This is a genomic window from Actinoallomurus iriomotensis (assembly GCF_030269445.1).
GTDB lineage: Bacteria > Actinomycetota > Actinomycetes > Streptosporangiales > Streptosporangiaceae > Actinoallomurus > Actinoallomurus iriomotensis.
In genome coordinates this window covers 253,204-367,826 of record NZ_BSTJ01000006.1, presented here as the reverse complement: position 1 = coordinate 367,826, position 114,623 = coordinate 253,204, and the positions used below count along the sequence as shown (strand labels likewise).

Here is a 114,623-nt window from a genome sequence, read left to right as displayed (position 1 = left end):
AGTCGACGTAGCGGCGGGCGAGCTGGCGGTCGGCGTCGGCGATGAGGTCCGTGCCGTCCGATGCCGCCCGCAACACTTTCATACCCTCGGGGCCGTCGCCGTGGAACATCGCCGACAGCACCCCCATCGGCGGGTTGGCCAGGAAGTCCTTCGGGTCGGTCAGTTCCGGCACGTTGTCCGCTTGCAGGACCAGCGGGGTGAGGGTGTGGCCGGGATGGCCGGTCTCGATGGTCGTGGCGCACCATTCGGCGACACTACGTTCCGGGGCGATCACCAGGAGCATGACGGGGCACCGCTCGCGGGCGCGGAGTGTGGCGATGTACAGCGGCCAGCTCCATGGCTTCTCCTTGTCCGGCCGGCGCTGGACCTCCACCACGACGCCGCACCTGCCAGAGTCGAGTTCTAACAGGACGGCCGCGTCGCCGGTGTACTCAGTGGTCTTGAGGTCGGTGAAGGACTCCGAGCAGTGTGACGCTCCCCGGACGTCCGGCAGGTCCACGCCGATTTTGCCGACGAGGTCGGCCGCGAGTGCGGGGCTCCAGCGGAACAGCTCGGCGAGGACGTCGTGTTCTTGTGTCGGCATACCGAAGACACTAATAGTGGTCATCCGCTTACGGTGGGTAAACGGCAAAATCATTTTCCCAGTAATCGGGTGAGGTCGTCCGCCTTGTCGCTGATCCCCAGGCGACGGTAAAGGTCCAGAGCCGTGGTGAAATGCCGGTGGGCGGCGGTGGGGTCGGCGGCGATCAGGCCGAGTTCGGTGTGCGCCTCGGCCTGTCCGCGACGGTGGCTGATGTCGGTGCTCAGGTTCAGGGCCGCACTCGCGTGCCGTTGCGCGGCATCGGTGTCGCCGGCCTCGCGGTCGAGCGTCGCGAACGCTCGATGTGTGTCGGCCGCGTTCATCAGGTCGCCCAGATCCTGGAATGCGGCCAGTGCTTACTCGAGGTACCGCCGGGCCGTCGTGTGCCGGCCCTGCTCCAGAAGGAGGAGGGCGAGCTCCCGGCGGCCCACCGCGACTCCCCGGCGCTGGCCGATGCTCTCGAAGAGCCGGATGGAGGTGTCGAAGCGATCGGCGGCGTCGGCGTGCCGGCCCTGCGCCCGATCGACCACGCCCAGGTCCCGATGGGCGAAGGCGACGCCGACGGGGTCTCCGGCCTTGGTCAGGAGGGTGAGCGCGGCCTCGGCGTGCGCGCGGGCGGAGGGGAGGTCACCGAGCCAGTAGCCGATGTTGGCGAGCTCATGACGGACCTCCCCCTCGCCGACGAGGCTTCCCACCTCGGCATAGCGGGCCACCGAGATGTCGAAGTGGGCGCGGGCCGCCGGAAAGTCGGTTCTGCGCATGTCGAGGAGGCCGAGGTTGTGGTGCATGGCGGCCTGGCCGAACCGGTCACGCGCCGCTTCGGCCAGGCGCAGTGCTTCGGTGTGCAGCTCGGCTATCTCTCCGTAGAACCCGCGTAGCCGCTGGTAGAACTCCAGGTCGTAGACCATGCGCCAGGCCTGCGGAGAGCCGACGGCGACACACCGCCGAGCCACCGCGAGCAGGTCGGCGTGATGCCGGTCGAGCCAGGTGAGAGCGTGAAGGTCGGTTTCGTGCCGAGGTGGCGGCACGGCCGACCGCGCCGGACGGCCGCTGGACAAGCCGGTCACCGAACCCGATCGGTACAGAGTCTCGACGGCTGACGCGATCGCGGCATCGACGTAGCGGAAGAGACGTTCTTCGGTCAGGCCGCGCCTGTCGTCGCGGGTCGAGGGGTCGCCGGTGGCGGCGGCGCGGATGAGGTCGTGCATCCGGTAGCCACCGTCGGGTCCGGCCGAGATGAGGAGTCCGTGCTGGTAGAGCGTTGACAGGAGGTGCTGGGCGCGATCGGGCGGCAGGTCGGCCATGGTGGCCGCGACGGCAACGGTGATCAACGAACCCGGATAGCGCGCGACGCGGCGCAGCATCGAGCGAGCGTCCTTGCCCAGCGCGGCCAGTGACAGGCTGAACGCCACGTCCGCCTCACCGCTGCCGCCGCCGGGTGGCGGGTCGGTGATGGCCCGATGAGGATCGGCCGCCTTGAGATCGGCCATCTGGCGTACCGCGAGGGGCAGCCGGTAGCCCGCGGCGATCGCCGCGGCGGTCGGCACGTCGTCATGGCCGGCACGTCGCAGGATCCCGGCGGCGAGTTGCCGTGCCTCGGCCTCGGTGAACACGTCGAGGGTCACCGTGTCGTCCGGATCCAGGCCGATCAGTAAGTGACGGCTGGTCACGAGGACGATCGAGTCCGCCGAGGTGGGCAGGACGGGGCGTACCTGATCGGCGTTCGCGACGTCGTCCAGGACCAGGAGGATCCGGCGGTCGGCGGTGACCGACCGCCATTTGGCGCTCAGCCGAGAGACGTCGACATCCTGCGGATCCGGCGCGACGCCCAGGGCGTTGAGCAGGGTGCGGAGCACCTCCGCGGTGCCCATCCGTGACTCGGCCGGCGCGTACGTGCGTAAGCCGAGCCAGAACCGTCCGTCCGGACAACGCGCCGCGAGACGGGCGGCCGCGCGTACGGCGAGCTCGGTCTTGCCCGTGCCGCCCAGCCCGGTCACGGCCAGCAGCAGCGGGCCGGAGTCGTCCGGCGCGGCGGCGCACAGCCGGTCGAGCTCCCGCGCCCGGCCGGTGAACACCCGCGTACCCAGCGGCGGGGCCAGGTGCGGGGCGGACCCCGCTACGGGTGCGGGCGGAGGCGGGGCGACCAGTGCGCCGCTCGCCGCGATCACCGTGGTCAGCACGATGAGGCCGCCGAACAGCCACCAGTTCCAACGCGCGGTGATCAGGTTGGTGAGCGCGCCCGCCGTGACTCCGGCGACCGGGCCCAGCCAAAGGGCCACCGTCGTACGGACGTGCCGCCGTCGCCCCATGCCGTCACCCTAAAGGCGCGTTGAGCGCCCGACGCGAAGTCCTCGATACGGCCGGGGTCGAACAGGGGGCCGAAACGTCGGGTCAGATGATCGGGGGCCGGCCCAGGCGGGTCATGCGCCAGACCGTGCGCCACCTGATCGGGCGGCGGGGGCCCGCCGGTTTGCGCCAGCCCTCACGGAAGCCGCCGAACCACGGACGCAGCGACGACAGCTTGCGCTCGCGGAGGACCGTCATGCCGATCCAGACGGCCAGGTACGTCAGCGCGACCGGCCACGGGAGGTTGCGGCGGGCCAGCCACACCCGGTTGCGGGCGTTCAGCCGGTAGAACATCGCGTGGCGCGTCGGGGCGACCGCGGGGTGGAACATCACGCACTCCGCGTCGTACACGATGTGATAGCCGGCGTTCAGCGCCTGCCAGGCGAGGTCGGTCTCCTCGTGGGCGTAGAAGAAGTCCTCCGGCAGCCCGCCGGCCGCGTCGAAGACGGCACGGCGCACCGCGCACGCGCCGCCCAGGAACGTCGTCACCTCCGAGGAGCGCAGCGGGTCGCCCGCGCGCAGCCGGGGCACGTGCCGGCGCTCGCCCGGGCCGCCCTCCGGGTCGCGCACCCGGAACGACACGATGCCGAGCTTCGGGTCGGCGGTGAACCGGTCGCGCAGGTACGCGCCCAGCTCCGTCGATTCGTACCAGCCGTCGTCGTCGAGGAACAGGATCAGCTCGCCGGTGGAGGCCTCGACTCCGCGGTTGCGGCCCGCCGGGATGCCGACGTTCTCCGGGAGGCGCACGACGCGTACGGCGTCGCCCCACGAGCCGGGCACGTCCGCGCCGTTGCCGACGAGGATGATCTCGACGTCGACGCCCTTCTGGCTCAGCGCGCTGTCGACGGCCTTCTTCAGCTCCACCGGGCGGTTGCCCATGGTGAGGACGACCACCGAGAGCTTCACTTGAGCCTCCGTGAGGCGACGATGCTGACGAAGTGCAGGCCCGTCTGGACCACGGCGACGATCGCGACCGCGACGGCGAGCACGCGGGTCGCGGTGAGGGTGTCCGTCACCTTGTCGACCACGGCGGCGGCCAGGATCAGCAGAGAGAGCTCGACGGCGCCGATGATCCGGTGGAGCTTCAGCAGCGACACGGCCTCGCGGGCGAGGGCCAGGCCGGTGGACTCCGGCCGCAGCGCGCGGTCGCCGGTCGCCGGGTCGGCGGTCAGGCCGGACTTGGCGCGGGCCACCACGACGTTGTCGGTCTCGGCCTTGATCAGCGCGGCGCCGAGGGCGGCGAGCAGACCGAGTTCGACGTACCCGCCGTTCTCCCAGGCGCCCTGGGCCCGTACGCCGAGGCCCGCCAGCAGCGCGACCTCGGACATGTAGTGCCCGATCCGGTCGAGGTAGACCCCGGTCACCGAGGTGCGGTTGCGGAACCGCGCGACCTCGCCGTCGGAGCAGTCGAGCAGGAGGTACGCCTGGATGAGCAACGCCCCGACGATCGCCCACACGAGGCCCGTGGTGCCGCCCGCGGAGACCGCGACGGCCGCGCCGCCGAGCACACCGCAGGCGATCATCATGTAGGTGAGCTGGTTCGGGCTGAACCCGATCCGGACGAACAACCAGGTGAAGAGGGGCGAGATGTCGCGCATGTAGAGGCGCCCCGCCCAGTGTTCCTCGTTGCGCCGGTTCTTCAGGCCGGGCGGCTGTCCGCCCGCCTTGACCTCAGCCAGCGAAGGTGCCGACATATTCACGTACCGCTTTCAACAGGGCACCTTCGTCCAGCGCGAGGTGCTCCAGAATGGTGTACCGACCCGGCCTGGTCTGGGGAGCGTACGCCACCGCCTGGGCGAACTGCTCCGCGGTCAGACCGATGTCCTTGGGAGTCCTGGGCAAGCCATGACGGTCGAGGCTCGCGACGATCTCGGTGAGGCGCTCGGCGCCCTCACCCAGGTGCGTCGCGCGCAGGTGGTAGCAGAACGCCGCGCCGAGCCCGGCCAGCTCGCCGTGGTTGGCGGTGCCGGGGAACAGGGCGTCGATGGCGTGCAGGATCTCGTGGTCGCCGCCGCTCGCCGGCCGGGACGACCCGGCGAACGACATGGCCATCCCCGACAGCACGAGCCCCTCGGCCAGCACGGTCAGGAACTCGTCCGACTCGATCGAGCGGGGCTGGTGGATGAGCGCCTCGCCGGCGGTGCGGGCCAGGGTCAGCGCCAGCCGGTCGATGGGATCGTTCTGCTCCCGGTTCGACAGGATCCAGTCGTCGACCGCCGAGAAGTTGCTCAGCACGTCGCCGATGCCGGCCCGTACGAGGCGTTCCGGCGCCGAGCGCACGTAGTCGAGGTCCACGATCATGGCGAGCGGCATCGTCACGCCGAACGACGCCTTGCCCTTGTCGTGCTCCAGCGACGCGGTGGGCGAGCAGATGCCGTCGTGGGAGAGGTTGGTCGCGACGGACACCATCGGCATGCCGGCGAGGGTCGCGGCGTATTTCGTGGCGTCGATCGTACGGCCGCCACCGATGCCGACGACGGCCTCGTACGACCCGCTCCGCAGCCGGGAGCCCAGGGCCATGGCCGCGTCGACGGACGCGCCCTCGACCTGGAACACCTCGCAGGCGTCCAGGCTCGGGCGTACGTGCTCCGCGATCTGGTCACCCTGGCCCGGGCCGACCGCGATGGCGACGCGGCCCTCGGTCGCGATGCGCCGGTCGGCGAGCAGCTCGCCGAGATGGGCGATCGCTCCCCGGCGCACGTCGATCGACAGCGGAGCGGGGAGCATCCGCGTGAGCAGGGGCATCAGTAAAGACCAGCGATCCGGCGGGCCTTCTCCAGGTCGTCGTGGTTGTCGACCTCGACCCAGTCCACGGCGCCGATCGGTGCGACCGCCACCTTTCCGCCGCGGTTCACCAGCTCCTGGTAGCCGTCCTCGTAGTAGAGGTTCGGGTCGCGCTCCCAAGTCGCCTTGAGGGCGTCGGCGAGCGGCTCGGCGGCCGCCGGCTCCAGCAGCGTCGCGCCGATGTACTCGCCGTTCGCGCCGGCCGGGTCCATCAGCTTGGTGATGCGCTCCAGGTGCCCGTCGGAGCCGAGGATGACCTTCATCTCCTCGTCGGCGAGCTTCTTCACGTCGTCGATGGCGAGCAGCACGTCGGGGCCGCGGTTCTCCAGCAGGGTGCGCTCGACGCTCACCGGGTGAACGGTGTCGCCGTTCACCATGAGCACGCCCTCCTTGAAGTGGTCGCGCGCCAGCCACATCGAGTAGGCGTTGTTCCACTCCTCGGCCTTGTCGTTGTGCACGAGGGTGATGTCGACGCCGTACCGGCGCTCCAGCCCGGCCTTGCGCTCCTCCACCGCGCCCGCCTGGTAGCCCACGACGATGACGACGTCCGTGAGCTCCACCTCCGCCAGGTTGCCGAGCGCGATGTCCAGGATCGTCGTCTCGCCGTCCACGGGCACCAACGCCTTGGGGAGCGTGTCCGTGTAGGGGCGGAGCCGGCGCCCGGCGCCGGCGGCGAGAACCATGCCGATCATCGAAGGGCCTCCTCTGCTTGCTTCGCCTCGGCCTGCTCCGCCGCGGCTTCCTCTTCTTGCTGCGCCGTGGTTCCGCCGGGGCTCTCTCCCTCGTCTTCGAGGTCGACCATCACGCCCTTGCCCGTGCCGGTGCGCGTCCAGGTGTAGACGCTCTCGATGCCGAACAGCAGGCCGAGGTAGACGGCGAGCACCGCGATGACGTACGGGAGCACACCCGCCAGCGTCGCCACGGCGGCGATGAGCAGGCGGCCGTCCCAGCCCAGACCGGCGCGGAAGACCCACTTGGCGGGCCACAGGCGCTGGCGGGTGCGGTAGACGGTGTCGTAGTGGTGGTAGGCGAGTATGCCGATGAAGGCGTAGGTCAGCGGCTTGGAGACGTCGTGCGCGAAGCAGAGCGTCGCCAGGTAGCCGTACTCGATCGCGCGCATGATCGGCGGCACGAGCCAGTCGAGACGCCCGCTGTGCGGGTGCGTCGACGCCGGACCGCACAGCAGCAGCGCGAGCACGGGTGCGAAGATCGCGGGGCTGTCCTGGCCGTTGACGCCGGCGATCAGCAGGATCGCGGTGACGATGCCGGCGACGAGCAGCGGGAGCAGCGGCGGGAGCTGCCCGCCGCTGAGCCGCCCGAGGAGGTGCGACACCGGGCCGTCGTCGCGGTACGCGACCAGCCGGTCGCCGTGGAAGGTGAACGCTTCGTTCGGAGTCGGCCGCTCCGGTGCCCCCGCCGACATGCCTCCGGGAAGCACGGTGCTCATCGGTCGCTCCCGCCCCTCACTCGCTGCGCGGCCGACCTCGTGCCTCGGCCGTCCACTCCGCTCGCTGCGGCGCGCTCGCTCCGGCTCATCGGTCGCTCACTCCTTGAAATTCACTTGTGCTGTCAGGCGTCAAGGCGGGCCGTCCTGGGCTGGGTCAGGGACCGGAGGAAGCGACCTCCGATGGTGTACAGGGCGGCGACGGCGCCCCAGGTGAGCAGCGCGATGAACGTCACCTTGGCGTTGAAGATCGCCGCGCTCAGGGCGATGAGCGCGAACCGCTCGCCGATCGGCAGCACGATGATCTTCTTGAACCAGTGGAAGGCCCGGACCTTCTCCGACCGCCCGGACAGCCACACCGCCAGGTGACCCAGGCCGCCGCCCTTGGGACGGCTCTTGGCCGGCTCGGGCTCGTCGAGCACCTTGTCGTCGGACATCTCCAGGGGCAGCACCGGGATCGGCTCCGGCGGCTTGCGCCGCTTGGAGGCGCCGAACGCGAAGTCGACCATGTGCCGGCACGTCTGCAGGGTCAGCGCGGCGACCGCGAGGTACCAGACGTCGCCGCCGTGCACCGAGCTGCCCACGGCGGCCGCGGTCGAGCCCACGGCCAGCCCGGCGAAGACGGTGTACTCCTTCGCCCGGTCGAACGTCGCGTCGAGCCAGGCGCCCAGCGTGCTGAACTGCCGGGTGTAGCGGGCCAGCTGCCCGTCCACGCAGTCGAAGACGAACGCGAAGTACAGGCACACCGCGCCGAGGAGCATGCCCCAGCGGTGGCCGGTGGCGAACCAGGCGGCGGCCACCACCGAGATCCCCATCGAGATCGCGGTGACGCCGTTGGGCGTCCAGCGGCGCTTGGCGCACCAGCGGGCGATGTAGCGCGAGTAGGTGCTGACCGCGTAGGTCGTGAAGAAGCCGTCGTTGTTCTTGACCGCCGCGCTCAGCCGCACGCGGTCCTCGTCGACGGCGTCGACGGCCTGCTGGGCCGCGCCGGCCTGCTCCTGGTCGAGGACGCGCTCGCAGACGAGTTCGCGGCTGCCGCGGGCGGTGACCTTCACGCCGGAACGGACGAGGCCGGTGACCAGCAGGGCCGGCGCGTCGTCGCCCCGGACCGGCGTGCTGGCCAGAACCGGGGGCAGCCCGGTGTTGTGCGCCTCCGCCTCCTCCGTGGCCCCGGCGTCGGTGTCGTCCGGACCGCTCCACAGGATGCGCACCGGGCTGATCTCGGTGAGGCCGTCGGGGGTGTCGACGAGTTCGGCGAACCGCTCGGCCACGGCGGCGAGGGTCCGGGTCTCCTCCTGGCCCACGCGCAGCACGCCGCGGAAGAGGGCGTTCGGGTCGGTCACCTGGTGAAAGCGGGTGCCCGCGGAGGCGATCCGGCCGCGCCGGATCTTGAGAACGGGGCGGGTGGGCGCGTCGCCGATCGGGCGTACCCGGGTGGCGGCGGCCGAGGCGGGGGCCTTGGAGTTGAACACGAGGCGGGCGAACACCTCGCGGTGCGCCACGACGTCGCCGTGCACGACCAGCATCGGCTCGGTGGCCTCGCGGGCCACGCGTGCGATCTCCCGCAGGTCCTCGGCGAGTCCCTTGGACTCGATCACTTCGCAGCCGAGGTCGCGGAGCTCGGCGGCGGTCCCGGGACGCGTGATGACACGGCGGTCGCGCACGTCGAGGGACTTGAGTTGCTCGATCAGGCGGCCGATCACAGTGCCGCCCCGGAGCGCGAGGCCGGCCGTCGGCGAGGACTCAGGCGCGACGGTCTCCGTCGCGACTACCACTGCCAACGTCATCGGCGCCCTCCGAACGTCATGTCAGGCAGTCCTTCAGGTGTGGGGGGTCATCTCCGGCGAACGCCGCGAGACACGAGCGCCGACCATATCGCGACCGTCACCTCGTCGCCGCCCTCGCGTAAACATCCGTTCGTCCGCCGGCCGGATGGATGGAGAGTCCCCATAGGTTACCGTCGCCCGCGACCGCTCCTCCGCGTGTGCGGACAGTAGAGTGCATGCCTCATGAGGCCCTTGACGACAACGGCCGTGATCTTGGCCGGTGGGACGGGCCGCAGGCTCGGTCTCGAGGCACCGAAACAGCTCGCGACGGTGGGCGGGCGTCCCATCCTGACGCGCGCGATCGCCGCGTTCGACGCCGCCCCGCAGATCGACGACATCCTCGTCGTGATGGCCCCCGGTCACCTCGCCGCCGCGGAACTGGCCGCCGGCCCGTACCCGAAGGTGACCGGCGTCATCGCGGGCGGCGCGAGCCGTACGGACTCCACGCTGAGCGCGCTGTCGGCGCTGGCGGACCGGCCGGGCGACGCGCGGGTGCTGTTCCACGACGCCGCGCGGCCGTTCGTGGACGCCCGGATCATCGCCGAGTGCGTCGCGACGCTCGAGCACGCCGATGCGGTGGCGGTGGCGGTGCCGTCATCGGACACGGTCGTCGTGGTCGAGGACGACCGCGTGGTCGAGATGCCGTCCCGCGGCAGCCTGCGGCGGTTCCAGACGCCGCAGGGCTTCCGGCTGGCCACGATCCGCACGGCGTACGAGCGTGCCCTCGCCGACCCGGAGTTCGCGGCGAACCCGCCCACCGACGACTGCGGCGTGGTGCACCGCTACCTGCCCGGCGTACCGATCGTGGTGGTGCCGGGCAGCGAGCAGAACATCAAGATCACGCACCCGGTCGACCTGATCGTCGCCGAGCAGATCACGTCTCGCGAGAACGCCCCAGGCTCGGCGGACTGAGCAGGAAGCCGAGCCCCCACGACAGGTGCATCGTCGCGTACACGAGCGGCAGGCGCAGCCACGCCGACGGCGGCAGCCCGCGCCCGGTCGGCACCGAGCCCACGATGATCGCGGCGGCGTACCCGCCCGGCAGGATCCAGGCCGGCCAGAAGCCGAACGCGCCGACCACGACGCCGGCCACGATCGCCACGACGGCGATGGGCGGCGCGAGGTAGCGGAGGTTCAGCGTGCCCTGGTGCTCGCGGCCCACGACGCGCCGCCAGCGGCCGGTGTGGAAGAACTGCTTGGCGAGCGCCCGGATGTTGGGACGGGGCCGGTACGTCACGTGCATGCGGGGTGTGAACCACACCTTGCCGCCGGTCTGGCGGATCCGGTGGTTCATCTCCCAGTCCTGCGCGCGGACGAACGTCTCGTCGTAGCCGCCGACGCGTTCGAGCGCACTGCGCCGGAACGAGCCCAGGTAGACGGTGTCCGCCTCGCCGGCGCCGCCGCCGGTGTGGAACGGCGCGTTGCCGATGCCGATCTTGGAGGTCATCGCACGCGCCACGGCCTTCTCGAACGGCGTGACGCCCTCGGCGGCCATGATGCCGCCGACGTTGTCCGCGCCGGTCTCCTCGAGCGTCTCCACCGCGGCGCGCACGTAGTCGGGCGGCATGAGCGAGTGCCCGTCGACCCGGACCACGATGGAGTACTGCGAGGCCTTGATGGCCGCGTTGAGCCCCTGCGGGGTGCGCCCGGTGGGGTTCGGGACGATGACGATCCGCGGGTCGTCGGCCGCGAGCTTCTCGGCGATCTCCTGCGTACGGTCACGAGAAGGGCCGATGGCCAGCACGAGCTCGAGCTCACCGGCATACTCCTGACTGAGGATGCCGCCGACCGCCTCGGCGAGATGCCGCTCCTCGTTGAGTACCGGCATGATCACTGACACCGCCGGCCACACGCGGTTTCCGGCAAGGGGTGTGTTAGGCGAGGGATTCATGACGGCGCCACGGTACTGTACGAACGCGAGGAACGCCGCAATGTAGGCAAGACTTCGCACCTCGGGGAGGCGTGAGCGGCATGTCTGAAGACACCGGGTCCGACCCGCAGGAGCGATACTTCCGCCCGCGACCCGGCGCTCCGGTCGACGGCGATGATACGACGCCGCCGGACGGAGTGACGGTGGGCGACGCGGAGTCCATGCACGTCAAGGTCGAACGCCGGCCGTCCCGGACGTACGCCCACGGGGCGCGACGGCACCGTCGCGGCCTCATGGCGACCGGCGCGATGTCCGCGTTCGTGCTCCTGTTCGCCGGCGGAGGCTGGGCGTTCCAGGACTATGTGCTCGGCAGCGTCCAGCGCGTGGACGCCTTCGAGGGGCTCAAGAACCGCCCCGACTCCGGGCCCGAGGGCTCGATGAACATCCTGCTCGCCGGCGTCGACCGGCGCGAGGGCCTGACCGACCAGCAGATCAACGACCTGCATCTGGGCAAGGTCGGCGGCCAGCGCTCCGACACGATGATGCTGGTGCACATCTCGTCCAAGCACGACAAGGTCACCGTGGTGAGCCTGCCGCGCGACTCGCTCGTGACCATCCCGGCGCACCGCTCCAACGGGTCGGAGGGCGCCAAGGGCGCCGAGATCGGCGAGCGGCAGGGCAAGCTCAACTGGGCCTACATGTACGGGGGCGCGCCGCTGACCGTACAGACCATCGAGCGGGCCACCGGCGTGCACGTCGACCACTACGTCGAGGTCAACTTCCTCGGCTTCCTCAAGGTCGTCAACGCCCTGGGCGGGGTCACGGTCTGCACTCCGACGGCGGTCGACGACCCCAAGAGCGGCCTGCGGCTGCCGGCCGGCAAGAGCAACGTCGACGGCACCACCGCCCTCGCGTACGCCCGCGCCCGATACACCCTGACCGGCGGCAGCGACCTGGGCCGGATCGACCGGCAGCAGCAGTTCATGTCGGCGGTCGTGCACAAGGCGCTGAGCGAGCCGGCCAAGTTCCCGCAGTTCCTCAGCGCCTCACTCGATGCGATCCGCGCCGACAAGGGCCTGTCGAAGAGCACGCTGACGGCGCTCGCCACGCAGATGAAGGGCATGAGCACCGACAGCATCGCGTTCACGACCGTGCCCCTGTCCAACCCCGACTACACGGTCTCGATCGGCGGGCAACGGCAGTCCACGGTGCTGTGGGACCAGTCGGCCGGCAACCGGCTCTTCAACGAGATCGAGGGCGACCAGCCGATCATCCAGCCGGCGAAGCCGACGCCGACCGCGTCCGCCGCTCCGAAGAACGGCCTGACGGTGCCGCCGAGCCAGATCGACGTCCGCGTCGTCAACGGCGTCGGCATCCAGGGCCTGGCCACCCGGGCCGCCCGCGACCTGCACCGGGCCGGCTTCGGCACGACCGTGGCGCCGGGCACGCAGCACGGGGCGACGGAGACGGTGATCGAGTACGGGCCGGGGCGCGAGGACTCGGCGAAGACGCTGAGAGCGGCCATCCCGGGCGCGAAGATCAGGGCGGTGTCGTCTCTGGGCTCGCGGCTGCAGCTCCTGGTCGGCCCGTCCTGGAACGGCGCGAAGCAGGTGAAGGTGGCGGCGCCGCCGAGTTCGTCGCCCTCCTCGGGCGGCCAGATCAACGCCAAGACCGCCACACAGAACCTCTGCAAGTAGCGGGAGGACCCCCGGTGGGCGGGCTTCGCCGCCAAGTCGCCGATCCCTATTCCCCCAAATGTGGCAGTTGGCTACTAGCCTGCTGACCTAACGCCCGAGCGGGCCGCGGCCACTCTGGAGGAGTAGCGATGTCCAACGGCGCTCGTCACACCTGGGGCTTCTTTGCCGGAATCGTACTCACTGCGGCCCTGGCGGCTTTGTTGATCTTCGGTACGTACCGCTTGCAGCACGGTTACGTCACCGAGTTCCACAAACAGGACAAGTGGATCGGCGGTGGCCTCATCGCGGGGGCGGCGGTCGTGTTCGCGCTCCTCGCCTCGTCGCGGCTGTCGCCGCTGGCCTCACTCATCGCCGGCCTCGTGCTCACCGCGGCCGGCGTGCTGTTCTTCGTCTCCCAGAAGACGACCGCGGATCTGATCAACCGCTTCCCGTTCAAGGAGCAGCGCGTCACCCTCGCCGGGCTGGAGGACGAGGGATTCCTCCTCTTCGCCGGCGTCGGGCTGCTGTTCGCCTCGTTCTTCCCCTCCCGCTGGCGGGCCCGCGGGAACGACGACGCGAACGACGACTACGAGTACGCCCGGCCGGACACGCGCCGCGAGCCGTACAGCGAGCACGTCGCGGGCGAGTCCTTCGGCGGACGCCACGCGGCGCGGGACGAGCAGCCCACCGCGTACGCCGAGCCGCAGAGCGGATACGACCAGGTCTACGAGCAGCCGCAGGCCGGATACGACCCGCCGCAGCACACGAGCTACGACACGCCGCTGTACGAGCCGACCCGGCAACAGCAGCAGTCCCCGTACGCCGACCGGCCCCCCTTCAGCCCGCCCGACGACGACGGCGGCACCCGCGAAATGTACCGCCCCCAGTGACATAACGGCACCTCAGGCCATACCTCGCGCGGTATTGCCGGGTTCGCGGGGCCGCCCGAGGATCGCCGCATGCACACCTACCGTTTGGACGAACCGGGAGAGATCGACGGCATCGTCCGGCACGAGGCCGGCGAGCCGGAACCCGGTCCGGCCCAGATCGTGGTCCGCGTCCACGCGGCCTCCCTCAACCGGCGCGACCTGCTCATCCTGCAGCGGCGCTACCCGCTGCCGTCCGCGCCGGGCGTGACACCGCTCAGCGACGGCGCGGGCGAGGTCGTCGCGGTCGGCTCCGCGGTGACCCGCTTCCGGCCCGGCGACCGGGTCGTCGGCGCCTACTGGCCCCGCTGGCACGACGGGCGGCTGCGGCCGGAGCTGATCGACCAGCTCGGCTGCACGCTCGACGGCATGCTCACCGAGTACGCCGTGCTGGACGAGCAGTGGGCCGTGTCCGTACCGGAGCATCTGAGCTGGGAGGAGGCGGCCACGCTGCCGTGCGCCGCGCTCACCGCGTGGACCTCCCTCGTCGGCGGCGACCCGCTGGAGCCCGGGCGGACGGTGCTCACGCTCGGCACCGGGCCGGTCGCCCTGTTCGGCCTCCAGTTCGCCAAGGCGATGGGCTGCCGGGTCGTCGCCACCACCTCCAGCGCCGCCAGGGCGGCCCGGCTGCGGGAGCTCGGCGCCGACCACGTGATCGACTACACCGCGACCCCGGAGTGGTGGCGCGCGGTGCGCGAGGCCACCGGCGGCCTGGGCGCGGACCTCGTGCTCGAGACGAACGGGCGGCCCACCATCGACCAGTCCGTACGGTCCGCCGCGCTGTACGGCCAGGTCGTGCTGCTGTCGGTGCCGCCCGTCCCGGCCGGCGCGCCCGGCGCGAACCTGGAGATCTCCGGCGACGCCTACAAGAACTCGCTCGCGACGATCCGGCGCGTCTTCGTCGGCAGCCGCGCGGACCACGAGGCGATGAACCAGGCGATCTCCGCGAACCTCCTGCGTCCGGTGATCGACCGCGTCTTCGGCTTCGCCGAGGCGCGCGAGGCCTTCGCGTACTACCGGGACGGCGCGCCGTTCGGGAAGGTGGTCATCCGGGTCGCCTAGCCCGCATCCGGCGGTAGGCCTCCAGGCCGTCGGGCACCCACTCCCACTCGGGCAGGCGGCGTTCGAGCTCCTCCTCGGTCAGGAAGGCGTGCCAGGCGACCTCCTCGGCCTGCGGCGAGACCGGCAGGTCGCACCGGACCTCATAGACGCGCGACCACCACGTGTGCCCGGCCGCGCCCTCGTACAGGAACGAGAACAGCGGGACCGGCCGGGCCAGGCCGGACACGCCCAGTTCCTCCTCGGCCTCCCGCAGCGCCGCGTCGTCGTAGGACTCGCCGGCCCCGACCACGCCGCCGACGAACATGTCGTAGCGCGAGGGGAAGATCAGCTTGCCGGGGGTGCGCCGGTGCACGAAGATCCGGTCCCGGCCGTCCCGTACGAAGACGAACGCGCACCGGTGCCGCAGGCGCCGCGCGTACGCCTCGGCCCGCGGCGCCGTGCCGATCACGTTGTCGTGCTCGTCCACGATGTCCAGGATCTCCTCGGCCGCACGCGCGGCGAGCCGCTCCACGACGCGGAACCGCTGCGTCACCACCCGTGTGCCGTCGTCGACGGTGAACTCCGGGTCGCCGAGAGCCGCCCGCATCTCCTCGCCGTGCCAGAACCTCTCGTGGGCGGCACGCCACTCCGCCACCGAGGTGTGGCCCTCGCCCTCCTCCATCACGTACGGCAGGTCGATCTCGCCGAGCGGCACGACGCGCACGTCCGTCGTCTCCACCACGGCCACCGGGCGGCCGCCGGAGTCCACGACCACGGACCGCTCCCCGGCGACGGGCAGCGGCTCCCCGAGCCGCTCGTACTCCTCGCACAGCCCGGTGGTGGCCGTCTTGACGTCGGCCAGGACGGCGGCGACGAGCCGGTCGCGCAACGGTCCCGGGAAGGCCAGTTCGAACCGGGGCAGATCCTCGTGCGACATGGCCACAGGGTAGAGGCGCCGGGCGTGGCGGACGGGAAGTCACGGGGTAAAGTCCGAGCGTGACCGAGCACACAATGCAGCCATCACAGGACGAGCCGGGCCACCCTCACCTGGCAGAACTCCGCGAGAAGGTCGAGCACGGCGGAGCGCCGAAGTACCACGACGCCAACGCCGCGAAGGGCAAGCTGTTCGCACGGGAGCGGATCCGGCTCCTCGTCGACGCCGGTTCGTTCGTCGAGGACGGTCTCTACGCCAACGCCCTCGCCGGCGACCTGCCCGCCGACGGCGTCGTCACCGGCACCGCCACGATCGGCGGCCGTCCGGTCGCGCTCATGGCCAACGACTCGACGGTCAAGGCCGGCTCCTGGGGCGCCCGGACGGTGGAGAAGATCGTCCGGATCATCGAGCGCGCCTACAAGACCCGTGTCCCCATGATCTACCTGGTCGACTCCGCCGGCGCGCGGATCACCGACCAGGTCGAGATGTTCCCCGGCCGCCGTGGGGCGGGGAAGATCTTCCACACCCAGGTGCGCGCGAGCGGCTCGATCCCGCAGGTGTGCGCGCTGTTCGGGCCGAGCGCGGCGGGCGGGGCGTACATCCCGGCCTTCTGCGACTTCGTGGCGATGGTGGACGGCAACGCCTCGATGTACCTCGGCAGCCCCCGCATGGTCGAGATGGTGGTGCGGGAGCAGACGACGCTGGAGGAGATGGGCGGGGCGAAGATGCACTGCTCGGTCTCCGGCTGCGGCCACTTCCTGGCCAAGGACGAGCCGCAGGCGCTGGAGGCCGTCCGCGGCTTCCTGTCCTACCTGCCGTCCCACTGGGAGCAGGAGCCGCCCGCGGCCGAGGCGCGCGACCCGAAGCCGGTGGACCTGCGCAAGCTCGTGCCGGCCAGCGAGCGCGTCGCCTTCGACATGCGCCGCTACGTCAGGGGCCTGCTCGACGAGGACTCCTTCTTCGAGATCCACAGCCTGTGGGCGAAGGAGCTGGTCGTGGGCTTCGGCCGGCTCGACGGCAAGGTCGTCGGCGTGGTCGCGAACAACCCGATGTTCAAGGGCGGCGTGCTGTTCGTCGACTCGGCGGACAAGGCCACCCGGTTCATCCAGCTCTGTGACGCCTTCAACGTGCCATTGCTCTTCCTGTCCGATGTGCCCGGTTTCATGGTCGGGACGGCGGTCGAGCGTCAGGGCATCATCCGGCACGGCGCCAAAATGATCACCGCCGTGTCGGAGGCCACGGTGCCCAAAATCTGCGTAGTCGTCCGAAAGGCCTATGGGGCCGGTCTGTACGCCATGGCGGGTCCGGGCTTTGACCCCGACGCCACAATTGCGTTGCCCACCGCGAAGATCGCCGTAATGGGCGCCGAGGCCGCCGTGAACGCCGTCTACTACAACAAGATCATGGCGATCGAGGACGCCCGGGAGCGCGAGGCGTACGTCGAGAAACTCCGCGCCGAGTACGAGGAGGACATCGACATCGTCCGCCTGGCAGGCGAACTCGTGGTCGACGCGATCGTCGAGCCGGAGGATCTGCGACAGGAGATCGCCGCTCGTCTCGCCGCCGCCCATGGAAAGGATCGATCGTTCTCGCACCGCCGACACGGAGTCACGCCGGTCTGAAGGTCGTTCCAATTACCCCTCATTAGCTCGGATTTGGCGCGTTCCTAGGAGCTCTATGACTGGCAAATCGCAGGTCAAGCCCCCTCTAGTACGGAGGAAACGTTCTTGAATAGCTCTACGATCGGCTCATGACCTCAGTACTGCTCGCCGAGGACGACACGTCCATCTCCGAGCCTCTCGCCAGAGCGTTGCGGCGGGAGGGATACAACGTCGAAGTCAGTCCCGACGGTCCGCAGGCCCTCGAACGGGCGCTGGGCGGTGGGGTGGATCTGATCGTGCTCGACCTCGGTCTTCCCGAACTCGACGGCCTCGAGGTGGCCCGCCGCGTCCGGGCGGAGGGCCACGGTGTGCCGATCCTCATCCTCACCGCCCGCGCCGACGAGGTGGACACCGTTGTGGGGCTCGACGCCGGAGCGGACGACTATGTGACCAAGCCGTTCCGCCTGGCGGAACTCCTCGCCCGCGTCCGTGCCCTGCTGCGCCGGGGCAGCACCGAGACGCCCATCGTCCAGGGGGTGCGGATCGACGCCGAGTCGCGACGCGCCTGGATGGGCGACCAGGAGTTGCAGCTCACGACCAAGGAGTTCGACCTGCTGCGCGTGCTCGTACGCGACGCCGGCAAGGTCGTCACCCGTGAGCAGATCATGCGCGAGGTGTGGGACACCAACTGGTGGGGTTCCACCAAGACCCTCGACATGCACATCTCCTGGTTGCGCCGCAAGCTCGGTGACGACGCGGGAAGCCCTCGCTACATCACGACCGTGCGCGGAGTCGGATTCCGGTTCGAGCGCGGCGACTGAGACGGTGACCGTGACGTGAACCACGGCATCACGTCACGGTCGGAAGAGAGGGACCCCCATGAGGCGACGTCTGCTGCTGTCGACGCTCGCCGTCGCAGTCGTGGCCGTGCTCCTGCTCGGCATCCCGCTGGCCTACGCCACCGAGCGCCTGATCTACGACGAGGCCCAGCAGCAGGTCGAGCGCGAGGCGGCGACCGTCGTGGCGGGCGTCAACCTGCGCGAGGAGCTGCGCCAGTCCATCACCGGTGACCAGATCGCCAAGGAGTTCCCGGGCCGCTACATCGTGGTGACCATGGCCGACGGCACCCAGATCACCGCCGGCGACGCCCCGGCCAAGGGCGACCACGTGATCACCAAGATGGCGGCGAACGACCGCGGCATCCACGTCCAGGTGTCACGGGACGCGGGCGACGTCGAGGCGGACGCCGTGCGGACGTTCCTGCTCATCGGCAGCCTCGTCGTGCTCGGCGTGGGCGTGGCGGTCGGGCTCGCGATGGTGCAGGCGCGCAAGCTGACGCTTCCGCTCATCGACCTGGCCGAGACCGCCGACCGCCTCGGGTCCGGCAACGCGCGGCCGCGGCGGCGCCGCTACGGCGTGCCCGAGGTCGACCGCGTGGCGGAGGTCCTCGACCGCAGCGCCGTGCGCATCGCCGACCTGCTCGCCGCCAGCCGGGAGTTCGCCTCCGACGCGAGCCACCAGCTGCGCACGCCGCTCACCGCGCTGTCGATGCGGCTGGAGGAGATGATCGAGGCCGCGGAGTACCCCGACGTCGTACGCGAGGAGGGCGTCGCCGCCGCCGCGCAGGTGGAGCGGCTGGCCGCCGTCGTCGAACAGCTCCTCGCGCGTGCCAAGCACGACCCGACCGGTGACGCGATCCCGATCGGGGTGGACGAGATCGTCGCCCAGCAGGTCAAGGAGTGGGAACCGGTCTTCCGCCGCGAGAACCGCCGGATCGGCATGTCGGGCGTCCGCGGGCTGACCGCCGTGGTCAGCCCCGGCGGCCTCTCGCAGATCGTCGCGACGCTGCTGGACAACTCCCTCGTCCACGGCGACGGCGAGGTCACCATCCACACCAAGGAGACGCCGACCTCGATCGTCGTGGAAGTGGGAGACGAGGGCGCCGGGGTGCCGCCCGAGCTCGAACGCCGGGTGTTCGACCGCAACGTCAGCGGCCGCCAGGGCACCGGCCTGGGCCTCTACCTGGCCCGCTCCCTGGCCACCGCCGACGGCGGACGGCTCGAACTGATCCGGGCCCGCCCGGCGACCTTCGCCATCTTCCTGCGCAAGCGCGAGGAGGCGCTGCTCGCCAAGGAACGCGTGGTCAGCGGCCCGGCCTAGAGCCCTGACCCAGACGTTGGTCGATCCGTTGGGGGATCGTTCAGCGGGAGCGCTTGGCGACGCCGGCGGAGACCGGCTCGGGCTCGTCGGCGGTCTCCGACTCCGACTCTGACTCGGCGGTCTCCGCGCCGGCCTCGGGCAGGCCCGTGTGGGGGTCGACCGGCGGCGCGGAGGCGGGCAGGAAGACCCACTTCTTGTACGCCCAGTAGCGGAACAGCGTGGCGGCGCCGGTGCCGACGACCTGGGCGGCGTTGTACGCGATGCCGCCCTGCAGGCCCAGGAGGTAGTGCGTGACGCCGATGAACACCCAGGTGATGAACAGGGCGACACCGTTGAGCACGAAGAACAGGACGTACTCGCGGCCCAGGCCGCTGGTGTCGCGGTGCCGGAAGGTCCAGTAGCGGTTGGCGAAGTAGGAGAACGTCGTCGCGACGACGGTGCCGACGCCGAACGACGTCAGCGGCCCGACCCCGAAGCCCAGGTGGAGGGTGTCGGAGATCCCGATGGTGATGATGAAGTTGAGCACGCCGATCACGCCGAACTTTGCCAGCTCGTGAACGAGGTGGGCGAATCGTCGGTACAGATTTACGGCGATGCTCACTAAGGGAGACCTTTCATTCGCGGTCGCGGTTGATCGCGCGTACTCGACAGGCCCGCAACTCTGCTTACCCCCGGCACGACGAGGATAGACGGCGTTCGTGGCAGCATGTGCCTGTGGTCCCAGATTCTGGCAGCCGCCGACCGCGGCCGTCCGGGGTATGACGGGATCAGGCTCATGTCTCTCCGACCGAGGTGATCATGGACTACCGGCTCGACGACGAGCACGAAACCCTGCGCAAGACCGTCGAGGAGTTCGCCCGAGACGTCGTCGCTCCACAGGCCGAACGACTGGACGCGGACGAGGAGTTCCCGTACGACATCGTCCGTCAGATGGGCGAGATGGGGCTGTTCGGGCTGCCCTTCCCCGAAGAGTACGGCGGGATGGGCGGCGACTACTTCGCCCTCTGCCTGGCGCTGGAGGAGCTGGCGCGCGTCGACTCCTCCGTGGCGATCACTCTGGAGGCCGCGGTGTCGCTCGGCGCGATGCCGATCTACCGGTTCGGCACCGAGGAGCAGAAGCGCACGTGGCTGCCCGACCTCGTGACGGGCCGCGCGCTCGGCGCGTTCGGGCTGACCGAGCCGGGCGGCGGCACCGACGCCGGCGCCACCCGCACCACCGCGAAGGCGATCGACGACCAGTGGGTGATCAACGGCACGAAGTGCTTCATCACCAACTCCGGCACCGACATCACCCGCCTGGTGACGGTCACCGCCGTCACCGGCGACGAGGGGACCAAACGGGAGATCTCCACGATCATCGTCCCCACGCCGCACGAGGGTCTCACCGTGGCGCCGAAGTACTCCAAGGTCGGCTGGCACGCCTCCGACACCCGCGAGCTCTCCTTCAACGACTGCCACGTGCCGGCCGAGAACCTCCTCGGCGAGCGCGGCCGCGGCTACGCGAACTTCCTGTCGATCCTGGACGAGGGGCGCATCGCGATCTCCGCGCTCGCCACCGGCCTCGCCCAGGCGTGCCTCGACGAGTCGATCAAGTACGCCAAGGAGCGCACCGCCTTCGGCACGCCGATCGGCAAGAACCAGGCCATCGCCTTCAAGATCGCCGACATGGAGGTGCGCACGCACACCGCGCGGCTCGCGTGGTACCGCGCGGCCGAGCGGATGATGCGCGGCGAGCCGTTCAAGAAGGAGGCCGCCATCGCGAAGCTGCACTCCTCCGAGATCGCGGTCACCAACGCCCGCGAGGCCACCCAGATCCACGGCGGCTACGGCTTCATGAACGAGTACCCGGTCGCCCGTCACTGGCGCGATTCGAAGATCCTGGAGATCGGCGAGGGCACGTCCGAGGTCCAGCGCATGCTCATCGCCCGTGAGCTGGGCCTCTGAGGGCTCGATAGGCTGCGGGGGTGACGGACAGGCAAGGTATTCCCGCGGTCGGCATGGTGGGCGGTGGCCAGCTCGCCCGCATGACCCAGCAGGCGGCGATCGGTCTCGGCGTGACACTGCGCGTGCTCGGCGAGAGCGTCGACGCCTCCGCCGCGCGTGTGATCTCCGACGTCCGGGTCGGCGACCACCGCTCCCTCGACGACCTGCTCGCCTTCGCCAAGGACAGCGACGTGGTGACGTGGGACCACGAGCACGTCCCGGGCGAGCACATTCAGGCGCTGGAGGAGGCCGGGGTCGCATGCCGCCCCGGCTCCGCCGCGCTGCTGCACGCCCAGGACAAGCGCGTGATGCGCGAGCGGCTGAGCGCGCTCGGCATGCCCGTGCCGCGGTTCGCGCCGGTCGCGAGCCTGGCCGACGCGGAGGAGTTCGGCGCCTGGCCGCTCGTCCTCAAGGCCGTACGCGGCGGCTACGACGGCAAGGGTGTCTGGGTCTGCGAGACCCCCGCCGAGGCGCGTGAGGTGATCGAGCGGGCCGCGGCCGAGGGGGTCCCGCTGCTGGCCGAGGAGCACGTGCCGTTCCGCCGCGAGCTGGCCGCCCTGGTGGCGCGCTCGCCGTACGGCCAGGGCGCGGCGTACCCGATCGTGGAGACGGTGCAGCGTGACGGCATCTGCCACGAGGTGATCGCGCCGGCGCCCGGCCTCCACCCCGACCGGGCCGAGGAGGCCCAGCGGCTGGCCCTGGACATCGCCGACCGGCTCGGCGTGACGGGCCTGCTGGCGGTCGAGCTGTTCGAGACCGATGACGGCGTGCTGGTCAACGAGCTGGCCATGCGGCCGCACAACTCCGGGCACTGGACGATCGAGGGCGCGCGCACCTCGCAGTTCGAGCAGCACCTGCGCGCGGTGCTCGACCTGCCGCTGGGCGACACGCGGCCGACCGCTCCGTACACGGTGATGGCCAACGTCCTCGGCGGCGACGAGGCCCAGATCTACCCGCGCTACATCCACGTCATGGCGCACGACCCGGGCGTGAAGGTGCACTTCTACGGCAAGGAGATCCGGCCGGGCCGCAAGATCGGGCACGTGACCGCGCTCGGCGACGACCTGGACGACGTACGCGAACGGGCGCGTCACGCGGCCGACTACCTGAGGAACGGACCCCGATGAGCGTCGGCGTGGTGATGGGCAGCGACTCGGACTGGCCGGTCATGAAGGCCGCGGCCGAGGCGCTGGAGGAGTTCGGCGTGCCGTACGAGGCCGACGTGGTCTCGGCGCACCGGATGCCGCACGAGATGATCGCGTACGGCGCCGAGGCGGCCTCGCGCGGCCTCCAGGTGATCATCGCGGGCGCCGGCGGCGCCGCCCACCTGCCCGGGATGCTCGCCTCCGTCACACCGCTGCCGGTGATCGGCGTGCCGGTGCCGCTGAAGTACCTCGACGGCATGGACTCCCTGCTGTCTATCGTGCAGATGCCCGCCGGGGTGCCGGTGGCGACCGTCGCCGTCGGCGGCGCGCGCAACGCCGGCCTGCTGGCCGTACGCATCCTGGCGGCGAGCGACGCGGGCCTGCGCACGCGGATGGAGGAGTTCCAGCGCGACCTGCACACCCAGGCCAAGGCCAAGGGCGAACGCCTCCGCGAGTCCACGACCTGACAGGAACAACACCGCCGAGTGCGCTCATGGGCCCGGTCGCCGGCCGGCTCGGCTCCACGCCGGTGCTCCGTACGGCCGCCGTCGCTCATCCCGCCGGGCTGGTCGCGTTCGTGTTCGCGGCCGATGGCGGCTCGACGCCGCTGATCTGCGCGGCGGCGATGTTCGCGGGCGGGACCTGTCCGCCGCTGACCGCGGCGATCCGCAGCGCGTGGATCGGCCGCACCGAGGACGGCACCGGCCGGCAGCACCTTCGCAAGGCGGCGCCGGCGGTGGAGACCTCGCTGTTCGAGCTGGTGTTCGTGGCCGGTCCGCTCCGGGTGGCGGTCGTGGTACTGGTCGCCTCACCCGCCGCGGCCATCGCCGGGTCGGGGACGGTGACCATGCTCGGGACCCTGGTTCTCGCAGGTCGCTCCGCGGTGCGCGGGCAGCGCCCGGCCTCGCCGGACGCGAGGACCCGGGGACCGGGGCCGCTGCGGGTGCCGGGCTTCGCCGTGGTCCTCGTCCGCGTGGGCGCTCTGGGGATGGCGTTCGGCGCCGTCAGCGTGACCGTGCCGGCGTACGCGACTCTGCACGCGGGTCCGGACGCGGACGGGCTGGCGGGCGTCCTGCTCGCGGGCTGAGGCATCGGATCCGGCCTGGGCGGCTTCGGGTACGGCATGGCGCGGCCCCGCGCGCCGCTGCCGCGGCGATTCGCCTGGCTGCTCGGCGCGGTCTCGCTGAGCACGGCGATACTGGCGATCATGCCGGACGCGCTGACGCTCGGCATCGCCCTCGTGCTCGGCGGCGTCACCATCGCGCCCACGCTGACCGTCTACACCGCCATCGTCGGCCGCATCGTGCCGGCCGGCATGCGCGATGAGGCCGGCACCTGGCTGGTGACGGTGCCGGTCGCGGCCAACTCGGCCGGCGGTGCGATCGCCGGCCTGATCGTCGACCAGCCCGGCGGAACACCCTGGTCGTTCGCGTTCGCGGCCACGGTCATCGCCGCGGCCACCGTCGTCGCCGCCCGGCCCGCCGGGCCGATGGCCCGCGCCGAGGCGACGGTGAACGCCTGACGCGGTGTAGGGGCGCGCGTGGGGCGGGCCGATAGTGAGGGTATGAGAGACGAGTTCGACGACGTGCTGGCCGCGGTCGGCCCGCGGCTGCGTGAGTTGCGGCACCGGAGCGGAGCGACGCTGACCGCCCTGTCGGAGACCACCGGGATTCCGGTCAGCACCCTGTCCCGGCTGGAGTCCGGGCACCGCAGACCGGGGCTGGAACTCCTGCTTCCCCTGGCGAGGGCCTACCAGGTGCCGCTCGACGAACTCGTCGGCGCTCCCGCCAGCGGCGATCCGCGGGTCTATCCGCGGCCGGTGACCCGCAACGGCATGACCGTCATCCCGCTGACCCGCAACCCCGGCGGGCTGCAGGCGTTCAAACAGATCCTGCCGGCCGGCCGGAACGATCGGGAGCCCGATCCCCGCTCGCACGAGGGGTACCACTGGCTGTACGTCCTCAACGGACGGCTGCGCCTGGTGCTCGGCGACCAGGACCTGGTCCTCAGCGCGGGCGAGGTCGCCGAGTTCGACACCCATCTCCCCCACTGGTTCGGCAACGCCGACGCACGGCCCGTCGAGTTCCTGAGCATCCTCGGTCCGCAGGGCGAGCGGTTCCACATCAGGGCCCGTTACCGGCCCTCCTGAGCCCGTCGGGAACGATCCTCTCGACGATGGCGCCGACCAGCGCGCCGACGGCGTCGGGCGGCGGGTGGCCTCCAGCCGCAACTCCAGCATCGCCGGGTATCCGGCCCGGTCGTCGCCGATCCGGCTCATCAGGCTGAGCGTCAGGGCGGTCACCAGGGCGCGGTCGCGCGGGGGCGCGCAGCAGGTCGGCGAGGACCGCCGGCTCCGGCGTGAGGCGATGGTGGATACGGCGGGCCGCCTGGTGGAGCAGGTCGTCGCGGCTCATCCTCACCTATGCCAAGACGTCCGGATGAAAGCCCGCCATCGGGCTCAACGCGCGCCTTTTCCGGAATGTGGGGCGGCTGTATCGTCATGATGACGCGGCGGGAAAGGGGCCGGAATGCTGACTGAGGCACTCGAGGCGTTGGCCGCGGCCGGTGGTGGAGCGGTCGTGCAGGCCGCCGGCACCGATGTTTGGGCGACGGCACGGCAACGAGTGGCGCGGCTCTTCGGTGGCGGAGACCCCGCGCGGGAGCGGGCGGAACTGGAGCGGCTGGACCAGACCGCGGCCGCCCTCGCGGCCGCTCCAGAAGGTGACGCGAAGCTCGTGCGAACGAGCGAGGAGAGCGCCTGGCAGAGCCGGTTCGAGGCGCTGCTGGAAGCGGCGGGCGACGCCGCCCGCGACCAGGTCGCCCATGAGCTGCGCGGCCTGGTCGCCCAGACCCGGCCGGTCCAGAAAGGCAGCGGCGCCTTGTCCGGAAGCTCCTTTCACGGGCCTACCGCCGTTCAGATCGGCGACCAGAACTCCCAGACCAATAACTTCGGGTGACGCGTTCACGGCGGAGCTGAGCGTGACGCGGTCTGGCGCCAGTGATGGCGGCCGTTCGCCGGACGGGACCGGCGGCGACGTCTTTCTCGGGCCCAACGCCTTGATCATTGGCGACGACGCCACCCAGATCAACAACTACTACGTCAGTCCGCAGCCGCCCGAAGGGTTCGTGCAGATCGGGGTGATTCCCCGGGAGGCCGACCACTTCCAGTTCCGCACCGCCATTGACGACCTGGACGTCGCTCTTTCGCGTGGGGACGCCGCAGTACTGTGTCAGGTCGTTTCCGGAATCGGCGGGGTCGGCAAGACACAGATCGCCGCCCACTATGCCCGTCACCGCAGAGACGCACGCGACGTGGACCTGCTGCTCTGGGTGAACGCGCGCAGCCGAGACGCGATCGTCTCCGCCTACGTACAGGCGGGCAGGAGAATGGCGTGTGTCACGAGCAACGACGTCGAGGAGGCCGCCCAGGAATTCCTGACCTGTCTCGAAACGACGGACCGTCGTTGGCTGATCGTCCTGGACGATCTGGCCGACCCCGGTGATCTGCGACGTTTGTGGCCGCCCCGCCATCCTGCCGGACGCGTACTGGTCACCACACGCCGTCGAGACTCCGTGCTCACCGGAACCGGCCGACAGGCCATCACGGTCGGTCTCTTCTCCCCTGAGCAGGCCACCGCGTACCTTGCCGCCACGCTTGCCGCACACCGTCGCGACGACGACCCCGAGCAGATGCGGGGGTTGGCCGAAGACCTCGGCCATCTGCCGCTGGCGCTGGCGCAGGCCGCGGCGTATCTGATGGACCGTGGCCTGGATTGCTCCGCGTACCGGCGACGGCTCAGGGACAGCCGACTCACGCTGCGTGAGGTCCTTCCTGAGGACTCCTCCCTGCCGGACGAGCAGCTGGCCACGGTCGCCGCGACGTGGTCGCTGTCGATCGAACTGGCCGACCGGCTCGCGCCGGCCGGACTGGCACGGCCCATGCTCGAGCTGGCCGGCCTCCTCGACGCGAACGGGATTCCCGTCGCCGTGCTGACCTGCCCCGCCACCCTGGCCTACCTGTCGGCCCAGCGAGATCCCGCGGCCCGCGCCGCGGCGGACCCGCCCGTACGGGATGATCGAGACCTGACCGCGGATGACGCTCGCGACGCCTTGCGCTGCCTGTACAGGCTGCACCTGGTGGACATCGCCTCCGGCGCCGCTGACGAGATCGTCCGTGTGCACGGTCTGATCCAACGGGCGACCCGGGACCAGCTGGCAACGGACAGATTCGATCGCGCCGTCCAGGCCGCCTCCGAGGCACTCCTCGAAGTCTGGCCGGCCACCGGGCAGTTCGCCGACGACGAGGCGTTCCGGGTGAACGCCACGGCGCTGTCCGCCAACGCCGGCGCCCGGCTCTGGGCGCTCGACGCCCACCGCGTACTGGTCCGGACCGGACACAGCCTCGGCGAGGCCCGGTTTCTCGCCTCCGCGGTCGCTCATTGGGAGCAGACGCGTCACGCATCGGAAGAGAACCTTGGTGCCGACCACCGCGAAACCTGGGCCGTCCGCTATCACCTCGCCCTGGCGCAGTGGACGGCAGGCGATCACGCGACCGCGTTGAGCAGCCTGGCGGACCTTCTCGCCGACCAGATCCGCGTCGTCGGCACCGAGCACCCGAGAACATCGGTCACCCGCACGCGACTCGCCGAGCTGCTGGGCCAGTCGGGGGATCAGGCGGGCGCCATCCGCGACTTCGAGGCGTTGCTGGCCGACCAGGTTCGCACCCTGGGCACGGACCATCTCCAGACCGTCGCCACCCGCAGACGGCTTGCGATCTGGCGCTGGACGGCGGGGCACCGGGCCGATGCGGTCCGGATTCTGCAAGCCGTGCTGACGGACCAGGAGCGGCTGCTGGGTTCCGACGACCGCGCGACGCAGGCGACACGCCGGCTTCTGACCGAGTGGCGGGTATGGGCCGAAAGCCCGCCCGGCGCGGCAGAGACCGAGGCTCCGCCGCGCACCGAGACCAAGCGTCGCAACCGCCGCACGGTGCGCCGCAGCAAGGCCCGAACGCTACGCCTGGCGGCAGGCGGCCGTGCGCCCACGCCGGACGAGACCCGTTGGCGTGCCCGGGAACTCATCGCGTCCCTCAAGGAGCTGCTGGCCGAGCAACTGCGGGCACTCGGCGCAGATCATCCGGAGGTCCTCGCCACCCGCGCCCAGCTCGCGGCGCGGCAATGGCAGGCCGGTGACCGAGCCGGAGCCCTGAACACGACCGAAGAGTTGCTCGCGGAACAGTCACGCGTGCTGGGTCCAGAACACGCCGATACCCTCGCGACGCGCCGCCGACTGGCCAAGCGGCTCTGGGAGGGCGGAAGACGAGCCGATGCCCTGGCCGCCCTCAAGGACCTCCACGCACTCCAGGTACACATGCTGGGCTCGGACCACGTGGATCCGATGAACACGCACCGGCAACTCATCGAATGGCAGTGGCAGATCGGCAATCGCGGCGGCGCCGTGCAGGCGACGGAGACACTGCTGGCGAAGCAGCGCCGCCTGCTGGGACCGGACCATGCCGACGTCATGGCGACACGTCGCCGCCTGGCTCAGTGGCAAGGCCAGCTGGGGAATCCGGAGCGAGCGGTGGAACTGCTGGAAGAGCTCCTGGCCCAGCAGCTTCGTACGCTGGGGCCGAGTCACCCGCGCACACGCGTGACGCGGCGCCAGCTCGCCCAGTGGAGGAAGGCCGCGGGCGACCTGGCAGGCGCGCTGAACGACACCGAAGCGCTGCTCGCCGAGCAGGTGCGCGTGCTGGGCCCGGAACATCCGGACACCGTCCAGACCCGCCGCCATGCCGACGCCCTGCGGAATGACCTGGGACGATGAGCGCCGGCTGACCGTCGGTCCGCTCAGCGGGGCAGGCGCAGTCGCGCCCATTCGATGGCCGGGCAGCGGTCCATGACGACATCGAGACCGGCTTCGGCGGCTCTGCGCGCGGCGTCCTCGTCGACCACGTCGAGCGGATACCAGACGGCCCTGATCTCGTCGTCCGCCCGCGGGCCGTACGTGCGGAACAGTTCGATCGCCTCGTCGGTGACCCGGCCGGCGTGCGCGGCGTTCCGGTAGACGCCGACGACGTTCACCGGTGTCGCGACCGCGGCGAGCGAGGCGGCGCCGGGCTCGCCGAGCACGGTCGCCGCGTCGGGATGGACCGGCACGATCGTCTTGCCGCGCGACTGGAGCAGCTGTGCCATGTCGTACGCGGTGCGCCCGGGGTTGTCGCGCAGGCCCACGAACGCCCACGTCTTCGAGCCGGTGAGGATGCGCCGGATGACGGCTTCGTCGGCATAACGGTCGCTCATGACCGCTATAACCGTCCAGGGCGCTCCGGGCTTCCGGTCAGCCGGAGCCCTGGCCGGCGTCCACCAGGATCCGGCGGATCGCCGTACCCGACAGCTCGGACTTGCGGACGAACGCCGCGGCGCCGGGCACGGGAAGGTCGACGTAGTCGTCCAGCCGGTAGGTGGAGATGAGGATCAGGGTCGGCCGCCCGTCGACGCCCGTGATGGTGTCGACCAGGTCGAAGCCGCTCTCGTCGCCGAGGTTGACGTCGATGAGCATGACGTCGGGGCGCGCGCTCGCCATCAGCCGCAGGGCGCGAGCACTGTTCGCGGCCACGCCGACGACGTCGATCTGCTCGCGTCGCAGCAGGTCACGAGCGACGTCGGCGAAGCCGTCATCGTCGTCGACGATCAGGCACCGGACAGCCATTCCTCAACAGTACGCGCGCTTTTCGCGGCTTCCCGGTAGCCGGAATCCGGCGGTACGGCTGGCAGGGGGCACGGAACGGTGGGTGGCCGTGAAGACGACGAACCACCGCGCACCCGATGGTGGAGGGTAGGTCAGACGGCGAGAGGGGGACATGTGCATCCGCACCGACATGCGATCGATCATCCGTCGTGCGCGCGCCTGGAACGCGTCCGCGCGGTTGCCACGGAGGTGTTCCGCGATGCGCGTGCCGTCCCGGCTCCGACCCTTTCCTAGGCCGCAGGTGAAGCCCGCCCCCGACCCGTCCGGCGATTGGCCGCTTCCCCCGGTGACGGTCTACCTGTCGATCGGGCTGCCGGCCGGCGCCATGCCCGGCGGCCTGGCCGAGATCCAGCACTCGCTCGCCGACGCCGCGCGGCGGATCACCCGGTCGGGACACCCGGTGCACTACGTGAACGGGATGTACATGCCCGCGCAGACGCGCCTGTTGTGCGTGTTCACCGCGGAGAGCGAGGAGGCGGTGCACGCCGCGGTGAGGCTGTTGCGGCTCCCGTTCGTCCAGCTCAAGGCGGTCGCGGACGACCAGGGCCCGGTTCCCGGTGAGAGGGAACCGGACCGGTGACCTCTCAGGGACGGCCGAGCGCGCGGTAGTGCCAGCCGGCGGTGCGCCAGCGCTCGGGGTCGAGCGCGTTGCGGCCGTCCACGATATTGCGCTCCGCGACGACCGCCCCGAGCTCGTCCGGGTCCAGCTCGCGGAACTCGCGCCACTCGGTGAGCAGCAGGACGACGTGCGCGTGGGCGGCGGCGTCCTGCGCCGACGTGCCGTACGCCAGCTCCGGGTGGGCCCGGCGGGCGTTGTCCAGCGCCTGCGGGTCGTAGACGGTGACGTTGCCGCCCTGCGCGCGGATCGTGGTCGCCACGTCGAGCGCCGGCGAGTCGCGGATGTCGTCGGAGTTGGGCTTGAACGCGGCGCCGAGCACGCCGACCGTACGGCCGATGAACGAGCCGCCGAGCAGCTCGCGGGCCAGGTCGACCATGCGGATCCGGCGGCGGATGTTTATCGCGTCGACCTCGCGGAGGAACGACAGCGCCTGGTCCACGCCCAGCTCGCCGGCCCGCGCCATGAACGCGCGGATGTCCTTGGGCAGGCAGCCGCCCCCGAAGCCGAGGCCGGGGCCGAGGAACTTGCCGCCGATGCGGTCGTCGTGGGACAGCGCCTCTGAGAGCTTGGTCACATCGGCGTGCGCGGCCTCGCAGACCTCGGCCATCGCGTTGATGAAGGAGATCTTCGTGGCGAGGAAGGCGTTCGCGGAGACCTTGACCAGCTCGGCGGTGGGATAGTCGCTGACGATCAGCGGGATGCCCTCGGCGGTCATCGGCGTGTAGATCTCGCGCAGGACCTTCTCGGCGCGGTCGCTCTCCACACCGATGACGATGCGGTCGGGGTGGAGGGTGTCCTCCACGGCGAAGCCCTCGCGGAGGAACTCCGGGTTCCACGCGAGCTCGGCCAGGTCGCCGGCGGGGGCGAGCCGGGCGAGCCGGCGCGCGAGCCGCTCGGCGGTGCCGACCGGCACCGTGGACTTGCCGATGACGAGGCAGGCGCGCGTGAGGCGCGGCGCCAGCGCCGTGATCGTGTCGTCGACGTAGGTCATGTCGGCGGCGTACTCGCCGGGCTTTTGCGGCGTGCCGACGCAGATGAAGTGGACGTCGCCGAACTCGGCCACCTCGTCGTAGGAGGTGGTGAAACGGAGCCGTCCGTTCTCGAGGTTACGCCGCAGGATGGGCTCGAGACCGGGTTCGTAGAACGGCAGCTCACCCGCGGACAGGCGTGCGATCTTGTCGGCGTCCACGTCGATGCCGAGCACCTCGAACCCCAGCTCGGCCATGCAAGCCGCGTGGGTGGCGCCCAGGTAGCCAGTGCCGATCACGGTCAAGCGTTGTGCCAAGGCCCTGCCTCCCATCATGAGAATTTGATGCCCGACCCCACTGACCTTCCCCACGGGCCGCTCGGCATGTTACCGGCCCTACTGGCGAGTAGGTAGACGGCGTACGATCGGCACATGACCTCAGACTTTCCTCTGTACGAACTCTCTGAAGAGCACGGGCTCCTGCGGGAGACGGTACGGGCCCTTGCCGATGCCAAGATCGCTCCGAAGGCCGCCGAGACCGACGAGACGGCGGAGTTTCCGCAGGCCGTGTACGAGGCTCTGATCCAGGCCGACCTGCACGCCGTTCACATTCCTGAGGCGTACGAGGGAGTCGGCGCGGACGCCCTCGCCACGGTGATCGTGATCGAGGAGGTCGCCCGGGCATGTGCCGCCTCCTCACTCATCCCTGCTGTCAACAAGCTGGGCACGGTACCGATCCTGCTCTCCGGTTCGGAGGATCTGAAGAAACGCTACCTGAGCCCGGTGGCACGCGGTGAGGCCATGTTCTCGTACGCCCTTTCGGAGCCGGAGGCGGGCAGCGACGCGGCGGCCATGAAGACCCGCGCGGTCCGCGACGGCGACCACTGGGTGCTGAACGGCACCAAGCGCTGGATCACCAACGCGGGTGTCTCCGACTTCTACACCGTGATGGCGGTCACCGACCCCGACCAGGGCGCCCGCGGCATCTCGGCGTTCGTGGTGGAGAAGAACGACGCGGGCGTGAGCTTCGGCGCCCCGGAGCGGAAGCTCGGCATCAAGGGATCGCCGACGCGCGAGGTCATCATGGACGACGTGCGCATCCCGGCCGACCGGATCATCGGCGAGGAGGGCACCGGTTTCAAGACCGCCCTGGCCACCCTCGACCACACCCGCGTGACCATCGCGGCCCAGGCGCTGGGCATCGCCCAGGGCGCCCTGGACTACGCGATCGGGTACGTCAAGGAGCGCAAGCAGTTCGGCAAGCCGATCGGCGACTTCCAGGGCGTGCAGTTCATGCTCGCCGACATGGCGATGAAGCTGGAGGCCGCCCGGCAGCTGACGTACGCCGCGGCGGCCAAGTCCGAACGCCGCATGCTGGGCGCCAAGGAGCCGGACCTGACATTCGTCTCCTCCGCCGCCAAGTGCTACGCGTCGGACGCCGCCATGGAGATCACCACGGACGCCGTCCAGCTCCTGGGCGGCTACGGCTATGTGAAGGACTACCCGGTCGAGCGCATGATGCGCGACGCCAAGATCACTCAGATCTACGAGGGCACCAACCAGATCCAGCGCGTCGTCATGTCCCGCGCCCTGCTGAAGTAGCCCCGTGACCTGCACTCTCGCCCCTCGGAACGACCATCGGACCGAGGGGCGACGCATGTCCGGGCCGGAGAATTCCGCTGGGCCGGGTACCCGTACCGGTGACGTCGCCTACCCACCTCGGCCTGCCGGCCACACTGCTCGTCGTCCTCGGCCTGCCGCTCGTACGGGGCGGGTTCAGAACTCGTCGTGATCGGTGCGCTTGAGCCTGGTGACGATGCGGTCCGTGACGTGCCAGCTCGCGTGGCCCGCCAGGATGGCGGCCAGGACGGCGGCGACGATGCCGACGAACGGCCGGATGTCGGCGGTGAACATCGCGCTCTGCGCCAGCATGACGACAGGGACCTCGAACAACCCGTGGGACACGGTCTCTCCTCGATGGGGGCATCCGGCAGGAAGTGGGGGGCCGGCATCCACGGCGACCCGCATCCACGGCACGGCACACGCGAAGCGCGAGGCTACCAGGGACTGCTCACCAAAATAGCCATCAAACGGCCACACGGTGCACAGATGCCGAAAACCGACACTCAGAAGCTGAACGGTGGCGGGGCCTTCTGGGGCTTCTTGTTCCGGCTGTGCCCGGGCGGAGTCAGCACCGACACCGCCTGGGCGGCGGAGCCGTTGTCGGTGCCCTTCAGGGCGAAGCCCTCCTCGGAGTCCCCCCACATCGCGACCATGCCCCAGGACAGGAACAGCCCCTCGATGACGGTGACCACCCAGACCAGCGTCTGGGCGTACGTCGCGGCCGCGGCGAGTGACGCGCCGGCCGTCCAGAACGCGAAGACGCTCGCCACGACCATGAGCATGGAGATCACCAGCGCGAGCCTGTGAATCGTGATCATTTGGCTGATCATGTCGCGCAGCGTCTCGACCCGGCGCTCGGCCCGGTCGGCCAGTGCCATTCCCGCGATGACGAACTCCAGCATCCTGCCGTCCGCGGAGTTCGCGGCGATGCCCTGCCAGGACGCCTGGAGCGCCTGTCGCACCCCGTTCACGTCGGAGCCGAAGAGCGCGCGCGCCTCCCTGGCCACCTGGTCCCAGTTCTGCAGGGCCCGGTCGATGGAACCGTCGTCCGACCAGACCACGGCCCCCCAGGCGAGCGCCGCGCCGATCGTCAGGGCCGACATCCCGGCGCTTGCCTTCAGGTTCGCCGCGGTCGCCGTTCCCAGTGCGGCGACCACCAGCGCGCCGGAGCCTCCCACCGCCGCGCTGGCCGGCACGGCCATCAGGTCCGCCGGCGAGCTGATCTTCGGTGCGGGAGACGTCGTGGCGGGGGGCGTCGGCGGCCGTGGTTTGTAGGCGCCATGGGAGTCGGGGATCCAGCCGATGTCGTAGAGCACCGCCCGGACGTTGGTGTCCTCGACGCCCAGGTAGAGGTCCGCGGACTTGTGGAGGTTGTCGGCATAGGTCTGCGCCTTGTCGATGCCGGCGGCCAGGTTGTCCAGCTCGTCCGCACGGGAGACCGTGTAATTGTGCCGGGCGCCCTCGCCGACCAGACCGAAGGCGAGATGCGGGATGTCGCTCTGGTCGACCAGCCGCCGCAGCGAGTCCAGCGTGCCGGCCACGTCGTCCATGCGCATGACCGCGTTCCGTACCTGGACGTGGTCGACACTCAGCTCGGAGGACACCACCCGCATCCTTTCGCTCGACCGCGCGGTCGTGACCCCTGGACGGGCGTCCCCCAACACCTACCGCCCGTCCGCCCCGGCGGCCAACCACTTCAGGAAGATGTGAAATGCGGCCGTCAGCTGTCGCAGACGGCCACGATGTGGCGGGCGTAGCCTCCGGGGTCGGTGCCGGCGTCCTCGGCGGCGGCGACCGACACGAGGAACTCCCGCAGCTCGTGGACGTCCGCCGACACGCCCCTGTCGGCCAGGCGGCGGTAGGCCTTCCACAGCCGGCCCTGGTCGGCCAGGTCGGCGTCGATGGTGTCCGCGGTGATCGGGCGTCGCTTCTTCCGGTAGACCGACACGTACATCTCGGCGGCCGGGGCCAGCCACTCCGTGTCGTCGCACCAGCGGTGGGGCGCCCCGGCACCGGCGTCCGCGGCCGCCGGGGCGTCCTCGGCGGGGACCTCGCCCGGCGAGACGCCGGCCGAGGGGCGCCCGCCTCCGCATCCGGTGAGCCCGGCCAGGACGGCGGTGAAGGCCGCGACGGCGACGAGGGACCGGATCACGGGGCGACGCCCCGCATTCTTACTGGACACGGATATCTCCTGTTACGTGACCTGCTGCGCTACAAGAGACGTCCGTGGCCGAGTGTCCGGTTACCCCGTCGTTGATCCTTTACCAGTATGTGATCATCCAGGGCGATGCAGCACCATCAGACGGTCAGCACGATCTTGCCGGTGGTACGGCCGCGCTCGCCCAGCTCGTGCGCCTTGGCCGCCTCTTCCAGCGGGAACACGCTGTCGATCTCGGCGTGCAGCCGGCCGGCCTCGACCAGCGCGGCGATCTCCTTCATCCCCGCGTAGTCCGGCTCGACCAGGGTGAAGTCCGCCGCGATGCCGCGCTCGGCCGCGGCGGCCCGCAGTTCCTCGCCGACCGGCAGGATGGACACGAGCACTCCGCCGTCGCGCAGGGTCCGCAGCGAGCGGAGGCCGTAGTCGCCGCCGATCGGGTCCAGCACGACGTCCACCTCGCGGACCGCCGAGGCGAAGTCCACCTCGGTGTAGTCGATCACCTCGTCCGCGCCCAGAGAGCGGATCAGCTCGTGCTTGGCCGTACGGGCGGTGCCGATGACGTGCGCGCCGCGCGCCTTGGCGATCTGCACCGCCAGGTGGCCGACCCCGCCGCCGGCGGCGTGGATCAGCACCCGCTGCCCCGCGCGAAGGCCCGCGGTGTCCACCAGGCCCTGCCAGGCCGTGAGCGCCGCCAGCGGGAGCGCCGCCGCCTGGACGTGGTCGATCGAGGCCGGTTTGCGGGTGAAGTGGCGGGACGGCGCGGTGACGTACTCGGCGTACGCCCCGGCGAGGTGCGGGAAGCGCGGCATGCCGAAGACCTCGTCGCCGGGCCGGTAGAGCGTGACGCCGAAGCCGACCGCCTCGACCACGCCCGACACGTCGAAGCCGAGGGTGAACGGCGGCTCGTGGCCGACCAGCCCACCGGTCGCCCGCGACTTCCAGTCGGTCGGATTCACCCCGGCCGCGTGCACGCGCACGAGAATCTCCACCGGCCCCGGCTCCGGCCGCTCGACGTCAACGATCTTCAGTACCTCCGGACCGCCCAGCGTGTCCTGGCTGACGGCGCGCATGGTAGCCATGATGTTCCTCCTCGGTAGGCCCCCAGCCAACGCCAGGGCCGCCCTCCCCGGGAAGTGGCCTGATTGCCATCGTGTGAAAGTATCTGGTCATGAGCGCACCCCATCGCGTGGTCGTCCTCGCGCTGGACGGCGTGATCCCGTTCGAGCTGGGCATCCCCGGCCGCATCTTCGGCGCCGCCCGCGGCCCCGCGGACGAACCGTTGTACGAGGTGCTCACCTGCACGCTGGACGGCCGCCCGGTGCGTACCGCCGCCGACTTCGCCATCGTCGTCGACCACGACGCCTCGGCGCTGGCCGGCGCCGACACGATCGCGATCCCCCCGTTCAGGGGCGCGTACGACCAGGCGGCCCTCGGGACCGCCCTCGACGGCGTACGGCCGGGCACGCGGATCATGTCGATCTGCACCGGCTCGTTCGTGCTCGCCACGGCCGGTCTGCTCGACGGACGCCCCGCGACCACCCACTGGGGCGAGGCCGACCGGTTCCGGCGGATGTTCCCGCACGTCCGGCTGGACCCCGACGTGCTGTTCGTGGACGACGGCGACCTGCTCACCTCCGCCGGAGCCGCGGCAGGCGTCGACCTGTGCCTCCACGTCGTACGCCGCGACCACGGCAGCGAGGTGGCCAACCGCGCGGCGCGCCGCTGTGTGGTGCCCCCGTGGCGCGACGGCGGCCAGGCGCAGTACATCGAACGTCCGGTCCCCGAGCCGTACGACGCGGGCACCGCGCCGGTCCGCGCCTGGGCGCTGGAACGCCTGGACCTGCCGCTGTCGCTGGCCGACCTGGCGGAGCAGGCGGGGATGAGCGTGCGCACGCTCAGCCGGCGGTTCCGCGAGGAGGTCGGCATGAGCCCGGGCCGCTGGCTCACCCGCCAGCGGATCGACCGGGCCCGGCACCTGCTGGAGACCAGCGACCTGCCGGTCGATCGGATCGCGCGGCTGGCCGGGTTCGGCACGGCCGTGTCACTGCGCCAGCACCTGCACGCGACCCTGGGCGTGTCACCGATCGCCTACCGCCGCACGTTCCACCCCGAAGGCGACGAGCGGCTCACCCGGGCCTGAGCGTCACTCGGGCAGGAGGCGGGTGTCGCAGCCGAGCCGCGAGCCCAGGTCGTCGAGGAGGCCGAGCAGCGCCGCGTGGCCCTGCCGCCGGTGTCCCCGGCCGACGGTGTACGGCACCAGGCGTCCGGCCGCTCCGGTCGCGCGGTTGTAGGCGCTCCGCCGGACCAGCGCGCCGTCCGGGTGTGGTTCGACCTGGAGCCGTACGCACCACCACCACTCCCCGTGCGCCTGGACCCACCCGGCCTCGCGGTCGACGTCGATCACGATGGGCGTCCCGGCATCGGCGGTGAACGTCGTCGGCCCGCCGGACACGGTGACGGTCCGCCCGGGGCCGAGGACGACCGGCGCGTCCGGGCCGGAGAGCTCCCCGGTGGGCACGTTGAGCACCACCGCGCGGACGCGGTCGACCGGTGCCTCGACGAGACCGAGGTGTTCGGACAGGAGAGCACCGGGATTTTTCTCGCTCATAGAGACAGTCAAGCGGTTTCCCGGCCCGGCTCACACCATCCGCAGGATCGCCAGGGACTCACCGGGCAGCTCGCCGCCGGGGCGGATGCCGGGCGCGGAGGCGAGGAGCAGCTCGCCGTCCGGCAGCCGTACCGGATCCGCGCCCAGGTTGGCGGCGACCCGCACCGATCCCCGGTACACGACGATCCACGACTCGTCGTGCTCCACGTCGATCTCGGTCAGCCGCGCGTCGGTCAGCTCCGGGCAGGAACGGCGCAGCGCGATCAGGTCGCGGTGCCAGTCCAGCAGCTCGCGGTGTTCCGGCCGCGACGGCTCCGTCCAGTCCAGCACGGAGCGGCGGTACGTCTCGGGGTCCTGCGGGTCGGGCACGTCCTCCGACGCCCATCCGTGCGTGGCGAACTCGCGCCGCCGCCCCTCGCTCACCGCGCGGGCCAGCTCCGGCTCCTGATGGTCGGTGAAGAAACGCCACGGCGTGGTGGCGCCCCACTCCTCCCCCATGAACAGCATCGGCGTGAACGGCGAGGTCAGCAGCAGTCCGGCGCCGACCTTGAGCAGCCCCGGCGACAGCGTCGCGGAGATCCGGTCGCCGGTGGCACGGTTGCCGACCTGGTCGTGGTTCTGCAGGAACGCGGCGAACCGGTGGCCGGGGGTGCGCAGCCGGTCGACCGGCCGGCCGTGGGAGCGGCCGCGGAAGGTCGACCACGTGCCGTCGTGGAAGAACGCGCCCCGCAGTGTCTTGGCGAGGGCGCCCATCGAGCCGAAGTCGCGGTAATAGCCCTGCCGCTCGCCGGTGAGCACCGAGTGCAGGGCGTGGTGGAAGTCGTCGTTCCACTGGGCGTCCAGGCCGTACCCGCCGGCCTCGCGCGAGGTGACCAGCCGCGGGTCGCCCAGGTCGGACTCGGCGACCACGAACAGCTCCCGGCCCGTCGCGGCCCGCAGCCCGTCCACCGCGACGGTCAGCTCCTCCAGGATGTGCACGGCGCGTTCGTCGCTCAGCGCGTGCACGGCGTCGAGCCGCAGCCCGTCCAGGTGGTGGTCGCGCAGCCACATCAAGGCGTTCTCGACGATGAACGCGCGCACCTCGTCGGACCCGGCCCGGTCGAGGTTGACCGCCGGACCCCAGGGCGTCCGGTGGTCGTCGGTGAAGTACGGGCCGTACTCGCCCAGGTAGTTGCCGCTGGGCCCGAGGTGGTTGTAGACGACGTCGAGGACGACCGCCAGGCCGCGCGCGTGGCAGGCGTCGACGAAGCGCTTGAGCCCGTCCGGCCCGCCGTACGGGTCGTGCACGGCCCACAGGTGCACGCCGTCGTACCCCCAGCCGTGCCGGCCCGGGAAGGCCGCGACCGGCATCAGCTCCACGGCGTCGACGCCCAGCGCGACCAGGTGGTCCAGGCGCTCGACGGCGGCGTCGAACGTGCCGTCCGGCGTGAAGGTTCCGACGTGCAGCTCGTACAGGACGCCGCCGGCGAGCGGCCGTCCGCGCCACGCGCCGTCGGTCCAGGCGAACGCGCCGTGGTCGTAGGCCCGGCTGAGACCGTGCACCCCGTCCGGCTGCCAGGGCGATCTCGGATCGGGGAAGGGCCCCCTCCCGTCGATCACGAACCCGTAGTCCTCGCCCTCGGCCTCGGCGGTCCACCAGCCCCGCCGTACGGGTGAGGGAGCCATGGCATGGCGGCGCCCACCGGCCTCCACCTCGACGTTCGCGGCGTCCGGTGCCCAGACGTCGTATCTCATTCAGCCTCGATCAGTAGTGCGACGGGGAGCATGCCGAGCAGGCCGGTGAGCGGCACCGGCGAGACGTACGACTGGCCGGTGAGCAGGTCGCGCCAGGGACCGCCCGGCAGCGGCAGATGCGTGTCGTCCCAGCCGCCGCGGGCGTCGAGACCGGCGGGCAGCCGGGTCACCACCGTGGTCACGCCGCCGCGGCGGAACGCCAGGACGTGCTCGGCCGCCGGGCCGTCGGCGGCGAGCGGCTCGTAACCGCCGGAGAACCACTCGGGATGCTCGTCCCGCAGGCGCAGGGCGCGCGAGGTGACGAGCAGCTTCTCCCCGCCGAGGTCGGCCGGCACCGTCCCGGCGTCCAGGTCGGCGAGCAGCTCGCGCCGGCGCACGTAGTCCACCGGCCGCCGGTTGTCGGGGTCGACCAGGGACAGCCCGGCGAGTTCGCAGCCCTGGTAGACGTCGGGCACGCCCGGCATGGTGAGCTGCACGAGCTTCTGGGCGAGGGAGTTCGCCCGCGCGTACGGGGCGAGCAGCGCCACGAACCCCTCGATGTCGTCGGCCAGCTCCGGGTCGGCGAGCACGGCGTCCACGTGGGCGAGCACCGCCTCCTCGTACGCGGCGTCGCCGTTCACCCAGGACGTGCGCGTCTTGGCCTCCCGCATGGCCTTGGTCAGGTACTCCTTGAGCCGCTGCCCGGACAGCGGCCACGCGCCCACGATCGTCTGCCACATCAGGTAGTCCAGGTCGGGGTCGAGGGGGCTGTCGGGCGCGCGGGCGTGCCACCTCTGGACCGCCTCGATCCAGTCGCCGGGCAGTTCGCTGAGCACGGCCAGCCGCGCGCGCACGTCCTCCTGCCGCTTGGTGTCGTGCGTCGACAGCGTGGTCATCGTGCCGGGCCGCTCGGCGGCGATCCCCGCGCAGTACGCGTGGAACTCCTCGGGCGACACCGAGAACCGCACCGGGTCCCCGCCGACCTCGTTCAGCGCCGCGAGCCGGGACCAGCGGTAGAACGCCGTGTCCTCCACACCCTTGGCCATCATCGGCGCGGACGTCTGCTGGAACCGGACGACGAACTCGTCGCGCAGCGCGTCGCGGCCGGTCAGGCCGAGCAGCAGCGGCACCACCCGGTCGAGCAGCTCACCGTCCGGCAGCGCGGCGCGCGCTCCGGCGGCGGCCTGGGCGACGATCTCCAGGTCGCGGGCCGACGGCTCCTCGCCCGGCACCACGTACGTGCGGTAGACGGGCATCGCGACGAGCAGCTCGACGAGCGCCTGGCGCAGGGCCTCCGGGTCGTCGTCGGGCAGGATCTTCGCGAGCAGGCCGGCGAGCCGGTCGACCTCGGGCACCAGCATGCGCTCGGCCGCGTACCGGCGGGCCTCCCGCTCCACCGCCTCGAAGTCGCGGCGGCCGCCGGTGAGGGTGGTGTACGCATCGGTCAGCGGCCCGTCGCCCGCCGGGTCGTTGAACACCCCGCCGATCATGCCGAGAGCGTCGTACCCGGTGGTGCCCGCGCACGGCCAGTCCTCGGGGAGCCGTTCGCCGCCGGTGAGGATCTTCTCGGCGACGATCCACGTGCCGGGCCTCGCCCGGCCGGAGAGCCGGCGAAGGTAGCCGCGCGGGTCGGCGAGGCCGTCCGGATGGTCGATGCGCAGGCCGTCGACCAGCCCCTTGCGCACCAGTCGCAGCGGCAGCGCGTGCGTGCGGTCGAAGACCTCCGGGTCCTCCGGGCGCAGCCCGATGAGCGTGGAGATGTCGAAGAAGCGCCGGTAGTTCGGCTCCGTGTCGCGCCAGTACCCGAGGCGGTAGCGGCCGCCGCGCGGGTAGACGTGCTCGTGGTAGCGGACGACGTCGCCGTCCATCTCGGGCTCGTCCTCCGGCGAGCCCAGCACCGGCACCACGACCGCCCCTTCGGACCAGTCGATGTCGAACCACCGCGCGTACGGCGAGTCCGGTCCGTGGCACAGGACGTCCCAGAACGCCGGGTTGAGCGTCTCCGGCGCCGGGATGGCCATGTGGTTGGGCACCAGGTCGATCACGATGCCCAGCCCGTGCTCGCGCAGGCGCGCGGCCATCTCGCGGAACGCCTCCTCGCCGCCCAGGTCGTCGGCGATGCGGGAGTGGTCGACCACGTCGTAGCCGTGCGCCGAGCCGGGGGTGGCCTGCAGGATCGGCGACAGGTACACGTGGGAGACGCCGAGAGCGGCCAGATAGCCGGCCAGCTCCCCCGCCTCGGCGAACCCGAATCCCTTCCTGAGCTGCAACCGGTACGTCGCGGTCGGCGCCTTAGACACGCTGGAGCACCTGGATCGAGCGGGCCTCGACCAACGGTTTGTCCCCTGTCATCGGCGCGGTCTCCTCGTTCTCGAGCATGAAGCTGGTGGTGGTGTCGATCACGGTCGTCCACAGGCCGCGGTACGCCTCGGGCACGGTGAACGTCAGGTCGCGGTCGGAGGCGTTGACCAGCATCAGGAACGAGGCGTCCTGGACCGGCTCCCCGCGCCGGTCCGGCTCGGTGATCGCGTCGCCGTTCAGGAAGATCGTGACCGCCTTGGCGTACCCGGTCTGCCAGTCCCCGTCCGTCATGGGCTGTCCTTCGGGGGTGAACCACTGGACGTTGTCCCCGGAGGGGAACCGGCGGCGGCGGAAGACCGGATGGTCGCGGCGCAGCGTGGTCAGCCGCCGGACGAACTCCCGCAGCGCGCCGGCCTCCGGCCGGTCGGTCCAGTCGACCCAGCTCAGCTCGTTGTCCTGGCAGTAGGCGTTGTTGTTGCCGTCCTGGGTGCGGCCCAGCTCGTCGCCGTGGGAGATCATCGGCACGCCCTGGGACAGCAGGAGCGTGGTCAGGAAGTTGCGCTTCTGCCGCTCCCGTACCGCGAGGATGTCCGCGTCGTCGGTCTCGCCCTCGGCGCCGTGGTTCCACGAGCGGTTGTCGTCGTTGCCGTCGCGGTTGTCCTCGCCGTTGGCCTCGTTGTGCTTGTGGTCGTAGGAGACCAGGTCGTGCAGCGTGAAGCCGTCGTGGCAGGTGACGAAGTTGATCGAGGCGAGCGGCCGGCGGCCGTCGTCGGCGTACAGGTCGCTGGAGCCGGTGAACCTGCGCGCGAACTCCGGCAGCAGGCCGTCGGTGCCGCGCCAGAAGTCCCGCACCGAGTCGCGGTACTTGCCGTTCCACTCCGTCCACAGCGGGGGGAAGTTGCCGACCTGGTAGCCGCCCTCGCCGACGTCCCACGGCTCGGCGATCAGCTTGACCTGCGAGACGATCGGGTCCTGCTGCACCAGGTCGAAGAAGGCCGCCAGCCGGTCCACCGCGTGCAGTTCGCGCGCCAGCGTCGAGGCGAGGTCGAAGCGGAAGCCGTCCACGTGCATCTCGGTCACCCAGTAGCGCAGCGAGTCCATGATCAGCTGAAGCGCGTGCGGGTGCTGCACGTTGATGCTGTTGCCGGTGCCGGTGGTGTCCATGTAGTACTGCGGGTCGCCGTCGACGAGCCGGTAGTAGCTGCGGTTGTCGATGCCGCGGAACCCCAGCGTCGGCCCGAGATGGTTGCCCTCGGCGGTGTGGTTGTAGACCACGTCGAGGATCACCTCGATGCCCGCCGCGTGCAGGCTCCGCACCATCAGCTTGAACTCCTGCACCTGCTCGCCGCGCGAACCGCTCGCCGCGTAGCCGTTGTGCGGGGCGAAGAAGCCGAGGGTGTTGTAGCCCCAGTAGTTCGACAGCCCGCGCTGGAGCAGCACGTCGTCGTGCACGAACTGGTGGACCGGCATCAGCTCGATCGCCGTGACGCCGAGCTCCCGCAGGTAGTCGATCATCACCGGATTGGCCAGGCCCGCGTACGTGCCGCGCTCCGCCTCGGGGATGTCCGGATGCCGCCGGGTCAGGCCCTTCACATGGGCCTCGTAGATCACCGTCTCGTGGTACGGCGTGCGCGGCGCGCGGTCGTCGCCCCAGTCGAAGAACGGGTTGACCACGACGCTCTTGGGCACGTACGGCGCGCTGTCGTCGTCGTTGCGCGCGCCCGGGTCGGCGAACCGGTACGCGAACAGTGCCTCGTTCCACTCCACCTCGCCCTGGATCGCCCTGGCGTACGGGTCGAGCAGGAGCTTGGCCGGGTTGCAACGCAGGCCCTGTGCCGGGTCGTAGGGGCCGTGCACCCGGAAGCCGTACCGCTGGCCGGGGCCGACCCAGGGCACGTAGCCGTGCCAGACGAAGCCGTCGAGTTCGGTAAGGGGGATCCGGGTCTCCTTGCCGACGTCGTCGAACAGGCAGAGTTCCACCCGGTCCGCGGCCTCGGAGAAGACGGAGAAGTTCGTGCCCGCGCCGTCGTAGGTGGAGCCCAGGGGGTAGGGGTCACCCGGCCAAATACGCATCACATCGGTCAATTTCCCCCAGGTGATCGACTCACACGTATCTGGAGGAACGCACTTGTGACGTACGCTACATCGCTCCTGACCAGCGAACATTGGCCAAAACCCCGGATCGTGCGTTAGCTTAGGGGAGCCTTACCTAATCGCCCCCCCGGAGGTCCACCGGCCATGTACGTCTGCGTCTGCCACGCCGTCACCGAAGACGTGGTGCGGGAGCACGTGGCGGCCGGAGCCTGTTCGGCCAAGGAGGTCCGGGCGGCGTGCGGCATGCGGCCGGGCTGCGGTTCGTGTGTCAACCGCATCTGCGCGATGCTCCAGGAGAGCATGGCCGGGCCGGCGCCGACGGAGGCCGTCGAAGCGGCCGCCTGACCCCCGGTCGCGGACACGGCGAGGCATTGCCCGCGCTTTGCCTTGCCCGTGTCACGATTGGGTGACATGGAAGGCGACACCGACGTCATCAACCTGCTCAACGAGCAGCTGACGGCCGAGCTCACCGCGATCAACCAGTACTTCCTGCACGCCAAGATGCAGGAGCACTGGGGGTACACCGCGCTGGCCGAGCACACCAGGGCCGAGTCGTTCGATGAGATGCGGCACGCGGAGACCCTCACCGACCGCCTGCTCATGCTGTCGGCACTGCCGAACTACCAGCGGATCAACCCGCTGCGCATCGGCCAGACGGTGCCCGAACAGATCCGCTCCGACCTGGCCATCGAGATGGAGGCCGTCGGACGCCTGCGGCCCGGCATCGAACTGATGCGCTCCCGCGGCGACGTGACCTCGGCGCGCATCTTCGAACACATCCTCGAGGACGAAGAGGAGCACGTCGACTACCTGGAGACCGAGCTGGAGCTGCTGGAGGCGCTCGGCGAACAGCTCTACCTCCAGCGCTACGCCGAACCCCGCAGCGCGAACGACGACTGACCCGGAGCGGTGGGACGGCGCCTCAGCCCTGCTCGCCACGCCCATAGGGTGCTCCCGCCCACTCAGCGCCGCCGCGCGCCCGCGGAGAAATACCGGGCCACCGGCACGACGGCGAAGGGACTGACGACGACGGCGGACAGGATGCCGAGCCAGAAGTACGTTCTCGAGAGACCGGGCCACATGCTCATGGAGTGAAGGAGCTCTATCCCGTCGGCACCGTCGAAGCCGTTGTAGAGCCGCACGGCGGTGATCATGCCGAAGACCTGCGGCCCGGCCGCGAACAGCAGGACGAGGAAGAGCTCGATCACGTACGGTCGCACCGGGGGGTTGCCCCCGGCCCGGCCCCGCCTGCGGAAGGCCAGGCCGCCGACCGCCGTGAAGAACACGACCGCCGAGACCGCGATGAGCAGGCCGCTGGCGAAGACCGCCGCCAGATACTTTCGCGCGTTGTAGGACGAGACATGCGCGGTCCCGAAACGGAGCCCGCAATAGAGGCCCGCCACCACGCCGAGGACGCTCAGTCCGACGAGGCAGAACGGAATCCAGGACCCGAAGAGAAGATCGCCCGCGGACCGGCCTCTGGTCTTCGGCGGCGTTGCCCCGGCGGCGGAGATCGGCCGGGTGGCCGGAGTGGCGTTGGCCTCCGGCCGGCGGGCGGTGGCCAGGGCACCGTCCATCCGGGCGGCGGCACCGGCCTGGACAACAGGGGCGTCGTCGCCGGCCGTGAGCACGGCGGCCCGCATCTCGGCCGCGTCGGCGTACCGGTCCTCAGGGCGTTTGGCCAGTGCCCTCAGAACGACGGCGTCCCAGCCGGGCGGGAGATCGGGGCGCCGGGCGGACGGCGGCCGGGGCGTCTGGCGAATGTGCTGCAACAGCACGGCCGTGGGCGTCTCCGCGGTGAACGGCGGGTCCCCGGTGAGCAGTTCGTACAGCAGGCAGCCGACCGCGTACACGTCCGACTTCGCGGTCGCGGCGTGGCCCTCGGCCTGCTCGGGCGACATGTACAGGGGTGTGCCGACCATCCAGCCGGTCGCGGTGAGGCGGGTGGCGGCGTCGGCGATGAGCTTGGCGATGCCGAAGTCCAGGATCTTCACACGGGGCCGGAAGCCGTCCAGGTCGACCATCACGTTGGCGGGCTTGATGTCCCGGTGCACGATGCCCTTGCCGTGGCTGTGGTCCAGCGCGTCGAGAACGTCACCGATGATCGCGCAAACCTGGTCCAGGGGCAGGGGCCCGGCCGCGATCGCCTCGTCGAGGGGGCGGCCGTCGAGGTACTCCATCACCAGATAGGGCACCGGCTCACCGCCGGAGGTGTCCTCCCCGATGTCGTGCATGACCGTGATGGATGCGTGGCTGAGCGCGGCGGCGGTGCGTCCCTCACGACGAAACCGTTCCTGGAAGCCCGGCTGCCGGAGCAGTTCGGCCGGGAGCAGTTTGACGGCGACCGTACGTCCCAGCTCGCGGTCGAGACCCTTGTGCACGACGCCCATGCCGCCGCGCCCCAGCGCTTCGTGCAGTTCGTACCTGCCCGCCAGTACCCGCACAGACTCCCCCGCGATCAGCTCCCCGACGCTGGGCTCAAGATATGGGGTTCCAGCGACAAATGGGCGAGAAATTACCCTTAGTGCCTTCGGGAAATCCATTCTTCGAGGTGGGAGTACCGCGCGGAACGCGTCCGTGCCGAAGATCTCCGCCTCTCTCACGGCCACGTCTCCTCGGGGGAACTCGATCGCAGGTTCGGGGAAAAGCGGGTGAAGCGCACACCGCGTACGGCCGGATCCCCGGCTGCGAGAGACAGGAGCCGTATGACTGTGTCGACCCGACACGGCGCGAGCGACGCCGCTGTCATCGAGGGGTCCTGGCGGGAGCCCGGGGTGTTCGCCGCGCTGTATGAGCGGCATGCGGCCCACATCAGCCGTTACGTCGCCCGCAGGCTGGGTGACGATCTCGCCGATGACGTCACCGCCGAGACGTTCTATCGGGCGTTCGAGAAACGCCGGCACTACGACCTCGGGCGACCGGACGCCCGGCCGTGGTTGTACGGGATCGCCGCCAACGTCATGGCCCAGTATCACCGCAGGGAGACCCGGATGCTGCGGGCGTTCGCCCGCAGCGGTGCCGACCCGGTGGCCCAGACCTACGGCCAGTGGGAGGACGCCGACGACCGGGTGGTGGCGAGTGGGATGCACCAGTCGCTCGCGGCGGCCCTGGCGGGTCTCAGCCGGGCGCATCGGGAGGTTCTGCTGCTGATCGCCTGGGCCGATCTGTCCTATGAGGAGACGGCCCAGGCTCTGGGCACCTCCGTGGGAACGGTGCGGTCACGGCTGCACCGCGCGCGGCGGAAGATCCGTGCCGCGCTCGGCGACGGGAACCCCATGTTGGTCACAGAGGAAAGCTGAGGTACCGGCAGTGAACGATCTCGATCTGGTGCGTACGATGCGTGCCGATGCCCCGATCCCGTCCCCGCAGCGTCTGGACACCGGCCGGGAGCGGCTGCTCGCGGCCATCGACTCCCGGCCCGCAGCACCACGGACGGGCACCCGGCGCGGGTTCGTCCGGTGGACGGCCCTCGCGGGAGGCCTCGCCGCCGCCGCCGGGGCCGTCGTCTTCGCGGTCTCCGGCGGCTCCACGCCCGCGACCCCACCCGTGAGGCGCTCCCCGTCCTCCTCCCCGCTGTCCACGCGGCAGGTGTTGCTGGCGGCGGCGACCACCGCGGAGCGGCAGCCCGCCGCCGACGGCGCGTACTGGCATGTCAGCACGCTTCGGGAGGTGCACTTCACCAAGGAGATCGATGAGAGCTGGTACGGCAAGGACGGCTACTACTGGGGAGGGGTGTTGATCCTGAACGGCCGTGACGAGGCGGGCAAGCCGGGAACGGTCTACCGGAGCAAGAAGAAGTCGCCGCGTGCCTTCGAGGTGGCGGACCACATGTTCACCCTCGCCCAGGTCAGGAACCTGCCCACCACCGCGAAAGGCATCGAGAAGTGGGCGAACGGCGTCGCACGGTCCGTATCCCCCTCCTGGCGCCGGCAGGACATCGACTTCTACACCGACGACCTGCTCATCGAGCTGCTTGCCGAGGCGCCGGCCACGCCGAAGACCCGGGCGGCGGCCTTCCGCGCGCTGGCCGGACGGCCGAAGGTCAAGAGCGCCGGCCTGGCCGAGGACGAGCAGGGACGGTTGGGGTACGCGCTCATCATCGGCGGCACTCGATACCTGATCGACCCGTCCCGCGCGATGCTCCTCTCCCAGAGCACGACTGTGGGACCGAAGCACGCGGCGATCACCTACCTGAAGGTGGGCTGGACCAACGAGACCCCCCACCCGCCCACCCGTCCCTGATCGCGTGACGTGCCTGGTCTGCGGGCAGGCGCTACGCCGGACCCCGCGCCTCGGGCGGCCGGCCGAGGTGACTTTCCGCCAGCGGGCGCGGCGCGCAGGCCAGCCAGGCGTCGGTGATCGCCTCGGCCAGCTCCTCCTCGCCCACGCGCCGGAGTTGGATGAGGACGGTGGCGTGCCCGTCGAAGTGCGGGATCGTGAAGAAGGACTCCGGGTGGGCGGCCAGCACGGCCTCCTTCTCACCGAGATCCTCGACCCGGACGGCCAGGATCGGGCCGTCCGGCGGGGTGGCGTCCCCGAACCGCTTGAGGTCGGCCTTGCGGAACGGGCGTTCCCAGGCGAAACCCTTGCCCCTGACCAGCCACGTGCGGTTGCCGTAGCGCGTGCCCTCGGTCACCTCGGGCAGCGCCGAGGCGATCCGCTCCGCGTCCTCCAGGCTCGCCACCTCAGTGGCCCCGGGCGATCCACTCGTCGAGGTGCGGCGCCTCGTCGCCGATCGTCGTGGTGTCACCGTGGCCGGTCCGTACGACGGTGTCCGGCGGGAGGGTCAGCAGGCGGTCGCGGATCGAGCCGACGATGACGCCGAAGTCGGAGTAGGACCGGCCGGTCGCGCCCGGGCCGCCGTTGAACAGCGTGTCGCCGGTGAACACCGTGCCCAGGTCCGGGGCGTACAGGCAGACCGCGCCCGGGGCGTGGCCCGGCGTGTGCAGGACGCGCAGGGTCGTGCCGGCCACGGTCAGCTCGTCCCCGTCCGCGAGTGCGCGGTCCGGGTCGCGGTCGGGGTAGGTCATCCGCCACAGCACCATGTCGTCCGGGTGCAGCAGGATCGGCGCGCCCGTGCGGTCGGCCAGCTCGGCCGCAGCGTCGATGTGGTCGTCGTGGGCGTGGGTGGACACGATCGCGGTCAGGCGGCGGTCGCCGACCGCGGCGGCGATCGCGTCGGCGTCGTGCGCGGCGTCGATGACGAGCACCTCGCGGTCGTCGCCGACCAGCCACACGTTGTTGTCGACGTCCCAGGTGCCCCCGTCGAGGCTGAACGTCCCGGAGGTGACGAGATGACCGATCACAGTGCCTTCCGTTCACTCCGCGCGTTCGGCCGGTGCTCTGGCATCAGGTGGCTCACCGATGCCTCACGAACGTCGCTCACAGTGCCTTCCGTTCACTCCGCGCGTTCGGCCGGTGCTCTGGCATCAGGTGGCTCACCGATGCCTCACGAACGTCGCTCACAGGTTCACCACCGAACGCAGGACCTCGCCGCGCTCCATCTTGCCGAACGCCTCCTCGACCTCGTCCAGGCCGATGGTCTCGGAGACGAAGCCGTCGAGGTCGAGCCGGCCCTGGAGGTACAGGTCGACCAGCATCGGGAAGTCGCGGGAGGGCAGGCAGTCGCCGTACCAGGAGGACTTCAGCGACCCGCCGCGGCCGAACACCTCGAGCAGCGGGAGTTCGATCTTCATGTCCGGGGTGGGCACGCCGACGAGGACGACCGTGCCGGCCAGGTCGCGGGCGTAGAACGCCTGCTCGTACGTCTCGGGCCGGCCGATGGCCTCGACCACGACGTCGGCGCCGTGGCCGCCGGTCAGCTCGCGGATCGCCTCGACCGGGTCGGTCTCGCGGGAGTTCACCGTGTCGGTGGCGCCGAAGCCGCGGGCCCACTCCAGCTTCCGGTCGTCGATGTCGACGGCGATGATCTTCGCGGCGCCGGCCAGGCGCGCCCCGGCGATCGCGGCGTCGCCGACACCGCCGCAGCCGATGACCGCGACCGAGTCGCCTCGCGTCACGCCGCCGGTGTTGATCGCCGCCCCGAGGCCGGCCATGACGCCGCAGCCCAGCAGCCCGGCGGCGGCGGGCGAGGCGGCCGGGTTCACCTTGGTGCACTGGCCCGCGTGCACGAGGGTCTTCTCGGCGAACGCGCCGATGCCCAGGGCTGGCGAGAGCTCGGTGCCGTCGGCCAGCGTCATCTTCTGGGCGGCGTTGTGCGTCGCGAAGCAGTACCAGGGACGCCCGCGCAGGCAGGCGCGGCACTGCCCGCAGACCGCGCGCCAGTTGAGGATGACGAAGTCGCCCGGCGCGACGTCGGTGACGCCGTCACCGACCGCCTCGACCACACCGGCGGCCTCGTGGCCGAGCAGGAACGGGAACTCGTCGTTGATGCCGCCCTCGCGATAGTGCAGGTCGGTGTGGCACACGCCGCAGGACTGGACCTGAACGAGCGCCTCGCCGGGGCCCGGATCGGGCACGACGATCGTCTCGATGGCGACCTGCGCGCCCTTGGAACGCGCGACGACCCCTCGTACCTCGTGCGGCATCGATCAACACCCTTCGTCGGCCGGACACGGCATACGAGAACTATCACATCGCCTCAGAGGCGGTGCCGCTCCGCGGAGACGAGCGCGTCACGGGCGACGTGCAGCACCCAGAAGCCGCCCTTGGGCAGCCGGGGATCCTCCGGCACGGGAGCGCCGAGCGTCTCGCAGGCGCGCTCGATCAGCTCGGGCACCAGCTCGCCGTGCGTGCAGACGAGCGCGGCGGCGCCCTCCCCGATGATCTGGGCGAACCGGCCGCCCGCCTCCTTCGAGGCGGCCATCGGCGTGCCCACCGAGAACGCCCAGTCGGTGCGGATGTCGGCGCTCATCCGCGCGGCGTACGGCAGCACGGTCTCCATGCAGCGGGCGGTCGCGGAGCTGAACACCCGGGTCTGGCCGTACCCGGCCAGCGTCTCGGCCAGCGCCGCGGCCTCGGCGCGACCGCGCTCGTCGAGCGGCCGCAGCACGTCGTCGCCGTCCCACTCGTGCTTGTCGCCGGCCGAGGTGTGCCGCAGCACGATGTACGGCGTGGTCCGGTTGGGTCCTGCGGCGAACTCACGCAGCAGGTCGGCGTCGTGCTCGTAGCTCAGCCGCCGCTCGGCCTCGGGCACCGGCAGCCACTCGACCCGGTCGATCTCCTCGTTCGGGCGGAAGTCGCCACCGTTGCCGGTGGCCGCCCAGTAGTCGACGCGCTTGGACCGGCTCTCCTTCACGTACTCGCGGGCGGGCAGGCGGCGGCCCAGGACGGGCCAGACGCCGCTCTCCTCCCACACCTCGCGTACGGCCGTGCGGAGCATGTGCTCGCCGTCCTTGGCCTTGCCCTTGGGGAAGGACCAGTCGTCGTACTTGGGGCGGTGGACCAGCGCGACCTCGGGACCGTTCCGTCCGGGCCGCCACAGGACGGCGCCCGCCGCCCGGATCTGGTCGGGGCCATCACCCATCGACGGTCCTCCATCGCCGCGTCCGCATGAGGTGGGTCTGAATGTGCGTGGAGCCGCCGTGCCGGGTCCAGTTGCCCTCTTCGTCCAGCAGCCAGCACTGGGTGTCCATGCCCATCGCCAGGTCGAAGCGGCCCAGCAGGTCCGCGCAGTGGTTCCGGTCGGTGACGCGTACGAGCACCTCGACGCGGCGGTCCAGGTTGCGGTGCATGAGGTCGGCGCTGCCGATCCACACCTCCGCCTCGCCGCCGTTCTCGAAGGCGTACAGGCGCGAGTGCTCCAGGAAGCGGCCGAGGATGCTGCGGACCTGGATCGTCTCCGACAGCCCGTGCACGCCCGGCCGCAGGGCGCAGATGCCGCGCACCCAGATGTCGATCGGCACGCCCGCCTGCGACGCCCGGTACAGCGCGTCGATGATCACTTCGTCCACGAGGGAGTTGCACTTGAAGCGGATGTGCGCCGGGCGGCCCCGCAGCTGGCTGTCGATCTCCCGCTCGATGCGGCTCACCAGCCCGGCGCGGAGGGAGTCCGGCGCGACCAGGAGCCGGCGGTACTCGGTGTCACGCGTGTAGCCGGTGAGGTGGTTGAACAGGTCCGTGACGTCCTCACCCACCTGCGGGTCGGCGGTCAGCAGGCCGTAGTCCTCGTAGACGCGGGCGGTCTTGGGGTTGTAGTTGCCGGTGCCGATGTGGCAGTAGCGGCGCAGCGTGCCGTCGGACTCCTCGCGGACGACGAGGGCCAGCTTGCAGTGCGTCTTGAGGCCGACGAAGCCGTAGACGACGTGGCAGCCGGCCTGCTCCAGCTTGCGGGCCCAGGTGATGTTGGCGCGCTCGTCGAACCGCGCCTTGATCTCCACCACCACGACGACCTGCTTGCCCGCCTCGGCCGCGTCGATGAGCGCGTCGATGATCGGTGAGTCGCCGCTCGTCCGGTAGAGCGTCTGCTTGATCGCCAGCACCTGCGGGTCGGCGGCGGCGTCCTCGATGAGCCGTTCGACGCTCGTCGTGAAGGAGTCGTACGGGTGGTGCACGAGCACGTCGTGATCGCGCAGCGTGGCGAAGATGTCGGTGTCGTGCGGGAGCGCCGCCTCCGAGGGCACGAACGGCGGGTACTTCAGCTCGCTGCGGTCCAGGTCGGCGATCGCGCCGAGGCCGCCGAGGTCGAGCGGGCCGGGCACCCGGTAGACCGAGCTCTCGTCCAGGCCGAGCTCGGTGGTCAGCAGTTCGAGCACCTCCGGCGTGATCGACTCCTCGACCTCCAGCCGGACGACCGGGCCGAAGCGGCGGCGCAGCAGCTCGCGCTCCAGCGCCTGCAGGAGGTTCTCCGCGATGTCCTCGTCCACCTCCAGGTCCTGGTTGCGGGTGACGCGGAACGCGTGGTGTTCGAGGATCTCGGTGCCGGTGAACAGCTGCGGGAGGTTCTCCGCGATCACGTCCTCGAGCGGGACGAACCGCGACGGCGACGCCTCCAGGAACCTCGGCAACAGCGGCGGCACCTTGACCCGGGCGAAGAGCGTCTCCTCGGTCTCGGGGTCGCGGACCACGACGGCGAGGTTGAGCGACAGGCCGGAGATGTACGGGAAGGGGTGTGCCGGATCGACGACGAGCGGGGTGAGCACCGGATAGATCCGCCGCCGGAACAGGCGGTGGAGCTGTTCCTTCTCGGTGTCGGCCAGCTCGTCCCAGCGCAGGATCTCGATGCCCTCCTTGGCGAGGGCGGGCAGGATCTCGTCGTGGAAGCAGGCCGCGTGCCTGAGCATCAGCTCGTGGGCGACCTCGGAGGTCCGGGCGAGCACCTCGCGCGGCTGCCGGCCGCTCGCGGTCTGCACGGCGATCCCGGTGGCCATGCGCCGGGTCAGCCCGGCGACCCGGACCATGAAGAACTCGTCCAGGTTGCTGGCGAAGATCGACAGGAAGCGGACGCGTTCGAGCAGCGGAAGTTCCGGGTCTCCGGCCAGGTCCAGCACACGCTGGTTGAACCGCAGCCAGCTCTCCTCGCGATCAAGAAACCGGTCCTCGGGGAACTCACCCTCTACCTCGGAGAATTGTCCGGCTTCGACACTCATGACAGATATGCTCCCCGCCTAATGTGAACTTGAAGCCAACGGGGGCTTACCTTCCTGAGATCCGGACGCCCGATCGCTCAGGGCGAGATCGTGCGACTCCGGGGGCCCGCGCGCAGCACCTGTGAGGGCAGCGTGTGGCCCACCATCGTCTCCGCCCGGGCGGCGACGTCGATGAGCGCCTCCAGGTCGACGCCCGTGGCCACGCCCATGTCCTCCACCATGTGAACCAGTTCCTCGGACGCGATGTTCCCGGTCGCGCCGGGAGCGTACGGGCAGCCGCCCAGGCCGCCGACACTGGCGTCGAAGTCGGCCACGCCCAGCTGGAGCGCCGCGAGCACGTTCGCCAGGCCCGTGCCACGGGTGTTGTGGAAGTGCAGGTTGAGCGAGGTGTCGGGGTTGGCCATGCGGAACTCGCCGACCAGCCGGGTCACCCGCGGTGGGGTCGCCATGCCCGTCGTGTCGCCGAACGAGGCGCTGTCGGCGCCGTCGCGCACCGCCCGCGAGGCGGCGCCGACGACCCGCTCGACCGGCACGTCACCCTCGTACGGGCAGCCCCACGCGGTGGAGACGATCACCTGGCAGGTGGCGCCGCGGCCGTGCGCCAGGTCGATGATCTTGGCGATGTCGTCGAGCGACTCCTCGGTGGAGCGGTTGACGTTCTTGCGGTTGTGCGTGTCGGAGGCCGAGACCACGACCTCCAGCTCGGTGAAGCCCGCGTCCAGGGCGCGCTCGGCGCCACGGAGGTTCGGCACCAGGGCCGAGTAGCGTACGTCGCCGGCGCGCCGCACCCGGCTCCACACCTCGTCGGCGTCCGCCATCTGCGGGATCGCCTTCGGATGCACGAACGACACGGCCTCGATGCGGCCGACGCCGGTGTGCGACAGGGCGTCGATCAGCTCGACCTTGGCCTCGGTCGGCACCGGCTCCTCGTTCTGCAGACCATCGCGCGGCCCCACCTCACGCAACGAGATCCGATCGGGCAGGTCGGTCATGTGGCACCTCCTGCCGCCAATCTAGTGCGCTCACGCTCTCAGCGCCGATCACCCGCGAGGGCGAACCAGGCGCCCGCCGCCAGGCAGACCACCGCCGCGAGGAGCAGCGCGTACGCCGCCCCGTGCCCGAATACGGCGCCCATCGCGGCGACGCCGATGGTCGCCCCGGTCTGGCGTGCGGCGTTCAGCGTGCCGCCCGCCGCGCCGGCCGTGCCCTCCGGCGCGACGTCGAGGACGGCCGCGACCAGGGAGGGCAGCACGAACGAGACGCCGAACCCGGTCAGCAGCAGCCCGACGGCGAGCACCGCGTACCCGGCCCCGGCGGCGACCGCCCAGCCGAGCGCCGCACCGCCCAGCGTCAGCAGCGTCATCCCCGCCAGGATCGGCGGCCGCGGCCCGACCCGCGCGACGATCCGGCCGGTCACCGGCGGGTTCGCCACGAACGGCACGGTGAGCGGCAGGAAGGCCAGCCCGCTGACGGCCGCGCCGAGGTGCCGCTGTTCCTGGAGCAGCAGCGGCAGCACGAACAGGCTTCCGTTGAGCGCGAAGTTCACCGCCGCGCCGGCCGCCAGCCCGGCCCGCACCCCGCCCGCGCGCAGCAGCGCACGGTCGATCACCGGCGCGACGCTGCGCCGCTCCAGGACGGCGAACCCGGCCGCCGCGAGCACCGTGGCCGTCCCGGAGACGACGACGTGCGCCCAGGAGCGGGCGCCGGCGGCGATCAGCGCGTCGGTCAGCAGCGCGAGGACCGCGCAGGCGGCGAGCTGGGCCGCCCAGTCGACCCGCCGCCCGCCGCGCGGGCAGCGCACCGCGGGTCCCGCGACGAGCGCGAGCACGGCCAGCGCGATCGGCACGTTCACCAGGAAGATCGCACGCCAGCCCACGAGGTCGACCAGCACGCCGCCGGCGATCGGGCCCGCCGCGACCGCGGCGCCGCTGACCGACGCCCAGACCGCGACCGCACGGGTGCGCTCGGCCGGCACGGGGTAGAGCCGCGCGATCATCGCCATCGACGCGGGCACGCACGCCGCACCGGCGGCGCCGAGCAGCACCCGCAGCGCGATGAGGACGCCCAGCACCGGGGCGAACGCGGACAGCAGCGAGCCGAGCCCGAACACCGCGACCGCGACGCGGAACACCCGGTGCGCCCCGTACCGGTCGGCCACGGCCCCGGCCGACAGCAGGAGCGCGCCGAACACCACGGTGTAGCCGGTCGTCGCCCACTGCAGCCCGGACACCGAGGTGTGCAGCGAGGCGGCCAGGTCCGGCTCGGCCACCGACAGCACGGTCATGTCGAGCAGCACCATGAAGTAGCCGAGAGCGATGCCGAAGAGCGCGAGCCCGTGCCCGGCTCCGGCCCGTACGGGGAGTCTCAGAGTGGTCATGGGCCCCCACTGTCCGGGCCGGGCCTCGCGCGCTCCACCGGCCGGCCCGCACGCCCGTTCGGAATTTCCGAACGCCACCGCGCGGTTGCGATGGCCGTGGAGCTCCACCAGCTACGGACCTTCGAGGCCGTCGTACGTCACCGGACCGTCACCGACGCCGCCGTCGCGCTCGACCGGGCGCCCTCCAGCGTGTCCGCGCAGATCCGCGCCCTGGAGCGGTCGCTCGGGGTGTCCCTGTTCGAGCGGACCCCGGCGGGAATGCGGCCGACCGGGGCGGGCGAGCGGCTGCTGGTCTGGGCCCGCCGCCTCCTCGACCAGGCCGAACAGGCACGCGCCGAGGTGGCCGGGCGGCCCCGGCAGGTACGGCTCGGCGCGCTGGAGACCATCGCCGCCACGTACGTGCCGCGTGTGCTGGCCCGGCTCGCCGAGCGCCGCCCCGGCGTCGAGGTCGAGGTCCGCCCCGGTGTGAGCCGCGACGACCTGATGGCCGACGTCGGCGCGGGACGGCTGGAGGCGGCGCTGGTCCTGGACACCGGCGACGCCCTCGGCGGCCTGGGCTTCCCGGCGCCACCGGAGCCCCTGACCTTCCTCGACGTCGACGCGGTCCCGCTCGCCCTGGTCGCCGCCCCGGGCCACCCGCTGGCCGGCCGCGACGGCCTCACCCCGGCCGACCTGGCCGGTGAGCGCCTGCTCGTGGGGGACCCGAACTGCTCCTTCCGCCTGGCCGCGGACCGGGTGCTCGGCCCCGGGCCGGAGCGCGTCCCGGCGGGCGCGGTGCCGGTGATGCGCTCCTGGGCCGAGCACGGGCTCGGGGTGGCTCTGCTGCCGGAGTTCGGGGTGACCTCCGCCTGCGAGAGCGGCACCCTGGCCCGGCTCGACCTGCCGGCCCCCGCGCTGAGCCTGCGCCTGGTCTGGCGCGGCGACCGGGAGGACGTACCGGGCCTGCGCGACGTGCTCTACGCCGCCTGCGCCTGACGCTCAGGAGGGGGTGTTCTCCGCCGAGATCGCCTTGATGAGCCCCTCCTCGGTGAACCCGACCGTGAGGTTCCGGCCGTCCGGGAAGCGCCCCTGGATCACGTCGGGACCCTCCGCGATCCCGGCGCCGTAGTGCGCGATGAAACCGCGGACGACCCGGCGGGGGTCGGACGGGAAGACCTCGACGGCGGTCATCAGCAGGCGCGGGGCCGCGAGCGGGTCGTAGCCGGCGGCGGGCAGCTGCGGGTCGTCGATGTGGAAGTACGCCGAACCCTTGCCGTCGTTGATCCCCACGCTGTGGACGCCGTTGCCGCCGAGCAGGGCGCCGGCGGCGATGGCCATCGTGGTCGCGGCCTGGTGCGGCTGCGGGAAGCCGGAGAGCTCCAGGCGTCCGACCGTGAGTTCCGGGATGTCGTGGTCGCGGCCGTACTCGCGGATGGCCTCCAGCGGCGCGATGGCGGGATGGTCGTCACCGTAGTGCTGGTTGGCCCAGGACCACAGCCACGACTGGTCCAGGTGCGAGAAGCTGCCGAGCAGGGTGACGCCGTGGTACGTGCGGCCCCCGGTGGTCAGCGTCCGCTCGTCGACGTTGAAGTCGACGTGGTCGCCCTCCAGGGCCGCGTTCAGCACGTCCTGCCGGTGGATCGCCGCGGCCGAACCCTCGCTCGCGAACGCCTCGAACGCCGGGCTGTAGGCGCCCAGCCCGTCCGTCAGGTCTCGCCAGAACCTGGCCTGGTCCTGGTCGCCGTTCCGTTCGCAGAAGTCGGCGAGCGCGTCGGCCGCGCCGCGGTGCCCGAAATCCTCCACCGCCCTCCGGAACCACTTGGCGGACGACTCCCAGTCGGCCCGCCGCTTGAACACCACTCCGAGGCTGTGGGCGGCCTTCGGATGCCGGAGTTCCGCGGCCCGCTCCCAGGCCGCCGCCATCGCGGCCTCATCGCCCTGGTCACGCCGGACGTGTCCCAGGTTGTACGCGGCGCCGGCGTTGCCGCGTTCGGCCGCGCGCTCGTACCACTCGGCGGCCTTCTCCAGGTCGCCGTTGCCGTCGTTGTCATGGATCTTGCCGATGTTGAACGCGGCCTCGTGGGCGCCGAGTTCCCAGGCACGGTGGTAGACGTCCATGGCCTCGGGCATGGCACCCCGGTGCTCCAGGAGCACCCCCAGGTTGAGAGTGCCGCCCACGTGGCCGCCTTCGGCGGCCTGCCGGTACCACCGCTCGGCCTCCTCCAGGTCCTCCCGGCGTTCCGCGGAGTAGCCGGTCTCGAAAGCACCGGCGGGCACGCCCTGCTCGGCGGCGCGGCGGCACCACATCCGCCCACCGTCGTCGTCCCCGCGGTCGAACAGGCCGATGCCCAGGTCGTACGCGGCGACCGGGTGCCCGGCCTCGAACGCCTGCTGGAACAGGTCTTCGGCCTCCTCCCACACCCCCTCACGCTGGGCGGCCAGGGCGCGCTCACGCAATTCCACCGCGGCGGATGGGTACTGGGCATCGGTCATGCGGAGAGCCTCCAGAGGTGTCGAAGCGACGGACGGATCGGGTTCCCGATCACATCTACCGACGCGCCCGACCGTCATCGCGTTCCCTCGGCCCGTACGCCGCCGTGCACCTACGGCCTGTCCGAAACCCACGATGGTGGACCGTAGGATTCCCCCCATGTTCAAGGCGGGGGTCGGCTTCTACGCGCTCTTCGGCGTCGGCTGGTTGATGTTGGGCATCGGCCGTTTCGGCGGAGGTGTCGCGGCGGTGGGCCTGCCGCTCGGCCTGCTGGTCGCGCTGGGTCTGATGCTCACCGCGAAGCGTCGGTTGCCGGACGCGGCCGGTGGGCCACCGCCCGCGCGGCACCGGCGGCGCTTCGCGCAGGTCAACGCGGCGCAGTGGGTGCTGATCGCCGTCGTGGCCGTTGCCTGCGGCAGGACGGGCCGTCCCGGCCTGATCCCGCCGCTGGTCGCGCTGATCGTCGGCGCGCACTTCTTCCCGTTGGCCGGGGTCTTCGCCCAGCCGCGGATGCGCGTGCCCGGAGCATTGCTGATCGCGGCCGGCGTCGCGGGCCTGGCCGTGTGGATCGCGCACGGGTCCCAGGGTGTGGTCTCCACCGTCGTCGGGGTGGCCTGTGCGCTGACCTTGTGGGGCACCGCCGCCTGGACGGTCGCCTCGAGTGGGACGGTCCGCGCCTAGCGACGCCGGAGGACGTACGGCTGGATCATGCCGAGGCCGTGGGCGCGGCGGCGGGTGATGCGCGTCAGCTCGTACGCGGCGTCGTCGCGCAGTTCGGCGGCCAGGCCCGCGTCGACCAGCGCCGTGCCGGGGCGGGCCATCGTGGTCAGCCGGCTGGCGAGGTTCACCGTGGTGCCGAACACGTCGCCGCGCAGCGGCAGCACCGGGCCGTATGCCATGCCGACCCGCACGTCGGGGATGCCCTCGTCCTCGCGGACCGCCTCCGCGACGGCCAGGCCGATCTCGGCCCCGGTCCGTGCGGTGTCGGCGCTGAACAGGACCTCGTCGCCGAGGGTCTTCACGAGCCGCCCGCCGTGCTCGGCGACGACGTCCGAGGCCGTCTCCTCGAATCGCTCCACGAGCCGGGCCAGCTCGCGTTCGTCCAGGTCACGGCTCGTACGGGTGAACGCCACCAGGTCGGCGAACCCGACCGCCGCCCGCGTCTGAAGCTCCTCGGCGCCCCGCGCGGCGAGCAGCCGCGCGCCGGCGGCGGCGAGCTGCCGCCGCCAGGCGTGCGTGATCAGGGGTTCGAGCTCGGCGAGGTGGGTCTCGGCGTTGGCCGTGACGACCCGCAGGGTCTCCTGGTCCGGTGCTTCGAGCGGGTCGGTCATCGCCTCGACGAGGATGTCCACCTGCCACTTCGCGAGCCGCGCCATGGTCTGCCCGACGGCGCGGGCCATGCGGAGCTTGATCTCCTCGTCGACCACGCCGGTCGGCCGCAGCCCGGCGACCCCGGCGAGCGCGGCCACGTCACCCTCGGTGAAGGCGACCACGTCGTCGGGGACGTGCGGGAACCCCAGGGCGCGCCAGAGCCGCCGGGCGAAGTCCTCCGACACCCCGGCGGCCTGGATCGCGTCGAGACTGGTGTAGCGCAGCTCACCGCCGAGCAGCAGCTCCTCGAGCCGCCGCGGATCCGGCAAATCGCTCACGAGACCTCCTGCGTCGGAGGGGCGACCAGACGCGCGTGTTCATTGGTTCGCTCGCTCCGCTCGCTCACGTCGCCTTGGCGGCCGTCACGGGCGGACGCCGTCACCGTCCGTCAGCTCCTCGACGAGGCGGTAGAGCTGGTTCTGGGTGTACTCGACCCGCGGGATCTTCTTGAGAACCAGCTGGCCGTGCTCACCGCCGGACTCGACCGAGAGCGTGCCGGTGCCGAAGATCCGCTCGATCAGACTGTGCTCGAAGGACACGTCGTTCACGCGAGTCAGCGGGATGTCGCGGCCGGAGCGGGACAGGATGCCGTGACGCATCACGAACCGGCGGTTGGTCAGCGTGTAGGTGGTCGTGACCCAGCGCAGGAAGGGCAGGAAACCCACCACGATGATCGCCAAGACGCCGACGGCCGCGACGATCAGCCGGATGAGCGTCTGCGAGCCCCCGTCCGGGATAAAGAAGATGATCACCCCCGCCACGACGACCGAGACGATCGCCCAGAAGATCGTCGAGACGAGCGTCGACCAGTGAGGATGAAATTCGAGGATGATCCTTTCATCCTCGGTCAACGAATTCTTCGGAAGACCCATGGCGGATATCTTGACAGAAATCGCCTGGGCGGCGTGCCGCGATTACCACAGAAAGGAGCGGTCAGGTGGCGACGCGGATGATCAGGAACGTCACCGCGAACAGCCACACCGCCCCTCCGCCGATCGCGCCCGCGATCGCGGTGTCCACCGCGTACTCCTGCTCCTCGTGCGACGTGCGGTAGCGGATCCAGCCGTTCGCCGCGAGGTGGCCCAGCCAGGGCGCGAGCAGTGCCGGCAGCCCGGCGGCGAACCACCGCACCCGGCCCGCGTCGTGCAGGGCCATGCTCACCTCCAGCCCGACCAGCGTCAGGACCACCGCGACGGCGAACCCGAGCACGCCCATCCGGGCGTACCTGCCGGCGAGGGGATGGTCGACCGGCTGACGCACTCGCAGGCGCGCGTCGTTCAGCAGTTCTTCGGCGTCGGGCCCGCGCGCGATCCGCTCGGCCGGCTCGGGCAGCGGCCCGGCCGCGTGCGGGCCGAACCGGTTGGTCAGCTCACGCCAGACGCCGGCCGCCCGCTCCTCGAGAGCGTCGAGGTGCGCCCATTCCTGCTCGACCGAGGCGTACGTCGCGGTGCGCTCCTCCTCGGCCTCCGCCAGCCGCCGCCGGGCGTCGTCGGCGGCGTGCAGCAGCCGGCCCGCCTCGGCCGCCAGCTCCTTGTACGCCTGCCGCGCCGCCCGCGGATCGATCACCTCGTACTCCGTGCTCATGGGTCGCTCGCGCTCCTCACTCACTCCGCGGACGGCTCGTCCCTCACCGGCCGCTCCGCTCGCTCGTCACACTCGCTCCGTGCTCATGGGTCGCTCGCGCTCCTCACTCACTCCGCGGACGGCTCGTCCCTCACCGGCCGCTCCGCTCGCTCGTCACACTCGCTCCGTGCTCATGGGTCGCTCGCGCTCCTCACTCACCCTGGTCGCTCAGTACGGTGAACGGGATGATCGGCTGCGGAGCGCTGCCGGTGCGCTGGTCGTAGAAGAGCGCACGCCGCGCCCGCGGAGTCCAGCTCTGCAACTGACCGCCCGGCAGCGGCGTCAGCTCGCTGTCGCGTACGTCCAGGGCGACCCACGCGTCGATGGTGCGCACCGGGCCAGTGCGCTCCACGACGTCGGAGCGCAGGCGGTCGACCGTGCGCCACCAGCCGAGTACGTGCATCTGGCCGTCGGGCCCGTGTTCGGCCAGCCGCCGCACCGCGGTGCGCAGCGGCGCCGAGCGCGCGGTCGCCGCGTCCACCGCGAACAGCGCGTGGTACACCGGCACCGGCCGGTCGCCGGGCTCGGGCAGCTCGGCCACGACCTCCACCCGGTGCCCCTCGTCGGCGAGCCAGCGCGCCAGCCGCGCGACGCGCGGGTCCGGCTCGCCCTCGAACAGGGCGAACTCGGCCGACCCGGGCGCGTGCCCGCGGGCCAGCGAGATCACCGCCGACGACAGCACGTCGTACGCCTCGTCGGCACGGGTGCCGATCACCGCGAGGTTGCGGCCGGGGTTGCGGTCGAAGCGCACGGTGGCGGCGCTGCCGGCCAGGTCGATCAGCTGGCCGACGACGCCCTCGCCCGGCGGCCGCACCGGCACGCTCATCAGCTCCGGCACGTGGGCGCCGTCGAAGATGCGCGGCGGCGCGAGTTGCTCGGGCCGCTGCTGCCACAGCTCGCGCTGGAGCTTGTCGAACGTGCCCGGCGCCCCGGCGTCGGGCAGCCGGGCCACGCGGTTGGCCTGCCGCGCGCCCGACTCGGCGTTGACCACGGCGCAGAACCGCGCGACCTGCTGGGCGGCGGTGTTGTCGTCGGCGAGGATGCGCCGCGCCTTGGGCAGCGCGACGCGCAGCGTGAACTGCTCGAGGATCGCGCCGCGTCCCCAGAGGGACTGCACGCCGCCGACGTTCTGGCTGGCGAGGACGAGGTGGATGCCCTGCGACCGGCCCCGGCGTGCGAGGTCGTTGAGGAGGTACAGCGACTCTTCGGTGATGCGGTCCTTCTGCTGGATCAGCACCTGGAACTCGTCGATCACGGCGACGATGCGCGGCCAGTGCCCGTCGGGGTCGGCGGCGCGCAGCTCCTCGATCTTGGTGACCTCGTACTCGCGTGCGGCGGCGCCGCGGCGTTCGAGCTCGTGGCCGAGGAAGCGCAGCAGCGCCAGGCCGAACTCGCGGTCCTGGTTGATGTTCACGCCGATGAGCCGGGCGTGCGGCAGCCACGTCTTGTCGGTGCGCCCGCTCGCCAGGCGCGCGAACGACACGCCCTCCTTGAAGTCGAGGAGATAGAACTCCAGCTCGTCGGGGCTGTAGCGGGCGGCCAGCGAGCCGATCAGGGCGTACAGGAAGTTGGTCTTGCCCGAGCCCGGCGGCCCGCCGACCAGCGCGTGCACCGGATCGTCGCCGAGCAGCACCTCGACCGCCTCGTACCGGTCGACGTCCTCGCCGATCGGCGCGCGGACGCCCGGCGCCGACGACTCCTCCCACACCCGCGGCGGCAGCAGCTCGGCGAAGCGCGGCGGGTCGCGCTCGATGCCGACCCACCGGGCGGCGCGCTCGCACACCGCGCGGACCAGGTCGGGCGGCGGCGGCTCGACGGTGACGTCCAGCTGCCCGGTCATCGACGTCCGCACCGTGCCGTCCGTGCCGACCTCGATCGTCTCCAGGCCGGGTGCGTGCTCCAGCGTGACGTCGCGGCAGATCACGTGGATGCCGCAGGCCGCGCCGGCGTGCATCACGCTCTCCAGGTGGGCGATCTCGTCGTCGCGCAGGCCGCGCACCGGGGCCTGCACGATCACCACCCGCCAGGGCTCCGGCCGCCGGCCGTCACGCGTGGCGGGAAGCTCGGCGAGCGAGGAGTGCCCACCGCCCAGGACGTCGCGCTGGATCCGCCGGATCTCGCGGTCGAGCGAGCTCAGCAGGTCCTTCAGCTCCTCCACGCCGTACACCGTGAGCAGGCCGGGCCGGGACAGCGCGTGGAAGCCGCCGAGACCGGCGCCCAGGCGGCGCGGGTCGTACAGGCTGATCCGCACGGTGCCGGGCCGCGTCGTCGCGACGATGCGCACCAGCAGGGAGTCCACGACGGCGTCGGCGGCGGCCATGTCGTCGCCGACGACGCGCAGGTGACCGGCGTCCAGCAGCGGCACCAGCGCGGGGATCCGCCCGTCGATCGACCCGACGCGGTAGAGGCACGGCCCGTCGTCGCTCGGCTCCGGCTCGGACGGCCACCGGGTCCACGGGGCCGAGGCCGCGCCGGGGGCGACCTCGCCGGCGTAGCGCCGCCAGCGTTCGAGGATCGTCTCGGTCTCCGGGCCGCTCGTCGCGGCGGCCTCGGCGCGGGCGCGTTCGACCGCGGCCTCGGACCCGGCGATCGTCTCGTCGAGGTCGTTCCTGCGCGCGCGGATCGTCGCGCGTGCCTGCCGGACGTCCTGCCGTACCGCGGCGAGGAGCTCAGCGGGCTTCAATGTCATTTTGGGGTTCCCGGGACGTGCACGCGCGTCGGTGGTCTCAAAGCCCGTCGGAGTACTTGTTGGCCTCTTCCACGGCCGCGGCGATCTGCGCCTGGCACTCGCCGATGCTCTCCACCGCCTGCCCCAACGCCCCCAGCGAGCCCTCCAGCGCGTCGTGCTCGCTGCCCTGCGCCACGGCCACCAGGAACTGCAGTGCGGCCTCGGCCCGGCCACCGGCCTCGACGAGCAGTTGCACGGCCTGCTCCGCCTCTTCGCCGGCCTGGGCGATGGCGCCCTTGACCTCCGCAACACTGGCCATGCAAGAACCTCCGGGGGGACGGATTACTCACTCATTAAACCGGTGGGCAAGGGGCCGGTCCAGTTGGCGTCAACTACCGGACATGTACGACATCTCCCGCATTAAGAAGATGCTCCCCATCGTCCGCGCGGACCACCAGACGGCCGGCCTCCTCGACGTCGACGGCCTCACCGATGAGCGTCGAACCATCGGGCAGCTCGACCCGCACCCGCCGGCCCAGCGTGGCGCACATCGCCCGGTACGCCTCGCGCAGCGGCGCCTCCCCGCCCGTACGCAGCTCCTCGTGGCGGGCCTCCAGCGCGCGCAGGATCGCCCGGAGCAGCGGATCGCGGTCGGCGGGCGCCTCCTCGATGGCCAGCGAGGTCGCGGTCGGGACCGGCAGCTCGTCCGCGCGGAGGCTGACGTTCAGCCCGATGCCGACGACCACCCCGGTCTCCACCCGCTGGGCCAGGATGCCGGCCAGCTTGCGATCGCCGATCAACACGTCGTTGGGCCACTTGAGCGCGGCTTCGGCCATCCGCCCACGGCCGGCGCCCTCGACCTCGGCGAACCCCCGCAGCGCCGACACGACCGCGATCCCGGCCACCAGCGGCAGCCAGCCCAGCCGCGTGACGGACTCCTCCTGCGGGAGCAGGACGGAGAACGCCAGACCCGACCTCGGCGGCGCCGACCACGTGCGGCCCATCCGGCCGCGTCCCGACGTCTGTGCCTCGGCGACCAGCACCAGGCCCGGCTCGGCGCCCTCACGGGCCAGGTCCGCCAGGTCGACGTTGGTCGAGCCGGTCTCCTCCACCACGCGGATCTCGCGCCAGAGCCCGCCGGGCCGGACGAGCGCGTGGTTCAGCGCCCGGGCGTTCAGTGGCGGCCGGTCAAGATCGGTGTACGGGGAGTCACTCACGGCAGAAACCCTAGAGGACCTCAGCGCGGTTCCTTGCCCGAGACACCGACGCCGAACTCGAACTCGCGGTAGACGCGGGCCCAGAACCCCTCACGCAGCCAGTCGCGCGCCTCCTTGTACGGCCGCAGCGAGTAGCCGAGCTCCTTCTCCCCCTCGATCAGCAGCTCCTTGTCGATGACCGTGGGCAGCATCTTGCCGGGCAGCAGGTCACGGATGTTGTCGCGGCCGCGCGTGAGGATCCACTTGTGCGCGATGTGCTCGCCGATCTCCTCCATCTGCTGGCGCGACGGGCCGAGCTTGGCGACCGAGCCGGTCTGGGCGACCTGCTGGCGCACGGAGGCCGGCGTCGGCACCGGCCGGGGCGGGCGGCCGCCGAACACGGCGGTGGGCGACGGGATCGGGGGCGCCGCGGGCGTCTCCTCGGTCTCCTCACGCGTGGTGTCGAGCTCGAAGTAGGGCTTGACGAACTCGGCGTCGACGATGTCGACGGTGTCGGACTCCCAGATCAGGCGCTCGGCCTGGTTGGTGCCGTACGGCGGCTCGACGCCCCACAGGTGGATGCGGACGCCGTAGGTCTGCGCCGCCTCCACCGCGGGCACCATGTCCTCGTCGCCGGCGATGAGGATCGCGTCGGTGACCGCGCCGTGCCGGGCGAGCGTCTCCAGGTCCTCGCGGATCTGGGCGTCCACGCCCTTCTGCTGGTTGTGCTTGTTGAGGTTGCCCAGGCGGAGCTTGACCCGCGGCAGCGGCGCGACGACCCGCTGGTCGATCGTGGGCACCCGGTCGCGCGCGGCGTCGAACCAGTAGACGCGCAGCAACTCTCCGCGCATGCAGGCGGCGGCGCGCTCCTCCAGCGCCTTGATGAGCCCTTCGGCGTTCACCCGGTAGGACCGCCGGGAGGAGATGCCGAACAGCAGGTCACCCGCCGCGGCGTAGAGGTATCCGACATCGACGAGGATGGCGAAACGCGGAAGCGGCGAGAGGTGAGGCACTGGTTCGCGAACAGTCATCACCCCTGACTCTAGGTTAAACAGAGCTCTCCGTCCCGGGTTGCTTCCTTTTACCGGTGCTACAACTGCTTGCGCATGTGCACCACGTGCCGGCCGTCCAGAGCTTCCCGTCCGGTCTCACGGTAACCCAGTGACTCGTACAGCCCGATGTTGGAGACCATCTTCTCGTTCGTGTAGAGCCGCAGCGCGGACAGCCCCAGCGACCGGGCACGGAACTCCGCGAACGCCATGAGCCGCCGCCCCAGGCCGCGTCCCTGGCGGTCGGGCCGCACCGCGACGTTCTCCACCAGCAGGACGTCGCCGTCCGTCTCCAGCACGATCAGCGCGTCCACCTCGCCGTTCTCCAGGACGTGGACGCGGCCCCGCTCGATGAGGTCGCCGTAGTCGGCGACCATCGGGAGCGGGACCACGCCGATCGACTCGGCCCACGGCTCGTAGGCCGTCCGTACGATCGTCTCCACCGCCGCGCGGTCGACGGCCTCGGCCCGCCTGATGCCCATGACGTCAGTCAACCGCCGGTCCGGCCGGGATCATCCCGTGTTCTGCAGGCCCGCGGCGACACCCGCCGCGGCGAGCAGCAGGAGGTCCTCGACCTTCGCCCGCTGGGCGTCGTCCTCGATCCCGGCACGCAGCTCCTGCAGCGCGCGCAGCTGGAGGTGGGACAGCGCGTCGACGTACGGGTTGCGCAGCTCCACGGCGCGGGACAGGACGTTGCGGTCCTCCAGCAGCCGGGTGTGGCCGGTGACCTGGAGCACGAGGGACCGGGTCCTGTCGTACTCCGCCAGCACCGCCGCGGCGAGGTCCGCCCGGTCGCCCACGTCGAGGTAGCGCTCGGCGATGGCCCGGTCGGTCTTGGCCAGGCTCATCTCCGCGTTGTCCAGCAGCGCGGCGAACAGCGGCCACGAGGCGTACGCCTCGCGCAGCTCGTCCATGTCGTCCACGGCGGCCAGCCCGCTGCCCAGGCCGTACCAGCCGGGCAGGTTGACCCGCGTCTGGGTCCAGGAGAACACCCACGGGATGGCCCGCAGGTCCTCCAGCGACGCGGTCGCCTTGCGCCGCGAGGGGCGCGAGCCGAGCCGCAGGCCGCCGATCTCGTGCAGCGGGCTGACGCGCGCGAACCAGTCGGCGAAGCCCTCGGCCTCGACCAGCGACCGGTACGTCCGCTCGGCCGCCGCGCTGATCCGGTCGGCCAGCGGACGGAACCGCTCGGCCGCCGCCAGCGCGCGCTCCTCGACCCCCGGAGTGGAGGCCATCAGGACCGCGCTGGTCACCTGCTCGACGTGCCGCCGGGCGATCTCCTTGTGGCCGTACCGGGCGAAGATCACCTCACCCTGCTCGGTCACCTTGAACCGTCCCGCGACCGAGCCGGGCGCCTGCGCCAGCACCGCGCGGTTGGCCGGGCCGCCGCCGCGGCCGAGCGCGCCGCCACGGCCGTGGAAGAGCGTGAGCCGGATGTCGTGGCGGGCCGCCCACGAGGCCAGCGCCGCCTGCGTGTCGTACAGCTTCAGCGTCGCCGTCGTCGGGCCGAGCTGCTTGGCCGAGTCGGAGTAGCCGAGCATGACCTCCAGGCTGCGGCCGGTCTCCAGCAGCCGGCGGCGTACGGGCGCGAGGCGCAGCATGCCGTCCAGCACCGCCGGGGAGCGGTCGAGGTCCTCGCCGGTCTCGAACAGCGGCACGACGTCCAGCACCGGCGGCTTGCCGCCGACGGCCGCGTGCTCGGCCAGCTCGTAGACGGTGGCGACGTCCTCGGCCGTACGCGTGAAGGAGATGACGTACCGGCGGCACGCGTCGACGCCGAAGCGCTCCTGCACCCACGCGATGACGCGCAGCGTGTCGAGGACCTCCTCGGTCTGCTCGCTCAGCTCGCCCCCCGCGCGGATCTCCGCCAAGGCCTGCTCGTGCACGCCGGAGTGCTGGCGGACCTCCAGCTCGGCGAGGTGGAAGCCGAACGTCTCCACCTGCCAGATCAGGTGCTGCAGCTCCCCGTACGCCTGGCGCACGGCGCCCGCCTCGACCAGGGAGTCCTGGACGAGGCGCAGGTCGGCGATCAGGTCGGCCGGCGCGCGGTAACCCAGGTCGGCGTCACGCCGCCGGGTCGCCTCGATGCGCTCGGCGGCGTAGAGCAGGAACTGGCGGTGCGGCTCGCCGGGCGAGCGCTTGCCGATGTCGGCGATCAGGCCGGGCTGGGCCGCGCGGGCGGCGGCCAGCGCGCCGTGCAGGGCGGCGGAGGCCGGCGTGGTGCCCTCGTGCGTGGTCAGCGTGCGGCCGACGCGGGTGCAGGCGGCGGCGAGGGCGCGCAGGATGTGGTCGGCCTGGACGCCGATCGCCTCACGGGTGATCTGCGCGGTGACGTACGGGTTGCCGTCGCGGTCGCCGCCGATCCAGCTGCCGAACCGCAGGTACGGGCGGGCCAGCGGAGGCCGCGCACCGGTGCCGGGGGCCAGCGCCGTGTCGAGGGACCGGTAGATCGCCGGGACGACGCGGAAGAGCGTCTCGTCGAAGATCGCCATCGCGGTGCGGACCTCGTCCAGCGGGTCCGGCTTGGTGCGGCGCAGCGGTGACGTGCGCCACAGCAGGTCGATCTCCTCCAGCAGCCGCCGCTCGATCTCGTCGCGCTCGCCGCTGCCCGTGCGCGGGTCGTTCAGCTCGCCCAGCAGGGCGCTGATGCGCAGGATCGCGGTGACCACGGCACGGCGGCGCGCCTCGGTCGGGTGCGCGGTGAGAACCGGGCGCAGCTCCAGATCGTCGAGGAACCGGCCGATGCGCTCGTCACCGATCTGGCGGACCGCGTCGGCGACGGACTCGCGCAGCGGCTCCTCACCGGTGTCACGCTCACGCAGCGTGCGGATCCGCTGGTGCTCTTCGGCGAGGTTCGTCAGATGGAAGTAGACGGTGAACGCGCGCGCGACGAGCTCGGCACGGTCCAACGGCCAGCCACTGACGATGGCGGCCACGTCGTCGACGTCCTTCTCGTCCCTGCGGGCGGCGATCACCGCATGCCGCAGGGCCTCGACGTCGTCCAGCAGGTCCTGTCCGCCGTACTCGACGAGGACCTGACCGAGAAGGGAGCTCAGCAGCCGCACGTCGGCGCGCAGCGGCTCCGGCATCTGCTCGCGGGCGGAGTTTCGAGTCGACACGCGATTCAGCGTAGTCAGTCACGGGCGGTGCGCCGGAGACCGTCTCGCGAGCTGAGATCACCGTCCCTGAGGACTGAGCGTGGGTGGTGTGCGGACAAGAACCGCTGTTCAGCCTCCCACCGTGCACGCCATTCGGGTCACCACCTCACGCACGCTCATTCGAGTACGGCTCGCAACCCCCGGCGACAGCGCTCGGGACGGGCTGGCTACTCTGACGGGATGGCCACGCAAGCCCCAGAGCCGCTGCCCGCCGCCGAGATCGACATCCACACCACGGCGGGGAAGATCGCCGACCTCGAACGGCGCCGCTACGAGGCGGTGCACGCCGGGTCCGCGCGTGCGGTCGAGAAGCAGCACGCCAAGGGCAAGATGACCGCCCGCGAGCGGATCGACGCCTTCCTCGACGAGGGGTCCTTCGTCGAGTTCGACGAGATGGCACGGCACCGCGCCCACGGCTTCGGAGTCGAGAAGAACCGCCCGTACGGCGACGGCGTCGTCACCGGCCACGGCACGGTCGACGGCCGCCCGGTCGCGATCTTCTCCCAGGACTTCACCGTCGCCGGCGGATCGCTCGGCGAGGTGTTCGGCGAGAAGATCGTCAAGGTCATGGACCACGCGCTGAAGACCGGCTGCCCGGTCGTCGGCATCAACGACTCCGGCGGCGCGCGCATCCAGGAGGGCGTCGTCGCTCTCGGGCTGTACGCCGAGATCTTCAAGCGCAACACTCACGCCTCCGGCGTTATCCCGCAGATCTCGCTGGTCCTGGGCCCCTGCGCGGGCGGTGCGGTGTACTCCCCCGCGCTGACCGACTTCATCGTCATGGTCGACAAGACCTCGCACATGTTCATCACCGGGCCGGACGTGATCAAGACGGTCACCGGCGAGGAGGTGACGTTCGAGGACCTCGGCGGCGCGCACACGCACAACACCAGGTCCGGCGTGGCCCACCACCAGGCCTCCGACGAGCAGGACGCCATCGACTACGTCAAGGCGCTGCTGTCCTACCTGCCGTCGAACAACATGTCCGACGCGCCGGTGTACGACACGCCCGCGCCCCTGGAGATCCTCGACGAGGACCTCGAACTCGACACGCTCATCCCCGACTCGCCCAACCAGCCGTACGACATGCACACCGTCATCGAGCACGTGCTGGACGACGGCGAGTTCCTCGAGGTGCAGCCGCTGTTCGCGCCGAACATCGTGTGCGGTTTCGGCCGCGTCGAGGGCCGCTCGGTAGGGATCGTGGCCAACCAGCCGATGCGGTTCGCCGGCACGCTCGACATCGACGCCTCCGAGAAGGCCGCCCGGTTCGTCCGCACCTGTGACGCCTTCAACGTGCCGGTGCTGACCTTCGTGGACGTGCCCGGGTTCCTGCCCGGCACCGACCAGGAGTGGAACGGCATCATCCGGCACGGCGCCAAGCTGCTGTACGCCTACGCCGAGGCGACGGTGCCGCTGGTCACGGTGATCACCCGCAAGGCGTACGGCGGGGCGTACGACGTCATGGGCTCCAAGCACCTGGGCGCCGACATCAACCTCGCGTGGCCGACCGCGCAGATCGCGGTGATGGGCGCGCAGGGCGCGGTCAACATCCTGTACCGGCGGGAGCTGGCCGCCGCGGACGACCCGGACACCCGCCGCGCGGAGCTGGTCACCGAGTACGAGGACACGCTCGCCAACCCCTACATCGCCGCCGACCGCGGCTACCTCGACGCGGTGATCAAGCCGTCGGAGACGCGCGGTCAGATCGTCCGTGCCCTGCGCGCCCTGCGCGACAAGCGCAAGACGCTGCCGCCGAAGAAGCACGGCAACATCCCGCTGTAGATGGAGGCGCCCATGGCCCCGTTCCTGCAGGTCGTCCGCGGCGACCCGACACCGGAGGAACTCGCCGCAGTGGTCACCGTACTGACCGCGCGCGCGAGAGCGGCCACCCCGCCGCCCGCCCCCAGTCCGCGCTCGGCCTGGGCGGACCCGACCCGCCGCCTACGCCGCACCTTGCCCCACGGCCCGGGCGCCTGGCGCGCCTCTTCCCTCCCCGGCTGACCCACCCTTCTCACTCGCTCACTCTCTCTTCGTGGTTAAACGCCTACAAGGCGTCGTCGAGCGAGTAGAGTCCGTCCGTTGTGGGGAGGTCCCGACGAACGCCCGGGGGCACGGTCGCCGTGCCGTTGGCGATCGTCGTGTTCGCGGGGCTGCTGAGCGGGTGCCGGTCGCCGGTGCCGTTCCGCGGCCGGCCCGGGCCCGACGCTCCCGTCGCCGGGCTCGGTGCTCCGGTGCCGTACGTCCGGCCCGCGCACTCCCCGCCCGTGGTGGACCAGCGCGGGGACCTGCCCGACGCGCCGCCGGACGTCTACGCCGCGACCCAGGCCGGCATGCTGAGCCCGGCCGTCCGTGGCCTGCCGCGCCGGGTGTACGTTCCGGACGCGCGTGGCAGGGCGGTCGAGGTCATCGATCCGGCGACCTATCGCGTGCTGCGCCGGATCCCCGTCGGCCGCGCGCCCCAGCAGGTCGTGCCGTCGTGGGATCTGAAGACGCTGTGGGTGACCTCGCCGAGCGGCCTGGTGCCGATCAATCCCCGCACCGGTACGGCCGGCCGTACCGTGCCGGCGGCCGCGCCGTCGGACCTGTACTTCTCCGTCGACGGCCGCGAGGCCCTCCTGCTGGACTCCCGGCGCGGGCGGATCGACGTCCGCGACCCGCACACGATGCGGCACCGCCGCACCCTGCGGGTGCCGTGCGCGGGCCTGACCAGCGCCGACTTCTCCGCGACCGGTGACACGCTGGTCGCCGGGTGCGCGCGGTCGGGGCGCCTCGTCCGGGTGGACCTGCGGCGGCACCGGGCGGCCGGAACGCTGACCCTGGCGCACGACGCGGATCCGCAGGACGTCCGCCTGTCGCCGGACGGGCGGACCTTCTACGTCGCCGACGCCGCGCGGGGCGGGGTGTGGCTGGTCGACGCGGCCCGCTTCCGCAAGAGCGGCTTCATCCGTACGGGCCGGGGCGCGCACGGCCTGTATCCCAGCCGCGACGCGAGCGTGCTGTACGTGACCAACCGCGGCGCGCGTACGGTGTCGCTGATCTCGTTCGCCCGCCACCGGGTCACCGGCCGATGGCGCGTGCCGGTGCCGCCCGACATGGGCGGCGTGTCCCCGACCGGACGGGTGCTGTGGCTGTCGGCGGAGGCGGACGACGCGGTCTACGCCCTCTCGACCCGTACGGGCCGCCCGCTGCGCAGGATCGCGGTCGGCCCCGGCCCGCACGGCCTGTGCGTCCACCCCCAGCCCGGCCGTTTCTCCCTCGGCCACACGGGCAACTACCGCTGACGCCGCGTCAGGAACGCCGCAGGGAGGACAGGCCCCACAGCTCGGCGATGCGCCCGTCGCGCACCCGGAAGATCTCCAACATCGTCGGCCGCGGCTGCCCGGGAACCCCGCGCACGCTCGTACGGACGGCGGCGGTGTCGCCCTCCACGACCATGTCCTCGACGACGACCTCGGCATCGGGGAACGCCTCGTGGAACCGCTGCCACGACCGCGTGACGCTCTCCGGCCCGGTGGTCCCCAGAGGGTGACTGTGGAAGTCCGCCGTGAAGATGTCCGCCGCGGCGGCGTGGTCGTGAGCGTCGAACGCCGCATACATCCGCCGGGCGGCGGCCCGCACATCCTCGGTCACGATTTCTCCCGTCCGGTCACGTTCGTACGGACGCGCCGCAGGACACGCAGCACGGCCTCCCGCTCCTGCGTGCTGACGCCGTCGAGCAGTCGTTCCTGGTACTCCTGGTGGGACCGCTCCAGGTCGGCGGCCAGGCGCTCGCCGGCGGGGGTCAGCGCGGCCAGCGTGTAGCGGTTGTCCGCCGGGTCGAGCCGGCGTCCGGCCAGCCCTTCGGCCTCCAGCTCCTTCACGAGCCGGGTGACGCTCGCCCCGTCGACGCCCAGCGCCTGGCGCAGGTCGCTGTGGCTGGTCTCGCCCACTATTGATGTCTTCAAGAGATGGCGTCCGGTCGGTACGTCAGCCGGTGCCGCGTGCGGCGACGCCGCGCCACTGGGGAAGGAGCTCGTCGACCAGGGCCTCGGTCTCGGGTTGCATCTGGTCGGTGTACGGGTCGGCGGCGACGCGGCCGCGGAGTTCGTCGACCACGTCGCGGAGCTGGGCCGCGTCGCCCGTCGCGTGGGTGGCGCGGAGCAGGTCGCGCCACAGGCCCTCGTCGCCCTCCGCCAGGCGCAGGCCCGCGCGCGCCGCCGTCACGGCGCCCCGCGCGTCGCCCTCGTCCAGCTTCATCAGTGCCAGCCGGTGTGCCACGTCGGCGACACGGGCGGTCGCCTCGTACTCGAAGTCCTCCGTGGCCAGCCAGCCGTAGCGGCCGCGCGGACGGCCGTCCATCAGGCGGCCGCGGACGAGGTCCAGCGCGTACGACATGTACGCCAGCTCCGAGGCCGGCTCGGCCGCGGACCGCCAGATGAGCCAGCGGAACGTCTCCCAGTCGACCCGTACCTCCGAGCCGAGCCGGATCCGGCCGTGGTCGTCGTAGTAGAGGTTCGGCCGGCCGCGCGAGTCGCGTCCCAGCCAGTCGGCGACCCGTGCGACGGTCGCGTCGCGTACGCTCGCCGACACCCCGCGCGGCCAGACGGCGCCGCCGAGCACGGTCGGGTGCACGCCCTCGCTGTGCGTCGCGAGATAGACGAGCACCTCGGTGCAGATCGCGCGGCGGCTCTCGTCGAGCGGCTCGGGCGCGTCGATCTCGATCGGGCCGAGCAGGCGGATGTCGACGGCGGGCTGTGTCTCACCGCCCAGCGGCGTCGCGGGCGGCGGGTCGTCCGGGTCGCCGTACGGCACTCCCTCGGTGCGTCCGGCGGTGCGGAACAGCTCGACGACCGCGCGGTAGTGCGGTTCGGGCACGAGCTGCGCGTCGACGTCGAAGCCGAGCACCCCGGCGCGCAGCCGGCCGTCGGCGGCGACGTCCCAGGTCCAGGTCGCGCCCGGCGTGTCGCCGGCGACGATGTAACCGGCCGCCATGCGCTGGCCGGTGCGGGCGAGCGCCACCAGCCGCTCGGCCTCCTCCGCCGCGGGCGGGTCGGCCATGATCAGGTAGTGCGGCATCCACGCCTCGCCGAACACTCCGCGGCACCGGCCGGTCAGCACGGAGTCGGCGCCGGAGGCCTCGAGCGCCTGGCGCACCTCCTCGCTCCGCCCCTCCAGCTCGGGCAGCGCCTCGGCCAGCGACCGTACGACGCGGATGCGGTCGGGCGCGACCAGCGCCAGCTCCTCGTCGAAGCCGACCAGCGTGATCCGCATGTGGTCCGACCAGCGGTTGGTGGCGAGCTCGACGGCGACCGCGGCGAGGACGGCGCGGCGTACGTCGTCGGGGCCGTGCAGCGCGATCAGGCCGTGCGCCGCCTCGAGGTCGACGAGGATCCGGCCGGTCTCGTTGGTGCCGATGGAGACCAGTCCGGGGTACGGCGCGAGCACGTCGGCGAAGTCGGCGGTGGCCATGCCGTCGAGCGCGGTGGTGTTCAGCCGCCACACCTGACCGTTGTCGTACTCCTGCCAGGGCGCGGGCGGGTTGCGGTCGGCCGGGGCGATCCACAGGTCGAGGCTGTCGGCGCCGAGGTGCACGCCGTACACGGTGGGCAGCGTGCGGTCGTCGGCGGCGAGCGCGGCCGACATCTGCCGCAGGCCGAGGTCGAGCAGGCGGGTCGCCTCGGTGTCGGCGGCGATGCGCAGCGCGTGCTCGGCCGTGGCCGCCTCGCCCTCCGGGCGGGCGATCATCGTGCCGAAGGCGCGCCGCCAGAGCTGCTCGCGCCGCCGGCGGCCGAGCCCGGCGAGCAGGCCGGCGGCCAGGAGCGAGGCCACGGCCAGCTCCTGCGGCCAGCCGAACGCGGGCGCGTTGACGATGGGCAGCCCGGTCGGCTCCTGCGCCGGCGGCCGCTCGTGCCGCGGGGTGTGCGCGGGCGGCTGCTGCGCCGGGGGCTGCTGGGCCGGGGGGCCCTGTGCCGGGTCGCCGGGGACGGTGACGTCCGGTCCCTCGTCGATCGGGGGCCGGCCCGCCTCGCGGTCGGCGCGGTCGTCGCGCGCCTCCTGCTGCGCGGCGTGCCGCGCGGCCTCGACGGCCTGGTGTTCGGTGTTGACGTACCCGTGGTGGTGGACGCCGCCGGGCACCTGCGCGTGCGGGACGCCGTGCTCGTGCCGCCCGTCGTGCGGGCCCTTCTCGATGATCTCCACGTGGGTCGCGTCGGCGGGCATGTCGAGCACCCAGCCGGGGCGGATCAGGCTGGCCATGGTGAGACGCGTGCCGTCGGGCTGCAGCTTGCCCTTGTTGAGGGAGTAGATCTCGCGGTAGCGCCGGCCGTCGCCCAGGCACTTCTCGGCGATCTCCCAGAGGCTCTCGTGGTGCCGTCCGGCCGGCGGGCGTACGCGGTAGATCTTCCGGACGGCGTTCTTCTCCATCAGCGTCGGGTTGTCCGCGTTCTGGCCCTGGCCCTGGTCCTGGTCGGACGCGGGCTCGGCCGCGCGCGGAGGCTCGCGGTGCTGGGGAGGGTTCACGTGCTGCTGGATGTGCGTCGCACGGACGCCGGTGATCACCGGCATGACCGCCGTGGTCGCGGTGAACAGCAGCAGCGCCGCGACGACCAGCCGGTGCGCGAGCGCCTGCGGACCGCCGGCGAGCGGGACACGGGCCGGTACGCCGACGCCGCGGATCCCGGCGTACGCCTCGACCAGCACGCACGCGGTCAGCTGGATCCAGGCGAGCCACACGACGATGACCAGCACGTGCATGAGCGCGGTCGCGTCGAGCCGCTGGGTGAGCGTCTCGGTCGAGGGCAGCTTGTGCGGGATCGGCGAGCCGAAGAAGGTCAGCAAGGCGAAGGGGACCCCGAGCAGCAGCGCCGCGAGCGCGGCCATCGCGAGGACGCCGGCGAGGACGTCGCCGGCGCTCCGCCCCCGGTCGATGCGTACCGGGGGCCGCTGGATGGAGCTCATCGGACGCGCGGCGTCAGGACTCCGGCCCGCCGGCCGGGGAGAGGACGCCGCTCCCTCCTCGGAATCTCGGGGACGGCCGAAGGCGCGTCCAGCGCCGGACGCCCGGCGCCGGCCGGCCGTCCTTCGGAGACATGCCACGTCAGCAGGCGGGCGGTGGTCTCGCCCAGGTGGGGAACGATCGGCTCTGCGTGGCATGCCGCCGGCCGCCCCGGCAGCACACGCGTCGGGTGAAGGGTGGACGGGTCGTACGCCGCGCCGGAGGCCTCCGCGAGCGCCGTCGAGACGCACGCCCCCAGGCCACGGGCACCGCCGTCGTCGCAGGCCGGGGCGGTGAGGAAACGAGCCAGCGTCCGGCGGCCCGGAGCGGCGACCGGCCGGTCCGCCGCCGGAGCCGGGATCAGGTGCCCGCCGCGTACGGCGGGAAGGCCGCCCTCGGACGGGCGGTGGCCGCGCGGGACGGCCGGCCGAACCGCGAACCTCAACCTGATCACTCCTTGTGCGTAGGACCGGATGGCGAGCCCCGCCGGGGGGGGCCGGGAGCTCAGATCCCCTCCTGTGGATGGGCCGATGCCGCTGAGGACATTGTCATGTCCGAGAAGCCGAAAGCGCTAAGCAGTTGGAACTTCACCCGGATCTGGACGATGACCCGCGCGACCTCCCCGCCGGAGGTGTCGCACTGGATCGGGCCCGTCACCTCGGGATACTTCCTCGCGAGCAGCCGCGCGCGGCGGCACGGGGCGTCGGTGGCCAGAATGCGCGCCCGGCCCGTACGGCGGAGGTAGGCGACGTCGATGTCGTCCGCGGCGGCGCGGGCGGCCTGCTCGGCGATGTCGGCGGCGCGCTGGCGGGCGTGGATGGTCAGGCCGCCGTCGACGAGGAGCCCGGCCAGGACGAGCACGAACACGGCGAAGATCGTCGTGAACAGCGCGACCGTGCCCCGGTCGTCCCGCCGCCGTCTCACTCGATCCTCCGGAACGTGTCGATCGGCGCCGTCGCGGTGCCGGTCATCGTGCGGGAGGGGCTGAACCCGATGAACGAAAGGCCGGTCAGGTCGATGTCGCAGTGGACCGCCACCGAGACCTGCCCGCCCTGGCGCCACTGGGAGAAGTCGACCGTGGTGCCCGGCAGCCGGCGGCACCACTTGCGGCCGCTCAGCGTCTGCTCCGCGGCGTCGGCCGCGGCCTTGTTCGCCCCCGCGGTGCTGCGGGCGAGGGAGGCGGCCCGCGCGGCGTCACGGGCGGCGCCGTCGACCTGGCTCTGCGCCTCGACCACCCGACCCAGCCCGACCATGACCATCATGAAGGCCACGAGAACGGGCGTCAGCAGCGCCAGCTCCAGCGCCATCGTCCCCGCGTCGCGTCTCTTGGCTATTCGCATTGGTCGAGACCGTTGTCGGGCCGGTAGCACTCGACCGGGCCGCTCGAGTGCTCGCTGACGCGGAACCGGAAGAACGGCACGACGGGCACGGCGTATCCGCCGACGGTGACTCCGCGCACGTGCTGCCCCACGTTCTCCTCCGGGACCGCGTCCACCTTCGTCAGCAGCTGCGGGCCGATCTTGTTGACGTAGTCGATCCCCTCCGACTTCGCCGCCGACCGCCAGTCGCCCGTGCGCTGTTCACGGGCGACCCGCGCGGCCGCCTGCGCGGCGGCGAGCGCGACGTGCCGGGCGTTGAACACGAGGGCGAACTGGACGACGAACAGAATGACGAGAAGCAGAACCGGCGTCAGCAGGGCGAGTTCGAGCGTGTTCGCACCCCGATCGCGCCGCCCTCGGGTCGACGCGCGGCCGGTCGTACGCACCCGGTACTTACCGCCCCCGTGCTTGCCGCGCATTCTTGTCACATCAAATCCTACGAATTAGCTTGAAAAGCTGTCAACCATTTACCGATGGCCGCGACCGGCCGCATATCGGCGTTCGCCCTTTCCCGGATAGACGGCGCGCCCCGGCCACTCGTCAGTTACCGGGGCCGTTGTCCACGTTGATCTTGTTCGCCGCGGCCGTGACGCGCCGGTAGATGACCCAGCCCACGGTGATGGCGATGAGGGCGAGGATTCCGGTGATGATCGCCCACTCGATCGCGGACGCGCCACGGGTCCGGTCCGTCTCCTGACGCAACCGGTGAATTCGCATTTCAACGTGTGACCGGATGTAGGCCACGACGGGGTCGTTCATCGGATTCAGCCACTGCATGAAGCACCTCGCAGTCGGGGGAAAAGAACGGACGGGAAACGAGTTATGAAGCGACCACGCGCATCACCGCCGGATAGGCGAGGAACACCAGGAAACCGGCGCACAGCAGGAGCTGGGCGACGAGCATGGACTGAGAGCGTTCACCGGCCTTTCCTTCGATGTCGGCGAGTTGCCTGCTGCGCATGCTGGCCGCGCGGGCGGAGAGTGACTGCCGCACCTTCGCGCCGTCGTCGGCCACCAGCGCGAGGGCGGCGGACAGGTCGCGAAGTTCGTCGACGTTGACGTCGTCGCCGAGGCGGCCCAGCGCCTGCCAGGGCGTGATCCCGGTGATCCGGGCGTTCGCCAGGGCGTCGCGGATGCGGCGCACGGCCCAGCCGTCGCCGACGTTCGCCGCGGTCATCAGCGCCTCCGGTACGCCACGGCCGCCGGCGAGGTTCATCGCGACCAGGTCGAGGAAGGCGCTGACCGCGTGCCGGAAGTCGCGCCGCCGGGAGGCCGCCTCCTGGCGGAGCTGCATGTCCGGCAGCAGGAAGAAGATCAGCGCGAAGAAGAGGCCGAGCCACACCGGCACGGCGACCACGACGTGCAGCCCCAGCACGGCGAAGTAGGCGACGAGGATCGGGATGAACACGATCGCCCCGATCGCGAGCAGGAACTTCGTCGCCAGGAAGTTCTCGAACGATCGGTCCAGCAGCGTCAGGTCCGCGCGTACGGACCGCTGCTGCCAGCCACGCGACTCGTAGAAGGCGGCCAGCGACCGGCCGAACCGCGCCCGCAGCCCGGTGACCCGCTCGGCCGTGGCCGCGGCGCGCCCGGTCGGCTCGGCCTCCCCGCGCCGGCGCGCCGCGTCGAAGGCGGCGAGCCGCGCCGACAGGCCCGGACGCGGCGGGAACAGCGCCCGGAACAGCAGGTACGCGCCGAGTCCGAAGAAGGCGCCGGCCAGCAGGGCGACGGTCATCGGGTGCCTCCTCGCGGTCCGGGCACGGTGGGACTGCCGTTCGCGGGCGTCTGCCCCTGCCAGCGCGCGACGGTCTCGGGGACCTCGCCCGGCACTCCCGGCTTGTCCGGCGCCTCTGGCTTGTCGGAGTCGGCCGAGGCCAGGAACCGCTGCGGCGTCTCGTACTTGGCCAGGCGCCGCAGCCAGATGAACCCGACCGCGAACAGGCCGACCACGACCGCCAGGACGAGCTGCCCGGTGAGCGAGTCGTACATCGCGACGTACGTGCGGTTGACGACGGCGAGCAGCAGCGCGGTGCCGACCGAGACGCCGACGACGATCTGGACGCTGCGGCGGGTCGTCCGGCGGTTCGCCTCGACCCGGCGGCGCATGTCGAGCTCGGCGCGCGCGGAGTCGGCCAGCGCGCCCAGCATGTCGCGCAGGCCGGGGCCGCGCAGCCGCGCGTTGAGGATCAGCGCGGCGACGACGAGGTCCGCGGACGCGTCGTCGAGGTCGTCGCCGAACATCCGCAGGCCGTCCGCGAGCGGCACCCGCGTGTGCAGCCGGTCGACGAGGGCCTGCACCTTCGGGCGCAGCACCGGCGCCACGGCCCGCAGCGACGACGGGATGGCCTGTTCGAGGCCGACCGCGCCCGCGATGGTGTCGCGCAGCGACTCGGTCCACGCGGCGAGCGCCTCCAGGCGCGCCATCGAGCGGCGTTCTTCGGCCGCGCCGCCGCCGATGCTGTTCCACCCGAGCACGAGCAGCGCCGCGCCGACGCCGGCGACCGGCCACCGGGTGATGATGAGCACGACGACGCCCACGACGACCGCCAGCGCCGTACGGGTCGTCAGGGTGCGGATGATCTCCTCGCGGCTGCGCGCCGACGGCCGGCCGGGCCGCGGGCGCACGCCGCGGATCGCGACGATGAGCAGCAGCACGCCGCCACCGGTCAGCGCGCCCGCGACGAGCGCGAGCGCGAGGCCCCCCGAGAACGCCCCTGTCACCAGACCGCTCCGTGGGACGGGTCGTAGCCGTACGGCACGAGCTCCTGGACGCAGGCGATCGGCGCGGCCGGCCGGGCGCTCCCGTCCTGGCCGGGTTCGAAGATCTCGCTGGACAGCACCCGGCCGTCGCAGCCCGTCACCTCGCGGATGCTGGAGACGAACCGGCGCAGCCGCCCGCCGTGCGCGTAGTCGTTGCGCTTCTCGATGAACACGACGAAGTCGATGGCCCCCGCGATGAGCATGTGCGTCGCCTCGATCGGCAACCGCTCGTCGGACTGCAGGGCGTACGTCGCGATGCGGTTGAACACCTCCCAGGAGGAGTTCGCGTGGATCGTCGACAGCGAGCCGTCGTTGCCCTGGGTCATCGCGTTGAGCATGGTCACGATCTCGTCGCCGAGCACCTCACCGACGATCACGCGGGAGGGGTTCATGCGCAGCGACCGGCGGACGAGCTCGGCCATCGTGATCGTGCCCTGGCCCTCGGAGTTGGGCAGCCGCTCCTCCAGCGCGACGACGTTGGGGTGCAGCTCGGAGAACTGGTCGAGGCCCAGCTCCAGGGCGCGTTCCACGGTGATGAGCCGCTCGGCGGTCGGGATCTCGTTGGCGATCGCCCGTAGCAGCGTCGTCTTTCCGGCGTTGGTCGCCCCGGCGATCATGATGTTCTTGCGGGCGGCCACCGCGGCGCGCAGGAACAGGCCGATCTCCGTGCTGATCGTGCCGTTGCCGACCAGGTCGGCGAGGAAGACCTTGCCGAGCCGGGCGCGGCGGATCGACAGCGCGGGCCGTACGGTGACGTCCATGACCGCCGACAGCCGGGAACCGTCGGGCAACCGCAGGTCGAGCTGGGGGTTGGCGGAGTCGAACGGCCGGCTGGACAGACCGCTGTAGGCCGCGAGGATCTGGATGAGCTCGACGAGCTCCTCATCGGACTCGGCGACCGGCTCGGCCATCACCTCACGGCCGTCGGCGTACCCGATGAAGACCCGGTCGCAGCCGTTGACGTCGATGTTCTCGATCTCGGGGTCCTCGAGGAGGGGCTGGAGGCGGCCGACGCCGAACAGCGCGGCGTGCACGCCCGCGGCGAGCTGCTCCTCCTCTTCGGCGTTCGGCGGACGCCGGCCCGCCGCGATCTCCGCACGCGCGAACTCCTCCAGCACCTGCCCGATGAGAGCGCGCGCGAACTGGCGTTCGTCCTCGGGGTTCATCGGGGCGACGCCGTTCGCGGCGTCGAGCCGGCGCTGGTCGGCGAGCCGGGACCCGACGTCCTGGCGAAGGCGCTTAACGAGGCTGTGGTCCACTTGCCACTCCCTGCGTTTCGCGATCATCCCCCGATGTGGGCGCGACCCGCGTCGCGAGTCCACCCGCGAGCTGCCGCGCCGAACGGATCAGCAGTGAACGGTCGAGCCGCCCGCCCCACTGGCCCCTCAGCATTTCAGCACCCTTGGGATCCATCGCGAAACCCCCGAGGACGGCAGCGGGCAGTTTCGCGTTCGAAATGATCCGGCTGACCTCCGCTATGGCGGTGCGGTATTCGCTCGGATCGGCGACGACCACGATGCCGATCGGCGGCGCGGAATGCCCACCGAGGTCATTGGACAATGAGCCGATGCGTTCACGCAGGTGAGCGACCTGTTCGAGAGTCGCCCGCGTGAACAGCACGATCATTGACGCCTCACGCAGCAGGTCCGTCAAGGCCGATCCGGGACCCAGACGGCCACAATCGGCCACCACGTCGGCGCCCGGCAGATTGGCGAAGGCCCGGCCCAGGGGACTCCACAGCCAGGTCAGTCCCTGCGCCTGCTCGGCGCGGGTCAGCCCGACCAGGACGTCCAGCCCGCCTTCGAGCCGCTGCGTGTGCTCCCAGACCTGCTCGGCCCGCAGCCCGCGCCGCGCGGTCGCGGCGAGGCTGAGCATGCCGCGCGCCGGGTTGAGCATGCCGCCGCCGTCGGCGGGCAGGCGGTACACCAGGTCGCCGCCGGCCTGGTCGCACTCGGCGAGCAGTACGGGACGGGGCCAGACGGCCCCCAGCGCGATCGCCGCGGTCGTGACGCCCGGCGCCCCCTTGTCCGCCGCGAGGACGACGAGCCCCATCAGGGGGTGCCCGTCGATCGGTCGCGCGGCGACGCGGGCGGGTTTCCGGGCGACTCGTTCGCGGACGGCTGCGTGCTCGGCTGCTTGGGCGTCGTCTGCCTCGGCGCCGTCTGCGGGGCCTTCTCCCCCGCAGGCAGCAGCGCCACCGCGACGGCGCCGGCCGAGGAGGCCTGGGTCACCTCGGGCGCCTGGTCGACCGGGACGGTCACCGAGACTGAGATCTGGTCGGCCTGGATGTCGTTCTGGCCGGGCTGCACCACGTCGTACACCGTGGCGGCCGGGGCGAGCACGGTGCCGCTCTGCGTGCCGCTCTGGCCGCCCTGGGAGGAGACGGCGTACAGCGCGACGCGGTCGCCCGGCTGGAGGCCGCCCGCGGGCAGTTGGCCCGGCTTGAGCGCGAGACCCACCACGACGGAGCCCTTGGTGACCGACGAGCCGGTGCTGATCATGCCGTTGGTGAGCAGCGCGCCCTTCACGAGGGTCACCGTCGCGAAGGTCTGCGTCACCTTGGCCCGGTCGCCCCACGGGATGTAGTCCAGGCCGCCGGTGGACGAGACCTGCACCTCCCGCAGCGCCGACGCCGGGATCCGCTGACCCGCCGCGACCGGCTGGGCGATGCTGATCACCGGAACGCGCTGACCGCTCACCATCACGAGGTACGCGCTGATCAGCGCGCCGCCGACGATGAGCAGCACGGCCAGCGCGGCCATGGCCGGCTTGCGCTCCCGCCGGGGAACGGGGATGCGCTGACCGGTGGCCGTCCCGAGCGAGGGACGTCCGTCGGTCTTGCGATCACTGCTCGTGGTCACAGGCTCTCCGCCAATTTCGGCTGATTTGGGCTGATTGCGTTCGACGGGGACGCGGCGAACCATCGTTCCGCCCATAACGCCGCGCGTCAATGTGGCGACGACAGATTGTTTGCGCAGCGAGTCCCGTGAGTTGTCAAGTGATCAAGGAACGACTCACGGGGAGCCGCTGTCTCCCGCCCGGCCTCCTCTCTATCCTGGTCCCGCACGCTGGGGATGTGGAGGGGTGAATGCGAATCTCGCTCACGGCGCTGACCGATCAAGGTCCCCGTGACGTAGTGGTCAACGGCGATTCCGATATGACGGTCGGAACCGTTGCGCGGTCACTTATTGCCACATTGAACGCCGACACCGCCAAGGAACCGCTGGCGGAAGTCGTCCGCCTCCCGAGCGCCCGTTGGGTGGACGATCCACCGCACCCGCTCTGGGCCGGCGGGCGGATGCTCGACCCCGCGGCCCCGGCGAGCCGGTTCCTCCGCGACGGCACCCTCGTGGCCGTGCATCCCGGCGCCGCGCCCGCCACGGTGCTCGGCGAGCCGACCGGCATCGCCGAGATCCGCGTCAGCGGCGGCCCGGCGGCCGGCCCCGTGCACCGCCTAGGCATCGGCCAGACCACCATCGGCACCTCCCCCGACGTGGACGTACGCCTCGCCGACCCCTCCATCCCCCCGCACGCGCTCACGGTCACGGTCGAGTCCCGCCGCGTCACCGTGTCCGGTTCGGGCGTCCTCGACCAGGTGCCTCTCGAGGGCACGGTGGAGTGGCCGCCCGGCGGCGTGCTCTCGATCGGCACGACCGTCCTGACGCTGGCCCTCACCGCCGCTCCGGACGCCCACCTGTCGCCGCTCGACGACGGCGGGCTGGCCTACAACCGGCCGCCGCGCATCCGCCCGCAGTCCGGGCCGCGCCGCATCGAGGTGCCGCAGGAGCCGGAGAAGGGACACCGCGAGCGCCTGCGGCTGCTGGGCTCGCTGCTGTTCGCGGCGACCGGCGTCGGCATGGTCGTCTTCACCGGGCAGTGGTACTGGGCGCTGATGGCCCTGGCGTACCCGGTCATCCAGGTCGGCGAGTGGCTCGCCGACCGGCTCTATGGCCGCAAGTCGTACAAGAAGGCGCTGAAGGAGTACCGCGCGAAGAAGGCGGAGTTCGAAGGCGCGCTGGAGAGCATGCGCCGCGCCGACCAGGCCGAATGGCGCGCGCTCGCCCCCGACCCGGCCGAGGTCCTGCTCACCGCGACCGGCCCGCGCCGCCGCCTGTGGGAGCGCCGCGTCGGCGACCCGGACACGCTCCACCTCCGCATCGGCCTGGCCGACCTTCCCGCCCGCATCGAGCTGCGCCCCGGCCGGGGCGGCGGCGACGAGCCGGCCATGCCACCGGCGCCGGTCGCCCACGCCGTACCCGTCCCCCTGCCGCTCTCCGAACTGGGCGTGATCGGCCTGTCGGGCGCCCGCGACCGCTCCCGAGCGCTGGCCCGCTGGCTGGTCGCCCAGGCGGCGGCCCTGCACAGCCCCCGCGACCTCGCCATCGTCGTACTGTCGGCGGACCCGTCCGCCGCGTCCCACTGGAACTGGGTGCGCTGGCTGCCCCACTGCGCCCCGCGCGAGGGCGAGGACTGCGTCGCCCTGATCGGCGCCGACCCGGACACGGTGGCCCGGCGCGTGACCGAGCTGGCCATCCGCATCACCGAACGCCGCCGTACGGCCGAGCCCACGTCGGCCTTCGGCATCGGCGGCGCGCCGGCCGAGGGCCCGTACAACATCCTGCTGGTCCTGGACGGCGCCCGCCAGCTGCGCCGGGTGCCGGGCATGCCCCAGGTGCTGAGCGGCGGCCCGTCCGTCGGCCTGCACGCCATCTGCATCGACGACGACGAACGCCTGCTGCCGGAGGAGTGCACGGCCGTCGCGGTGTGGGACTGGGACCGCCCGACACACGTACGCCTGCACGGCAACGGCCTGGACTCGGTGGGCGCGGTGCTGGCCGACCAGGTGACCCCGGCGTGGTGCGACCGCCTGGCCCGCGCCATGGCGCCGGTACGGGACGTGTCGCGCGACGACACGGAGGCGATGATCCCGTCGTCGGCGCGGCTGCTGGAGCTCTTGCACATGCCGACACCGTCGGCGGCCCAGATCCAGGCGACGTGGCAGTCCGGCGGCCGTACGACGGTGGTGCCGATCGGGGTCTCCTCTGACGGGGTGTTCTCGGTCGACCTGAGTTTGGACGGCCCACACGGGTTGATCGCGGGCACGACGGGCGCCGGCAAGTCGGAGCTCCTGCAGACGATGATCGCCTCCCTGGCGGTCGCGAACCGCCCGGACGAGATGACGTTCGTCCTGATCGACTACAAGGGCGGCGCCGCCTTCGCGGATTGCGCTTCTTTGCCCCATGTGGTCGGCATGGTTACGGACCTCGACGGCCACCTGACGGAGCGGGCGCTGGAGTCCTTGGGAGCCGAGCTGCGGCGGCGGGAGGAGTTGCTGCTGCACGCGGGCGCGAAGGACATCGAGGACTACTGCGAGTTGTACGACGCGGGCGACCGGCGTGCGTCCACCCGTATGCCGCGGTTGGTCCTGGTGATCGACGAATTCGCGGCGATGGTGGGTGAGCTGCCGGACTTCGTGGAGGGCCTGGTCGACATCGGCCGCCGCGGCCGATCGCTGGGAGTCCACCTGCTCCTGGCCACTCAACGACCCGCGGGTGTGGTGACCGGCGACATCCGGGCCAACACGAACCTGCGCATCGCGCTGCGCGTGACCGATCCGGACGAGTCGACGGACGTGCTCGACGACCCGGCGGCCGCCCGGATCTCCAAGTCGTCGCCGGGCCGGTGCTACGTGAGGTCGGGTGTGGGCTCGCCGGTGATGGTTCAGGCAGCGCGTATCGGCGGTCGCCGTCCGGGGAGCACGTCATCGTCGGTCCCGGCACGGGTGACGCCTCTGCCGTGGCCCCGCCTAGGCCGTCCGCTACCGGTCGACGTGCCGACCGACGAGTCGACCATGGTGACGGACCTGAAAGTCCTGGTCGAGGCGATCAGCGAGGCGTGTGACCGCGCGGGCATCGAGGAGCAGCCGGCACCGTGGCTGCCACCACTGCCGTCGGTCGTGACTCTGGACGACCTGCCGGCGGTGTTCGCCGATTCTGACGACGTGCCGCCGCTAGCCTTCGGGTTGACCGACCTGCCGTCGTCCCAGTCCCGTTCAGCCCTGACGCTGGACCTGGTGCACGGCGGCCACCTGTACGTGGCCGGCTCGGCTCGGTCAGGCCGCTCGACGGTCCTGCGAACGCTGGCCGGTTCGTTGGCATCGACATGCTCGCCATCCGACGTACACCTGTACGCGATCGACTGCGGCGCGAACGCTCTCTTGCCTTTGGTGGCGCTCCCTCACTGCGGCGCCGTAGTGGGCCGCGATCAGATCGAACGAATGGAGCGGTTGCTGGCCCGGCTGCACGCGGAGGTATCCCGGCGGCAGCAGCTACTCGCGGCGACGGGCTTCGCCTCACTGGCGGAGCAGCGAGCCGCCGTCGCCCCATCGGACCGTCTGCCGTGGATGATCCTGATGCTGGACCGCTGGGAGGGCTTCGTCGCCGCCTTTGAAAACTACGACTACGGGCGTTTGATCGAGACAGTGCTCCGTTTGCTGCGCGAGGGTCAGGCAGTGGGCCTGAGGGCCGTCTTCACCGGAGACCGCTCTGGCATGAGCGGCCAAGTGTCCACTGTATTCGACGACCGCCTTGTCCTCCGAATGTCTGACCCGAACGACTACAACTACGCCGGCATCAACGAGCGTCACGTGCCCTCGGACATGCCCCTAGGTCGAGTGATCGAGGCCATCGGCGTGGGCGGCCCGTCCCTACGTGAGTCGCAGATCGCTTTGCTGGAAGCGAATATGTCGGGCACGGCTCAAGTGGCGGCACTGCAAAAGCTCGGACGTGAAGCAGAAAGTTCCTACGGCCGTTCAGCACGCGCGCTACGGCCTTTGCACGTTGACGAACTGCCTGTCCGCATCACGTACTCTGAGGCGCGTGCGCTAGACCCTGATTTCAAGATCCCCTCCCCGTTGTGGGTTCTGATCGGCGCTGGAGGAGACGAGCTTGGACCCATTGGGGCCGATCTATTGACCGAAGGTCCCAGCTTTACCATCGCGGGGCCACCGCGCTCGGGCCGCTCGACGGTCCTTATGACCATGGTGAAGTCACTCCTGGATGCCGAGGTCGGCGGAGAAATCATCCCCGTCGTTCTCGTGTGCCCTCGCCGATCGCCACTGCAGGGACTCAAAGGCGAGCCAAACGTGCTCTGCGTACTCGACAGCGATGGCGACCGCGATGCGATCGAGAACGCCGTCGAACAGGCACAGCGGTATGTGATAGTGATCGACGATGCAGAGCTAATCGACGGAGGTCGCCTCGATGACCCGCTCGTCGATCAACTACGGGAGGCCCGCGACGCTGAATGCGGGATCATTATCGCGGGCCGAACGGACGACCTCTCGCGCGGCTACAGCGGGTTTATTGCCGAGGCCAGGAAGTCTCGAGCAGGTGTGCTACTCGACGTTCAATCACCGGACGATGGCGACATATTCGGCCTTCGTCTGCCTCGTAACAGCGGGGCGGCCGGACCGCCCGGCCGAGGCCTGTATGTGAGCCGAGGCGCACATCTACCCATTCAAACAGCAATAACCTAATCCCCGGCTGGTTGATCAGCCCGCGGTTGACGGAAACCAATCTTTGACGTCCCGATAGTTCTCGGAAATCTGGTTTACATACTGCTCCAACGTCATCCTGGTCGGCTTCATCGGGCGGCCATCCTGGGAGTGCATAACCACACTTATCGCGGCATTTCTGTTCTCTTTGTACCAGTCTTCAAAGCCGTCATCCGAAGAAACTACACCCCCAGTAAGCCATGGCTCTCTGGTAGAAGGGCTCAACTTCCCTGCCGCGATAAGCCCTTGCACGATCAACGGAGGCAGGTCGAAGTTCGCCTTGATTCCGTCCTGTTCGGCGCCCAGGCGGGCATTTTGCTCGTTACCCTCCGAAGGGCCATCCATGTATATGTCTGAGATGGTAAATGCTTTTCCGGCAAGCTTTGTCGCCTTATCTATCCCATAGCCTCCGGGGAGCATCCCGATCACCGAACTTACAGTCTGCTTCGCACTCTTCTGTTCAGCCGCAAGTACATCATCTTCATGTCCTCTAGCTATCTTCTCCATAGCATCCACCGAATGCAGTACCGCAAACAACTCCGCCGCATCCGCAGGATAATCCGTAGCGGAACCATTTCCCGCCTGGGTCTGCATGACGCCGGCCGTCACCAAGCCTTTAATTCGCCCCTTCATCCAGCCGAAGTCTTGGGGGCTTTGACGCAAGGCCTCATCGAGAAAGTCCTGGACATCATCGTGGTTCATCGTGACTGCATACGGAAGACCGTCGTCTCCATGCCGCAGCCCAAGAGTCGTGTCTTTACTGGAAGCCGAATGGGCAAAATCCGGCAAATAGGAACCTGCGATTTGAGTGAGACTGTGACGCAGCCCGAACGGCAGCGACAAAACATCTTGCATAGTCTTATTTTTTAGCCTGCCAATATGGTAGGCCTTAACCTCACTGACTATATTCACCAACGCTTGTGCGGCCTCTTTAGCACCCTCAGTGGTACCGCGCGGGAACGTAACTCCGGACCGGAGCACTGCGCCAGCCGAACCGGAAGCATCATAACCCTGACCATAATTGCCGGGAATGATCCAATCACCGTGAACCAGGACGTGAACATTTCCCTTATCCTGAAGAGCCCAACGCGACGCATCACTATTCTCCGACGTGCGGTCGAGGACAGGAATCGTCGGGTCGAATTTCTTCAAAGCAGCTTGAGCACTCTTGTTAAGGTCCGATTCGCCAGGCGCCCACTGAATCCCGAGGTCCCTATACCATGCCGTTCTCGGATCTTTCGGTAGATAGGGATGCCGCTGGTGCCACTGAAGCATCGATGCAGTCATGGCGGACAGAAAATGTGGATCCCAATTCTTGCCGTTTGGACCATACTTGAACAGCATTCCGACCGACCATTTATCGGAAGCTTTTACGAAGACCTTTTCCCGGTCACCGCCTAGCAAATTCTCCGGCTTGCTCGTCGGAGTCTGCCGGTAGTTGCTAGCAGCCGCGAGCGAGGAGGCGACGTCCTTCAATATTCGTTCTGACTCGGCACTGAGTACCGTCGGCTTGTCCGTCGACTTACCGTCCGCGTCCTGATTGTGAAGAACACGAGCGAGCTTCGCAGCGGCGTCGCTGTCCAAACTGTTCCACAGGGTGGCAAGATAAGCCTTGTCGTGTAGGTGCGCATGCATGTCACGTGCGACTGCAAGCAAGCGCTGCCTTGAGGCTGCCTTGTCTTTATTGCCCAACGCCAACGCCGACTTTAGGTCTGCGGCATCCTTACGCGCAGCAACTCCGCTCTGCGAACTCGCCTGCCAGTCGAGTTGAGGCCAGAAGCTCCTGCCAAAAAACGCACCACTGCCTTCTTTTTGAGCGAGCTCACGTGTCTGTCGGGCGCGTTGCGACATATCCCCGGCGTCTTTATGAGCCGCCGCGACCAGGCCCTCAATGGCTCCCGAGCCCGCGAGATGCCCCCCTTGACCACTCAGTATCTGACTAATCTGCCGCAGCGCAGGACCCAAGGTGTCGTCGAGGCTGGCCAACTGCCGGGCCAATCGATCGACGGCGATTGGATCGAACCGGACCATGTCCCCCATGACTCCACTTTCGTCCGTACTACAAGATGAGTTTTTCCATTAACGTTCTATGCTTTACATAGCACCGTGCGTCTTAGCTGCTTTTTGTAGGATCTGGTTGCGTAGTCGCTCCGCATCCTGGAGTAGTGCCTCGATTTTCTGTCGACGCGCGTCCCACCCCTGACTCCAGATGTCCGCAGCCCTGCCGTCCCACGTCTTACTTCCCATCTGCCCTCGAACGCCGCCGAGGGCAGATCTAACCGACTCGGCGAGCCCGGATATAGGCGCAAGAGCCGCAGCTACGTCGTCATAGTTTGTATGAGCCACATTAACCACACCTGTCACCCAGATACGCCGAGCGCCACGATCCTCCGGCACCCGGGGTCTGAGATATAGACTTGGGTCGCTATCACGAGTAGAACATCAGCGTCGGCGATCGAACCAGAACTTGGGCTCGGATTGAAAGCGTGAGAGCATGTGACTCCACCTCGAGCGACCATTTCTGTTCGTCCATCGACCGAAAGATGGAACACGCTACCGTCGGTCATGCCCACCCAGGCGCTGTTTCCCGCACCGGGCGAGAGTGATGCTATCCCACCGTTCGCCTGTACATGATACGTGGAGACGACTTTCCCAGCGGCGTTCAATCGGACAACGCGGTCTTTCCTATTATCGGCATACGAGTCGTTTCCGTCAGGAGAGAGTATGGAGTAGTCGAACCCGGCTGGCGGCCTCTTAATACTCATCTTTGAAAATGAAGCTTTCTCGCCCAGGATGCTTACGCGGTAAGCGGAGCCACCCAGCTCGAGTATCGGCACACCCGCCTTGCCCTTGGAGAGGTGCGGCGAGCCCGTCCCGTCGACCTTTGGGATCGTTCCCAGATTGATGGCGTGACCGGCGGCTGTGACGCGTGCCAAAACGCCAGCATCGTTGATGACAAGTGCCGATCCATCTGAGTTCAAGAGGGCGGTCATTGCCCCAGCGAACACAGTCCCGTCAGGAAAAGTTGCTCCATGTTGCAGGAGGAAGCTTTTCACCTGGCCAGTCGCTGTTACTTCACTGAAGATTCTGTCATCCTTGTGACTGACGACGATGAGGCCTCCGCCTGGAGATGGCAGCAGTTCCTTGATTTCCGACAGACGTGATCTCTTATCCAGATCTGGATCTCCTGGCCGGCCAGCCTCAGTGACGAGCGCTAGCTGGCCCGGCGATGCGGATACCGTAGTGGTAGGCGCTGGAGTTTTAGGTGTAGCGGGGGCGCGAGTCCCTCCCCTGGTGCAGCCACCGACAAAGGAGGCCAGCACCACCACGGCGAATACAGCCGAACCTGAGATTTTCACTAATGCTACCCGCCAACTCAATAGGTACCAGGAACGCAGCTAGTACCCGCATCGGGTTACCCCTGATCGAATATCGCTTAGGGCCCCAGCGGGGCACGCCGGGGCCCTAGCGGAAGGCAACGTTATTTGCCGACGTTTCGGAAACCCTCGGCCCGGTTGCTGATGTCTTTATGCGCATCCTGAAATGCGGTCACCATCTTGTCGAACGAAGGCTTGGCCTGTGACCACGCCTCGCGGAACCGGTTTGCACCCGGCCCCTGCCAGATGTTCTGGCTGCCCTGCGTGTTCGAGTTGAGGTCTCGGATAATCTGGTCGAGTTCTTGTCCATGCTTCTGGAACAGACTAGCGAGCCGCTTCATACCCTCGGGATCGCCACCATAGATGCTCATACGCTTCATTCCTCCCGTAGTGGTTTTTGCACCGGCCGTATAACACTTTTAGGCTCTTACCTAATACTGCTTCGCACTATCGCAAGCGGCAGCGACTACGCTTGTCTCGCCGCCATCGGTGTCTACCTGCGGCCAAGTGTCGTTCTGACTGCAGGCCAATGACACGTCACCCGACGCAATGATTCGCCAGGCACCTACCTTCCGCGTCTTCTTGTCTGCGCCAGCAGCAACGGCTCATCTCCGGCAATCGGTAGCCTCCCCGCACGAAGCCTGAAGTCGACACTGTCGCTCCTGCACCCCCGGCGCGCCGTCCCTCGTCGACCAGACGCCGTAGATTGGTGACCAGCGCGACGCAAAGGGCGAGTATATCGGACGCTTGCCTTCGCTTTCTAGATTGTTCGGGTAATTCGGTGATCGACTGGCCACGTCCGGTCTTCCGCATCCTGACCAGCAGAAATCCCGACTTACTGCGCACCTGACCTATTGAAACTACGAGATGGACGACCAAGTGCGCCTTGCGCGGCCACGGGTGATCGCGACGTTCGAACGCTGGCCGGTTCGGGGTGCAGGTGAAGCTCTAGCTAGTAGCGGCCGCCGACAGAACGGAGCCACCTTCGCCGATAAGAACACATATGCGCAGGATGGCGTTGCCCTCTGCGCCGACGGCCGTATCTGGCAGCGTCGCGCTCGATGTCTACTATTCGAAGTTTGTCCGGGGATGGGCGTTCGCCGCACAGGCTACTCATCGGACGGGGGTTGGAGCAGCCCGACGATGTAGCCGATGACGGAGACTTGGTGGTCTCCTGAGGCGAGCACGCTCCCCCACTTCGAGTGGAAGAACCAGGTTCCGGCGTTAGCCCTTACCCAGTAGACGTCCGTGCTAATGGGCATCGATGGGTGAAACGCCCGGAGGTATGGGCGCTGGTCGGCGTCGGTGCGGAGTTGGACGGGGTGCCGCACTTGGTGATGCCCGTCGCCAGTGCGCGGAGGCGTTCGGCCGGCTCATCGTCCGGTTTGGCGGTCACCGGCCGACCTCGAACCAGACTTCGTTGCGGCACTTCTCGCGTCGTAGGCCCCAGCGGAAGGCCAGCAGGTCCAGCATCTTGATTCCTCGGCCGCTTTCCGCCGATGGGCCTGGCGGGCAGAGGCAGGCGTCCGCTGGGAGCCGTCGTCGCGGATGGTGACGCGCGCCCAGTCATCAGCGTGCTCGGCGGTCAGCGCGAACCACCTTCCGGCAGCGCGGAGTCGGTATGCCGGATGGCGTTGGTGGCGGTCTCGCTCGCAAGAAGCACTGCGTCGTCGATGCAGGAATGGTGTCCCGAGGACCTCGGCGGTGATCAAGCGGGCGTTTCGTACCTGACGCAATGTGCTTCGCGAGGCCGCCGGCCTCACAGGCGAGGATGTCGGCGAGGAACTCGGCTGGTCGGTGTCGAAGTTGTCACGCACTGAGAAGGCGCGGGCCGCCGTACCTTGGAACGACGTCTCCGACCTGCTCAACATTTACGGCGTCAACGACGAGACGCGCACAGCTCTCATCCAGCTCTGCAAGGACCTCAAGCCACAGGCTTGGCGGCAGCCCTACAACGACGTCCTCGCCTCGTTCAAGAACCTGGCCAACTACATCGACCTGGAGTCCGCCGCCTCGTCCCTGCCTATCCACACGCCGCTCACCATCCTCGGTCTCCTGCAGACTGAGGACTATGCGCGGGCAATTGTGTCGGCGACATGGCCGCTCGAGCTCACTGACCTCGAAGTTCAGCGCCGAGTGGAGCTACGCATGCAACGACAGGAGGTCATCGGTCTCGATTCGCCGCTCCGGTTGTGGGCGATTCTGGATGAGGCGTCGATGCACCGCGAGGTCGGCGGCCCGGATGTGGTGCGGGGACAGTTGCAGCAGCTCAGTCGCGTCGCGCATCGGCCCGAGGTCACCATCCAGGTGATCCCGTTCAACGCCGGTGGGCATGTGTCATGGCCGGGGCGTTCAGCGTCCTCTCCTTTGACGACGATCCAGACGTGCTCTCCGTCGAGACGGTCACCGGCACGATCTCCTTGGACCGCAAGGCGGACATCAGCGCTGCAGGCGTCCGCTTTGACCATCTACGCCCGACGGCTCACACGGCAGTCGACTCGTGAAACTGATCCACGAGATAGCGCGGAAGTACGGCTAGCAGGAGAGGACGTTGACGGACTTGTCTATCTCTGCTCCGTGGCGCAAGAGCAGCCGTGTCGATCCGCTATGCGAGGGGAGCACAACGGCCTTCTTGACCACTTGACCGCGGTCATCGGGCTTTCGGATCGCAGGTCACCAGGACCGGGTGAGGAGGATGGATCTCCAAGTGACCGTGCGCGGCCGTGAAAACGGGCTCCGGAGGTCAGGAATCCGGAAGAGGACCGTGACTGAGATGGTCGGCGGTGTTCGGGCCCATGGAGCCAGATGACGAGTTTTCCTGCGGCTGCTCGGCGTGTGCGTGACGAGCAGGAGCCGCTGAGACGCCGGTTGTGGGCGTTGCGAGAGTGTGCCCTGCGGTTCGGGCCGTATGGCTTCCGCGCCACCTGGCATCACCTCATCGTCAGAAACGGGATACCCGAGCACCTGGGGGCCGACCCGCACTCGCTGGTCCGGGCCGTCGATGAGCTCGGTGAGGCACGTGACCTATGGCTGCCCCAGCTGATCGTGTACGAACGTCGACGTCGCGTCGAGAAGGCGATGCGGCGGGTGCCCGACCCTGCTGACCTGCCGCGGCTCGGGCTGTACTGCCCGGACCCGGAGGTGCACCCCGGTGAGCGGCTCTCGGTTGTGATCGGGCGGGTCATCGAGCGGTGGCGGACGGGAGCGGAGTTCTGTGCCGGGTGCGCGGGACCTCACGTACCTGTGGGGATATGTCCAACGTGCGGCGTGTGTGAGGATCCCCGCAGGCTGAAACGCGCCTATCTCCCGGCCGGGCATCGGCAGGACGCGGAAGAGCGGTGGAAGGCGATATGGCAGCGTCGGCTGCCGCCTCCTCGGCGGCCGCGGTAATGACCCACGAGTATCGGACGCGAGTGCCGCCGCGGCCCGAAACGAAGCCGACTGTGTAACTCCCGGCGCTATCGGGCAGGCCTGATAACCCCCTCGAAGAGTGCGCCTCGTCCACGTAACCCGCTGGATGCGTCGCGCCAACCGGGCGGGCGTTGCGGTGGGGCGAATCCGGTTTGCCTAGACTCTTGGGCGGTCGGCGAGAGCGAGGAGTGCACGTGCGTAAGGTGATGATCGCCAATCGTGGGGAGATCGCGGTCCGGATTGCGCGTGCCTGTAAGGACGCGGGGATTCTCAGCGTGGCCGTGTACTCCGAGCCGGATCTCGACGGGCTGCACGTCAAGGTGGCCGACGAGGCGTACGCGCTCGGTGGGCAGAGTGCGGCCGAGAGTTACCTCGACATTGACAAGCTCCTCAACGTCGCCAAAGAGAGCGGCGCCGACGCCGTCCACCCCGGGTACGGCTTTCTCGCCGAGAACGCCGACTTCGCCACGGCCGTGATCGACGCGGGGCTCATCTGGATCGGGCCGCCGCCCCGGGCCATCCAGGCGCTCGGGGACAAGGTCGAGGCCCGGCACATCGCGCAGAAGGTCGGGGCGCCCCTCGTCGCCGGCACCAAGGACCCGGTGCAGGACGCCGACGAGGTCGTCGCGTTCGCCCGGGAGCACGGCCTGCCGGTCGCGATCAAGGCGGCGTTCGGCGGTGGTGGGCGAGGGCTGAAGGTCGCGCGGACCATCGAGGAGATCCCCCATCTCTACGACTCCGCCGTACGGGAGGCCGTGGGCGCGTTCGGGCGTGGGGAGTGCTTCGTCGAGCGGTACCTCGACCGGCCGCGTCACGTCGAGACGCAGTGCCTCGCCGACAAGGAGGGCAACGTCGTCGTCGTTTCGACGCGTGACTGCTCCCTGCAGCGGCGTCACCAGAAACTGGTCGAGGAGGCCCCTGCGCCGTTCCTCAGCGACGAGCAGATCCAGACCCTGTACGACAGCTCCAAGGCCATCCTGAAAGAGGCCGGATACGTCGGCGCGGGCACCTGTGAGTTCCTCGTCGGCCAGGACGGCACGATTTCCTTCCTCGAGGTCAACACCCGCCTTCAGGTCGAGCACCCGGTGAGCGAAGAGGTGGCGGGCGTCGACCTCGTGCGCGAGCAGTTCCGGATCGCCGACGGGGAGACGATCGGGTACGGCGACCCCGTGCTGCGCGGGCATTCCTTCGAGTTCCGGATCAACGCCGAGGACGCCGGGCGCAACTTCCTTCCCGCGCCCGGCACCGTACGGACCTGGAGCCCGCCCAGCGGGCCCGGCGTGCGGCTCGACACCGGGTTCGAGCAGGGCATGACCGTCCCCCAGATGTACGACTCGATGATCGCCAAGCTGGTCGTCACCGGTGCCACCAGAAAGCAGGCCCTCCAGCGGGCCCGGCGGGCGCTGGACGAGTTCGAGATCGAGGGCATGCCGACCGTCATTCCGTTCCACCGGGTGGTCGTGGCGGACCCGGCGTTCACCGATGAGCCGTTCCGCGTGCACACCCGGTGGATCGAGACGGAGTTCGACAACCAGATCCCGCCGTACGAGGGTGCGGCCGAGGCGGCGGAGCCGGAAGAGCGCGAGAAGGTCACGGTCGAGGTCGGCGGCAAGCGCATCGAGGTCGTGCTGCCCGCCGGGCTCGGAGCGGCGACCGCCGCGACGGCCGGCAAGGGCCCGGCGAAGCGCCAGAGCAAGAAGAAGTCCAGCGCACAGCAGGCCGGGGGCGACGCCCTGGTCAGCCCGATGCAGGGCACGATCGTCAAGGTCGTCGCGCAGGACGGCGCGACCGTCGCGGCCGGCGACCCGATCGTGGTGCTCGAGGCGATGAAGATGGAGCAGCCGCTCACCGCGCACAAGGCCGGCACCGTGACCGGGCTCGGCGCCGAGGTCGGCCAGACGGTGTCCAGCGGCGCGGTGATCTGCGAGATCAAGGACGCCTGAGCCGACTCCGATGATCCCCCTCATCGTCGGAACGGCGCTCGCGGTAACGGCCCCGCCGGTCACGCGCGCCGACTACGTCGCGGAGCGACTCGCCCGCGACCCGGTGTTCATCACCGACCTGGCGCCCCGTGCCATCACGGCGCGGGACGCGGCGCGGATCCGTACGGCGATCAGGCGGATGCCGGTGCCCACGTACGCGGCGGTCGTCTCCGACGTGACCCCGGAGAACGATCCGCAGGGCGGCCCCGACCGCCTCATCGCACTGCTGCACGACAAGCTCGGCCGCAGCGGCGTGTACCTCGTCGTCCCTCCGAGCGGCATCGGCCTCACGGTCGAGCAGTTCGGTACGAATCTCCCGGTCACCGCGGCCGAGCGCGAGGTCACCATCTCCGAGCCGTACAACGCCGGCGTCGTGCGGGTCATCGAGCGGTTCGTCGACGACCTCCGGTCCGGGCAGGCGCAGCAGCGCTACGACAAGGCGTACGCCAAGGATCGGGCCGGTCACAAGGTCAAGCCGTACCCCGAGGCCGTCGACGAGACCGACCTGGCCCAGCAGGCGGGCGTGTACTCCGGCATGGGCGTCGCGCTGCTCGCCGCGCTGTGGATCCTCGTCGTGCGGCTGCGCGGCAGAGGGAAGAAGAACGGCAAGACGCGATGAGGCTGATCGCGGCGGCCGCGCTCGCCCTCGCCACCACGGGCGCCCCCGCCACCGGCGCCCCGGTCTCGACGGCGCGGATCGACCGGGTCGCGGCGGCGCTGCGACAGTCGCCGGTGTTCGTCGATCCCGACGTGTCCTCCCTGCTGAACGCGCGCGACCGTACGGCGCTGGGCCGGCAGATCGCCGGTGCGGGAGTGCCGATCTACCTGGCCGTCGTCCCGCTGGACTCCGACGACGAGTCGGCCGGCGACGCCGACTACTTCACCTACCTGCTGCACCGCCGGCTCGGCCGGAACGGCGTCTATGTGGTCTCCGACCAGCGCGGCTCGCTCGACTGGACCTCCTACCGGGTGCCGCGCGACGACACCCTGGAGTTCTCCCAGGTGACGAACGGCAAGCCGCTTCCGCAGCGGTTGCACGACGTCATCGACGCGTTCGCCCACGCGCCCGCCGCCAAGCCGTCCGACCCGCCGGTGCCGGACGCGCCCGACGCCGACTCGTCCGGCAAGAAGCCCACCAAGGTCGGACTTGCCGGGCAGTTCGTCAAGACGTTCTTCGCCGCGCTCGCCGTCAGCGGCGTGCTGCTCGCCCTCCTGTGGTGGATCGTCGCCGTGGTGCTCGCCGCCGTCCGCGGGGCGCGCGGCACCGCGACGAGGCTGCGTCCGCGGCGGCTGCGGCGCATGGCCTGGGCCGAGCTCGTACGGCTGGCGCGGGCGATCGGCGCGGCCGGTGAGGACGATCCCGGGTACCCGCGGGCGATGGCCGACTACGATGCCGCCAAGCTGCTGTGGGACGAGAAACAGGACCCGGGCAGCCGCTTCGCCGTGGTCGTGCTCGCACTCGACGGGCAGGACGCGCTGCGCGGCGGCACCGCGGACCCCGAACCGCGCTGCGTCGTCAACCCGCTGCACGGCACCGCCGCGCGCCGCGTACGGACGGCCCTCGGCGGCCTGTCCCGCCGGCGGCAGCCGATGTGCGAGGACTGCGCCAAGGCGAGCCGGCACCGGCCGCTGGCGCTCGTGGTCGACGGCCGCGAACGCCCGTACTACGAGGCTCCCGGAGTCTGGGAGAAGATCCGCGGGACGGACGAGAACCTGCCCGAACACGTACTGGAGTACCTCGGTGTCGAGTGACGGGGCCGCGATCGCCCGGGTGCTGCGCCGCACGCCGATCTACGTCGACCCGGCGTACGAGACCGCGCTGCCGAAGGCGCGCCGCGACCAGATCGTGCGGCGGATCCGGCGGTCGAAGACCCCCATCTTCGTGATCCTCGTGCCGATCGTCGCCGGCAGCACCTGGCAGAGCTCGACGCAGGTCACGACGGTCGTGCAGTCGTACCTGGGCCGCGACGGAGCCTACGTCACGCTCAACACCGACTTCGGCGACGTCTTCGACGTCGCCACGTGGGGCGGCACCGACGAGCAGAGGCAGGCGGCGAACGACGCGGGCTGGGCGGTCTCGTACGAGAAGCGCTACAAGACACTCGCGGCGCGGCTCGCCCGGTGCGTCGACCTGATCGCGACGGGCAAGGGCTCCGAGGCGTACGAGCAGGATCACGACGCGGCGTTCACCCCGCGCCCGTCCGCCGCGCCCCGGCCGCACGCGAAGGACGACGACGGCTTCCCGGTCGTCGTACCGGCCGCGGCGGGCGCCGTCGTGCTCGCGGTGGCCGGTCTGCTGTGGCTGCGCCGCCGCCGGGCCCGCGCCGCCGTGGAGGCGTTGCGTCTCCCCCACACCGTGTTCGGCACCGCGCGGGAGGCGGGCGAGGACGAGCTGCGCGCCCGCGCCGAGACGGAGCTGGTCGCGCTCGGCGAGTCCCTGGAGGGAGGCGAGCCGGCCCTCGACGCCTACACGGCCGCCGGCCGTGCCTTCGACCGGGCGCGGTCCACCGCCGACCTCGCGGGCGTGCTCGCCCTGGTCCAGAAGGGCAAAGGCGGCCCGCCGCTGTGTTACTTCGACCCCCGCCACGGCGAAGGTGTGATCACGGTGCGCTGGCGGGCGCCCGGCACGCGTCCGAGGCTCGAGGTGAGCGTGTGCGCGACGTGTGCCAAGGCGGTACGCGACCGGCGGGCGCCCGACGTCCTCCTCGACCGGGGCCGCCCGTACTACGAGGCCGCGACGCCCTGGGCCGAGACCGGGTACGGGCAGCTCGGCGACCTGGTCGGGAGGGTCCTTGGCGAGTGACCTGACGAAGATCGTCGCCTCGCTGCGGCGGTCTCCGGTGTACGTGGCGCCGTCGCTCACCTCCGCGGTGCCGGAGCCTCGGCGGCTGGTGGCGGCGGTGAAGGCCGCGCCGGTGCCGGTGTTCGCGGTGATCGTGCCGCTGGCGGCCGGCGGCGAGTTCCCGGACGCCGAGCATCTCGCCGACGCGGTGCACCGCCGACTCCGCCGCGACTGCGTCGTCCTGACCCTGGACGAAGGTTCGCCGAACGACATCAGCGCGCAGGAGTACGGCGTCGACCGCGACGCCATCCAGGCGGCCGGGGCGGTGAACCTGGACCCGGCCCTGGACAGCGCCTCGCTCACGGACCGGCTGATCCGGTGCGTCCAGCTGATCACTTCCGGGCGGGCGCACGCGGAGTACGAGAAGCAGTCCAACGCGCTTGACGAGCGGATTCGTGAGCCACGGCGGCAGGACGGGCGCTCCGGCGGGCACACCGCCGCGTACGCCGTCGGCGGCGGGTCGGTCGCCGTGGCCGCCGTCGCGGCCCTCGCGGTCTGGCGGTGGCGGCGCACGCGTGTGGTCCGGCGGCGGCCGCGGCCGGTGCTGACCGACGCCCGCTCGGCCGCCTCGCTGCGCGAACACGCCGAGGCGGAGCTGGTCAGGCTGGGTGAGGCGCTGGATGACGCCCAGGGCGACGCCGGCCGCCTGCGCGAGGCGCTCGACGCGTACAGCGCGGCCGGCAAGGCGCTCGACGCGGCCCGTACGGTGCCGGACCTGGCCGGAGTGCTGGTGTTGATCGACATGGGGCACGACGCGTCGGAGGCCGCCCGTGGCGGGCGGGGGCCGACGCCGCTGTGCTTCTTCAACCCGCTGCACGGCGACGGTCCGGTGTCGGTGCGGTGGCGTGCGGTCGGCGGCCGCGAGCGGATCACGGTGCGGGCCTGTGCCACCTGCGCGAAGGCCGTACGGGCCCGGGAGACCCCCGACGTGCTGCGGGACGGCGCGACTCCGTACTACGAGGTGGATCCCGCGCGTAGCGTGTGGGCCACAACCGGCTACGGTCAGTTCAGGGGAGACCTGGTGCAGCGTGTGCTGCGCGGTGAGCTCCGCCGCCGCTGATCCGGAACCGACTCGCCGGCTCGTCCGTCGTAGTAAAACAAAGGCAAAAACTGCTCACCTGAAGGCCTCATGAAGATACGCCGTCTGACGATCCCCGCCGTCCTGGCCGTGATCGTTGCCATGCTCTTCGGACTCGCGTCGCCTGCCGGCGCGGATCCGTTCAACAGCGTCGTGCAAGGGCTGAAGTCTCAGCGGTTCTACCTGTCCCAGGACGCCGGCGCGACGCTGTCCTCGGCCGACCGGCAGTCCGTGATCAGCGCGTTGAAGGACGACGACTCAACGATCCGGATCGCGGTCGTCAAGACCGAGCGCGTCAGCGCGAGCGGCCTCACCCAGCTCGACCGCGCCCTGGGCCGCAAGGGCACGCTGATCATGCTCGACGGCCGGGGCTCCAAGGTGATCGCCGGATCCCACGAGGGGCTGGGCAGCAGCAAGGTCAGCGACCTCGTCGCGCAGGCGCGCGGGCAGTCGTCCAGCCTCAAGGACCTGCTGCTCAACCTCAACCAGCAGTTCAACAAGGCGATCAAGGACAAGAACAGCTCCGGCGCCGCCGCGGCGTTCGTCCTGCTCGGCGTCCTCGTGCTCATCGTCCTCGGGGCGGTGTTCGCCATCGTGTTCGTCTCCCGCCGGCGCAAGCGGCGCAAGGAGCAGGAGATGGCCGAGCTCAAGGAGAGCGTGTACGAGGACGTCACGCGGCTCGGTGAGGACATCTCCGGGCTCAACCTCAACGTCATGGACCGTGACCTCGACCCGGCGGCCAGGGACGACTACCAGAAGGCGCTGAACTCCTACGACCAGGCCAAGGCCGCGGTCGACGCCGCCAAGCGGCCCGAGGACATGCGCAACGTCACCACGGCGCTGGAGGACGGCCGTTACTTCATGACCGCGGTACGCGCGCGGCTCGACGGACGGCCGGTGCCCGAGCGGCGGGCGCCCTGCTTCTTCAACCCGCAGCACGGCCCCTCGGTGCAGGACGTCTCCTGGGCGCCGCCGGGCGGCGCGCCGCGGTCGGTGCCCGCGTGCGCGGCCGACGCCCAGCGGGTGCTGTCCGGCCAGACGCCGGACGCGCGCATGGTGACCGTCGGCGGCTACCAGCGGCCCTACTGGGACGCCGGACCGATGTACGCGCCTTACGCCGGGGGCTACTACTCCGGCTTCGGCGGTGGTGACATGCTGAGTGGTCTGCTGATCGGCACGGCGCTCGGCTCGATCTTCAGCGGCGGCCTCGGCGGTGGCTGGGGAGGCGGCTGGGGCGGAGGTGGCTTCGACGGTGGCTTCGACTCCGGTGACGTCGGCGGCGGCGACAGCGGTTTCGACATCGGCGGCGGCGACTTCGGAGGCTTCGACGGTGGCGACTTCGGTGGCGGCGACTTCGGCGGAGGCGACTGGTAACGCACCCGCCGACGGGAGCCGGTCCTGAGCCGGCTGCCCGGTGACCCGGGCCCCCTGCGGCTTCTCCGGTACGCCGCGGGGTTCCGGCTGCCGGAGGAGAACCACGGCTGGGTCCGGCACGACCTGACCGACGCGGGGTGGCGCGGCCGCATGCTGGCCCGCCACCTCGCGCTCATGGTGCCGGTGTGCGTGCTGCTCGGCCTGCTGCCCGCCCCGTGGGGCATCCGCGTCGCGGTGGGCCTGCTGGCCCTGCTGAGCAGCACGTTCGTCGTCATGGTCAACTCGAACGACATCCGCCGTGCCCGGCTGCGCCAGCACGCCCTGCCGATCCCCGACGACTCCGAACCCGACGACCGTTCTCCGCGCTGACGCCTTGTCCACAGCCTGTGGACGAATCTAACGCTGGTCGGGCTCGATCAGTTTCTCCTCGCCGTCGGGAAAGCGGACGGTGTACCTGAGCTCCTCGCCGTATCCCTCGGCCCACGCCTCGTAGCCGAACTGGCGGAGGCAGACGACGGCGCCGTACTGCTCGCCCTCGTCCCCGTGTTCGAGGGCATCGAGAAGAGCCGGAGCGCTTTCCGGGCCGAGGGCACGGCAGGCGTCGAGCCATTGGTCGAACTCCGCGGACGGCGCCGGAGGCACCGGCCGCGATCGCAGGAAATCCCGGCCCGGAGATGGAGAAGGGCTCATGGTCGGACTCCGATCGCGTGTCTCCCCTGGACCTGGATGTCCGCGAAGTTGGCTCTCTCCAGATACGGTACCCAGGCCGTTCCGCCGACGTTCGACGCGCCCAACTGGACGGTCCCGCCGGGGCGCAGCACGCGGAAGGACTCGTCCGCCACGTTCTGCGGAAAGTCACCGTGCATGAAGGGCATCTTGTTGCCGACCACCCGATCGAACACCCCGTCGGCGAAGGGAATTCGCTCCATCGATCCGACGACGAGGAGTCCGGTGTCCCGTATCGACGCCTCGGAGCGAAGCGGCGCGATGAGCGTGTTCAGGTTGATCGCGCCGGCCACTTCGCCCTCTCCCCCGAGGTTCAGGACGAGAGGGTTGCCCTCCGTGCAGCTCATCAGGCCGAGAGGGTCGGCGGCGACGGTCGGATCGTGAACGTAGGCGTGCGGGTTCGGCTGCGGCGACAGGCCGAGCGGATCGGGGCTCTGGTATCGGCCGGTATCGGGGTCGTAATAGCGGTGGACGTTGTAAGCGAGACCCGTTTCGGGGTCGTGGTACTGACCGGGAAAACGTAGCGGGCAGTCGATGTCACCGGTGACGACCGGATCGGCCGTGCCCCACAATGTCGCCCGCCGCCGCCAGACGATCCTGCCGTCGGCGTCCGTGATCTCGGTGGGTGCACCGACCAGATCAGTGACGATGGCGTAGAACCGCTCGTCGACCTCCTCCTGCGTCAGCCGGCGTTCGGTCTGCGCCAATGGCCGGGTGCCGTCGTGCACCCAGGTCGTCGCCCGCCCACCGGCGTGGGCCTCGGCGATGACGGTGCCGTCCCAGACGAAGTCGACCCGCTCGATGATCTCTCCGCGGTCGTTCTGCCGGAGTTTGGCGACACGGCGGCCGAACGGGTCATAGCGGTAGCACCACCGCGCGCCGTCCGGGGTGACGACCTCGGTGAGCCGGTCATCGCCGTCCCACGTGTAACGCCATTCGCGGACCTTGCCGGAGAGCGTACGGCGCCGGCGTCGCGTGACCCGGCCCCGCGCGTCGTGCTCGTAGTGGATGTCGCCGGCTCGGCGGATCAGAGTCCCGGCGTACTCCCGGCCGCCCAGCGGGCCGATGTCGCCGCCGGGCGGTACCGGCCAGACGGCGTTGGTGATGTTTCCGGCCCGGTCATACGCGTAGCGTTCGGTCCAGCCGGGCGTCGACGGGTCGTGGACTCCGGTGACGCGCCCGGCCGGATCCACGTCGAACTCGCGCGTCCCGTTCAGCAGGTCGGTGACCGCCGTGAGATGACCGTCGGCCCGGTACCGGTACGAGCGACGCTGCGACACCCCGGCCGCGGCGTCACCCGGTCCGGCGAGAGAGACGGCCGTCATCGCCTGCTCGATCAACCGGTGATCGCCGTCGAACGCCTGCGCCAGCAGCGTGCCGCCGACGCGGCGCTCGATCTCGCGTCCCATGAGATCGCGTCCGAACACGACCGACCGGCCGGCGGTCGTCATCGTCGCCGGGCGGCCGGCGGCGTCGTAGGCCCAGAGCGCGTCGGCGCCCGACGGCGTCATGCGTCTCACGCGGCGGCCGGCCCGGTCGAACACCGACGTGACGGTGCGGCCGTCGCAGGTCTCCACCACCACCCGTCCGGCCGGGTCTCGGTCGAGGCGCACGTCGGCGTCGGCGTTGGTGGCGCTCACCAGCCGGCCGGCCGGATCGTAGGAGAAGGTCGCGACGGTCTCCCAGGAGACGGCGGGCCCGCCGAGGACGTGCCGGCGCTTTTCGACGACATTGCCGAGCAGATCGCGAACGAAACGCGTGGAGTGGGCCGTCCCGTCCGTCCGCTCGACCAGTTGACCGGCCGGATCGCGCCGATAGACGATCTCCCAGCCGTTGAAGTCGCTTTCTCCGACGAGATCTCCGGTCGCGTCATAGCGGTAGCGCCAGCCAAGTCCCTGAGGGTCGGTCACCGACGTCAGCCGCAACTCCGTGTCGTATTCGAATCGCAGCCGCGCCCCGTCCGGGCCGACCTGCGCGATCGGCACGTCGAAGGGACCGTATTCGAGGCTCGTGGCCCGGCCCTCCGCATCGACGTAGGCGATCAGGTTGCCTTCGCCGTCGTAGCGCCACTGTTCGACGCTGCCGCCCGGCGACACTCGCGAGACCGGCTTTCCCTCGATGTTCCAGGCGTATCGGGTCTCGCCGCCGACCGGATCGATCAACGACACCACCCGTCCGAACGCGTCGCGCCGCAGGGACGTGACGGCGCCGAGCGGGTCGATGATCTCGGCGGGCAGTCCGGCCGCGTCGCAGGTGATCCGGGTCACGTTCCGCAGAGGATCCGTTATGGACGTCAGTCCGCCGCGCGCGTCACGCCCGTATCGGCTCTCCGCACCCGTGGGATCGACCGCGGCGATCACGTTTCCCGCCGTGTCATAACGGAACCGCCATCGGTCACCGCCGGCCCCCGTGATCTCCAGGGGCCGGCTCCGCGCGTCATAGCTCGCGCTGATCCGGCTTCCGTCCGCCCGGATCAGCGTGGTCAGGTTCCCCGCGTCGTCGTAGCCGAACCGCGTGGTCCGGCCGAGCGGGTCGGTGCGGGAGAGCAGCCGATCGTGACGGTCCCAGGTGTAGAGCGTCTCCGCGCCCAGCGGATTCGTCTCGCTGACGATCTGGCCCCGTTCGTCGCACCGGTAGAGCGTGGTGTGACCGAGCGAGTCGGTCACCGACGTGGTGCGGTCCGTCTCCCCGTAGCGGAGCGTCACCGCGAGGAACCCGTCCGGCGCATGGCCCCGGACGGCGCGCCCGCTCTCGTCGTACGTGTAGTGGTAACGATGGCCGTTGCGGTCGGCCCATCCCGTCAACCGGGCGTCTTCGTCGTAGGAGAAGCGGAGCGGAAGACCGGAGGAGTTCACGACCTCGGCGAGATCGCCGGCTTCGTCGTATCCGTAGCGGACGAGCGTGATCCCGTCGCCGACGGGGCCGCCACGACCCGTGACGAGCCGCAACGCCCGCGCCCGGCCCTCGTGAACGTCCACCGCGATCCGGTATCCGCAGGAGTGCGCCAGCGCCGTGGGGGTCCCGGAACCGTCGCGTTCGAACTCGATCCGGTTCCCATTGCGATCCGATATCGCGGAGATGGGCAGTGCGCCGACGCCGACGCCATCGCCCGTCGCGGCGAAGTGCCATGTCCGCCCGGTTTTCGGATCGCTGATCGTGTACGTGCCGTCGTGGGCGAGCCGCAACGGCCAGCGCGGCCCGGCATCCGGTACGACCGGCGCGCCGGACCTCTCAGGCCGGGCATAGGTGACGATCGTTCCGTCCTCGGCCGCGAACCACGCCCTCGTCGGCCCGATCTCCAGACGCTGGTCCAGAGTGGATGCCCACGAGCGTCCGAACCACCCCCCGGCCCGGTAGGACGACAGATGCGTTCGCTCGACCGTCAACGGCAGAATTCCGGCGAGTTCGACATCGGACTGGCGGAGCACCACCTCACCCGAGGCGACGTCGATCGGATCCTTGGTGAGGACCCGACGGTCCACAGATCGTGACGGCAGCCCGCCGACCGCGTCCGCCAATGACCGAGGGCCGGCTTCGGCGGACCATCTTCCGGTCAGGTCCACGGAGTCACGCACCGCGACCTGAGGAACCTGAAAGTGCTTCGTGGCGGCCCGGAAAAGCCCTACAGCCGCCTTTTCCCCTGCCTCTCCCACAACTCCCACGGACCGACCATAGGCGACCGTCCGGAACCGCGCGGAGCTTAGTAGGCCGACTCCTGCATCAGGCGGCGGGACGCCTCGGTGATGCTGCCGGAGACCGACGGGTACACCGCGAAGGTGTGGGCGACCTGGTCGACCGTCAGGTGCTGCTGGACGGCCATGGACAGGCCCAGGATCAGTTCGCTCGCGCGTGGGGCGACGATCACGCCGCCCAGGACGATGCTCGTCGCCGGACGGCAGAACAGCTTCACGAAGCCGTCGAGGAAGCCCTGCATCTTCGCCCGCGGGTTGGTCGACAGCGGCAGCTTCACGATGCGCGCCGGGACCTCGCCCGAGTCGATCTGGGCCTGTGTGACGCCGACCGCGGCGACCTCCGGGTCGGTGAAGATGTTCGCCGCCACCCAGCCGAGCTTCAGCGGCTGCACCGCCTCGCCGAGGGCGTGCCACATGGCGATCCGGCCCTGCATCGCGGCGACCGAGGCGAGCATCAGGACGCCGGTGCAGTCGCCCGCGGCGTACACGTGGGCCGCCGACGTGCGGGAGACCTTGTCGACCTGGACGAAACCGCGATCGTCGAGGCGTACGCCGGCCTCCTCCAGGCCCAGGCCCTTGGTGTTGGGCACCATGCCGACCGTCATGAGGCAGTGCGAGCCCTCGACCTTGCGGCCGTCGGTGAGCGTCACCTCGACGCCGTCGCCGGTGCGGCGGACGCCCGCCGCCCGCGAACGGGCCAGCAGCTCCATGCCGCGGCGCTGGAAGACGTCCTCGAGCACGCGGGCGGCGTCCTCGTCCTCGTTGGGCAGCACGTGGTCACGCGAGGACACGAGCGTCACACGCGACCCGAGAGCGAGGTACGCGCCGGCGAACTCGGCGCCGGTCACACCGGAGCCGACCACGATCAGATGCTCGGGGAGCTCGGGCAGCTCGTACAGCTGGCGCCAGTTGAGGATGCGCTCGCCGTCGGGCTCGGACCCGGGCAGCACGCGCGGGGTCGCACCGGTGGCGATGAGGACGACGTCGGCCTGGATCCGCTCGTCGCCGACGGCGACGATCTGCGGGTCGACGAGGCGGGCGTCGCCATGGACGATCCGGACGCCCTCGGCGGAGACCCGGTCCTCGATGTCGGCGGACTGCGCCCAGGCGAGCTCGCGGACGCGCTTGTTGACGAGGGGAAGATCGACCTCCAGGCCGCCCACGACGCCGTCGGCGCCGCCGGAGAACCGGACGCCCAGCGAGGCGGACTCCGAGAGGGTCGCCATGCGGGTGGATGTCGCGATGAGTGTCTTGGAGGGCACACAGTCGGTCAGCACGCAAGCACCGCCGGGGCCGTCGCGTTCGACGACGGTCACATCGGCGCCGAGCTGCGCGGCGACGAGCGCGGCCTCGTAGCCGCCCGGACCCCCTCCGATGATGGCTATGCGTGTACTCACATGCTTCATTCTCCCGCACTCCGGGAGTTAACGTGCCGCCACGGTCGCCCAGGCCGTACGCTGGGCGATCGTGGCCTTGTATGCGGCGTACGCCTCCAACATGGATCCCGACCAGATGGCGGAGCGGGCTCCGCACTCGCCCATGCGCACCACGGGCTGGTTGCAGGACTGGCGGCTGACCTTCGGAGGAGAGAACGTCGGCTTCGAAGGCGCCCTGGCCACCGTGGCCGAGGCCTCCGGCGAGCACGTCTTCGTGGTGCTGTACGACGTGCCGGAGTTCGACGAGCAGGCGCTGGACGGGTGGGAGGGCGCCGCGCTCGGCGTCTACCGCAAGATCCGCGTACGGATCGCCACCCTCGACGGCGACGTGCTCGCGTGGCTCTACGTCCTCGACGCCTACGAGGGCGGCCTGCCCTCAGCCCGCTACCTCGGCATTCTCGCCGACGCGGCGGAGAAGGCCGGAGCGCCGGACGACTACGTCAAGGATCTGCGCACCCGGCCCTGCAAGTCCCTCGGCGACTGATCAGAATCCGGCCAGACCTGGGTAATCTTGGCGGCTGTGAGCAACGACGCCTACGATCTCGCCCGCTGGGCGGCCGACGGGCTGCGCCGGCACGTCTCCGCCGACTCATTCGACGTCGCCCTGGTCATGGGCTCGGGCTGGGTGCCCGCCGCCGACGCGCTGGGCGCGCCCGCGGCCGAGGTGAACATGACCGAGCTGCCCGGATTCGCGCCCCCGGCGGTGCCGGGCCACTACGGGCGGATCCGCCTCGTCGAGATCGGTGACAAGACCGCTCTCGTGTTCCTCGGCCGCACGCATCTGTACGAGGGCCACGGGCCCGCGGCGGTCGCCCACGGGGTCCGTACGGCCCTCGCGGCGGGCGTGAAGACGGTCGTGCTGACCAACGCCGCGGGGGGCACCCGGCCCGAACGGCAGAAGGTCGGCGACCCGGTGCTCATCTCCGACCACCTCAACCTCACCGGCCACAACCCCATCGCCGGCCCGAACTTCATCGACCTCACGGACGCCTACTCGCCCGCCCTGCGGACCCTGGCCAAGGAGATCGACCCCAGCCTGTACGAGGGCGTGTACGCGGCGCTGCCCGGCCCCTCGTACGAGACCCCGGCCGAGATCCGGATGCTGCGGACGCTCGGCGCGGACCTGGTCGGCATGTCCACCGTCCCGGAGACGATCGCGGCGCGGGAGGGCGGGGCCTCGGTCCTGGGCATCTCGCTCGTGACCAACATCGCCGCCGGGCTGGCCGGCAAGCCGCTGGACCACGCGGAGGTCCTGGCCGCCGGCCGGGCGTCCGCGGCGCGCATGGGCGAACTGCTCGGGAAGCTCATCCGGGGCCTTTGAGGAGACGCACATGAGCGAGCACGGCGGCGACAGGGCGCGGGCCGAGGCGTGGCTGGGGCAGGATCCCGACCCGGAGACGCGGGCGGAGCTGCGGGCCCTGCTCGACGACCCGGCGGCGCTGGCCGACCGGTTCGGGGCGAAGCTGGAGTTCGGCACGGCGGGGCTCCGCGGCGAACTGGGCGCCGGCCCGAACCGCATGAACCGCGTGACGGTCATGCGCGCCGCGGCGGGCCTGGCCTCGGTGCTGACCTCGCGCGACGACCTCCGGGAGTCCTCCGGCGGCGTCTCGGTGGTGATCGGGTACGACGCGCGGCACAAGTCCGACGTGTTCGCCGAGGACTCTGCGGCCGTGCTGACGGGTGCGGGCGTCACGGTGCACCTCATGCCCCGGCCGCTGCCGACGCCGGTCCTCGCGTACGCCGTGCGCCACCTGGGCTGCGCCGCCGGGATCATGGTCACGGCCAGCCACAACCCGCCCCGGGACAACGGCTACAAGGTCTACTGGGAGGACGGCGCGCAGATCATCCCGCCGCTCGACCGGGAGATCTCCACCGCGATCGACGCGGTCGGCCGGGTCGACGAGCTGCCGCGGGGCACCGACTGGCGCGTGCTGGACGAGACGGTCGTGGAGGCGTACCTGCGGTCGCTGGCCCGGCTGCCGCTCGGGACGGCGCGCGACCTGACGGCCGCGTACACGCCCCTGCACGGCGTGGGCGGCGCGGTGCTGGCCCAGGCGTTCGCCTGGTGCGGCTTCCCGGAGCCGGACGTCGTCGCCGAGCAGGCCGCCCCCGATCCGGACTTTCCGACCGTGGCCTTCCCGAACCCGGAGGAGCCCGGAGCCATGGACCTGGCGCTCGCCCTCGGCAAGGGCCGCGACCTGGTGATCGCCAACGACCCGGACGCCGACCGGTGCGCGGTCGCGGCCGGCGGGCGGATGCTGACCGGTGACGAGGTCGGCGGTCTGCTCGCGGAGTACGTCCTGCGGCACACCGATGGGGCCGACCGGCTCGTGGCCACGACGATCGTGTCCTCGTCCCTCCTGCGCGCGATCGCGGCGGAGCACGGCGTGCGGCACGCCGAGACGCTGACCGGCTTCAAATGGATCATGAAGGCCGGCACCGACCGCGACCGGCTCGTCTACGGCTACGAAGAGGCGCTGGGCTACTCGGTGGGCGGCGACGACGGCGTGCCCGTACGCGACAAGGACGGCATCGGCACGGCCCTCATGGTGGCCGCGATGGCCGCCTCGGCCAAGGAGTCGGGCCGTACGCTGCTGGACCTGCTGGACGACCAGGCGCGGCGGTACGGCCTGCACGCGACGGCGCAGCTGTCCGTCCGGGTGGAGGACCTGTCGGTCATCGCGGACGCGATGGCGCGGCTGCGAGAGTCGCCGCCGGGCGAGCTCGCGGGCCGTACGGTGACCGAGGTCGACGACCTGGCGGAGGGCCTCGACGGCCTGCCGCCGGCGGACGTGGTACGCCTGCGCCTGTCCGACGGCGGCCGCGTGATCGTCCGGCCGTCCGGCACCGAACCGAAGCTCAAGTGCTACCTGGAGGTCGTCGTCCCGGTGACGTCCTCGCCGGAGGAGGCCCGTACGCGGGCCGCCGGGGACCTCACCGCCCTCCGCGAGGCCATGGCGGACGCCCTGGGCCTCTAGGCGTCTCGACCGCGTCTCGGCCTCATCGGCGCAGGCCAGCGGCTGATACCGACGGCTAGGGGAGCGTCGACTTTGGTCGCTACCCGCCGCCCGCCGGCCCCGCTTACCGTAGGGAACCATGAGCGGCACCGAGGCCCCCCGGCCGGACTACCCTTGGCTGCTTCCCGCGTTGCTCGCCAACGGCGAGGAGGACCGCGTGCGCCGGTCCGCCCGCGACTGGGTGATCGACGTCCTCTGCTTCCTGCTGGCGTCCGGCTTCGGCGCCTGCATGGTGTACGTCACCGGACATGGCGTCCACCCCGCCCCTCATCCGCCGCGGATGCCCGACGTCATCCTCGGCGCCGCCTCGTGCCTGCTGCTCTGGTGGCGCCGGCGCTGGCCGGTGCCGATCGCGCTCGCCCTCGCCGTCTTCGGAGCCCTCTCGGTGACCTCCATCGGCGCTGCGGCCATCCTCGTGTTCACCGTCGCCGTTCACCGGCGGTTCCGTACGGTCGCGCTGGTCGCCGCCGCGCACATCGCCAGCGGCGGGGTCTACGCGGTGCTCTATCCCGATCCGAACGAGTCGTACTGGGTCGGCCTGCTGTGGACGGTCATCGTCATCGGCGCCGTCGTCGCGTGGGGCATGTTCGTCCGTGCGCGGCGGCAGCTCGTCCTCTCGCTGCGCGACCGCGCGGTGCGGGCCGAGTCCGAGCAGCAGCTCCGCGTCGAGCAGGCCCGCCACCAGGAGCGCGCCCGCATCGCACGGGAGATGCACGACGTGCTCGCCCATCGGATCTCACTGCTCAGCGTGCACGCGGGCGCGCTGGAGTTCCGCCCCGACGCGCCTTCGGAGGAGATCGCGCAGGCGGCCGGGGTGATCCGGGCCAGCGCGCACCAGGCGCTCCAGGACCTGCGGGAGGTGATCGGTGTCCTCCGCGACGACGCGAGCGACGGCGCGCCCGAGCGCCCGCAGCCCAGCCTCACCGACCTGCCCGCGCTGATCGACGAGTCCCGCCGGGCCGGCATGGCGGTCCGCTGGGAGAACCGCATCCGCGACGTGACGAAGGTGCCGGCCAACATCGGCCGCAGCGCGTACCGCACGGTCCAGGAGGGACTGACCAACGCCCGCAAGCACGCGCCCGGGGCGGCCGTCCAGGTGATGGTGGACGGGGCGGCCGGCACGGGCCTGACGGTCGAGGTGCGCAACCCGATGGTGAAGGCCGCCCCGGAGATCCCCGGCGCGGGCGCGGGCCTCATCGGCCTGACCGAACGCGCGACGCTGGCCGGCGGCCGCCTCGAACACGGCCGTACGCGCCAGGGCGACTTCCGGGTGCACGCCTGGCTCCCCTGGCCCGCCGCCTGATTGACGTGCTCCCCGGTTCATAACCCGAGACGAACTGCGCCCATCAGCGGATGATCTGCGTGGACAGCTGCGAAATGGCTCAGGCCGAGGAACGAAGGGACCTACACGCAAGGTCGTAAATCACTGTCCAGGACACGGCCGTTGCTCAGGATAGGGCGAAAGAGGCTGATCTGCCGGGCGGACGGCTAGTCTGTGCGGCGTGACCATCCGCGTACTGATCGTTGACGATGACGCCCTGGTCCGTACGGGGCTGTCGATGATGCTCGCCGGGGCCGAGGATCTGCGGATCGTCGGTGAGGCCGACGACGGCGACAAGGTCGGCGCGCTCGTGGCCGAACAGGCGCCCGACGTGGTGCTCATGGACATCCGGATGCCGAGGATGGACGGGCTGGCCGCCACCGAGCAGGTACGGCGCCGCGACGGCGCGCCGGAGATCATCATCTTGACGACGTTCGACGCGGACGAGCACGTCGTACGGGCCCTGCGGGCGGGGGCCGGCGGGTTCCTGCTCAAGGACACGCCGCCGGCCGACATCATCAACGCCATCCGCAAGGTCGCGGCCGGCGAGCCGATCCTGTCTCCGAGCGTCACGCGACGGCTGATCGCCCAGGTCACCGAGGTGCGGCGCAGCCCCGCGCTGGCGTTGCTCGACCAGCTCAGCGAACGCGAGCGCGAGGTCGTGGTCGCCATCGGGCAGGGCAAGTCGAACGCGCAGATCGGCAAGGACCTGTACATGAGCGTCGCGACCGTCAAGGCGCACGTCTCGCGGCTGCTCACCAAACTGGATCTGAACAACAGAGTTCAGGTCGCTCTGCTCGCGCATGACGCCGGACTCGTCTGAGGATCCGGTATTCTTACGGAGTCACGCGGACGTGGCTCAGTTGGTAGAGCATCACCTTGCCAAGGTGAGGGTCGCGGGTTCGAATCCCGTCGTCCGCTCCAGTTTTCTTCGGGCCGTCGGCTAGACGGACGCGATGATGATGGTCACCACGGTCAGGGCCGCCGGTACGACCAACGCCATGATCGCGGGCCACGCCCACGTCGACGTCACCGTACCCGGGGTGCCCTCGTCCTTCTTGCGCTCGGCGGCGAGCTCGCGGAGCTGCTCGACCGTGAAGTCGGTCGCCGTACGGCCGCGCATGTACTCGGCGACGGCCTCGGGCAGCTTCTTGTCCTCGCGCCGGGCCTTCAGCTCGGTCCTGGCGCGTGCGCGGGGCGAGGTCTGCAGCACGAAGGCGCGGTGCCGCTCCTCGCCGACGTACGCGTAGACCGCGTCGCCGCCCTCGAAGCGGTCGATCGCGTCCCATGGCAGGCGGACGTCGCGCAGCAGGTTGTGGAAGCGGACCGCCTCGTCGTCGGCGACGACGCGCGGGCGCAGCGCGACGGTGTAGGCGATGCCGCAGCCCAGCAGCATGACCGCGGCGGCCACCACCGACGCCATGTCGCGGCCCCGCCAGGCGAGGTCGGCGAGGTTGAGGACCGCGAACACGATCCAGGCCCAGCCGCAGAACCGGATGCCGCCGGAGAGGAACGTACGGGCGCCGGGCGCCGCCTTGGGGAACACCGTGGCGCTCATGCGTGCGAACGCCACTTCAGCTGCGCGAAGCCGGGTTTGATGACTCCGTTGATGAGCTCCAGCCTCTCGTCGAAGCCGATGAAGGCGGACTTCATGGCGTTGACCGTGAACCACTGCAGGTCGTCCCAGCCGTAGTCGAACGCCTCGACCAGCTTGGCGAACTCCTCCGACAGCGTGGTGCCGCTCATCAGCCGGTTGTCGGTGTTGACCGTCACGCGGAAGTAGAGACGCCGCAGCGGCCCGATGGGGTGGGCGGCGATCGACTTGGCGGCTCCGGTCTGGACGTTGGAGCTGGGACACATCTCCAGCGGGATGCGCTTGTCGCGCACGTACGCGGCGAGCCGGCCGAGCTGTGGCCGCTCGCCGTCGCGGTCGGTGATGTCGTCGATGATGCGGACGCCGTGGCCGAGCCGGTCGGCGCCACACCACTGGATGGCCTGCCAGATGGACGGGAGCCCGAACGCCTCGCCCGCGTGGATGGTGAAGTGGGCGTTCTCGCGCTGGAGGTACTCGAAGGCGTCGAGGTGCCGGGTCGGCGGATACCCCGCCTCCGCGCCGGCGATGTCGAAGCCGACCACCCCGGCGTCGCGGTAGCGGACCGCCAGCTCGGCGATCTCCATGCTGCGCGCCTGGTGACGCATCGCGGTCAGCAGCGTGCCGACGCGGATGCCGAAGTCGCGGCCGCCGTCGGCGAAGCCCTTGAGCACGGCCTCGACGACCTGCTCCAGCGACAGCCCGTTGCGGGTGTGCTGCTCGGGGGCGTAGCGGACCTCGGCGTACACGACGCCGTCGCTCGCCAGGTCCTCGGCGCACTCGTACGCGACCCGGGTCAGCGCCTCCGCGGTCTGCATGACGCCGACCGTGTGTTCGAAGGTCTCCAGGTAGCGCTCCAGCGAGCCGGAGTCGGACGCCTCGGCGAACCAGGTGCGCAGGTTGTCCGGGTCGGCGGCGGGCAGCCCGTCATAGCCCGTCTCGCGGGCGAGATCGGCGATGGTCGCCGGGCGCAGCCCCCCGTCAAGGTGATCGTGCAGCAACACCTTGGGGGCCCGCCGGATGTCATCGAGCGAAGGCCGGTTGGTCACGTGTCGCACATTACCCGCAGCCAGGCCGGATGGGCGCCGATCATCCTCTTGCCTGTGGACGGTCGATGCCGCCGCCGTCGCGTGTCCCCGACGCCCTGGTTCCGGCCGGAACCGCCGAGGCATCCGTCCACAGGCCTGTGTACCGCCTGTTGATTACCGCGGCATCCTGTGGAAAAGTCGGCGATCGCCGCTCTGAGCTGGCCGAACAGCGGCACCTCGACTTGTCGGCCGCCCGCCGGAGCGGAGAGTTATCCACAACTTGTGGAACGCCTTGTCCCCTGCCGCCCCCAACGGAAGGATGGAAATGGGGGGCCGCCAGGGCATCACCGTCGATGGCGGTCCGGCAGCGGCCGTCCGACGGACTCGCCCGGGGGTCACGTGCTGATCCGGCGCCATGGCGGCGGGTCGTGCGCCGCACGCAGGGCACCACCACGGCGGATCACGCGCC

The 114,623-nt window shown here is 70.8% G+C and carries 103 protein-coding genes and 1 tRNA gene (1 of these 104 running past the window's edge); 42 read left to right on the top strand and 62 right to left on the bottom strand.

All coding sequences use genetic code 11. The features are described 5' to 3' along the window. The 9 genes from QSK37_RS25565 to QSK37_RS25525 form a co-directional block, all read right to left on the bottom strand. A protein-coding gene (locus QSK37_RS25565; protein ID WP_285625646.1) for an RpnC/YadD family protein crosses the window boundary here: on the bottom strand, positions 1-637 show its 5' portion. Its footprint begins 287 nt before the window's first position; only the first 637 of its 924 coding nucleotides appear in the window; the start codon lies at positions 635-637; its stop codon lies off the left edge, out of view. Next, positions 634-903, bottom strand: coding sequence for a hypothetical protein (locus tag QSK37_RS25560; protein WP_285625644.1), 270 nt, complete (start codon positions 901-903; stop codon positions 634-636). The genes QSK37_RS25565 and QSK37_RS25560 overlap by 4 nt, the downstream gene beginning before the upstream one ends. Before the next feature lie 33 nt (positions 904-936). Next, on the bottom strand, positions 937-2,889 hold the full coding sequence (locus QSK37_RS25555) for a tetratricopeptide repeat protein (RefSeq protein ID WP_285625640.1): 1,953 nt from the start codon (positions 2,887-2,889) through the stop codon (positions 937-939). Between the two features lie 82 nt (positions 2,890-2,971). After that, the gene (locus QSK37_RS25550) at positions 2,972-3,805 is read right to left on the bottom strand and encodes a glycosyltransferase family 2 protein (RefSeq protein ID WP_285626171.1); all 834 of its coding nucleotides are present in this window, start codon (positions 3,803-3,805) and stop codon (positions 2,972-2,974) included. Positions 3,806-3,828: 23 nt separating this feature from the next. After that, a complete protein-coding gene (locus QSK37_RS25545; protein WP_285625638.1) occupies positions 3,829-4,620 on the bottom strand; it encodes a CDP-alcohol phosphatidyltransferase family protein in 792 nt (263 codons plus the stop codon). Continuing rightward, positions 4,598-5,671, bottom strand: a complete 1,074-nt coding sequence (locus QSK37_RS25540; protein WP_285579244.1) for an iron-containing alcohol dehydrogenase family protein — start codon at positions 5,669-5,671, stop codon at positions 4,598-4,600. The genes QSK37_RS25545 and QSK37_RS25540 overlap by 23 nt, the downstream gene beginning before the upstream one ends. Continuing rightward, positions 5,671-6,402 (bottom strand): phosphocholine cytidylyltransferase family protein, encoded by a 732-nt coding sequence (locus QSK37_RS25535; protein ID WP_285579246.1) that lies wholly within the window; start codon positions 6,400-6,402, stop codon positions 5,671-5,673. Before QSK37_RS25535 ends, QSK37_RS25540 begins: the two co-directional genes overlap by 1 nt. Next, positions 6,399-7,157 carry a DUF5941 domain-containing protein gene (locus QSK37_RS25530; RefSeq protein WP_285625633.1) on the bottom strand — a complete coding sequence of 253 codons (759 nt, stop codon included), beginning with the start codon at positions 7,155-7,157 and terminating at the stop codon, positions 6,399-6,401. The genes QSK37_RS25535 and QSK37_RS25530 overlap by 4 nt, the downstream gene beginning before the upstream one ends. A 122-nt stretch (positions 7,158-7,279) precedes the next feature. After that, on the bottom strand, positions 7,280-8,941 hold the full coding sequence (locus QSK37_RS25525; protein ID WP_285625631.1) for a CDP-alcohol phosphatidyltransferase family protein: 1,662 nt from the start codon (positions 8,939-8,941) through the stop codon (positions 7,280-7,282). 231 nt (positions 8,942-9,172) lie between these two features. On the opposite strand from QSK37_RS25525, the gene ispD reads away from it, so the two are divergent. Further along, a complete protein-coding gene (ispD, locus tag QSK37_RS25520; protein ID WP_285625629.1) occupies positions 9,173-9,892 on the top strand; it encodes a 2-C-methyl-D-erythritol 4-phosphate cytidylyltransferase in 720 nt (239 codons plus the stop codon). On the opposite strand, the gene QSK37_RS25515 is transcribed toward ispD, so the two are convergent. Further along, positions 9,855-10,913 carry a glycosyltransferase family 2 protein gene (locus QSK37_RS25515; RefSeq protein ID WP_490246504.1) on the bottom strand — a complete coding sequence of 353 codons (1,059 nt, stop codon included), beginning with the start codon at positions 10,911-10,913 and terminating at the stop codon, positions 9,855-9,857. The two genes, ispD and QSK37_RS25515, sit on opposite strands and share 38 nt — an antisense overlap. Positions 10,914-10,951: 38 nt before the next feature. Here QSK37_RS25515 and QSK37_RS25510 point away from each other — a divergent pair, with 38 nt between their 5' ends. The 3 genes from QSK37_RS25510 to QSK37_RS25500 all read left to right on the top strand — a co-directional run bounded on the left by QSK37_RS25510 (position 10,952) and on the right by QSK37_RS25500 (position 14,514). Further along, positions 10,952-12,547, top strand: coding sequence for an LCP family protein (locus tag QSK37_RS25510; protein ID WP_285625624.1), 1,596 nt, complete (start codon positions 10,952-10,954; stop codon positions 12,545-12,547). Between the two features lie 128 nt (positions 12,548-12,675). Continuing rightward, positions 12,676-13,416 carry a hypothetical protein gene (locus tag QSK37_RS25505; protein WP_285625621.1) on the top strand — a complete coding sequence of 247 codons (741 nt, stop codon included), beginning with the start codon at positions 12,676-12,678 and terminating at the stop codon, positions 13,414-13,416. A 69-nt stretch (positions 13,417-13,485) separates the two neighbouring features. Further along, positions 13,486-14,514: a zinc-dependent alcohol dehydrogenase family protein gene (locus QSK37_RS25500; RefSeq protein ID WP_285625619.1), complete on the top strand. Its 1,029-nt coding sequence runs from the start codon at positions 13,486-13,488 to the stop codon at positions 14,512-14,514. Here QSK37_RS25500 and QSK37_RS25495 read toward each other — a convergent pair. Beyond that, on the bottom strand, positions 14,498-15,430 hold the full coding sequence (locus QSK37_RS25495; protein ID WP_285625616.1) for an NUDIX domain-containing protein: 933 nt from the start codon (positions 15,428-15,430) through the stop codon (positions 14,498-14,500). The two genes, QSK37_RS25500 and QSK37_RS25495, sit on opposite strands and share 17 nt — an antisense overlap. A gap of 59 nt (positions 15,431-15,489) precedes the next feature. On the opposite strand from QSK37_RS25495, the gene QSK37_RS25490 reads away from it, so the two are divergent. The 3 genes from QSK37_RS25490 to QSK37_RS25480 all read left to right on the top strand — a co-directional run bounded on the left by QSK37_RS25490 (position 15,490) and on the right by QSK37_RS25480 (position 19,188). Then, the gene (locus QSK37_RS25490) at positions 15,490-17,049 is read left to right on the top strand and encodes an acyl-CoA carboxylase subunit beta (protein WP_285625613.1); all 1,560 of its coding nucleotides are present in this window, start codon (positions 15,490-15,492) and stop codon (positions 17,047-17,049) included. A gap of 128 nt (positions 17,050-17,177) precedes the next feature. Next, a complete protein-coding gene (locus tag QSK37_RS25485) occupies positions 17,178-17,849 on the top strand; it encodes a response regulator transcription factor (protein ID WP_141956913.1) in 672 nt (223 codons plus the stop codon). A 58-nt stretch (positions 17,850-17,907) separates the two neighbouring features. Next, positions 17,908-19,188: an ATP-binding protein gene (locus QSK37_RS25480; RefSeq protein ID WP_285579270.1), complete on the top strand. Its 1,281-nt coding sequence runs from the start codon at positions 17,908-17,910 to the stop codon at positions 19,186-19,188. A 40-nt stretch (positions 19,189-19,228) separates the two neighbouring features. Here QSK37_RS25480 and QSK37_RS25475 read toward each other — a convergent pair whose 3' ends face one another. Beyond that, on the bottom strand, positions 19,229-19,789 hold the full coding sequence (locus QSK37_RS25475; protein WP_285625610.1) for a GtrA family protein: 561 nt from the start codon (positions 19,787-19,789) through the stop codon (positions 19,229-19,231). Positions 19,790-19,986: 197 nt separating this feature from the next. Here QSK37_RS25475 and QSK37_RS25470 point away from each other — a divergent pair, with 197 nt between their 5' ends. The 8 genes from QSK37_RS25470 to QSK37_RS25435 all read left to right on the top strand — a co-directional run bounded on the left by QSK37_RS25470 (position 19,987) and on the right by QSK37_RS25435 (position 28,142). Beyond that, positions 19,987-21,132 (top strand): acyl-CoA dehydrogenase family protein, encoded by a 1,146-nt coding sequence (locus QSK37_RS25470; protein WP_432705596.1) that lies wholly within the window; start codon positions 19,987-19,989, stop codon positions 21,130-21,132. Between the two features lie 53 nt (positions 21,133-21,185). Continuing rightward, complete coding sequence (locus QSK37_RS25465; RefSeq protein WP_285626169.1) at positions 21,186-22,298, top strand: 5-(carboxyamino)imidazole ribonucleotide synthase; 1,113 nt, start codon at positions 21,186-21,188, stop codon at positions 22,296-22,298. Then, a complete protein-coding gene (gene purE / locus QSK37_RS25460) occupies positions 22,295-22,783 on the top strand; it encodes a 5-(carboxyamino)imidazole ribonucleotide mutase (RefSeq protein ID WP_285625608.1) in 489 nt (162 codons plus the stop codon). Before QSK37_RS25465 ends, purE begins: the two co-directional genes overlap by 4 nt. 26 nt (positions 22,784-22,809) lie before the next feature. Beyond that, the gene (locus tag QSK37_RS25455) at positions 22,810-23,403 is read left to right on the top strand and encodes a hypothetical protein (protein WP_285625606.1); all 594 of its coding nucleotides are present in this window, start codon (positions 22,810-22,812) and stop codon (positions 23,401-23,403) included. A 36-nt stretch (positions 23,404-23,439) separates the two neighbouring features. Continuing rightward, positions 23,440-23,838, top strand: coding sequence for a hypothetical protein (locus QSK37_RS25450; protein ID WP_285625604.1), 399 nt, complete (start codon positions 23,440-23,442; stop codon positions 23,836-23,838). Between the two features lie 42 nt (positions 23,839-23,880). Further along, positions 23,881-24,465 (top strand): helix-turn-helix domain-containing protein, encoded by a 585-nt coding sequence (locus tag QSK37_RS25445; RefSeq protein WP_285625600.1) that lies wholly within the window; start codon positions 23,881-23,883, stop codon positions 24,463-24,465. A gap of 379 nt (positions 24,466-24,844) precedes the next feature. Next, the gene (locus QSK37_RS25440) at positions 24,845-25,273 is read left to right on the top strand and encodes a hypothetical protein (RefSeq protein WP_285625598.1); all 429 of its coding nucleotides are present in this window, start codon (positions 24,845-24,847) and stop codon (positions 25,271-25,273) included. A gap of 22 nt (positions 25,274-25,295) precedes the next feature. Beyond that, positions 25,296-28,142, top strand: coding sequence for a tetratricopeptide repeat protein (locus QSK37_RS25435; protein ID WP_285625596.1), 2,847 nt, complete (start codon positions 25,296-25,298; stop codon positions 28,140-28,142). A gap of 23 nt (positions 28,143-28,165) precedes the next feature. On the opposite strand, the gene QSK37_RS25430 is transcribed toward QSK37_RS25435, so the two are convergent. Beyond that, complete coding sequence (locus tag QSK37_RS25430; RefSeq protein WP_285625595.1) at positions 28,166-28,618, bottom strand: CoA-binding protein; 453 nt, start codon at positions 28,616-28,618, stop codon at positions 28,166-28,168. A 37-nt stretch (positions 28,619-28,655) separates the two neighbouring features. Then, on the bottom strand, positions 28,656-29,027 hold the full coding sequence (locus QSK37_RS25425; RefSeq protein WP_285579292.1) for a LytR/AlgR family response regulator transcription factor: 372 nt from the start codon (positions 29,025-29,027) through the stop codon (positions 28,656-28,658). Between the two features lie 325 nt (positions 29,028-29,352). Between QSK37_RS25425 and QSK37_RS25420 the strand changes: the two genes are divergently transcribed. Then, the gene (locus QSK37_RS25420) at positions 29,353-29,646 is read left to right on the top strand and encodes a hypothetical protein (RefSeq protein ID WP_285625593.1); all 294 of its coding nucleotides are present in this window, start codon (positions 29,353-29,355) and stop codon (positions 29,644-29,646) included. Positions 29,647-29,650: 4 nt separating this feature from the next. Here the strand turns inward: QSK37_RS25420 and QSK37_RS25415 are convergent, their stop codons facing one another. Then, positions 29,651-30,985: a UDP-glucose dehydrogenase family protein gene (locus tag QSK37_RS25415; protein WP_285625592.1), complete on the bottom strand. Its 1,335-nt coding sequence runs from the start codon at positions 30,983-30,985 to the stop codon at positions 29,651-29,653. Between the two features lie 99 nt (positions 30,986-31,084). Between QSK37_RS25415 and QSK37_RS25410 the strand changes: the two genes are divergently transcribed. Further along, the gene (locus QSK37_RS25410; protein ID WP_285625589.1) at positions 31,085-32,254 is read left to right on the top strand and encodes an acyl-CoA dehydrogenase; all 1,170 of its coding nucleotides are present in this window, start codon (positions 31,085-31,087) and stop codon (positions 32,252-32,254) included. Between the two features lie 174 nt (positions 32,255-32,428). On the opposite strand, the gene QSK37_RS25405 is transcribed toward QSK37_RS25410, so the two are convergent. The 4 genes from QSK37_RS25405 to QSK37_RS25390 all read right to left on the bottom strand — a co-directional run bounded on the left by QSK37_RS25405 (position 32,429) and on the right by QSK37_RS25390 (position 35,503). Then, positions 32,429-32,617, bottom strand: a complete 189-nt coding sequence (locus tag QSK37_RS25405; protein WP_285625586.1) for a hypothetical protein — start codon at positions 32,615-32,617, stop codon at positions 32,429-32,431. Positions 32,618-32,778: 161 nt separating this feature from the next. Next, positions 32,779-33,879, bottom strand: coding sequence for a type VII secretion target (locus QSK37_RS25400; protein ID WP_285625584.1), 1,101 nt, complete (start codon positions 33,877-33,879; stop codon positions 32,779-32,781). 116 nt (positions 33,880-33,995) lie between these two features. Next, entirely contained in the window at positions 33,996-34,457 is a 462-nt protein-coding gene (locus tag QSK37_RS25395; protein ID WP_285625582.1) for a hypothetical protein, read from the bottom strand. A gap of 116 nt (positions 34,458-34,573) precedes the next feature. Further along, positions 34,574-35,503: an NADP-dependent oxidoreductase gene (locus tag QSK37_RS25390; RefSeq protein WP_285626168.1), complete on the bottom strand. Its 930-nt coding sequence runs from the start codon at positions 35,501-35,503 to the stop codon at positions 34,574-34,576. Between the two features lie 98 nt (positions 35,504-35,601). Between QSK37_RS25390 and QSK37_RS25385 the strand changes: the two genes are divergently transcribed. Next, positions 35,602-36,573 (top strand): GlxA family transcriptional regulator, encoded by a 972-nt coding sequence (locus tag QSK37_RS25385; protein ID WP_285625579.1) that lies wholly within the window; start codon positions 35,602-35,604, stop codon positions 36,571-36,573. Between the two features lie 3 nt (positions 36,574-36,576). Here the strand turns inward: QSK37_RS25385 and QSK37_RS25380 are convergent, their stop codons facing one another. Genes QSK37_RS25380 through glgX form a run of 4 tightly spaced genes read right to left on the bottom strand, consistent with a single transcriptional unit; the run spans position 36,577 to position 43,131 of the window. Further along, positions 36,577-37,041: a hypothetical protein gene (locus QSK37_RS25380; RefSeq protein ID WP_285625577.1), complete on the bottom strand. Its 465-nt coding sequence runs from the start codon at positions 37,039-37,041 to the stop codon at positions 36,577-36,579. A gap of 30 nt (positions 37,042-37,071) precedes the next feature. Then, on the bottom strand, positions 37,072-38,775 hold the full coding sequence (gene treZ, locus QSK37_RS25375; RefSeq protein ID WP_285625574.1) for a malto-oligosyltrehalose trehalohydrolase: 1,704 nt from the start codon (positions 38,773-38,775) through the stop codon (positions 37,072-37,074). Continuing rightward, on the bottom strand, positions 38,772-41,054 hold the full coding sequence (gene treY, locus QSK37_RS25370; RefSeq protein ID WP_285625571.1) for a malto-oligosyltrehalose synthase: 2,283 nt from the start codon (positions 41,052-41,054) through the stop codon (positions 38,772-38,774). Before treY ends, treZ begins: the two co-directional genes overlap by 4 nt. After that, complete coding sequence (glgX, locus tag QSK37_RS25365) at positions 41,047-43,131, bottom strand: glycogen debranching protein GlgX (protein ID WP_285626167.1); 2,085 nt, start codon at positions 43,129-43,131, stop codon at positions 41,047-41,049. The genes treY and glgX overlap by 8 nt, the downstream gene beginning before the upstream one ends. Before the next feature lie 162 nt (positions 43,132-43,293). Between glgX and QSK37_RS25360 the strand changes: the two genes are divergently transcribed. Then, positions 43,294-43,494, top strand: coding sequence for a (2Fe-2S)-binding protein (locus QSK37_RS25360; RefSeq protein WP_285579315.1), 201 nt, complete (start codon positions 43,294-43,296; stop codon positions 43,492-43,494). Positions 43,495-43,560: 66 nt separating this feature from the next. Then, positions 43,561-44,049 carry a bacterioferritin gene (gene bfr, locus QSK37_RS25355; protein WP_285625569.1) on the top strand — a complete coding sequence of 163 codons (489 nt, stop codon included), beginning with the start codon at positions 43,561-43,563 and terminating at the stop codon, positions 44,047-44,049. Between the two features lie 62 nt (positions 44,050-44,111). Here bfr and QSK37_RS25350 read toward each other — a convergent pair whose 3' ends face one another. Next, positions 44,112-45,593 carry a protein kinase domain-containing protein gene (locus QSK37_RS25350; protein WP_285625567.1) on the bottom strand — a complete coding sequence of 494 codons (1,482 nt, stop codon included), beginning with the start codon at positions 45,591-45,593 and terminating at the stop codon, positions 44,112-44,114. 261 nt (positions 45,594-45,854) lie between these two features. Here QSK37_RS25350 and QSK37_RS25345 point away from each other — a divergent pair, with 261 nt between their 5' ends. Both QSK37_RS25345 and QSK37_RS25340 read left to right on the top strand, forming a co-directional pair. Continuing rightward, positions 45,855-46,448 (top strand): RNA polymerase sigma factor, encoded by a 594-nt coding sequence (locus tag QSK37_RS25345; RefSeq protein WP_285625564.1) that lies wholly within the window; start codon positions 45,855-45,857, stop codon positions 46,446-46,448. 10 nt (positions 46,449-46,458) lie between these two features. Next, positions 46,459-47,391, top strand: coding sequence for a CU044_5270 family protein (locus QSK37_RS25340; protein WP_285625561.1), 933 nt, complete (start codon positions 46,459-46,461; stop codon positions 47,389-47,391). Between the two features lie 31 nt (positions 47,392-47,422). On the opposite strand, the gene QSK37_RS25335 is transcribed toward QSK37_RS25340, so the two are convergent. The 7 genes from QSK37_RS25335 to QSK37_RS25305 form a co-directional block, all read right to left on the bottom strand. Then, entirely contained in the window at positions 47,423-47,833 is a 411-nt protein-coding gene (locus QSK37_RS25335) for an MmcQ/YjbR family DNA-binding protein (protein ID WP_285625559.1), read from the bottom strand. A 1-nt stretch (position 47,834) separates the two neighbouring features. After that, entirely contained in the window at positions 47,835-48,452 is a 618-nt protein-coding gene (locus QSK37_RS25330) for an MBL fold metallo-hydrolase (RefSeq protein ID WP_285626164.1), read from the bottom strand. 159 nt (positions 48,453-48,611) lie between these two features. Further along, positions 48,612-49,697 carry an S-(hydroxymethyl)mycothiol dehydrogenase gene (locus QSK37_RS25325; protein WP_285625553.1) on the bottom strand — a complete coding sequence of 362 codons (1,086 nt, stop codon included), beginning with the start codon at positions 49,695-49,697 and terminating at the stop codon, positions 48,612-48,614. Positions 49,698-49,750: 53 nt separating this feature from the next. Then, positions 49,751-50,635 (bottom strand): NUDIX hydrolase, encoded by an 885-nt coding sequence (locus QSK37_RS25320; RefSeq protein ID WP_285625551.1) that lies wholly within the window; start codon positions 50,633-50,635, stop codon positions 49,751-49,753. After that, positions 50,628-52,697, bottom strand: a complete 2,070-nt coding sequence (locus QSK37_RS25315) for an RNA degradosome polyphosphate kinase (RefSeq protein ID WP_285625549.1) — start codon at positions 52,695-52,697, stop codon at positions 50,628-50,630. The genes QSK37_RS25320 and QSK37_RS25315 overlap by 8 nt, the downstream gene beginning before the upstream one ends. Before the next feature lie 77 nt (positions 52,698-52,774). Beyond that, the gene (locus tag QSK37_RS25310; RefSeq protein WP_285579336.1) at positions 52,775-53,689 is read right to left on the bottom strand and encodes a hydroxymethylglutaryl-CoA lyase; all 915 of its coding nucleotides are present in this window, start codon (positions 53,687-53,689) and stop codon (positions 52,775-52,777) included. Positions 53,690-53,727: 38 nt separating this feature from the next. Further along, positions 53,728-55,074, bottom strand: coding sequence for an MFS transporter (locus tag QSK37_RS25305; RefSeq protein WP_285625546.1), 1,347 nt, complete (start codon positions 55,072-55,074; stop codon positions 53,728-53,730). A 90-nt stretch (positions 55,075-55,164) separates the two neighbouring features. Here QSK37_RS25305 and QSK37_RS25300 point away from each other — a divergent pair, with 90 nt between their 5' ends. Beyond that, positions 55,165-56,049 carry a LysR family transcriptional regulator gene (locus QSK37_RS25300; RefSeq protein WP_285625543.1) on the top strand — a complete coding sequence of 295 codons (885 nt, stop codon included), beginning with the start codon at positions 55,165-55,167 and terminating at the stop codon, positions 56,047-56,049. 3 nt (positions 56,050-56,052) lie between these two features. On the opposite strand, the gene QSK37_RS25295 is transcribed toward QSK37_RS25300, so the two are convergent. Beyond that, a complete protein-coding gene (locus QSK37_RS25295; RefSeq protein ID WP_285625540.1) occupies positions 56,053-57,546 on the bottom strand; it encodes an SEL1-like repeat protein in 1,494 nt (497 codons plus the stop codon). Positions 57,547-57,703: 157 nt separating this feature from the next. Between QSK37_RS25295 and QSK37_RS25290 the strand changes: the two genes are divergently transcribed. Then, a complete protein-coding gene (locus QSK37_RS25290; protein WP_285625536.1) occupies positions 57,704-58,225 on the top strand; it encodes a hypothetical protein in 522 nt (173 codons plus the stop codon). On the opposite strand, the gene QSK37_RS25285 is transcribed toward QSK37_RS25290, so the two are convergent. The 9 genes from QSK37_RS25285 to QSK37_RS25245 all read right to left on the bottom strand — a co-directional run bounded on the left by QSK37_RS25285 (position 58,222) and on the right by QSK37_RS25245 (position 68,540). Beyond that, positions 58,222-59,193 (bottom strand): adenylate/guanylate cyclase domain-containing protein, encoded by a 972-nt coding sequence (locus QSK37_RS25285; protein WP_285625534.1) that lies wholly within the window; start codon positions 59,191-59,193, stop codon positions 58,222-58,224. The two genes, QSK37_RS25290 and QSK37_RS25285, sit on opposite strands and share 4 nt — an antisense overlap. A gap of 84 nt (positions 59,194-59,277) precedes the next feature. After that, complete coding sequence (locus QSK37_RS25280) at positions 59,278-59,766, bottom strand: PH domain-containing protein (RefSeq protein WP_285579346.1); 489 nt, start codon at positions 59,764-59,766, stop codon at positions 59,278-59,280. An 82-nt stretch (positions 59,767-59,848) separates the two neighbouring features. Continuing rightward, positions 59,849-60,499 (bottom strand): hypothetical protein, encoded by a 651-nt coding sequence (locus tag QSK37_RS25275; protein WP_285625532.1) that lies wholly within the window; start codon positions 60,497-60,499, stop codon positions 59,849-59,851. 190 nt (positions 60,500-60,689) lie between these two features. Beyond that, positions 60,690-63,227 (bottom strand): FtsK/SpoIIIE domain-containing protein, encoded by a 2,538-nt coding sequence (locus tag QSK37_RS25270; RefSeq protein ID WP_285625529.1) that lies wholly within the window; start codon positions 63,225-63,227, stop codon positions 60,690-60,692. Between the two features lie 37 nt (positions 63,228-63,264). Then, entirely contained in the window at positions 63,265-63,525 is a 261-nt protein-coding gene (locus QSK37_RS25265; RefSeq protein WP_285625526.1) for a hypothetical protein, read from the bottom strand. Positions 63,526-63,598: 73 nt separating this feature from the next. Next, positions 63,599-64,423 (bottom strand): biotin--[acetyl-CoA-carboxylase] ligase, encoded by an 825-nt coding sequence (locus QSK37_RS25260; protein WP_285625523.1) that lies wholly within the window; start codon positions 64,421-64,423, stop codon positions 63,599-63,601. Positions 64,424-64,443: 20 nt separating this feature from the next. Then, positions 64,444-65,433 carry an NYN domain-containing protein gene (locus QSK37_RS25255; RefSeq protein ID WP_285625520.1) on the bottom strand — a complete coding sequence of 330 codons (990 nt, stop codon included), beginning with the start codon at positions 65,431-65,433 and terminating at the stop codon, positions 64,444-64,446. Between the two features lie 59 nt (positions 65,434-65,492). Further along, entirely contained in the window at positions 65,493-65,933 is a 441-nt protein-coding gene (locus QSK37_RS25250) for a GNAT family N-acetyltransferase (RefSeq protein ID WP_285579360.1), read from the bottom strand. A gap of 30 nt (positions 65,934-65,963) precedes the next feature. Further along, a complete protein-coding gene (locus QSK37_RS25245; RefSeq protein WP_285626162.1) occupies positions 65,964-68,540 on the bottom strand; it encodes a phosphoenolpyruvate carboxylase in 2,577 nt (858 codons plus the stop codon). Between the two features lie 249 nt (positions 68,541-68,789). Between QSK37_RS25245 and QSK37_RS25240 the strand changes: the two genes are divergently transcribed. The 3 genes from QSK37_RS25240 (at position 68,790) to QSK37_RS25230 (ending at position 71,893) form a co-directional block, all read left to right on the top strand. Continuing rightward, complete coding sequence (locus QSK37_RS25240; protein WP_285625518.1) at positions 68,790-70,394, top strand: acyl-CoA carboxylase subunit beta; 1,605 nt, start codon at positions 68,790-68,792, stop codon at positions 70,392-70,394. A gap of 12 nt (positions 70,395-70,406) precedes the next feature. Beyond that, entirely contained in the window at positions 70,407-70,613 is a 207-nt protein-coding gene (locus tag QSK37_RS25235) for an acyl-CoA carboxylase subunit epsilon (RefSeq protein ID WP_285625515.1), read from the top strand. 119 nt (positions 70,614-70,732) lie between these two features. Further along, entirely contained in the window at positions 70,733-71,893 is a 1,161-nt protein-coding gene (locus tag QSK37_RS25230) for a YncE family protein (protein WP_285625512.1), read from the top strand. 7 nt (positions 71,894-71,900) lie between these two features. Here QSK37_RS25230 and QSK37_RS25225 read toward each other — a convergent pair whose 3' ends face one another. The 13 genes from QSK37_RS25225 to QSK37_RS25165 all read right to left on the bottom strand — a co-directional run bounded on the left by QSK37_RS25225 (position 71,901) and on the right by QSK37_RS25165 (position 82,585). Continuing rightward, positions 71,901-72,242, bottom strand: coding sequence for a nuclear transport factor 2 family protein (locus tag QSK37_RS25225; RefSeq protein ID WP_285625510.1), 342 nt, complete (start codon positions 72,240-72,242; stop codon positions 71,901-71,903). Continuing rightward, on the bottom strand, positions 72,239-72,541 hold the full coding sequence (locus tag QSK37_RS25220) for a MarR family winged helix-turn-helix transcriptional regulator (protein WP_285625507.1): 303 nt from the start codon (positions 72,539-72,541) through the stop codon (positions 72,239-72,241). The genes QSK37_RS25225 and QSK37_RS25220 overlap by 4 nt, the downstream gene beginning before the upstream one ends. Positions 72,542-72,578: 37 nt before the next feature. Next, positions 72,579-75,548, bottom strand: a complete 2,970-nt coding sequence (locus QSK37_RS25215; protein ID WP_285625504.1) for a bacterial transcriptional activator domain-containing protein — start codon at positions 75,546-75,548, stop codon at positions 72,579-72,581. Next, positions 75,545-76,030 (bottom strand): hypothetical protein, encoded by a 486-nt coding sequence (locus QSK37_RS25210; protein WP_285625501.1) that lies wholly within the window; start codon positions 76,028-76,030, stop codon positions 75,545-75,547. The genes QSK37_RS25215 and QSK37_RS25210 overlap by 4 nt, the downstream gene beginning before the upstream one ends. A gap of 59 nt (positions 76,031-76,089) precedes the next feature. Next, positions 76,090-76,509 carry a pilus assembly protein TadG-related protein gene (locus QSK37_RS25205; protein ID WP_285579375.1) on the bottom strand — a complete coding sequence of 140 codons (420 nt, stop codon included), beginning with the start codon at positions 76,507-76,509 and terminating at the stop codon, positions 76,090-76,092. Further along, a complete protein-coding gene (locus tag QSK37_RS25200; RefSeq protein WP_285579376.1) occupies positions 76,506-76,925 on the bottom strand; it encodes a TadE family protein in 420 nt (139 codons plus the stop codon). Before QSK37_RS25200 ends, QSK37_RS25205 begins: the two co-directional genes overlap by 4 nt. Next, positions 76,916-77,383, bottom strand: coding sequence for a TadE/TadG family type IV pilus assembly protein (locus tag QSK37_RS25195; RefSeq protein ID WP_285579488.1), 468 nt, complete (start codon positions 77,381-77,383; stop codon positions 76,916-76,918). The genes QSK37_RS25200 and QSK37_RS25195 overlap by 10 nt, the downstream gene beginning before the upstream one ends. Before the next feature lie 121 nt (positions 77,384-77,504). Further along, positions 77,505-77,741, bottom strand: a complete 237-nt coding sequence (locus tag QSK37_RS25190; protein ID WP_285625497.1) for a hypothetical protein — start codon at positions 77,739-77,741, stop codon at positions 77,505-77,507. 43 nt (positions 77,742-77,784) lie between these two features. Further along, positions 77,785-78,699, bottom strand: coding sequence for a type II secretion system F family protein (locus QSK37_RS25185; RefSeq protein WP_285579378.1), 915 nt, complete (start codon positions 78,697-78,699; stop codon positions 77,785-77,787). Beyond that, a complete protein-coding gene (locus QSK37_RS25180; protein WP_285625491.1) occupies positions 78,696-79,685 on the bottom strand; it encodes a type II secretion system F family protein in 990 nt (329 codons plus the stop codon). The genes QSK37_RS25185 and QSK37_RS25180 overlap by 4 nt, the downstream gene beginning before the upstream one ends. Continuing rightward, on the bottom strand, positions 79,682-80,983 hold the full coding sequence (locus tag QSK37_RS25175) for a TadA family conjugal transfer-associated ATPase (protein ID WP_285625489.1): 1,302 nt from the start codon (positions 80,981-80,983) through the stop codon (positions 79,682-79,684). Before QSK37_RS25175 ends, QSK37_RS25180 begins: the two co-directional genes overlap by 4 nt. Continuing rightward, positions 80,964-81,776, bottom strand: a complete 813-nt coding sequence (locus tag QSK37_RS25170) for a hypothetical protein (protein ID WP_285625487.1) — start codon at positions 81,774-81,776, stop codon at positions 80,964-80,966. Before QSK37_RS25170 ends, QSK37_RS25175 begins: the two co-directional genes overlap by 20 nt. Then, positions 81,776-82,585, bottom strand: a complete 810-nt coding sequence (locus tag QSK37_RS25165; RefSeq protein ID WP_285625485.1) for a CpaB family protein — start codon at positions 82,583-82,585, stop codon at positions 81,776-81,778. Before QSK37_RS25165 ends, QSK37_RS25170 begins: the two co-directional genes overlap by 1 nt. A 398-nt stretch (positions 82,586-82,983) precedes the next feature. On the opposite strand from QSK37_RS25165, the gene QSK37_RS25160 reads away from it, so the two are divergent. After that, positions 82,984-87,261, top strand: a complete 4,278-nt coding sequence (locus tag QSK37_RS25160) for a type VII secretion EssC family protein (RefSeq protein ID WP_349497987.1) — start codon at positions 82,984-82,986, stop codon at positions 87,259-87,261. Positions 87,262-87,276: 15 nt separating this feature from the next. Here the strand turns inward: QSK37_RS25160 and QSK37_RS25155 are convergent, their stop codons facing one another. The 3 genes from QSK37_RS25155 to QSK37_RS25145 form a co-directional block, all read right to left on the bottom strand. Next, on the bottom strand, positions 87,277-89,319 hold the full coding sequence (locus QSK37_RS25155) for a hypothetical protein (RefSeq protein ID WP_285625481.1): 2,043 nt from the start codon (positions 89,317-89,319) through the stop codon (positions 87,277-87,279). A gap of 320 nt (positions 89,320-89,639) precedes the next feature. Beyond that, positions 89,640-90,272 (bottom strand): hypothetical protein, encoded by a 633-nt coding sequence (locus QSK37_RS25150; RefSeq protein ID WP_285625479.1) that lies wholly within the window; start codon positions 90,270-90,272, stop codon positions 89,640-89,642. 488 nt (positions 90,273-90,760) lie between these two features. After that, the gene (locus QSK37_RS25145; RefSeq protein ID WP_285579392.1) at positions 90,761-91,027 is read right to left on the bottom strand and encodes a WXG100 family type VII secretion target; all 267 of its coding nucleotides are present in this window, start codon (positions 91,025-91,027) and stop codon (positions 90,761-90,763) included. Positions 91,028-92,393: 1,366 nt separating this feature from the next. On the opposite strand from QSK37_RS25145, the gene QSK37_RS25140 reads away from it, so the two are divergent. The 8 genes from QSK37_RS25140 (at position 92,394) to QSK37_RS25105 (ending at position 101,712) form a co-directional block, all read left to right on the top strand. Next, positions 92,394-93,383 (top strand): helix-turn-helix domain-containing protein, encoded by a 990-nt coding sequence (locus QSK37_RS25140; RefSeq protein WP_285625477.1) that lies wholly within the window; start codon positions 92,394-92,396, stop codon positions 93,381-93,383. Between the two features lie 878 nt (positions 93,384-94,261). Next, positions 94,262-96,010, top strand: a complete 1,749-nt coding sequence (locus QSK37_RS25135; protein WP_285625475.1) for an acetyl/propionyl/methylcrotonyl-CoA carboxylase subunit alpha — start codon at positions 94,262-94,264, stop codon at positions 96,008-96,010. Positions 96,011-96,020: 10 nt separating this feature from the next. Next, on the top strand, positions 96,021-96,668 hold the full coding sequence (locus QSK37_RS25130) for a hypothetical protein (RefSeq protein ID WP_285625474.1): 648 nt from the start codon (positions 96,021-96,023) through the stop codon (positions 96,666-96,668). Then, positions 96,665-97,801, top strand: coding sequence for a hypothetical protein (locus tag QSK37_RS25125; RefSeq protein WP_285625472.1), 1,137 nt, complete (start codon positions 96,665-96,667; stop codon positions 97,799-97,801). The genes QSK37_RS25130 and QSK37_RS25125 overlap by 4 nt, the downstream gene beginning before the upstream one ends. Next, positions 97,791-98,852, top strand: a complete 1,062-nt coding sequence (locus QSK37_RS25120) for a hypothetical protein (RefSeq protein WP_285625470.1) — start codon at positions 97,791-97,793, stop codon at positions 98,850-98,852. The genes QSK37_RS25125 and QSK37_RS25120 overlap by 11 nt, the downstream gene beginning before the upstream one ends. Then, on the top strand, positions 98,842-99,951 hold the full coding sequence (locus QSK37_RS25115) for a hypothetical protein (RefSeq protein WP_285625468.1): 1,110 nt from the start codon (positions 98,842-98,844) through the stop codon (positions 99,949-99,951). Before QSK37_RS25120 ends, QSK37_RS25115 begins: the two co-directional genes overlap by 11 nt. Before the next feature lie 69 nt (positions 99,952-100,020). Then, on the top strand, positions 100,021-101,343 hold the full coding sequence (locus QSK37_RS25110) for a hypothetical protein (RefSeq protein ID WP_285625465.1): 1,323 nt from the start codon (positions 100,021-100,023) through the stop codon (positions 101,341-101,343). Between the two features lie 24 nt (positions 101,344-101,367). After that, positions 101,368-101,712 (top strand): DUF5313 family protein, encoded by a 345-nt coding sequence (locus QSK37_RS25105; RefSeq protein ID WP_349497991.1) that lies wholly within the window; start codon positions 101,368-101,370, stop codon positions 101,710-101,712. A 27-nt stretch (positions 101,713-101,739) separates the two neighbouring features. Here the strand turns inward: QSK37_RS25105 and QSK37_RS25100 are convergent, their stop codons facing one another. The 3 genes from QSK37_RS25100 to QSK37_RS25090 all read right to left on the bottom strand — a co-directional run bounded on the left by QSK37_RS25100 (position 101,740) and on the right by QSK37_RS25090 (position 107,158). Continuing rightward, positions 101,740-101,985, bottom strand: a complete 246-nt coding sequence (locus QSK37_RS25100; RefSeq protein WP_285625463.1) for a hypothetical protein — start codon at positions 101,983-101,985, stop codon at positions 101,740-101,742. 44 nt (positions 101,986-102,029) lie between these two features. Continuing rightward, positions 102,030-105,551 carry a DUF6531 domain-containing protein gene (locus tag QSK37_RS25095; RefSeq protein WP_285625460.1) on the bottom strand — a complete coding sequence of 1,174 codons (3,522 nt, stop codon included), beginning with the start codon at positions 105,549-105,551 and terminating at the stop codon, positions 102,030-102,032. A 218-nt stretch (positions 105,552-105,769) separates the two neighbouring features. Beyond that, a complete protein-coding gene (locus QSK37_RS25090; protein WP_285625458.1) occupies positions 105,770-107,158 on the bottom strand; it encodes an NAD(P)H-quinone dehydrogenase in 1,389 nt (462 codons plus the stop codon). A 70-nt stretch (positions 107,159-107,228) separates the two neighbouring features. Between QSK37_RS25090 and QSK37_RS25085 the strand changes: the two genes are divergently transcribed. The 6 genes from QSK37_RS25085 to QSK37_RS25060 all read left to right on the top strand — a co-directional run bounded on the left by QSK37_RS25085 (position 107,229) and on the right by QSK37_RS25060 (position 112,459). Next, positions 107,229-107,681, top strand: coding sequence for a gamma-glutamylcyclotransferase family protein (locus QSK37_RS25085; protein WP_285625457.1), 453 nt, complete (start codon positions 107,229-107,231; stop codon positions 107,679-107,681). A gap of 36 nt (positions 107,682-107,717) precedes the next feature. Continuing rightward, complete coding sequence (locus QSK37_RS25080; protein WP_285625455.1) at positions 107,718-108,518, top strand: purine-nucleoside phosphorylase; 801 nt, start codon at positions 107,718-107,720, stop codon at positions 108,516-108,518. A gap of 10 nt (positions 108,519-108,528) precedes the next feature. Further along, entirely contained in the window at positions 108,529-110,175 is a 1,647-nt protein-coding gene (locus tag QSK37_RS25075) for a phospho-sugar mutase (protein WP_285625452.1), read from the top strand. A gap of 118 nt (positions 110,176-110,293) precedes the next feature. Next, entirely contained in the window at positions 110,294-111,517 is a 1,224-nt protein-coding gene (locus tag QSK37_RS25070) for a histidine kinase (protein WP_285625451.1), read from the top strand. 199 nt (positions 111,518-111,716) lie between these two features. Next, positions 111,717-112,358, top strand: coding sequence for a response regulator (locus QSK37_RS25065; protein WP_285625449.1), 642 nt, complete (start codon positions 111,717-111,719; stop codon positions 112,356-112,358). Between the two features lie 25 nt (positions 112,359-112,383). After that, a tRNA-Gly gene (locus QSK37_RS25060) sits at positions 112,384-112,459 on the top strand. A gap of 19 nt (positions 112,460-112,478) precedes the next feature. Here the strand turns inward: QSK37_RS25060 and QSK37_RS25055 are convergent. After that, positions 112,479-113,093: a PH domain-containing protein gene (locus QSK37_RS25055; protein ID WP_285625447.1), complete on the bottom strand. Its 615-nt coding sequence runs from the start codon at positions 113,091-113,093 to the stop codon at positions 112,479-112,481. After that, entirely contained in the window at positions 113,090-114,175 is a 1,086-nt protein-coding gene (locus tag QSK37_RS25050) for an adenosine deaminase (RefSeq protein WP_285579418.1), read from the bottom strand. Before QSK37_RS25050 ends, QSK37_RS25055 begins: the two co-directional genes overlap by 4 nt. Between the last annotated feature and the right edge of the window lie 448 nt (positions 114,176-114,623).

Excerpts from the sequence above, each read along its gene's own strand:
- QSK37_RS25445 (WP_285625600.1), top strand. The coding sequence starts at position 23,881 with ATGAGAGACGAGTTCGACGACGTGCTGGCCGCGGTCGGCCCGCGGCTG.
- QSK37_RS25245 (WP_285626162.1), bottom strand. The coding sequence starts at position 68,540 with ATGCCGGAGCCGCTGCGCGCCGACGTGCGGCTGCTGAGCTCCCTTCTC.
- QSK37_RS25255 (WP_285625520.1), bottom strand. The coding sequence starts at position 65,433 with ATGACTGTTCGCGAACCAGTGCCTCACCTCTCGCCGCTTCCGCGTTTC.
- QSK37_RS25265 (WP_285625526.1), bottom strand. The coding sequence starts at position 63,525 with ATGGCCAGTGTTGCGGAGGTCAAGGGCGCCATCGCCCAGGCCGGCGAA.
- QSK37_RS25075 (WP_285625452.1), top strand. The coding sequence starts at position 108,529 with ATGAGCGAGCACGGCGGCGACAGGGCGCGGGCCGAGGCGTGGCTGGGG.
- QSK37_RS25530 (WP_285625633.1), bottom strand. The coding sequence starts at position 7,157 with ATGAGCACCGTGCTTCCCGGAGGCATGTCGGCGGGGGCACCGGAGCGG.
- QSK37_RS25455 (WP_285625606.1), top strand. The coding sequence starts at position 22,810 with ATGGGCCCGGTCGCCGGCCGGCTCGGCTCCACGCCGGTGCTCCGTACG.
- QSK37_RS25345 (WP_285625564.1), top strand. The coding sequence starts at position 45,855 with ATGACTGTGTCGACCCGACACGGCGCGAGCGACGCCGCTGTCATCGAG.
- bfr (WP_285625569.1), top strand. The coding sequence starts at position 43,561 with ATGGAAGGCGACACCGACGTCATCAACCTGCTCAACGAGCAGCTGACG.
- QSK37_RS25070 (WP_285625451.1), top strand. The coding sequence starts at position 110,294 with ATGAGCGGCACCGAGGCCCCCCGGCCGGACTACCCTTGGCTGCTTCCC.
- QSK37_RS25360 (WP_285579315.1), top strand. The coding sequence starts at position 43,294 with ATGTACGTCTGCGTCTGCCACGCCGTCACCGAAGACGTGGTGCGGGAG.
- QSK37_RS25195 (WP_285579488.1), bottom strand. The coding sequence starts at position 77,383 with ATGCGCGGCAAGCACGGGGGCGGTAAGTACCGGGTGCGTACGACCGGC.
- QSK37_RS25185 (WP_285579378.1), bottom strand. The coding sequence starts at position 78,699 with ATGACCGTCGCCCTGCTGGCCGGCGCCTTCTTCGGACTCGGCGCGTAC.
- QSK37_RS25275 (WP_285625532.1), bottom strand. The coding sequence starts at position 60,499 with ATGAGCACGGAGTACGAGGTGATCGATCCGCGGGCGGCGCGGCAGGCG.
- QSK37_RS25295 (WP_285625540.1), bottom strand. The coding sequence starts at position 57,546 with ATGACCGATGCCCAGTACCCATCCGCCGCGGTGGAATTGCGTGAGCGC.
- QSK37_RS25505 (WP_285625621.1), top strand. The coding sequence starts at position 12,676 with ATGTCCAACGGCGCTCGTCACACCTGGGGCTTCTTTGCCGGAATCGTA.
- QSK37_RS25450 (WP_285625604.1), top strand. The coding sequence starts at position 23,440 with ATGGCGCGGCCCCGCGCGCCGCTGCCGCGGCGATTCGCCTGGCTGCTC.
- QSK37_RS25320 (WP_285625551.1), bottom strand. The coding sequence starts at position 50,635 with ATGGGTGATGGCCCCGACCAGATCCGGGCGGCGGGCGCCGTCCTGTGG.
- QSK37_RS25440 (WP_285625598.1), top strand. The coding sequence starts at position 24,845 with ATGCTGACTGAGGCACTCGAGGCGTTGGCCGCGGCCGGTGGTGGAGCG.
- QSK37_RS25535 (WP_285579246.1), bottom strand. The coding sequence starts at position 6,402 with ATGATCGGCATGGTTCTCGCCGCCGGCGCCGGGCGCCGGCTCCGCCCC.
- QSK37_RS25305 (WP_285625546.1), bottom strand. The coding sequence starts at position 55,074 with ATGACCACTCTGAGACTCCCCGTACGGGCCGGAGCCGGGCACGGGCTC.
- QSK37_RS25110 (WP_285625465.1), top strand. The coding sequence starts at position 100,021 with ATGAAGATACGCCGTCTGACGATCCCCGCCGTCCTGGCCGTGATCGTT.
- QSK37_RS25430 (WP_285625595.1), bottom strand. The coding sequence starts at position 28,618 with ATGAGCGACCGTTATGCCGACGAAGCCGTCATCCGGCGCATCCTCACC.
- QSK37_RS25415 (WP_285625592.1), bottom strand. The coding sequence starts at position 30,985 with ATGGGAGGCAGGGCCTTGGCACAACGCTTGACCGTGATCGGCACTGGC.
- QSK37_RS25485 (WP_141956913.1), top strand. The coding sequence starts at position 17,178 with ATGACCTCAGTACTGCTCGCCGAGGACGACACGTCCATCTCCGAGCCT.
- QSK37_RS25310 (WP_285579336.1), bottom strand. The coding sequence starts at position 53,689 with ATGACCGACCTGCCCGATCGGATCTCGTTGCGTGAGGTGGGGCCGCGC.
- QSK37_RS25410 (WP_285625589.1), top strand. The coding sequence starts at position 31,085 with ATGACCTCAGACTTTCCTCTGTACGAACTCTCTGAAGAGCACGGGCTC.
- QSK37_RS25390 (WP_285626168.1), bottom strand. The coding sequence starts at position 35,503 with ATGCGCGCCGTCAGCCAGGACACGCTGGGCGGTCCGGAGGTACTGAAG.
- QSK37_RS25055 (WP_285625447.1), bottom strand. The coding sequence starts at position 113,093 with ATGAGCGCCACGGTGTTCCCCAAGGCGGCGCCCGGCGCCCGTACGTTC.
- QSK37_RS25495 (WP_285625616.1), bottom strand. The coding sequence starts at position 15,430 with ATGTCGCACGAGGATCTGCCCCGGTTCGAACTGGCCTTCCCGGGACCG.
- QSK37_RS25130 (WP_285625474.1), top strand. The coding sequence starts at position 96,021 with ATGATCCCCCTCATCGTCGGAACGGCGCTCGCGGTAACGGCCCCGCCG.
- QSK37_RS25545 (WP_285625638.1), bottom strand. The coding sequence starts at position 4,620 with ATGTCGGCACCTTCGCTGGCTGAGGTCAAGGCGGGCGGACAGCCGCCC.
- QSK37_RS25555 (WP_285625640.1), bottom strand. The coding sequence starts at position 2,889 with ATGGGGCGACGGCGGCACGTCCGTACGACGGTGGCCCTTTGGCTGGGC.
- QSK37_RS25170 (WP_285625487.1), bottom strand. The coding sequence starts at position 81,776 with ATGGGGCTCGTCGTCCTCGCGGCGGACAAGGGGGCGCCGGGCGTCACG.
- QSK37_RS25270 (WP_285625529.1), bottom strand. The coding sequence starts at position 63,227 with ATGACATTGAAGCCCGCTGAGCTCCTCGCCGCGGTACGGCAGGACGTC.
- QSK37_RS25235 (WP_285625515.1), top strand. The coding sequence starts at position 70,407 with ATGGCCCCGTTCCTGCAGGTCGTCCGCGGCGACCCGACACCGGAGGAA.
- QSK37_RS25155 (WP_285625481.1), bottom strand. The coding sequence starts at position 89,319 with ATGGGGGACATGGTCCGGTTCGATCCAATCGCCGTCGATCGATTGGCC.
- QSK37_RS25325 (WP_285625553.1), bottom strand. The coding sequence starts at position 49,697 with ATGCCGCACGAGGTACGAGGGGTCGTCGCGCGTTCCAAGGGCGCGCAG.
- QSK37_RS25240 (WP_285625518.1), top strand. The coding sequence starts at position 68,790 with ATGGCCACGCAAGCCCCAGAGCCGCTGCCCGCCGCCGAGATCGACATC.
- QSK37_RS25550 (WP_285626171.1), bottom strand. The coding sequence starts at position 3,805 with ATGGGCAACCGCCCGGTGGAGCTGAAGAAGGCCGTCGACAGCGCGCTG.
- QSK37_RS25190 (WP_285625497.1), bottom strand. The coding sequence starts at position 77,741 with ATGCAGTGGCTGAATCCGATGAACGACCCCGTCGTGGCCTACATCCGG.
- QSK37_RS25525 (WP_285625631.1), bottom strand. The coding sequence starts at position 8,941 with ATGACGTTGGCAGTGGTAGTCGCGACGGAGACCGTCGCGCCTGAGTCC.
- QSK37_RS25300 (WP_285625543.1), top strand. The coding sequence starts at position 55,165 with ATGGCCGTGGAGCTCCACCAGCTACGGACCTTCGAGGCCGTCGTACGT.
- QSK37_RS25380 (WP_285625577.1), bottom strand. The coding sequence starts at position 37,041 with ATGAGCGAGAAAAATCCCGGTGCTCTCCTGTCCGAACACCTCGGTCTC.
- QSK37_RS25510 (WP_285625624.1), top strand. The coding sequence starts at position 10,952 with ATGTCTGAAGACACCGGGTCCGACCCGCAGGAGCGATACTTCCGCCCG.
- QSK37_RS25465 (WP_285626169.1), top strand. The coding sequence starts at position 21,186 with ATGGTGGGCGGTGGCCAGCTCGCCCGCATGACCCAGCAGGCGGCGATC.
- purE (WP_285625608.1), top strand. The coding sequence starts at position 22,295 with ATGAGCGTCGGCGTGGTGATGGGCAGCGACTCGGACTGGCCGGTCATG.
- QSK37_RS25480 (WP_285579270.1), top strand. The coding sequence starts at position 17,908 with ATGAGGCGACGTCTGCTGCTGTCGACGCTCGCCGTCGCAGTCGTGGCC.
- QSK37_RS25145 (WP_285579392.1), bottom strand. The coding sequence starts at position 91,027 with ATGAGCATCTATGGTGGCGATCCCGAGGGTATGAAGCGGCTCGCTAGT.
- QSK37_RS25385 (WP_285625579.1), top strand. The coding sequence starts at position 35,602 with ATGAGCGCACCCCATCGCGTGGTCGTCCTCGCGCTGGACGGCGTGATC.
- QSK37_RS25560 (WP_285625644.1), bottom strand. The coding sequence starts at position 903 with ATGAACGCGGCCGACACACATCGAGCGTTCGCGACGCTCGACCGCGAG.
- QSK37_RS25150 (WP_285625479.1), bottom strand. The coding sequence starts at position 90,272 with ATGACCGCCCTCTTGAACTCAGATGGATCGGCACTTGTCATCAACGAT.
- QSK37_RS25540 (WP_285579244.1), bottom strand. The coding sequence starts at position 5,671 with ATGCCCCTGCTCACGCGGATGCTCCCCGCTCCGCTGTCGATCGACGTG.
- QSK37_RS25290 (WP_285625536.1), top strand. The coding sequence starts at position 57,704 with ATGTTCAAGGCGGGGGTCGGCTTCTACGCGCTCTTCGGCGTCGGCTGG.
- QSK37_RS25425 (WP_285579292.1), bottom strand. The coding sequence starts at position 29,027 with ATGGCTGTCCGGTGCCTGATCGTCGACGACGATGACGGCTTCGCCGAC.
- QSK37_RS25500 (WP_285625619.1), top strand. The coding sequence starts at position 13,486 with ATGCACACCTACCGTTTGGACGAACCGGGAGAGATCGACGGCATCGTC.
- QSK37_RS25215 (WP_285625504.1), bottom strand. The coding sequence starts at position 75,548 with ATGAGCTCCATCCAGCGGCCCCCGGTACGCATCGACCGGGGGCGGAGC.
- treZ (WP_285625574.1), bottom strand. The coding sequence starts at position 38,775 with ATGAGATACGACGTCTGGGCACCGGACGCCGCGAACGTCGAGGTGGAG.
- QSK37_RS25250 (WP_285579360.1), bottom strand. The coding sequence starts at position 65,933 with ATGGGCATCAGGCGGGCCGAGGCCGTCGACCGCGCGGCGGTGGAGACG.
- QSK37_RS25200 (WP_285579376.1), bottom strand. The coding sequence starts at position 76,925 with ATGCGAATAGCCAAGAGACGCGACGCGGGGACGATGGCGCTGGAGCTG.
- QSK37_RS25315 (WP_285625549.1), bottom strand. The coding sequence starts at position 52,697 with ATGAGTGTCGAAGCCGGACAATTCTCCGAGGTAGAGGGTGAGTTCCCC.
- QSK37_RS25125 (WP_285625472.1), top strand. The coding sequence starts at position 96,665 with ATGAGGCTGATCGCGGCGGCCGCGCTCGCCCTCGCCACCACGGGCGCC.
- QSK37_RS25470 (WP_432705596.1), top strand. The coding sequence starts at position 19,987 with ATGGACTACCGGCTCGACGACGAGCACGAAACCCTGCGCAAGACCGTC.